Annotated in this window: 60 protein-coding genes and 1 pseudogene; 39 read left to right on the top strand and 22 right to left on the bottom strand. The window is 65.5% G+C overall.

All coding sequences use genetic code 11. The features are described from left to right. Nucleotides 1-123 precede the first annotated feature (123 nt). From ACTJKT_RS27745 to ACTJKT_RS27735, 3 genes are all read right to left on the bottom strand, one after another. Nucleotides 124-630, bottom strand: coding sequence for a hypothetical protein (locus tag ACTJKT_RS27745; protein ID WP_440789451.1), 507 nt, complete (start codon nt 628-630; stop codon nt 124-126). A gap of 194 nt (nt 631-824) precedes the next feature. Beyond that, nucleotides 825-2,258 carry an AdeC/AdeK/OprM family multidrug efflux complex outer membrane factor gene (adeC, locus tag ACTJKT_RS27740; RefSeq protein ID WP_440789449.1) on the bottom strand — a complete coding sequence of 478 codons (1,434 nt, stop codon included), beginning with the start codon at nt 2,256-2,258 and terminating at the stop codon, nt 825-827. Nucleotides 2,259-2,328: 70 nt separating this feature from the next. Next, entirely contained in the window at nt 2,329-3,135 is an 807-nt protein-coding gene (locus ACTJKT_RS27735; protein WP_440789447.1) for a helix-turn-helix transcriptional regulator, read from the bottom strand. A gap of 684 nt (nt 3,136-3,819) precedes the next feature. Here ACTJKT_RS27735 and ACTJKT_RS27730 point away from each other — a divergent pair. The 6 genes from ACTJKT_RS27730 (at nt 3,820) to ACTJKT_RS27705 (ending at nt 39,679) form a co-directional block, all read left to right on the top strand. Then, nucleotides 3,820-10,224, top strand: coding sequence for an amino acid adenylation domain-containing protein (locus tag ACTJKT_RS27730; RefSeq protein ID WP_440789445.1), 6,405 nt, complete (start codon nt 3,820-3,822; stop codon nt 10,222-10,224). 340 nt (nt 10,225-10,564) lie between these two features. Then, nucleotides 10,565-23,650: an amino acid adenylation domain-containing protein gene (locus ACTJKT_RS27725; protein WP_440789443.1), complete on the top strand. Its 13,086-nt coding sequence runs from the start codon at nt 10,565-10,567 to the stop codon at nt 23,648-23,650. After that, nucleotides 23,647-35,211, top strand: a complete 11,565-nt coding sequence (locus ACTJKT_RS27720) for an amino acid adenylation domain-containing protein (protein ID WP_440789441.1) — start codon at nt 23,647-23,649, stop codon at nt 35,209-35,211. The genes ACTJKT_RS27725 and ACTJKT_RS27720 overlap by 4 nt, the downstream gene beginning before the upstream one ends. A gap of 180 nt (nt 35,212-35,391) precedes the next feature. Continuing rightward, nucleotides 35,392-36,540 (top strand): macrolide transporter subunit MacA, encoded by a 1,149-nt coding sequence (gene macA, locus ACTJKT_RS27715; protein WP_440789439.1) that lies wholly within the window; start codon nt 35,392-35,394, stop codon nt 36,538-36,540. Between the two features lie 2 nt (nt 36,541-36,542). Further along, nucleotides 36,543-38,525 carry a MacB family efflux pump subunit gene (locus ACTJKT_RS27710; RefSeq protein ID WP_440789438.1) on the top strand — a complete coding sequence of 661 codons (1,983 nt, stop codon included), beginning with the start codon at nt 36,543-36,545 and terminating at the stop codon, nt 38,523-38,525. 161 nt (nt 38,526-38,686) lie between these two features. Next, nucleotides 38,687-39,679 carry an acyltransferase family protein gene (locus ACTJKT_RS27705; RefSeq protein ID WP_440789436.1) on the top strand — a complete coding sequence of 331 codons (993 nt, stop codon included), beginning with the start codon at nt 38,687-38,689 and terminating at the stop codon, nt 39,677-39,679. 97 nt (nt 39,680-39,776) lie between these two features. Here the strand turns inward: ACTJKT_RS27705 and ACTJKT_RS27700 are convergent, their stop codons facing one another. From ACTJKT_RS27700 to ACTJKT_RS27690, 3 genes are all read right to left on the bottom strand, one after another. Then, entirely contained in the window at nt 39,777-40,511 is a 735-nt protein-coding gene (locus tag ACTJKT_RS27700) for a helix-turn-helix transcriptional regulator (RefSeq protein ID WP_440789434.1), read from the bottom strand. A 385-nt stretch (nt 40,512-40,896) separates the two neighbouring features. Then, nucleotides 40,897-42,636, bottom strand: a complete 1,740-nt coding sequence (locus tag ACTJKT_RS27695; protein ID WP_440789432.1) for a dipeptidase — start codon at nt 42,634-42,636, stop codon at nt 40,897-40,899. 162 nt (nt 42,637-42,798) lie between these two features. Next, the gene (locus tag ACTJKT_RS27690; RefSeq protein WP_440789431.1) at nt 42,799-43,704 is read right to left on the bottom strand and encodes a LysR substrate-binding domain-containing protein; all 906 of its coding nucleotides are present in this window, start codon (nt 43,702-43,704) and stop codon (nt 42,799-42,801) included. Nucleotides 43,705-43,809: 105 nt separating this feature from the next. On the opposite strand from ACTJKT_RS27690, the gene ACTJKT_RS27685 reads away from it, so the two are divergent. The 3 genes from ACTJKT_RS27685 to ACTJKT_RS27675 all read left to right on the top strand — a co-directional run bounded on the left by ACTJKT_RS27685 (nt 43,810) and on the right by ACTJKT_RS27675 (nt 47,589). Beyond that, nucleotides 43,810-45,171, top strand: coding sequence for an MFS transporter (locus ACTJKT_RS27685; protein ID WP_440789429.1), 1,362 nt, complete (start codon nt 43,810-43,812; stop codon nt 45,169-45,171). A 30-nt stretch (nt 45,172-45,201) separates the two neighbouring features. After that, complete coding sequence (locus ACTJKT_RS27680) at nt 45,202-46,476, top strand: glucarate dehydratase family protein (protein WP_440789427.1); 1,275 nt, start codon at nt 45,202-45,204, stop codon at nt 46,474-46,476. Between the two features lie 207 nt (nt 46,477-46,683). Continuing rightward, complete coding sequence (locus tag ACTJKT_RS27675) at nt 46,684-47,589, top strand: glycine betaine ABC transporter substrate-binding protein (RefSeq protein ID WP_440789425.1); 906 nt, start codon at nt 46,684-46,686, stop codon at nt 47,587-47,589. 43 nt (nt 47,590-47,632) lie between these two features. On the opposite strand, the gene ACTJKT_RS27670 is transcribed toward ACTJKT_RS27675, so the two are convergent. From ACTJKT_RS27670 to ACTJKT_RS27650, 5 genes are all read right to left on the bottom strand, one after another. Continuing rightward, nucleotides 47,633-48,667 carry a GlxA family transcriptional regulator gene (locus ACTJKT_RS27670; RefSeq protein ID WP_440789424.1) on the bottom strand — a complete coding sequence of 345 codons (1,035 nt, stop codon included), beginning with the start codon at nt 48,665-48,667 and terminating at the stop codon, nt 47,633-47,635. A gap of 40 nt (nt 48,668-48,707) precedes the next feature. Further along, the gene (locus ACTJKT_RS27665) at nt 48,708-50,057 is read right to left on the bottom strand and encodes an MmgE/PrpD family protein (RefSeq protein ID WP_440789422.1); all 1,350 of its coding nucleotides are present in this window, start codon (nt 50,055-50,057) and stop codon (nt 48,708-48,710) included. 80 nt (nt 50,058-50,137) lie between these two features. Further along, nucleotides 50,138-51,145 (bottom strand): glycine betaine/L-proline ABC transporter substrate-binding protein ProX, encoded by a 1,008-nt coding sequence (gene proX / locus ACTJKT_RS27660; RefSeq protein ID WP_440789420.1) that lies wholly within the window; start codon nt 51,143-51,145, stop codon nt 50,138-50,140. Between the two features lie 91 nt (nt 51,146-51,236). After that, nucleotides 51,237-52,202 (bottom strand): glycine betaine/L-proline ABC transporter permease ProW, encoded by a 966-nt coding sequence (gene proW, locus ACTJKT_RS27655; RefSeq protein WP_440789418.1) that lies wholly within the window; start codon nt 52,200-52,202, stop codon nt 51,237-51,239. 48 nt (nt 52,203-52,250) lie between these two features. After that, nucleotides 52,251-53,288, bottom strand: coding sequence for a quaternary amine ABC transporter ATP-binding protein (locus ACTJKT_RS27650; protein ID WP_440789416.1), 1,038 nt, complete (start codon nt 53,286-53,288; stop codon nt 52,251-52,253). A 448-nt stretch (nt 53,289-53,736) separates the two neighbouring features. Between ACTJKT_RS27650 and ACTJKT_RS27645 the strand changes: the two genes are divergently transcribed. Continuing rightward, on the top strand, nt 53,737-54,690 hold the full coding sequence (locus tag ACTJKT_RS27645) for a LysR family transcriptional regulator (protein ID WP_189635882.1): 954 nt from the start codon (nt 53,737-53,739) through the stop codon (nt 54,688-54,690). 111 nt (nt 54,691-54,801) lie between these two features. On the opposite strand, the gene ACTJKT_RS27640 is transcribed toward ACTJKT_RS27645, so the two are convergent. Beyond that, entirely contained in the window at nt 54,802-56,037 is a 1,236-nt protein-coding gene (locus tag ACTJKT_RS27640; RefSeq protein WP_440789414.1) for an aromatic ring-hydroxylating oxygenase subunit alpha, read from the bottom strand. A gap of 583 nt (nt 56,038-56,620) precedes the next feature. On the opposite strand from ACTJKT_RS27640, the gene ACTJKT_RS27635 reads away from it, so the two are divergent. From ACTJKT_RS27635 to ACTJKT_RS27615, 5 genes are all read left to right on the top strand, one after another. Further along, nucleotides 56,621-57,532, top strand: a complete 912-nt coding sequence (locus tag ACTJKT_RS27635; RefSeq protein WP_440789412.1) for a dihydrodipicolinate synthase family protein — start codon at nt 56,621-56,623, stop codon at nt 57,530-57,532. Further along, complete coding sequence (locus ACTJKT_RS27630) at nt 57,525-59,042, top strand: aldehyde dehydrogenase (protein WP_440789410.1); 1,518 nt, start codon at nt 57,525-57,527, stop codon at nt 59,040-59,042. The genes ACTJKT_RS27635 and ACTJKT_RS27630 overlap by 8 nt, the downstream gene beginning before the upstream one ends. Then, nucleotides 59,039-60,385, top strand: coding sequence for an NAD(P)/FAD-dependent oxidoreductase (locus ACTJKT_RS27625; protein WP_440789408.1), 1,347 nt, complete (start codon nt 59,039-59,041; stop codon nt 60,383-60,385). Before ACTJKT_RS27630 ends, ACTJKT_RS27625 begins: the two co-directional genes overlap by 4 nt. Nucleotides 60,386-60,533: 148 nt before the next feature. Continuing rightward, nucleotides 60,534-61,550: a GlxA family transcriptional regulator gene (locus ACTJKT_RS27620; RefSeq protein ID WP_440789406.1), complete on the top strand. Its 1,017-nt coding sequence runs from the start codon at nt 60,534-60,536 to the stop codon at nt 61,548-61,550. A gap of 189 nt (nt 61,551-61,739) precedes the next feature. After that, nucleotides 61,740-62,669 carry a DMT family transporter gene (locus tag ACTJKT_RS27615; RefSeq protein ID WP_440789404.1) on the top strand — a complete coding sequence of 310 codons (930 nt, stop codon included), beginning with the start codon at nt 61,740-61,742 and terminating at the stop codon, nt 62,667-62,669. An 83-nt stretch (nt 62,670-62,752) separates the two neighbouring features. Here the strand turns inward: ACTJKT_RS27615 and ACTJKT_RS27610 are convergent, their stop codons facing one another. Further along, nucleotides 62,753-63,964: an MFS transporter gene (locus ACTJKT_RS27610; RefSeq protein ID WP_440789402.1), complete on the bottom strand. Its 1,212-nt coding sequence runs from the start codon at nt 63,962-63,964 to the stop codon at nt 62,753-62,755. Between the two features lie 260 nt (nt 63,965-64,224). Beyond that, nucleotides 64,225-65,274, bottom strand: coding sequence for an NAD(P)-dependent alcohol dehydrogenase (locus tag ACTJKT_RS27605; RefSeq protein WP_440789400.1), 1,050 nt, complete (start codon nt 65,272-65,274; stop codon nt 64,225-64,227). A 167-nt stretch (nt 65,275-65,441) separates the two neighbouring features. Between ACTJKT_RS27605 and ACTJKT_RS27600 the strand changes: the two genes are divergently transcribed. After that, entirely contained in the window at nt 65,442-66,365 is a 924-nt protein-coding gene (locus ACTJKT_RS27600) for an AraC family transcriptional regulator N-terminal domain-containing protein (protein ID WP_440789398.1), read from the top strand. 305 nt (nt 66,366-66,670) lie between these two features. Here the strand turns inward: ACTJKT_RS27600 and ACTJKT_RS27595 are convergent, their stop codons facing one another. Next, nucleotides 66,671-67,075, bottom strand: coding sequence for a DUF6896 domain-containing protein (locus ACTJKT_RS27595; RefSeq protein ID WP_440789396.1), 405 nt, complete (start codon nt 67,073-67,075; stop codon nt 66,671-66,673). 204 nt (nt 67,076-67,279) lie between these two features. Then, nucleotides 67,280-67,993 (bottom strand): tetratricopeptide repeat protein, encoded by a 714-nt coding sequence (locus ACTJKT_RS27590; RefSeq protein WP_440789395.1) that lies wholly within the window; start codon nt 67,991-67,993, stop codon nt 67,280-67,282. 362 nt (nt 67,994-68,355) lie between these two features. On the opposite strand from ACTJKT_RS27590, the gene ACTJKT_RS27585 reads away from it, so the two are divergent. Then, nucleotides 68,356-68,856 (top strand): GNAT family N-acetyltransferase, encoded by a 501-nt coding sequence (locus ACTJKT_RS27585; protein WP_440789393.1) that lies wholly within the window; start codon nt 68,356-68,358, stop codon nt 68,854-68,856. A 77-nt stretch (nt 68,857-68,933) separates the two neighbouring features. On the opposite strand, the gene ACTJKT_RS27580 is transcribed toward ACTJKT_RS27585, so the two are convergent. Then, nucleotides 68,934-69,605, bottom strand: a complete 672-nt coding sequence (locus tag ACTJKT_RS27580) for a class I SAM-dependent methyltransferase (protein ID WP_440789391.1) — start codon at nt 69,603-69,605, stop codon at nt 68,934-68,936. A 64-nt stretch (nt 69,606-69,669) separates the two neighbouring features. On the opposite strand from ACTJKT_RS27580, the pseudogene ACTJKT_RS27575 reads away from it, so the two are divergent. The 3 genes and pseudogenes from ACTJKT_RS27575 to ACTJKT_RS27565 all read left to right on the top strand — a co-directional run. Beyond that, nucleotides 69,670-69,849, top strand: a pseudogene (locus tag ACTJKT_RS27575) (purine-cytosine permease family protein); the annotation flags it as partial. Between the two features lie 172 nt (nt 69,850-70,021). Beyond that, nucleotides 70,022-72,328: an AAA family ATPase gene (locus ACTJKT_RS27570; protein WP_440789389.1), complete on the top strand. Its 2,307-nt coding sequence runs from the start codon at nt 70,022-70,024 to the stop codon at nt 72,326-72,328. A 3-nt stretch (nt 72,329-72,331) separates the two neighbouring features. Further along, nucleotides 72,332-73,366 (top strand): endonuclease, encoded by a 1,035-nt coding sequence (locus ACTJKT_RS27565; protein ID WP_440789387.1) that lies wholly within the window; start codon nt 72,332-72,334, stop codon nt 73,364-73,366. 25 nt (nt 73,367-73,391) lie between these two features. Here ACTJKT_RS27565 and ACTJKT_RS27560 read toward each other — a convergent pair whose 3' ends face one another. Then, nucleotides 73,392-74,375: a TerC family protein gene (locus ACTJKT_RS27560; protein WP_440789385.1), complete on the bottom strand. Its 984-nt coding sequence runs from the start codon at nt 74,373-74,375 to the stop codon at nt 73,392-73,394. A gap of 311 nt (nt 74,376-74,686) precedes the next feature. Between ACTJKT_RS27560 and ACTJKT_RS27555 the strand changes: the two genes are divergently transcribed. From ACTJKT_RS27555 to ACTJKT_RS27535, 5 genes are all read left to right on the top strand, one after another. Further along, entirely contained in the window at nt 74,687-77,083 is a 2,397-nt protein-coding gene (locus ACTJKT_RS27555; RefSeq protein WP_440789383.1) for a TonB-dependent receptor plug domain-containing protein, read from the top strand. 180 nt (nt 77,084-77,263) lie between these two features. Next, nucleotides 77,264-78,589, top strand: a complete 1,326-nt coding sequence (locus tag ACTJKT_RS27550; protein ID WP_440789381.1) for an LLM class flavin-dependent oxidoreductase — start codon at nt 77,264-77,266, stop codon at nt 78,587-78,589. 226 nt (nt 78,590-78,815) lie between these two features. Beyond that, the gene (locus tag ACTJKT_RS27545) at nt 78,816-79,337 is read left to right on the top strand and encodes a sigma-70 family RNA polymerase sigma factor (protein WP_440789379.1); all 522 of its coding nucleotides are present in this window, start codon (nt 78,816-78,818) and stop codon (nt 79,335-79,337) included. After that, nucleotides 79,334-80,293 carry a FecR domain-containing protein gene (locus tag ACTJKT_RS27540; protein WP_440789377.1) on the top strand — a complete coding sequence of 320 codons (960 nt, stop codon included), beginning with the start codon at nt 79,334-79,336 and terminating at the stop codon, nt 80,291-80,293. The genes ACTJKT_RS27545 and ACTJKT_RS27540 overlap by 4 nt, the downstream gene beginning before the upstream one ends. A 102-nt stretch (nt 80,294-80,395) precedes the next feature. Further along, entirely contained in the window at nt 80,396-82,876 is a 2,481-nt protein-coding gene (locus tag ACTJKT_RS27535) for a TonB-dependent siderophore receptor (RefSeq protein ID WP_440789375.1), read from the top strand. 58 nt (nt 82,877-82,934) lie between these two features. Here ACTJKT_RS27535 and ACTJKT_RS27530 read toward each other — a convergent pair whose 3' ends face one another. Next, complete coding sequence (locus ACTJKT_RS27530) at nt 82,935-84,587, bottom strand: hypothetical protein (protein WP_440789373.1); 1,653 nt, start codon at nt 84,585-84,587, stop codon at nt 82,935-82,937. 56 nt (nt 84,588-84,643) lie between these two features. Here ACTJKT_RS27530 and ACTJKT_RS27525 point away from each other — a divergent pair, with 56 nt between their 5' ends. The 11 genes from ACTJKT_RS27525 to ACTJKT_RS27475 all read left to right on the top strand — a co-directional run bounded on the left by ACTJKT_RS27525 (nt 84,644) and on the right by ACTJKT_RS27475 (nt 94,673). Beyond that, a complete protein-coding gene (locus ACTJKT_RS27525; protein WP_440789371.1) occupies nt 84,644-85,993 on the top strand; it encodes a hypothetical protein in 1,350 nt (449 codons plus the stop codon). 200 nt (nt 85,994-86,193) lie between these two features. Then, a complete protein-coding gene (gene moaC, locus ACTJKT_RS27520; RefSeq protein ID WP_440789369.1) occupies nt 86,194-86,679 on the top strand; it encodes a cyclic pyranopterin monophosphate synthase MoaC in 486 nt (161 codons plus the stop codon). Then, nucleotides 86,676-86,921 (top strand): MoaD/ThiS family protein, encoded by a 246-nt coding sequence (locus tag ACTJKT_RS27515; RefSeq protein WP_124308826.1) that lies wholly within the window; start codon nt 86,676-86,678, stop codon nt 86,919-86,921. The genes moaC and ACTJKT_RS27515 overlap by 4 nt, the downstream gene beginning before the upstream one ends. Before the next feature lie 40 nt (nt 86,922-86,961). Then, on the top strand, nt 86,962-87,405 hold the full coding sequence (locus tag ACTJKT_RS27510; protein ID WP_440789367.1) for a CopD family copper resistance protein: 444 nt from the start codon (nt 86,962-86,964) through the stop codon (nt 87,403-87,405). Between the two features lie 92 nt (nt 87,406-87,497). Further along, nucleotides 87,498-88,856, top strand: coding sequence for a coproporphyrinogen III oxidase (locus tag ACTJKT_RS27505; protein WP_440789365.1), 1,359 nt, complete (start codon nt 87,498-87,500; stop codon nt 88,854-88,856). 129 nt (nt 88,857-88,985) lie between these two features. Continuing rightward, nucleotides 88,986-89,777, top strand: coding sequence for a CbbQ/NirQ/NorQ/GpvN family protein (locus ACTJKT_RS27500; RefSeq protein ID WP_440789363.1), 792 nt, complete (start codon nt 88,986-88,988; stop codon nt 89,775-89,777). Further along, on the top strand, nt 89,761-90,360 hold the full coding sequence (locus tag ACTJKT_RS27495) for a cytochrome c oxidase subunit 3 (protein ID WP_440789361.1): 600 nt from the start codon (nt 89,761-89,763) through the stop codon (nt 90,358-90,360). Before ACTJKT_RS27500 ends, ACTJKT_RS27495 begins: the two co-directional genes overlap by 17 nt. A gap of 10 nt (nt 90,361-90,370) precedes the next feature. Beyond that, complete coding sequence (locus ACTJKT_RS27490; RefSeq protein WP_440789359.1) at nt 90,371-90,631, top strand: cytochrome C oxidase subunit IV family protein; 261 nt, start codon at nt 90,371-90,373, stop codon at nt 90,629-90,631. A gap of 103 nt (nt 90,632-90,734) precedes the next feature. Further along, on the top strand, nt 90,735-91,175 hold the full coding sequence (locus ACTJKT_RS27485; protein WP_016702476.1) for a c-type cytochrome: 441 nt from the start codon (nt 90,735-90,737) through the stop codon (nt 91,173-91,175). A 3-nt stretch (nt 91,176-91,178) separates the two neighbouring features. Then, entirely contained in the window at nt 91,179-92,606 is a 1,428-nt protein-coding gene (locus ACTJKT_RS27480; RefSeq protein WP_063431496.1) for a cbb3-type cytochrome c oxidase subunit I, read from the top strand. A 231-nt stretch (nt 92,607-92,837) separates the two neighbouring features. After that, entirely contained in the window at nt 92,838-94,673 is a 1,836-nt protein-coding gene (locus ACTJKT_RS27475) for a nitric oxide reductase activation protein NorD (RefSeq protein ID WP_440789357.1), read from the top strand. Between the two features lie 300 nt (nt 94,674-94,973). Here the strand turns inward: ACTJKT_RS27475 and ACTJKT_RS27470 are convergent, their stop codons facing one another. Both ACTJKT_RS27470 and ACTJKT_RS27465 read right to left on the bottom strand, forming a co-directional pair. Next, on the bottom strand, nt 94,974-95,168 hold the full coding sequence (locus ACTJKT_RS27470; RefSeq protein WP_440789355.1) for a protein DnrP: 195 nt from the start codon (nt 95,166-95,168) through the stop codon (nt 94,974-94,976). Further along, nucleotides 95,165-95,848, bottom strand: a complete 684-nt coding sequence (locus ACTJKT_RS27465) for a Crp/Fnr family transcriptional regulator (RefSeq protein WP_440789353.1) — start codon at nt 95,846-95,848, stop codon at nt 95,165-95,167. Before ACTJKT_RS27465 ends, ACTJKT_RS27470 begins: the two co-directional genes overlap by 4 nt. A 582-nt stretch (nt 95,849-96,430) precedes the next feature. Between ACTJKT_RS27465 and ACTJKT_RS27460 the strand changes: the two genes are divergently transcribed. Then, nucleotides 96,431-97,621 carry an NnrS family protein gene (locus ACTJKT_RS27460; protein WP_440789352.1) on the top strand — a complete coding sequence of 397 codons (1,191 nt, stop codon included), beginning with the start codon at nt 96,431-96,433 and terminating at the stop codon, nt 97,619-97,621. A gap of 27 nt (nt 97,622-97,648) precedes the next feature. Then, nucleotides 97,649-98,089: a hypothetical protein gene (locus tag ACTJKT_RS27455; RefSeq protein WP_440789350.1), complete on the top strand. Its 441-nt coding sequence runs from the start codon at nt 97,649-97,651 to the stop codon at nt 98,087-98,089. A 41-nt stretch (nt 98,090-98,130) separates the two neighbouring features. Here ACTJKT_RS27455 and ytfE read toward each other — a convergent pair whose 3' ends face one another. Further along, complete coding sequence (gene ytfE, locus ACTJKT_RS27450) at nt 98,131-98,847, bottom strand: iron-sulfur cluster repair protein YtfE (protein ID WP_063431486.1); 717 nt, start codon at nt 98,845-98,847, stop codon at nt 98,131-98,133. Between the two features lie 150 nt (nt 98,848-98,997). Between ytfE and norR the strand changes: the two genes are divergently transcribed. Further along, the gene (gene norR / locus ACTJKT_RS27445; RefSeq protein ID WP_440789348.1) at nt 98,998-100,524 is read left to right on the top strand and encodes a nitric oxide reductase transcriptional regulator NorR; all 1,527 of its coding nucleotides are present in this window, start codon (nt 98,998-99,000) and stop codon (nt 100,522-100,524) included. Nucleotides 100,525-100,571 lie beyond the last annotated feature (47 nt).

Raw genomic sequence — 100,571 nt, 5'->3', positions numbered from 1 at the left:
CTCGCTCCTACAGTAGCCCCACTATCGTCCTTAACTGACTGGCATTACTCGCTGGAGTGGCTTTTCTGCTGCCCGGAATCTGCGTCCTGCAGCGCATCAGCCGCGCTGCAAGGCCGCATCGGCTCAAGGTTTTGGCGGTGGGGTAAAGGTGCCTGGGCAATAGGCCGCCTCGCCATAGCCCTGGGTGCGCTTGACCACTTCAGCCAGGTCCGCCTGGCTGTTGAAGTCATAGGCGTAGATCCCGAACTCGGGGTCGAAGAAAAACAGATTGGTGGTGTTCTTGTAGATGCCCATCGCATGCCCGCCGGCGGTCACGCTCTGGCCCTGGGCGGAAACGAAGAGGAAGTTGCCGGCCTTCAGGGCTTTGAGCGAATCCACGGTGGTCGGCACCGGGTTGAAAGGGGTGAAGCTTGAAGTGGGCAGTAGCAGGGGCGGCAGCAGAAAAACGAAGGTCTCGCCGTCTTCCACCTGATCCTGCAGGTCGTCGCATTGCTCTGGCGTCAGTTTCATGGCCTGGGCCAGGCCGTTGTTGTCGATCGCCGCCAGCCACTTCATCACGGCCGCCTCGCAGACGCCCTTGCGGTGCCGGGGCGTTTTGTTGACCCATTTGACTAACAGTTTTCCGCTCATGACCGCTCCTTGGCGATGCCTCTGTCCAGTTGTCCGGTTCGTTGAATGCCTGGCTTGCCATACAGGCGGCGAAGCCCGGGTTGTTCCAGCCGTTGCAAACAGCCTGTTGAGGTATAGATCGGCTTTTTTGCCTTAACAAGAACCTCGCCATGGCGGCGCGATGACCGGTTCCTGGCCGGGGCTGCGCGCCGTTGTCAGGGCGCGCGCTGCGCCAACGCCGGGTTCGACTCTGCCTGCCAGGACCCGCCCAGCGCCGTGTACAGGTTGACCTCGGCGATCAGCTGCGCCAGCCGGTCGTTGATCAGCCCCTGTTGCGCGCTGAACAGCGAACGTTGCGCGTCGAGGAACGTAAGGTTGCTGTCCACGCCGGTGCGGTAGCGGTGTTCCGCCATCCGGTAATAGTCCTGGGTGGCCGCCACCAGGCTGCGCTGGGCGTCGAGCTGGTCGCTGTAGGTCTGGCGCGCGGCGAGGCCGTCGGCGACTTCCTGGAAGGCGGTCTGGATCGACTTTTCGTACTGCGCGACGCTGATGTCCTTCTGCAGCTTGGCGTAGTCGAGGCTGGCCCGCAGGTTGCCGGCATTGAAGATCGGCAGGTTGATCTGCGGCTGGAAGGCCCAGCTGCCGGAGCCGCCCTTGAACAGCCCGGCCAGTTCCAGGCTGGAGGTGCCGGCGTTGGCCGTCAGGCTGACGCTGGGGAAGAAGGCGGCGCGCGCCGCGCCGATATTGGCGTTGGCGGCCTTGAGCTGGTACTCGGCCTGGAGGATGTCGGGACGGCGTTGCAGCAGGTCCGAGGGCAGCCCGGCCGGGACCTGGGCGATCAGGTCGCTGGCCAGCGGCCGGGCCGGCAGCGAGTCGGCGACCTGGGTGCCCACCAGCAGGGTCAGGTTGTTCAGGTCCTGGGCCACCTGGCGCTGGTAGCGGGCCAGGTTGGCGCGGGCGCTTTCGACGCTGGTCCGGGCCTGGCTCACATCCAGGGCCGAGACTTTGCCGGCATCGGCGCTGCGAGTGGTCAGGCGCAGGCTTTCTTCGTCGGCGGCCAGGGTCTTGGCGGTCAGCGCCAGCAGTTCCTGGTCGGCGCGCCAGGTCAGGTAGGCGCTGGCGACGTTCGCCACCAGGCTGAGCTGGGCGCTGCGCCGGGCTTGCTCGGTGGCCAGGTAGCTCATCAGGGTCTGTTCGGTGAGGCTGCGCACCCGGCCGAAGAAGTCCAGTTCATAGGCGCTGACCCCCAGGGTCACCGAGTAGGACGACTTGATCAGCGACTTGCCGGTGCCGGTCACGTCCCCCGGCAGGCGCTGGCGCGAGCCGGCGCCGGTGGCGGACACCGCGGGAAACAGGTCGGCGCGCTGGATCCGGTACTGGGCCTGGAAGGCTTCCACATTCAAGGCCGCGACCCGCAGGTCGCGGTTGTTGACCAGGGCGCTGCGGATCAGCGTCTGCAGCTCAGGGTCATGGAACAGGCTGTGCCAGTCCGCTCCTTGTTCGGCAAATGCCGTGGCTTGAGTGGCATAAGCCGGGCCCTGCGGGTACTGGGACTCAACCGGTGCCGCGGGCTGCCGGTAGTCCGGGATCAGCGAGCAACCGCCCAGCAGCAAAACAAGGCTTATCAGGGACAGCGGGGACTTACTCATTGAACAGCCTCATCTACAAAAGCCGCGGCGGCGTCGCCCCGGGCGGGTTGAAAAGCGGGCAGGGCGCCGCTCAGGCGCCGACCATCCATTTCGCCAGGCCGTGCCGGCCGCTGACCCCGAGCTTGGCGGCGGCGCGCTTGAGGTAGGTTTCCACCGAGCTGTTCTTGACGCTGAGGCGCTCGGCCATTTCCGGCACCGTGCCGCCGGTCAGCAGGCCCAGGCAGACCTCTTTCTCCCGCGCCGACAGGGTGATGTCGCCCAGGCACAGGCGCTCGTTGAATTCCCGTTGCAGCGGCGATTGCTCGACCGCCGCCAGCGGGCTGCTGGGCGCCAGGCCGAGGTTTTTCTGGCAGGCCTGGCGGTTGATCTGGGCATGGCGCTCCACCAGCGGCAGCAGGGTTTCCGAGAGGCTCTTGAGAAACGACAGCTCGGCCAGGGAAAACAGCCGTTGCGCAGGGGGACGCAGGAAGGTGATGACACAGCGGCGATTGGCTTTGCGCGACACCAGATGGCACTGGTGGGAGAGGTAACGCGGGTGTTTGCTGGAGGTCTGGGCGTTCATCTGGATCAGTAGCGAGTCGTTCATCTCGATCATCTTTTCCAGCAGCGGATGATCGTCCTGGTACTGCGAGGGCTGGGTGGGCGGCAGTGCCTCCTCGAGCCCGGCACTGCCCAGCGGCTTGATCTCAAGAGGGCTTGCCTGGCGTTCGTCGAGGGTCCATTCGGCGAGTTCGACCCGCTGCACAGGCACCAGCTTGTCCACCAGGTGCAGCATCTTCGCCGCAAACAGCCCATGGCCGGTGCTGGAAATCAGCTCCCCCAATTCGTTGTAGAAATGCGCACTGTCTATGTTTCGAATACTGCTGGTCAGACTCATATCCCTATCATCCCTGATGTAGACAGATCGTCGAACGGTTGGCGTCGGCGGCCACCACCCGTCCTTGCAACGAATGTCCGTGGCCGAGATTTTTCATTTAATCCCGCGGGTTTACCCAGCGTCTGTAGCTGAAAGCGGGGACACAAGCTGCCATAAAGTCCGCGTTGTTAATTTGACGAATTTCGCCCGAAAGGGCGGTTTTGCCAGAGGCACGGGTGCTCGGGTTTTTAAGATAGTTCTTTGATATTCATAGGATTTATCTGAGAGGACGGTACTTTTTATCCTGGGCGCCGTCCGGAACCTGTAGTGGATGTCCTACACACTTTTAAGCCTTTGAATCGAGAATTATTAGCTAGTACGTGCGCGCAGACCGATCCCCGAGCTGGCAGTAAGTCAATTTTCGACTATCCATCCATCCTGGCCTGAACCGCCCGACCGCGGGCTGGGCTGTCCGGGTTTCAGGTGACAGACAGGTCGCCAGGGCGCTGGTTAAATCCGTGGATGCCTCCGATACCAGGCGCTGCCGGGCTCTGCTCAGGGCATGCCTCAGGGTATGGACACCTCACATGAGAAGGATCTTATGAAGCTTTTTTCCGTAGCCGCCCCAGGTGCGTTTGTCGCGATCGAGAACCCTTGCCGCCAGCCCGGACGTGCTATGGCTGCCTGTGCTCAGGAGGGCCGGCCATGACCCCGTCCAAGCTTGAGTCACAAGCCTTTGCCCTGACCGCCGCCCAGCGCGATATCTGGCTCGACCAGCTGAGCCGGGGCGATTCGCCGCTGTACAACATCGGCGGTTACGTCGAACTCGCCGGGCCTTTCAGCGCCGAGCTGATACAGCAGGCCATCGAGCTGCTGGTGCGCAAGCACGATGCCCTGCGCACCCTGCTGCTGCCTGACGCCGGTAGCGACGGCCTGCCTTTGCAGCGCTTCGCCCAGAGCATGCCGGTCGAGGTGCCGCTGGAGGACCTGAGCGCACATCCTGAGCCGCTGGCGGCCGCCCAGGCCTTGATCCGGCAACGCATGGAGCAGCCGTACCCCTTCGACGGCGGCCCGCTGTTCCGGTTTTTCCTGGTGCGCCTGGATGCCCGCCATCACCTGCTGGGCACCCAGGCCCACCACCTGATTCTCGATGGCTGGGGTTTTGGCCAGATGCTGCAATCCCTGGGCGGGATCTACAGCGCGCTGCAGGCCGGGCGCCGTCCCGAGTTGTCGGCGCCGTCCTATGTCGAGTTCATTCGCGACGATGCCCGCTACCACGACTCGCCGCGTTACCTACGCGACCGGGCGTATTGGCAGGACAAATACCGCAGGCTGCCCGAGCCGCTGCTGATGCCGCGGTATCGCGAGCGTTTCGCCAGGGAAGCCGCGGCCGCCGGCGACACCCCGAGCAACAATCTGCTGCAGCCGTTCCCCACGCATTTGCACGAACGCATGAAACAGTGGGCCAGAACCTGCCAGGCCTCGGCCTTCCACGTGCTGCTGGCGGCCCTGTACGTCTATTTCACCCGCACCGCGCAGCGCGATGAATGGGTGGTGGGGCTGCCGATTCTCAACCGTTCCAATGCCCGCTTCAAAAACACCCTGGGGCTGTTCACCCAGGTCAGCGCGGTGCGTTTCTGCTTCAGCCAGGACCTGCCGTTCGGCGAGCTGGTGCGGGCGGTGCGCGATGTGCTCAAGCAGGATTTCCGCCACCAGCGCTTCCCGCTGAGCGAGATGAACCGCTCCCTCGGCCTGCTGCGCGAGGACCGCGGGCAGCTGTTCGACCTGTCGCTGTCCTACGAGCAGGACGACCACGATTATCGCTACGGCGAAGCGCTGGGGCATTCGGTCAAGGTCTGCAACGGGCACGAGCCGCTGCCCCTGGCCATCCACCTGCGCAGCAACAGCTACAACGACAAGGCGTGGATGCATTACCTCTACAACGAGGCGTATTTCCAGGGCGGGGAAATCGAGGCCCTGGCCGAGCGCCTGGTGCATGTGCTGGAGCAGGGGCTGGCCGACACCCGCCTGCCGATCGCCGAGTTCTCGCTGCTCAGCGCCCGCGACACGGCCCAACTGCAAGAGTGGAACGCCAGCGGCCGGGCGCCGGCCTGCACCCAGCCGTTGCACGCCCATATCGAAGCCCAGGCAGAAGCGCGGCCACAGGCATTGGCGGCGGTCTGCCTGGGGCAGTCGCTGACCTATGCCGAGTTGAACCGCAAGGCCAACGCTCTGGCCCATCACCTGCGGTCGCTGGGCGTGCAGCCCGACAGCCGAGTGGCCATAGTCGCCCGCCGTGGCCTCGACACCCTGGTCGGCCTGCTGGCGATCCTCAAGGCCGGGGCCGCCTATGTGCCGATCGATCCGGCCCATCCCGCCGAACGCCTGAACTATCTGCTGGAGGACAGCGCGCCGCTGGCGGTGCTGACCCAGGCTGAATTGCTGGCGCGCCTGCCGGCCCTGAGCGTGCCGGTGATCGAACTGGGCTCGGACAGCTGGTGGGAGCAGCCGCAGACCAACCCGCAGGTCCCCGGGCTGACCCCGGCGCACCTGGCCTATGTGATCTACACCTCCGGCTCCACCGGTTTGCCCAAGGGGGTGATGGTCGAGCACCGCACCCTGGCCAACCTGGTGGACTGGCACTGTTCGGCCTTCGACCTGGGACCGGGCGGCCAGACCAGCAGCCTCGCCGGTTTCGGTTTCGATGCCATGGCCTGGGAGGTCTGGCCGGCCCTGTGCAGCGGCGCGACCCTGCACCTGCCGCCGGCCCACGACGGCAACGAAGACATCGAGGCGCTGCTCGACTGGTGGCGCGCGCAGCCGCTGGATGTGAGTTTTCTGCCGACCCCGGTGGCCGAGTACGCCTTCAACCAGCGCCGGGGCCATCCGACCCTGCGCACCTTGCTGATTGGCGGCGACCGCCTGCGCCAGTTCGCCGAGGATCCGGGGTTTGCCGTGATCAACAACTACGGCCCCACCGAAGCCACGGTGGTCGCCACCTCCGGGCGGGTCGCGGTCGGCCAGGGCCTGCATATCGGCCGACCCATCGATCACACCCGGGTCTACCTGCTGGACGAGCAGCGGCGCCCGGTGCCGGTGGGCGTGGCCGGGGAGCTGTATGTGGCCGGCGCCGGGGTGGCGCGGGGCTATCTGAACCGCCCGGAACTGACCGCCGAACGTTTCCTCAATGATCCCTTCAGTGATGAAAGCGGCGCACGCATGTACCGCACCGGCGACCTGGCGCGCTGGCTGGCGGACGGCAGCCTCGAATACCTGGGACGCAACGACGACCAGGTGAAGATCCGCGGCATGCGCATCGAACTGGGGGAGATCGAAAGCGCCCTGGCGGCCCTGAGCGGTGTGCAAGAGGCGGTGGTCCAGGCCCGCGACGGGCGCCTGCTGGCGTATTTCACCGAGCAGGAGCAATCGCTGGAAATCAACCAGCTGCATGCCCAGCTGCAAAGCCATCTGCCGGACTACATGCTGCCCGCGGCCTATGTACGGCTGGCGGCGCTGCCGCTGACCGCCAATGGCAAGCTCGACCGCCGGGCCTTGCCGGTGCCGGGGCAGGAGGCCTTTATCACGCGTGGCTACGAGGCGCCCCAGGGCGTGGTGGAAACCCGGCTGGCGGCGATCTGGGCTGAGCTGCTGCAGGTCGAGCGGGTCGGGCGCCAGGATCATTTCTTCGAGCTGGGTGGGCATTCGCTGTTGGCAGTGACCCTGGTGGAGCGCATGCGCCAGGCCGGGTTGCAGGCCGATGTGCGGGTGCTGTTCGACCAGCCGACCTTGGCCAGTCTTGCAGCGGCGGTCGGCGGCACCCGGGAAGTCGAGGTGCCGGCCAACCGCGTTGTCCCGGACTGCCTGCGGATCACCCCGGAGATGCTGGTGCTGGCGCAGCTGGACCCGGCGAGCATCGAGCGCATAGTCGCCACGGTGCCCGGCGGCGTGGCCAATGTGCAGGAGATCTACCCCCTGGCGCCGTTGCAGGAAGGGCTGCTCTATCACCATATGACCGAGGCGCGCGATCCCTACCAGCAGCATGCAATGTTCGCCTTCGATAGCCTGGGGCGCCTGGATGCCTTTGCCCAGGCCCTGCAACAGGTGATAGCGCGGCACGACATCCTGCGCACCAGCCTGGTCTGGGAAGGGCTGGAGCAACCCATGCAGGTGGTCTGGCGCCAGGCCCGGCTGCAACTCGAGGAAGTGCTGCCGGACCCGGAGGGCGGCGATATCGTCCAGCAGTTGCGCGAACGCCTGGACCCAGGCCTGCGTCCGCTGGACCTGGGCCGGGCGCCGATGATGGCCCTGGCCTACAGCGAAGACCCGCGGAACCGGCGCTGGATCGGCATGCTGCGCTTCCATCATCTGGTCAACGACGCCACCTCCACCGGTGTGCTGCTGGAAGAAATTCGCGCCCATCTGCAGGGGCGGGCCGAGCAGTTGCCGGAGGCGGTGCCCTATCGCCGTTATGTGGCGCAGACCCGTCTGGGCAGCCGCGACGAGGAACACCAGGCCTTCTTCCGCGAGTGGCTGGCGGACGTCGACGAGCCGAGCCTGGCCTTCGGCCGGCTGGAGCGCAAGACCGTGGGCGACGAGCATGAAAAAGCCGAATGCCAGTTGACTCCGACCCAGTCCCTGCGCCTGCGCAGCCAGACCCGGGCCCAGGGGGTGAGTGCGGCGAGTGTCTTCCACCTGGCTTGGGCCCTGGTCCTGGGGCGCCTGTGCGGGCGCGAGGATGTGGTGTTCGGCACCGTGCTGCTGGGGCGCCTGCAGGCCGGCGCCGGGGCGGATCGGGCCTTGGGCATGTTCATCAATACCTTGCCGCTGCGCCTCGACCTGGCCGGGCAGACTGCGGCGCAGGCCGTCCGCGAAACCCACAGGCGCTTGAGCGCCTTGCTCGCCCACGAACACGCGCCGCTGGCGCTGGCCCAGCGTTGCAGTGGCGTGGCCGCGCCGACGCCGCTGTTCAACAGCCTGCTCAACTATCGCCATGGGCAGGCTGCGGATGGCCAGGACTTACTGGGCGATTTGCCAGGCATCCAGCTGCTCGGCAGCGAAGACATCCTCAGCTACCCCCTGATGCTGTCGGTGGACGACCTGGACGAAGGGTTCAAACTGAGCGCCATGGCGCCCCGCAGCCTCGGGCCGCAGCGCCTGCTGGACACCCTGCAAACCGTGCTCGACGGCCTGGTGCAGGCCCTGGAGCAATCGCCACAGACCGCGCTGCGCCAGCTGCCGGTATTGCCGCCGGCCCAGCTGCACCAGTTGCTGGTGGAGCTCAATGCCACCGAGGTCGACTACCCGCGCGAACAGACTTTGCACGGGCTGTTCGAGGCGCAGGTGCGGCGCACGCCGCACGCCATAGCCTTGCAGTTCGAGAACCGGCAGTTGACCTATGCCCAGCTCAACCAGCGCGCCAATCGGCTGGCCCATCACCTGCGCGAACGCGGCGTGCAGCCCGATACCCGGGTCGGCATCTGTGTCGAGCGCAGCCTGGAACTGGTGATCGGCCTGCTGGGGATCCTCAAGGCCGGTGGCGCCTATGTGCCGCTGGACCCGGGGTATCCCCAGGAGCGTATCCACTACATGCTGCAGGACAGCGCGCCGCTGGCGGTGCTGGTGCACGGCGCGACCCGCGGGCTGCTGGCCGGGGTGGCGGCCGAGCTGATCGACTTCGACCGCTGCACCTGGCAACAGCAACCCGCGGACGACCCGCTGGTCCCTGGACTGAATGTCACGCACCTGGCCTATGTGATCTACACCTCCGGCTCCACTGGCCTGCCCAAGGGCGTGATGATCGAGCACCGCGGCCTCGGCAACCTGATGCACTGGGGCTCGCAGATCTGCCCGGATGCGCAGCAGGGGGCATTGTTGCAGCGCGCGCCGTTCAGCTTCGACGGTTCGGTGTGGGAGCTGTTCTGGCCGCTGACCAATGGCATGCGCCTGGTGCTGGCGCGGCCCGACGGGCACCGCGAGCCGGCGTACCTGGCGCAGACCATCCGCGAGCAGGGCATTACGGTGATCAAGTTCGTCCCGGCGCTGCTCCAGCAGTTCCTCGAACTCGACGAGGTCAGCCAGTGCAGCAGCCTGACCGACGTGTTCAGCGGGGGCGGCGAACTCACCGCGGCCATGGCCCGGCGCTTCCAGCAGCTGTTGCCACAGGCGCGGCTGCACAACGTCTATGGCCCCACCGAAGCCACGGTGGACAGCACCGCCTGGACCCTCGAACCCGGGGCGCCGGTGCCGGACATCCAGCTGCCGATCGGCCGGCCCATCGGCAACACCCGCCTGTATGTGCTGGACGAGCACGACCGGCCGGTGCCCATGGGTGTCAGCGGCCACCTGCATATCGGCGGGGTGGGGGTGGCCCGGGGTTACCTGGGGCTGCCGCAGCTGCAGGCCGAGCGGTTTATCGACAGCCCCTTCGTTGCCGGCGACCGCCTGTATCGCAGCGGCGACCTGGTGCGCTACCGCGCCGATGGCTGCCTGGAGTTTCTCGGGCGCAACGACTTCCAGGTCAAGCTGCGCGGCCTGCGGGTCGAGCTGGGGGAGATCGAGGCGCGCCTGGCCAGCCATTCGGCGCTGCGCGAAGTGGTGGTGCTGATGCGCGACGAGCGCCTGGTGGCCTATTTCACCCTGCGCGACGTCGCGACGGCGCCGGGCATCGAAGGCCTGCGCGGACATCTGCTGGCCCAGGTGCCGGAGTACATGGTGCCCTCGGCCTTCGTCCAGCTCGAGGCCCTGCCGCTGAGCCCCAACGGCAAGCTGGACCGCAAGGCCCTGCCGGCACCGGGGCAGGACGCGGTGCTCAGCCGCAGCTTCGAGGCGCCCCAGGGCGAGGTGGAAACCGCCCTGGCGCAGATCTGGGCCGAGGTGCTGAAGATCGAGCGGGTGGGGCGCCATGACCACTTCTTCGAACTCGGCGGGCATTCATTGCTGGCGGTCAGCCTGGTGGCGCGCATGCGCCAGGCCGGCCTCGATGCCGATGCCCGGGTGCTGTTCAGCCAGCCGACCCTGGCGGAGCTGGCGGCCAGGACGGTGGGTCATGTGCAGCGGCTGGCCATTCCGGCCACCACCATCCCGAGCCTCAACCGCAAGCGCCGTCTCTGACGGCGAAACATCTCCTCACACAGCTACCCCTACCAGAACGCGGCGGCCCGAGGGCCGCCGCTGTTGCTTGCGGCCCGCGCAGGGCTGCGGCCTCGGGCCTTGTCCCGGCTTCCCGTGTCAGACAGTCCCGGGCGGATGTTTTAGCTTTCCAGGCCTGCGGCACAGCTCCGTCGGGCTCGCTGCCCCTATCACTTTTGAACATGCCGGCAGAGCCGTTACAGCGCTGGATCCTGGCTTGGGTCGGGCGCTGGACGTAGCTGGCCGTCGTGCGGGTATCAGGTTGCAGCTGAAACCGGATTTTCTCATCAACCGTTTGCGAATTTGAAAGCAGGTCACTCACATGCAGTTCAGCGAATTGATGGCAGTTATTTCCACCCAGCCGATCCGTCTCCAACAGGAAGAAGGCGACCTGGTCGTGCTGGGTGACGATGAGGGGCTGGACGACGCGCTGTGGGACAGCCTGGTCAAGCACAAGTCCCGCCTGCTGGAACTGGTGGCCCGCCATGACGGCGACTGGCTGAGCCCGGCCTACCGCATCACCCCGGACATGCTGCCGCTGGTCACGCTCGACCAGCCCGCCATCGAGCGCATAGTCGCCAGCGTGCCGGGCGGCGCGGCCAACGTGCAGGACATCTACCCGCTGGCGCCCCTGCAGGAGGGCATGCTCTACCACCACCTGTCGGCGCAGCAGGGCGACCCCTACGTGCTGCACGCGCAGTTCGCCTTCGCCAGCCGCGAGCGCCTGAACGCCTTTGCCGAGGCCCTGCAATGGGTGATCGAACGCCATGACATCCTGCGCACCGCGATGTTCTGGGAGCGCCTGGACGAGCCGGTGCAGGTGGTCTGGCGCCAGGCCCGGCTGGACTGCGAAGAGCTGAGCTTCAACAGCGCCGACGGCGACGTGCTGGAGCAATTGCTGGCGCGCTTCGATGCCCGCCACTATCGCCTCGACCTGCGCCAGGCGCCGCTGCTGCGCCTGGTCTTTGCCGAAGACCCGCACCAGCAGCGGGTGGTGGGCATGCTGCTGTTCCATCACACGGTCATGGACCATACCGCGCTGGACCTGGTGCGCGAGGAAATCCAGGCGCACCTGCTCGGCCAATGCGAACAGGTGGCGCCGGCGGTGCCGTTTCGCGATTACCTGGCGCAGGCGCGGCTGGGGGCGGACGAGCAGGCGCACGAGGCGTTCTTCCGCCAGATGCTCGGCGATATCGACGAGCCGACCCTGCCGTTCGGCCTGCGGGATGTGCAGGGCGACGGCCGCGGCATCGAGGAGCTGCGGATCGGCCTGGACGACGGGTTGAGCCTGCGCCTGCGCGGCCAGTCCCGGCAGCTGGGGGTGAGCGCCGCGAGCCTGATGCACCTGGCGCTGGCCCTGGTCCTGGGCAAGGCCTCGGGGCGCAGCGCGGTGGTGTTCGGCACCGTGCTGCTGGGCCGCATGGACGCCGGCGAAGGGGCCGAGCGCGCCCTGGGTATGTTTATCAATACCTTGCCGCTGCGGGTGGATGTCGACGGGCAAAGCGTGCGCGCCGCGGTGCAGGCCACCCACCAGCGCCTGACCGCGCTGCTCGGGCATGAACAGGCCTCGCTGGCCCTGGCCCAGCGCTGCAGCGCGGTGAGCGCGGTGAGCGCGCCGACGCCGCTGTTCAGCGCCATGCTCAACTACCGGCACAGCGCCGCCGGCGACGCCGCGGCGGTGATCGATATCGCCGAGGGCATCCAGGTGCTGGGCGCCGAGGAGCGCACCAACTACCCGCTGACGGTCAACGTCGATGACCTCGGCCAAGGCTTCCGCCTGACCTTGATGGTCGCCGCCGAGATCGGCGCCGCGCGCCTGGGCGGTTACCTGCAAACGGCCCTGGAAAGCCTGGTCGCGGCCCTGGAGCACAGCCCGGACGCGCCGCTGCAAAACCTGAACATTCTGCCGGCGGCCGAACGCCAGCAACTGCTGTTCGGTATGAACCCGGTCCGGCAACCATTCCCCGACAACGAACTGATCCACCAGCAGGTGGAGGCCCAGGCCGCAGCTCAACCCGACGCCACGGCGCTGATCCATGAGGGACGGCAACTGAGCTACGGCGAGCTGAACCGCCGCGCCAACCAGCTGGCGCACCGCCTGCTGGCCCTGGGCGTGCGCCCGGACGACCGGGTGGCGATCTGTGTCGAGCGCGGCCTGGAGATGATCGTCGGCCTGCTGGGCATCCTCAAGGCGGGCGCCGGTTATGTACCCATCGACCCGGCCTATCCCCAGGAGCGGATCGCCTACACCCTGCGCGACAGCGAACCGCTGGCGCTGCTGGCCCAGGCCGGCCCCCGGCAGCTGTTGGGCGAACTGGCGGTGCCGCTGCTCGACCTCGACGACCCGGAACTGGATCGGCAGCCCTCGGACAACCCCCAGATACCAGGGCTGAGCAGCGCCAACCTGGCCTATGTGATCTACACCTCCGGCTCTACCGGCCTGCCCAAGGGCGTGATGATCGAGCACCGCAACGTGGCGCGGCTGTTCTCGGCGACCCAGGACGGGTTCGCCTTCAATCGCCAGGACGTGTGGGCGCTGTTCCATTCCTTCGCCTTCGACTTCTCGGTCTGGGAAATCTGGGGCGCGCTGATCCACGGCGGCCAGTTGCTGGTAGTGCCGCAGCTGGTCAGTCGTTCGCCGGACGATTGTTATGCACTGCTGTGCGAGGCCTCGGTGAGCATTCTCAACCAGACCCCGAGCGCCTTCCGCCAGTTGATCGCGGCCCAGGAGCGCAGCCCGCTGAAGCATTCCCTGCGCCAGGTGATCTTCGGTGGCGAAGCTTTGGAACCGGGCATTCTCAAGCCCTGGTATGGCCGGGTGGAAAACGCCGGCACGCAGCTGGTGAACATGTACGGCATCACCGAAACCACGGTGCACGTGACCTACCGCGCCCTGCAGGCGGCGGATGCCCAGCGCCTGGGGGCCAGCCCGATTGGCGGGGCGATTGCCGACCTGCAGCTGTATGTGCTGGATGAGCGGCGCGAGCCGGTGCCGGTGGGGGTGGTGGGCGAGCTGTATGTCGGCGGCGCCGGGGTGGCGCGGGGTTACCTGAACCGCGAGACGTTGACCGCCGAGCGTTTCATTGACGATCCGTTCCGCGCGGACAGCGGGCAGCGCCTGTACAAGACCGGCGACCTGGCGCGCTGGAACGCTCAGGGCGAGCTGGAGTACCTGGGGCGTAATGACGATCAGGTGAAGATCCGCGGGTTCCGCATCGAGCTGGGGGAAATCGAGGCGCGGCTGGCGGCCTGCGCCGGCGTGCGCGAGGCGGTGGTGATCGCCCGCGAGGACGAGCCTGGCGATAAGCGCCTGGTGGCCTATCTGGTCGGCACTGAAGGGGTCGAGCTGCAAGCGGCGGTGCTGCGTGACCAGCTGCTGCTGTCCCTGGCCGACTACATGCTGCCCAGCGCCTTTGTGCAACTCGACGCCTTGCCGCTGACCACCAACGGCAAGCTCGACCGCAAGGCGCTGCCGGCGCCGGACAGCACGGCTGTGGCCCGGCGTGGTTTCGAGGCGCCGCAGGGCGAGGTGGAACAGCGCATCGCGGCGATCTGGCAGGAGCTGCTCAAGGTCGAGCGGGTCGGCCGTCACGACAACTTCTTCGAACTGGGCGGGCATTCGCTGCTGGCGGTGAAGCTGATCGAGCGCATGCGCCAGCTGGAACTGGGCGCCGATGTGCGGGTGCTGTTCGGCCAGCCGACCCTGGCGGCCCTGGCTGCGGCGGTGGGCGGTGGCCGGGAGATCCAGGTGCCGACCAACCGCATCGGCGCCGACTGCAGCCGCATCACCCCGGACCTGCTGCCCCTGGCGGACCTCGACCAGGCCGCCATCGACCAGCTCGTCGCCGGCATCCCCGGCGGCGTTGGCAATGTGCAGGACATCTACGGCCTGGCGCCGTTGCAGGCGGGCATCCTCTATCACCATCTGGCGAGCGAGGAAGGCGACCCCTATGTGCTGCAGGTGCAATGCGCCTTCAGCGACCGACCCCAGGTCGAGGCCTTCGTCGGCGCGCTGGACAGCGTGATCGAGCGCCATGACATCCTGCGCAGCAGCGTGCACTGGCAAGGCCTCGCCGAACCGGTGCAAGTGGTCTGGCGCCAGGCGCCGCTGGTGGTCGAACAGCTGGAACCCGAGGCGGGTGGCGATGTATTGCAGCAATTGCAGCAGCGCTTCGACCCGCGGCATTACCGGCTGGACCTGAACCGCGCCGCGCTGATGCGTTTTGCCTACGCCCGGGACCCGCAGAACCAGCGCTGGCTGGGAATCCTGCTGCTGCACCATATCCTCCTGGACCACACCGCGCTGGCGACCCTGGTGGCGGAAATGAGCGCCAGCCTCGGTGGTCACACTCAGCCCCTGGGCGAGGCCGTGCAGTACCGCAACTACGTGGCCCAGGCCCGGCTCGGGGTCAGTGAGCAGGAACACGAAGCCTTCTTCCGCGAGATGCTTGGCGATATCGACGAGCCGACCCTGGCTTTCGGCCTGGGGGACGTCAACCGTGACGGCAGCGGCGTGGAAGAGGCGCGCCTGCCTCTGGACGCGGCCTTGGCCCGGCGCCTGCGCGAACAAGCGCGCCAGCTCGGGGTCAGCGCCGCCAGCCTGGTGCACCTGGCCTGGGCCCAGGTGCTGGGCCAGGTCTCGGGCCGCGACGATGTGGTGTTCGGCACCGTGCTGCTTGGGCGGATGCAGGGCGGCGAGGGCGCCGACCGCGCCCTGGGCATGTTTATCAATACCTTGCCGCTGCGGGTCAGTCTCGGCACTGTGGGCGTGCGTGACGCGGTGCGCGCCACCCACGGCCGGCTCTCGCAGTTGCTCGGGCATGAACACGCGTCCTTGTCCCTGGCCCAGCGTTGCAGCAGCGTGCCGGCGTCGCTGCCGCTGTTCAGCAGCCTGCTCAACTACCGCCACAGCGCCGCCGAACAAGTGGCCGCGGTGGACGGCGCGGCCTGGGACGGCATCCAGATCCTCAGTTCCGAGGAGCGCAGCAACTACCCGCTGGTGCTGAATGTCGACGACCGTGGCGAAGCCTTCGAGCTGGTGGTGCAGACCCTGGCCGAGGTCGGTGGCCAGCGGGTGGCCGGTTACATGCAGACTGCCTTGCAGGGCCTGGTGGAGGCCCTGGAGCAGGCGCCGGCCCGGCCGTTGCGCGAGCTGAGCATCCTGCCGGCGGAAGAACGCCAGCGCCTGCTGGTGACCTTCAACGCCACCCAGCGCGACTACCCACGGGAACAGACCCTGCACGCCTTGTTCGAGGCCCAGGCGCGGCAGCATCCGCAGGCCACGGCGGCGGTGCAGGGCGGGCAAAGCCTGAGCTACGACGCCTTGAACCGCCGTGCCAACCGGCTGGCGCACCACCTGATCGGCCTCGGAGTGAAGCCGGGGGACAGCGTGGCGATCCTCCTGGAGCGCTCCCTGGACCTGCTGGCCAGCCAGTTGGCGGTGAGCAAGTGCGCAGCGGTCTATGTGCCGCTGGACATCAACGCGCCGGCCGAGCGCCAGGCCTTCATGCTCGAAGACAGCGCCGCGCGGGTACTGCTCAGCGACAGTCGCCAGGCGTCTGCCCACAATGTCACGCGGGTCGATCTGGATCGCCTGACCCTCGACGGCTTGCCGGAGCACGACCTGGAGTTGGCGCAGTCCTCCGAGGCAGTGGCCTACATCATGTACACCTCCGGCTCCACGGGTACGCCCAAGGGCGTGCTGGTGCCGCACCGGGCGATCACCCGGCTGGTGATCAACAACGGTTATGCCGATTTCAACAGCGACGACCGGGTGGCCTTCGCCGCCAACCCGGCGTTCGACGCCAGCACCCTGGAGGTCTGGGCACCCTTGCTCAACGGCGGCTGCGTGGTGGTGGTCGAGCAGGACGTGCTGCTGTCCCGCGAGGATTTCGGCCAGCTGTTGCAGGCACAGCAGATCAGCGTGCTGTGGCTGACCGCCGGACTGTTCCACCAGTACGCCGATGGCCTGATGGCCGCGTTCAGCCAGTTGCGTTACCTGATCGTCGGCGGCGATGTGCTCGACCCTGCGGTGATCGCCCGGGTCCTGCAACAGGGGGCGCCACGGCACCTGCTCAACGGCTACGGCCCGACCGAGGCCACCACCTTCTCCACCACCTTCGAAATCACTGAGGTGGGCGAGGGCGGCATTCCCATCGGCCGGCCGATCGGCAACAGCCGGGCCTATGTGCTCGACGCCCAGCAGCGCCCGCTGCCGATCGGCGCGGTGGGCGAGCTGTATATCGGCGGCGCCGGGGTGGCCAAGGGTTACCTGAACCAGCCAGAGCTGACCGCCCAGGCATTTATTGCAGATCCTTTCAGCGAGCAACCCCAGGCCCTGCTGTACCGCACCGGCGACCTGGCGTCCTGGCGCGCCGACGGCAGCCTGCTGTACCAGGGCCGCAACGACCAGCAGGTGAAGCTGCGCGGCTTCCGCATCGAGCTGGGGGAAATCGAGGCGCGGCTGGCGGCTTGCCCGGGCGTCCAGGACGCGGTGGTGCTGGCCCGCGAGGACGAGCCCGGCGACAAGCGCCTGGTGGCCTATTTCACCGTCGTGGCCGATGAGTCGGCGCCGGAGCTCGACAGCCTGCGCGCCCAGCTGCAAGGCCAGCTCCCCGATTACATGGTGCCCTCGGCCTATGTCCGCCTCGACCGTCTGCCGCTGACCGCCAACGGCAAGCTGGACCGCAAGGCCCTGCCAGTACCGGACCGCGAGGCCTTGCTCAGCCGTGGTTTCGAGGCGCCGCAAGGGGCGGTGGAAATCGCCCTGGCGCAGATCTGGCGCGAGCTGCTCAAGGTCGAGCAGGTCGGCCGCCATGATCATTTCTTCGAGCTGGGCGGGCATTCGCTGCTGGCGGTGAGCCTGATCGAGCGCATGCGCCAGATCGGCCTGAGCGCCGATGTGCGGGCGCTGTTCAGCCAGCCGAGCCTGGCGGCCCTGGCCGCGGCGGTGGGCAGCGGCCGGGAAATCCAGGTGCCGGCCAACCGCATCCCCGCAGGCTGCCAGCGCATCACCCCGGAGCTGTTGCCCCTGGTGGAGTTGGAGCAGGCAGAGATCGAGCGGATAGTTGCCCAGGTGCCCGGTGGCGCGGCCAATGTGCAGGACATCTACCCGCTGGCGCCGCTGCAGGAAGGCATTCTCTATCACCACCTGAGTGCCGGGCAGGGCGACCCCTACCTGCTGCAATCGCGCATGGCCTTCGACAGCCTGGAACGTTTGCAGGCCTTTGCCGGCGCCTTGCAGCAGGTGATCGAGCGCCACGACATCCTGCGCACTGCTGTGCTCTGGGAGGGCCTGAAGCAACCGGTGCAGGTGGTGTGGCGCAAGGCCGAGCTGCCCTTGCAACAAGTGCCGCTGGATGCGGCCGGCGGCGAGGTACTGGAGCAGTTGCATGGCTGCTTCGATGCCCGCCATTACCGCCTCGACCTGACCCAGGCGCCGCTGCTGCGCATGGTCTATGCCCAGGATCCGGCCCTGCAGCGGGTGGTGGCGATCCTGCTGTTCCATCACCTGGCCCTGGACCACACCGCGATGGCCGTGGTCGGCGAGGAGATGCGCGCCTTCATGTTCGGCGAGAGCGAGCGCCTGGGTATGCCTGTGCCTTATCGCAACTACGTGGCCCAGGCGCGCCTGGGGGCGGCGGAGCAGGAGCACGAGGCGTTCTTCAGCGAGATGCTCGGCGATATCGACGAGCCGACCCTGCCGTTCGGTTTGCAGGATGTGCAGGGCGACGGCCGGGATATCGAAGAGGCCGAGCTGGCCCTGGACGCCGCCCTGAGCCTGCGCCTGCGGGCCCTGGCCCGGCGCCTGGGAGTGAGCGCGGCGAGCCTGATGCACCTGGCCTGGGCCCAGGTGCTGGGCCAGGTGTCGAGTCGTCGGGATGTGGTGTTCGGCACCGTGCTGATGGGCCGCATGCAGGGCGGCGAGGGCGCCGACCGCGCCCTGGGGATGTTTATCAATACCTTGCCGCTGCGGGTCGATCGCGGCCTGGGGGTGCAGGCCGCGGTCAAGGCCACCCACGCCCGGCTGACCGCGCTGCTGGGGCACGAACATGCGTCCCTGGCCCTGGCCCAGCGTTGCAGTGGCGTGGCCGCCGGCGCGCCGCTGTTCAGCGCCTTGCTCAACTATCGCCACAGCGCGCCTCAGGAGATGGCCCGATCCGGCCAGGGCATCTGGCAGGGCGTCGAACTGCTGGGCGGCGAAGAACGCAGCAACTACCCGCTGACCCTGAGCGTCGACGACCTGGGCGAGGGTTTCGGCCTGAACGTGCTGACGCTGGCGAGCATCGGTGCGCAGCGCATTGGCCAGTACATGCAGCAGGCGCTGGAGCAGTTGGCCCGGGCCCTGGAACAGGACCCCGAGCTGCCGCTGCAACGCCTGCCGATCCTGCCGCAGGCGGAGTGGCAACGCCTGCTGTCGAGCTTCAACGCCAGCACCGCGAACTACCCGCGGGGGCAGACTGTCCACGGTCTGTTCGAAGCCCGGGCCGCACGCACCCCGGACGCCTTCGCCCTGCTGCAGGGCGAGCAACGCCTGACCTATCGCCAGCTCAACCAGCACGCCAACCAGCTGGCCTGGCACCTGCTGGCCCAGGGCGTGCAGCCGGACGACCGGGTGGCGATCTGCGTGCGCCGCGGCCCGCAGATGCTGATCGGCCTGCTGGCGATTCTCAAGGCCGGGGCCGGTTATGTGCCGATCGACCCTGCCTACCCGGCGGAACGCATCGCCTACCTGTTGCAGGACAGCGCGCCGGTGGCGGTGCTGGCGCAACAGCAGACGCGCGCGCTGCTGGGGGACAGCCTGCCAGTGATCGACCTGGCGGCCACCGACTGGCAATACCGCCCGGTGACCAATCCAGGCCCGGCTCGGCTGACCCCGGCGCACCTGGCCTATGTGATCTACACCTCGGGCTCCACCGGCTTGCCCAAGGGCGTGATGGTCGAACACCAGACCCTGGAAAACCTGGTGCACTGGCACTGCGCGGCCTTCGACCTGAAGCCGGGCAGCCACACCTCCAGCGTCGCCGGCTTCGGTTTCGACGCCATGGCCTGGGAGGTCTGGCCGGCCCTGTGCGGCGGCGCGACCCTGCACCTGCCGCCGGCCGAGGTCGGTAACGAACATATCGACGAGCTGCTGCGCTGGTGGCGGGCGCAGCCGCTGGACGTCAGCTTCCTGCCGACCCCGGTGGCCGAGTACGCCTTCAGCCAGGACCTGGAACATCCGACCCTGCGCACGCTGCTGATCGGTGGCGACCGCTTGCGCCACTTCAGCCGCAACCAGCGCTTCCAGGTGATCAACAACTACGGCCCGACCGAGGCCACGGTGGTGGCCACCTCCGGAAGGATCGAGGCCGGGCGGTCGCTGCATATCGGCAAGCCCATGGCCAATGCGCGCATCTACCTGCTGGACGAGCAACTGCAACCGGTGCCGGTCGGCGTGGCGGGCGAGCTGTACGTGGGCGGCGCCGGCGTGGCCCGGGGGTACCTGAACCGGGCGCAACTGACCGCCGAGCGCTTTCTCGACGATCCGTTCAGCAGCGACTCTGCGGCGCGCATGTACCGCACCGGCGACCTGGCGCGCTGGCTGGCCGATGGCAACATCGAGTACCTGGGGCGCAACGACGATCAGGTCAAGGTGCGGGGCATGCGCATCGAGCTGGGGGAAATTGAAGCCGCCCTGGCCCGCCACGAGGCGCTGCGCGAATGCGTGGTGCTGGTGCGCGACGGGCGCCTGGTGGCCTGGTTCAGCGAGCACCGGCCGCTGGATATCGAGGAGCTGCGCACGCATCTGCAAGGGCGCTTGCCCGACTACATGCTGCCGGCGGCTTATGTGCGCCTGGACAGCCTGCCGCTGACCGCCAACGGCAAGCTGGACCGCAAGACGCTGCCGGAGCCGGATCAGGCGGCCTTGCTCAGCCGTGGGTACGAGGCGCCCCAGGGCGAGGTCGAGGCGACCCTGGCCGGGATCTGGGCCGAGGTGCTCAAGGTCGAGCGGGTCGGCCGCCACGATCACTTCTTCGAGCTGGGCGGCCATTCGCTGCTGGCGGTGAGCCTGATCGAACGCATGCGCCAGCTGGGCCTGAGCGCCGACGTGCGCATCCTGTTCAGCCAGCCGACCCTGGCGGCGCTGGCTGCGGCGGTCGGCAGCGGCCGCGAGGTCGAGGTGCCGGCCAATCTGATTCCCGCCGACTGCCAGCACATCACCCCGGAGCTGTTGCCGTTGGTGGAACTGCAGCAGGCCGAGATCGACCGTATCGTCGCCCAGGTCCCCGGCGGCGCGGCCAATGTGCAGGACATCTACCCCCTGGCGCCGTTGCAGGAGGGCATCCTGTATCACCACATCATGGCGGAGCAGGGCGACCCCTACCTGTTGCAGTCGCACATGGCCTTCGACAGCCTGGAGCGTTTGCAGGCCTTCGCCGCTGCCTTGCGGCAGGTGATCGAGCGCCACGACATCTTGCGCACTGCTGTGCTCTGGGAGGGGCTGAAACAGCCGGTGCAGGTGGTCTGGCGCGAGGCGCCGCTGGTGCTGCGCGAGGTGGCCTGCGACACGGCCGCCGGTGAGGTGCTGGCCCAGTTGCTGCAGCGTTTCGATGCCCGGCGTTACCGCCTGGCGCTGACCCAGGCGCCACTGATCCAGCTGCTGTACGCCGCCGACCCGGCGCGCCAGCGCGTGGTGGCGGTGTTGCTGTTCCACCACCTGGCCATGGACCACAGCGCCCTGGACGTGGTGCGCCACGAACTCCAGGCCCTGCTGTTGGGCCAGGCCCGGCAGTTGGGGCCGACGGTGCCGTTTCGCAACTATGTGGCCCAGGCGCGCCTGGGCACCGGCGAGCAGGCACATGAAGCCTTCTTCCGCGAGATGCTCGGCGATATCGACGAGCCAACCCTGGCCTTCGGCTTGCAGGATGTGCAGGGCGATGGGCACGGGATCGAGGAACGGCAGTTGCGCCTGCCGGCGTCCCTCGACCAGGGCCTGAGAAGCCAGGCGCGGCGCCTGGGGGTAAGTGCCGCCAGCCTGTTCCACCTGGCCTGGGCCCAGGTGCTGGCGGCGGCCTCGGGCAAGCGCAATGTGGTGTTCGGCACCGTGCTGGTGGGCCGGATGCAGGGCGGCGCTGGCGCCGACCGGGCGCTGGGGGTGTTTATCAATACCCTGCCGTTGCGGGTCGATATCGACGAGCAGGATGTGCGTGCCGGCGTGCGCGCCACCCATGCCCGGTTGACGGCGTTATTGGGGCACGAACACGCGTCCCTGGCCCTGGCGCAACGTTGCAGTGGCGTCGCGGCCGGCACGCCGCTGTTCAGCGCCATGCTCAACTACCGCCACAGCCTTACCCCGCACCAGGAGCAGCAACAGGCCTGGCAGGGGATCGAAACCCTGGCCAGCGACGAGCGCACCAACTATCCGCTGACCCTCAATGTCGACGACCTGGGCGATGGCTACCAGCTCACCGCGCTGGTTGCCGCCGGAGTGGGGGCGCAACGGGTTTGCGACTTTATGCAGACTGTGCTGCAAGGGCTGGTGGACGCCCTGGAACAGTCGCCGCAAACCGCCCTGAACCGCCTGCCGGTGATCACCGCCGAGGAACGTCGGCAACTGTTGGTGGAGTTCAATGCCACCGAGCTGCCTTACGACCTTGAGCAGAGCATTCATGGGCTGTTCGAGGCCCAGGTCCAGCGCACGCCCGAGGCGCTGGCGGTCAAGGCTGGCGAGCAATCGCTGACCTATCGCGAGCTCAACGAGCGGGCCAACCAGCTGGCGCATTACCTGCGCGGGCAGGGCGTGGGCCCGGATGCGCGGGTGGCGATCTGCGTCGAACGCGGGCTGGAAATGGTGGTGGGCTTGCTGGCGATCCTCAAGGCCGGCGGTGGCTATGTGCCGCTGGATCCGTCGTACCCGCTGGAGCGGATCGCCTACATGCTGGAGGACAGCGCGCCTGTGGTGGTGCTGGCGCAGGAGGCGACTCGGGGCTTGCTCGGTGAGGTGCCGGTGATCGATCTGGACCAACCTGTGTGGCTGGATCAGCCGCTCAGTAATCCCTTTATCGCCGAGCTGACTCCGCGGCATCTGGTCTACGTGATCTACACCTCGGGTTCCACCGGCAAGCCCAAGGGTGTGATGAATGAGCACCGAGCGGTGGTCAACCGCTTGTTGTGGATGCAGGACCAATACGGCCTGTCCGCCGACGACGCGGTGCTGCAAAAAACGCCGTTCAGTTTCGACGTGTCGGTCTGGGAATTCTTCTGGCCCTTGATGATGGGCGCGAAGCTGATGATGGCCCGTCCTGAAGGCCATAAAGACCCGGCCTACCTCTGCGAAGTGATCCAGGCCGAGCGCATCACCACCTTGCACTTCGTACCCTCGATGCTCGACGTATTCCTCGCCCATGGCGACACCAGTCGCAGCGCCGGGCTGGTGCGGGTGCTGTGCAGCGGTGAAGCCTTGCCGGGTAACCTGGTGCGGCGTTTCAAGGCGCAACTGCCTGGCAGCGAACTGCACAACCTCTACGGCCCGACCGAGGCCGCGGTGGACGTCACCGCCTGGAACTGCGCGGGTCCTGTGGAACAGGTCCCGGACAATACGCCCATCGGAAAACCCATCGCCAACACCCGCCTGTACCTGCTGGATGAGCAACTGCAACCGGTGCCGCTGGGCGTCGTCGGCGAGCTGTATATCGGTGGTGTGCAGGTGGCGCGCGGTTATCTGCACCGCCCGGAACTGACGGCCGAACGCTTCCTAAAAGACCCGTTCAGCAGCACCGCCCAGGCCCGCATGTACCGCACCGGCGATCTCGGTCGCTACCTGGCGGACGGCACCATCGAGTACCTGGGACGCAACGACGATCAGGTGAAGATCCGCGGCCTGCGCATCGAGCTGGGGGAAATCCAGGCGCGCCTGACCCAGTTCCCGAATATCAAGGAAGCCGTGGTGCTGGCCCGGGAAGACGTGCCAGGGGACAAGCGTCTGGTGGCCTATTACACCACTGAGCTTTCCAGCGAGCGGCTGGAGAGCGAGGCACTGCGCAGCCACCTGCTGGAGCAACTGCCGGAGTACATGGTGCCGGCGCTGTTCGTGCACCTGCCGGCCTTGCCCCTGAGCCCCAACGGCAAGCTGGATCGCAAGGCTTTGCCAGCCCCGGACCTGGAATCGCTGCGGGTGCGGGAATACGAAGCGCCGATAGGCGACACCGAAATCCTCCTGGCGCAGATCTGGGCCGAGTTGCTGAACCTGGAACGGGTAGGGCGCCACGACCATTTCTTCGAGCTGGGCGGGCATTCGCTGCTGGCCGTCAGCCTGATTGGTCGCTTGCGTCAGGAAGGCATGGAAGCCGATGTCAGGGCGCTGTTCGAACAGCCGACCCTGGCGGGCTACGCCGCAATTACCGAACGAATGGAGATCGTCCTGTGAGCATGATCGAAGTACTGGCGACACTGAAGGCCAAGGATATCCAACTGGCGCTCAAGGGTGATCAGCTTCTGGTGCAAGGCAACAGGCAGGCGCTGAGCGAGCCGGCGACCCTGGCCCTGCTGCGCGAGCACAAGCCGGCGCTGATCGAGCTGATCCGCGCCGGGCGCTACGACGCCAGCACGGCCGGGCGGGTCGAGGTGCCGGCCAATCTGATTCCAGAGGGCGCTCAACACATCACTCCGGCCATGCTGCCCCTGGCCGAGCTGAGCCAGGAGGCGATTGACCGGATCCTCGCCAGCGTGCCCGGCGGCGCGGCCAATGTGCAGGACATCTACCCCCTGGCGCCGCTGCAGCAAGGCATCCTCTATCACCACGCCAGCGCTACCCAGGGCGACCTCTATGTGCTGCAGGCGCAGTTCGCCTTTGTCGGCACCGAGCGCCTGGCGGCCTTTGTCCAGGCCTTGCAGGGGGTGATCGACCGGCACGACATCCTGCGCACCGCGGTGCACTGGGAAGGGCTGGAAGAACCGGTGCAGGTGGTCTGGCGCCAGGCCAGCCTGGCGCTGGAGGAAGTCGTGCTCGACCCGGCGGACGGCCCGGTAGCCGAGCAGTTGCGGGCGCGCTTCGACTCCCGGCATTACCGCCTGGACGTGACCCAGGCGCCGCTGCTGCACCTGGTCTACGCCCGGGACGACGCCGGGCAGCGCCTCGTCGCCAGCCTGCTGTTCCACCATATGGCCATGGACCATAGCGCCCTGGACGTGGTGCGCCACGAATTGCAGGCCTTCCTGCTGGACCAGGCGGACGGCCTGGGGCCGGCGGTGCCGTTTCGCAACTATGTGGCCCAGGCGCGCCTGGGCACCAGCGAGCAGGAGCATGAAGCCTTCTTCCGCGAGATGCTCGGCGACATCGACGAGCCGACCCTGCCGTTCGGCTTGCAGGATGTGCAGGGCGATGGCGGTGCTATCGCTGAGTCCGACCTTCCCATCGAGCCCGGCCTGAGCCAGCGCCTGCGCTTGCAAGCGCGGCAGGCGGGGGTGAGCGCCGCCAGCCTGTTCCATCTGGCCTGGGCCCAGGTGCTGGGCGCGCTGTCGGGCAAGCAGCAGGTGGTGTTCGGCACGGTGCTGATGGGCCGCATGCAGGGCGGCGGGGACAACGACCGGGCCCTGGGCATGTTCATCAATACCCTGCCGCTGCGGGTGGATGTGGGCCGCCAGCCGGTGCTGGCCGGGCTCAAGGCCACCCATGCCCGGCTGACCACCTTGCTGCGCCATGAACACGCGCCCCTGGCCCTGGCGCAACGGTGCAGCGGCGTGCTCGCGCCGACGCCGCTGTTCAGCGCCTTGCTCAATTATCGGCACAGCGCCGCGCCCAGCAGCGCGGAACCGAGCGCGGCCTGGCAGGGCATCAGCAACCTCAGCTCCCAGGAGCGCAGCAACTACCCGCTGACCATGAGCGTCGACGACCTCGGCGAAGGTTTCAGCCTGATCCTGCTGGCCAGCGCCGAGGTCGATGGCGCGCGTCTCTGCGGTTATATGCACACGGCCCTGGAGCACCTGGTCCAGGCCCTGGAGCAGACCCCGCAGCAGGCGCTGGACCAGCTGTCGATCCTGGCCCCGGCCGAACGCGAGCAACTGCTGCGCGGCTTCAATGCCAGCCGGGTGGACTTCCCCCCGGCGCGGACTATCCACCGGCGCATCGAAGCCCAGGCCGCGGCGACGCCCCAGGCCCTGGCGGCGGTCTGCCTGGGGCAGTCGCTGACCTACGCCGAACTGAACCAGCGGGCCAATGCCCTGGCCCACCACCTGAGTGCCCTGGGCGTCGGCCCGGACGAGCGGGTGGCCATAGTCGCCCGTCGCGGCCTCGATACCCTGGTCGGCCTGCTGGCGATCCTCAAGGCCGGTGGCGCCTACGTGCCGGTGGACCCGGCCCATCCCGCCGAGCGCCTGCGTTACCTGCTGGAGGACAGCGCGCCGCTGGCGGTGCTGACCCAGGGCGAACTGCTGGCGCGCCTGCCGGCCCTCAGCGTGCCGGTGGTCGACCTCGATGCCTTCGACTGGCTGGAGCAGCCCGAGACCAATCCCCAGGTGTCCGGGCTGACCCCGGCGCACCTGGCCTATGTGATCTATACCTCGGGCTCCACCGGCCTGCCCAAGGGGGTGATGGTCGAACACCGCAGCCTGGGCAACCTGGTGGATTGGCACTGCACAGCCTTCGACCTGTGCCAGGGCCGCCATACCTCGAGCCTGGCCGGCTTCGGTTTCGACGCCATGGCCTGGGAGGTCTGGCCGGCCCTGTGCGTCGGCGCGACCCTGCACCTGCCGCCGCCGCATGACGGCAACGAGGACATCGACGGGCTGCTGCGCTGGTGGCTGGCCCAGCCGCTGGATGTGAGCTTTTTGCCGACCCCGGTGGCCGAGTACGCCTTCAGCCAGAACCTGGAACACCCGACCCTGCGCAAGCTGCTGATCGGTGGTGACCGGCTGCGCCAGTTCGCCCGCACCCAGCGCTTCGAGGTGATCAACAACTACGGCCCGACCGAAGCCACGGTGGTCGCCACCTCCGGGCGGATCGAGGCCGGCCAGCCGCTGCATATCGGCAAGCCGGTGGCCAACGCCCAGGTCTACCTGCTGGACCCGCAGCTGCGCCCGGTGCCGCTGGGGGTGGCGGGGGAGCTGTATGTGGCGGGCGCCGGGGTGGCGCGAGGTTATCTGAACCGTCCGGAACTGACTGCCGAACGCTTCCTCAAGGACCCATTCAGTGGCGAGAACGCTCGCATGTACCGCACCGGCGACCTGGCGCGCTGGCTGGCCGACGGCACTCTCGAATACCTGGGGCGCAACGACGACCAGGTGAAGATCCGTGGCGTGCGCATCGAGCTGGGGGAAATCGAAACCCGCCTCAACCAGTTGCCGGGCATCCAGGACGCGGTGTTGCTGGCCCGCGAGGACGAGCCCGGGCAGACCCGGCTGGTGGCCTATTTCACCGAGCAGGAGCAGGTCGAACCGCTGGCAGTCGGCGAACTGCGGGCCTACCTGCTGGCGCAGTTGCCCGACTACATGGTGCCGGTGGCCTATGTGAAGCTCGCCAGCCTGCCGCTGACCGCCAACGGCAAGCTGGACCGCAAGGCGTTGCCCAAGCCGGACATGGCCGCGGTCTTCTCCCGCGCCTACGAGGCCCCGCAAGGCGAGCTGGAGCAGGCCCTGGCGCAGATCTGGGCCGAGGTGCTGAAGCTCGAGCGGGTCGGCCGCCAGGATCATTTCTTCGAGCTGGGCGGCCACTCGCTGCTGGCGATGCGCATGGTCTCGCAGGTCCGCCAGCGCCTGGGGGTGGACCTGGCCCTGGGCGAGCTGTTCGCCAACGCCGAACTGGCGGCCGTGGCCCGGGTCCTGGCCGAGGCCGGGCGCAGCACGCTGCCGCAGATCCTGCCGGTGCCGCGGGACGAACCGCTGCCGCTGTCGTTCGCCCAGCAGCGCCTGTGGTTCCTGGCGCAGATGGAGGGCGCCAACGCCACCTACAACATTGCCCTGGGCCTGCGCCTGCAAGGGCGGCTCGACGTGGCGGCGCTGCAACGGGCGCTGGCGCGCATCGTCCAACGCCATGAGAGCCTGCGCAGCCGCTTTGCCGCGTTCGACGACGAACCCCGGGTGCTGCTGGCTCCCAGCGAGCAGGCCTTCAGCCTGGACACCGAGGACCTGCGCCAGCATCCCCAGGCGCAGCAGGCCTTGCAGGCGCTGTCGCGGCGTGAAGCCAGCGAGCCTTTCGATCTGCAGCAGGGGCCCTTGTTGCGCGGACGGCTGCTGGTCATGGCCGACGACGAGCATGTGTTGCTGCTGACCCTGCATCACATCGTCACCGACGGCTGGTCCATGGGCGTACTGACCCGCGAGCTGATGGCGCTGTACCAGGCCTTCAGCCGCGGCGAACAAGACCCCTTGCCGCCGCTGGCGGTGCAGTACGGCGACTTTGCCGTCTGGCAGCGGCGCTGGCTGGGCGGCGAGCTGCTGCAACGCCAGGGCGCTTATTGGCAGCAGGCCCTGGGCGGCGCCCCGGCCTTGCTGATGCTGCCCACCGACCGGCCGCGCCCGCTGCAGCAGGACCATGCCGGCCAGCGGCTCGCAGTGCTGCTGGACCAGTCGCTGAGCGCCGGGCTCAAGGCCTTGAGCCAGCGCCACGGCACCACGCTGTACATGACCCTGATGGCGGCCTGGGCCCAGTTGCTCGGGCGCCTGGCCGGGCAGGCCGAGGTGGTGATAGGCACGCCGGTGGCCAACCGCCGCTGCGTCGAGGTCGAGGGGCTGATCGGCCTGTTCGTCAACACCCTGGCGGTGCGCATCGACACCTCGGGCGCGCCGAGCAGCGAGGCGCTGCTGGCCCGGGTCAAGGCCTGCACCCTGCAAGCCCAGGCCCACCAGGACCTGCCGTTCGAACAGGTGGTGGAGCTGCTGCGGCCGGTGCGCAGCCTGTCCCACAGCCCGCTGTTCCAGACCCTGCTGAGCTGGGAAAACCACGACGGCCCCGAACTGGTCCTGGGCGACTTGCGCCTGCAAGGGCTGGCACCGGTCAGCGAAGTGGCCAAGTTCGACCTGAGCCTGAGCCTGGGCGAGGTGCGGGGGCGTATCGGCGGCTCTCTGGAATACGCCACGGCGCTGTTCGATGAAACCACGATGCAGCGTTATCTCGGTTATTTCACCCGCCTGTTGCAGGCCATGGTCGCCAACGATCAGGCGGTGCTGGAGCAGGTGGTGCTGCTGGATGACGAGGAGCGTCAGCAGTTGCTGGAGGGCTTTAATGCCACCGAGGTGCCTTACGACCTTGAGCAGAGCATCCATGGGCTGTTCGAGGCCCAGGTCGAACGCACGCCGGAGGCGCTGGCGGTCAAGGCGGGCGAGCAATCGCTGACCTATCGCGCCCTGAATGAGCGAGCCAACCAGCTGGCGCATTACCTGCGCGAGCAGGGTGTGGGCCCGGATTCGCGGGTGGCGATCTGTGTCGAGCGTGGGCTGGAGATGGTGGTGGGGCTGTTGGCGATCCTCAAGGCGGGCGGCGGTTATGTGCCGCTGGATCCGGCTTACCCGTTGGAGCGGATTGCCTACATGTTGGAGGACAGCGCGCCGGTGGTGGTCTTGGCTCAAGGCGCGACCCGGGAGCTGCTGGGGGATGTGCCGGTAATCGATCTGGATCAGCCGGTTTGGCTGGACCAGCCGCTCGACAATCCATTTATTGCCGAGCTGATTCCGCAGCATCTGGTCTATGTGATCTACACCTCCGGTTCCACTGGCAAACCCAAGGGCGTGATGAATGAACACCGCGCCGTGGTTAACCGCCTGCTGTGGATGCAGGACCAATACGGCCTGAATTCATCTGACTCGGTATTGCAGAAAACCCCGTTCAGTTTCGACGTGTCGGTCTGGGAATTCTTCTGGCCTTTGATGACGGGCGCACGCTTGGTGATGGCCCGTCCCGAAGGCCACAAAGACCCGGCCTATCTGTGCGAAGTGATCCAGGCCGAATGCATCACCACCTTGCACTTCGTACCCTCGATGCTCGACGTATTCCTCGCCCATGGCGATGTCAGTCGCAGCGCCGGGCTGGTGCGAGTGCTGTGCAGCGGTGAAGCCTTGCCGGGCAGCCTGGTACGACGCTTCAAGGCGCAATTACCAGGCAGCGAACTGCACAACCTCTACGGCCCGACCGAGGCAGCGGTAGACGTAACCGCCTGGAACTGCGGCGGTCCGCTGGACTCGACCCCGGACAACACCCCGATTGGCAAACCCATCGCCAACACCCGCATGTACCTGCTGGATGAGCAGTTGCAGCCAGTACCGCTGGGCGTCGTCGGCGAGCTGTATATCGGTGGGGTACAGGTAGCGCGGGGTTATCTGCATCGCCCCGAACTGACCGCCGAACGTTTCCTCAAGGATCCGTTCAGCGACATAGCTCAGGCCCGTATGTACCGCACCGGCGATGTCGGTCGCTACCTGGCGGACGGCACTATCGAATACCTGGGACGCAATGACGACCAGGTGAAGATCCGCGGCCTGCGCATCGAGCTGGGAGAAATCCAGGCCCGTCTGACCCAGTTCCCGGATGTTAAAGAGGCGGTAGTCCTGGCCCGGGAAGACGTGCCGGGGGACAAGCGCCTGGTGGCCTATTACACAACCGGGCTTTCCAGCGAACGGCTGGAGAGCGAAGCCCTGCGCAGCCACCTGCTGGAACAATTGCCGGAGTACATGGTGCCGGCGCTGTTCGTGCATCTGGACAGCCTGCCCCTGAGCCCTAACGGCAAGCTGGATCGCAAGGCCTTGCCAGCCCCGGACCTGGAGTCGCTGCGGGTGCGCGAATACGAAGCGCCGCAAGGCGACACTGAAATCCTCCTGGCGCAGATCTGGGCCGAGTTGCTGAACCTGGAACGGGTAGGGCGCCACGACCATTTCTTCGAACTGGGCGGCCACTCGCTGCTGGCGGTGAGCCTGATCGCGCGGATGCGCCGGGCCGGGCTGGCGGCGGATGTGCGGGTGCTGTTCGGCCAGCCGACCCTGGCCGCGCTGGCGGCAGCGGTGGGGGCCGGGCGGGAGATAGCGGTGCCGGCCAATGCCATAGTCCCGGGCTGCGGGCGGATCACCCCGGCCATGCTGCCCCTGGCCGATCTGAGCCAGGAGGCGATCGAGCGCATCGTCGCCAGCGTGCCCGGCGGCCTGGCCAATGTGCAGGACATCTATGCCCTGGCGCCGTTGCAGGCCGGCATCCTCTACCACCATATCGCCGCCAGCCAGGGCGACCCCTATGTGCTGCAGGCGCAGTTCGCCTTTGCCAGCCCCGAGCGCCTGGCGGCCTTTGTCCTGGCCTTGCAGGCGGTGATCGAGCGCCAGGATATCCTGCGCAGTTCGGTGCATTGGCAAGGCCTGGAGGAACCGGTGCAGGTGGTCTGGCGCCAGGCTCCGCTGGTCTGCGAAGCGGTGGCGGTGGACGGTGCGGAGGGCGATGTACTGGAGCAACTGCGGGCGCGCTTCGACCCGCGCCGGCATCGCCTGGACCTCGGCCAGGCGCCGCTGCTGCGCCTGGTGCATGCCCATGACCCGGTCAACGGGCGGGTGGTGGCGCTGTTGCTGTTCCATCACCTGGTGATGGACCACATCGCCCTGGAAGTGCTGCAACAGGAGATGCAGGCCTGGCTGCTGGGCGAGGGCGAACACCTGGGGGCGGCGGTGCCGTACCGCAACTATGTGGCGCAGACCCGCCTGGGTATCGGCGAGCAGGAACACGAAGCCTTCTTCCGCGAACTGCTGGCGGACTTCGACGAGCCGACCCGGCCGTTCGCCCTGCCGGCCCGGGAGCAGGGCGGCGATACCGAAGAGGCGCGCCTGCCCCTCGATGCCGACCTGAGCCGGCGCCTGCGGGCCCAGGCCCGGCAGTTGGGCATCAGCGCCGCGAGCCTGATGCACCTGGCCTGGGGGCAACTGCTGAGCCGGGTGTCCAACCAGCCATCGGTGGTGTTCGGCACCGTGCTGCTCGGGCGCATGCAGGGCGGCGAGGGCGCGGAACGGGCGCTGGGGGTGTTCATCAATACCCTGCCGCTGCGGGTCGAACTGGGCGGGCAGGCGCTGCGCACGGCGGCGCTGGCCACCCATGAACGCCTGACGCAATTGCTCAGCCATGAACATGCGCCCTTGGCCCTGGTGCAGCGTTGCAGCGCGGTGGCGCCGGCCACGCCCTTGTTCAGCACCTTGCTCAACTACCGTCACAGCGCCCCGGCGGCGCTCGATGCGAGCCCGGCGACGACGGCCTGGCAGGGCATGCAACTGCTCAAGGCCGAAGAGCGCACCAACTACCTGCTGACCCTGAGTGTCGATGACCTGGGCGAGGACTTCAGCCTGACCGCCCTGACCCTGCCGGGCATCGGTGCCCAGCGTATCTGCGGTTATATGCAATGCGTCCTGGAAAACCTGGTGCAGGCCCTGGAGCAGGCGCCGCAGACGCCGGTGGAAGCCCTGGCGATCCTCTCCCCTGAGGAACGGCAGCAGGTGCTGGAAGGCTTCAATGCCACGGCGCGGGACTTCCCTGAGGAGCTGACGGTGGATCAGCTGTTCGAAGCCCAGGCCCTGGCCCACCCCGAGGCCACGGCCGCGGTGCATGGCCAGCAGTCGCTGAGTTACGGCGAGCTGAATGCGCGGGCCAACCGCCTGGCCCATTACCTGATGGGTCTGGGGGTGAAGCCGGGGGACAGCGTGGCGATCCTGCTGGAGCGTTCCCTGGACCTGCTGGTCAGCCAGCTGGCCATCAGCAAGTGCGCGGCCGTCTATGTGCCGCTGGACAGCCACGCGCCGGCCGAGCGCCAGGCCTTTATGCTGGAGGACAGCCAGGCCGTGTTGCTGCTGACCCGCAGCGGTGAGTGGCCGGCCGGCCCGGTGCGCCGGGTCGAGCTGGACCGGCTGAACCTCGCCGACCAGCCGCAGCACAACCCGCAACTGGCGCAGTCTGCCGAGGCAGTGGCGTACATCATGTACACCTCGGGCTCCACCGGCACCCCCAAGGGCGTGCTGGTGCCGCACCGTGGCATCACCCGGCTGGTGCTGAACAACGGCTATGCCGATTTCAACCCGCGGGACCGGGTGGCGTTCGCCTCCAACCCGGCGTTCGACGCCAGCACCATGGACGTCTGGGGCGCCTTGCTCAATGGCGGTCAGGTGCAGGTGATCGACCATTACACCCTGCTCGATCCCGAGCGTTTCGGCGCGGCGCTCAAGGCCGGTGGCAGCACTGTGCTGTTCGTCACCACGGCGCTGTTCAACCAGTATGTGCAGCTGATTCCCGATGCCCTCAAGGGCCTGCGGATTCTATTGTGCGGCGGCGAGCGGGCCGACCCGGCGGCGTTCCGGCGCTTGCTGGCCCAGGCCCCGGCGTTGCGCCTGGTGCATTGCTACGGCCCCACCGAAACCACCACCTACGCCACCACGTATGAGGTCAAGGCGCTGGCGGCGGACGCGGAAAGCGTGCCGGTGGGCCGGCCGATCTCCAACACTCGGGTGTATGTGCTCGACGCCCGGCAACAGCCGGTGCCGGTGGGCGTGGTGGGGGAGATCTACATTGGCGGTCATGGGGTGGCCAAGGGTTACCTGAACCGCGCGCAACTGAGCGCCGAGAAGTTTCTCGCCGATCCTTTCAGCCCGCAGCCGCAGCGCCTGATGTACCGCACCGGCGACCTCGGGCGCTGGAACGAGCAGGGCCTGCTGGAGTGCATCGGGCGCAACGACGACCAGGTGAAGATTCGCGGTTACCGCATCGAGCTGGGGGAAATCGAAGCGCGCCTGGCCACCTGCCCGGGCGTCAAGGAAGTGGTGGTGCTGGCTCGCGAGGATGCGCCGGGGGACAAGCGCCTGGTGGCCTACTGCACCGCCCAGGCCGCCGAGCCCGCGTTGGCCATCGAGCGGCTGCGGGGCTATCTGCAAGGCCAACTGCCGGACTACATGCTGCCCTCGGCCTATGTGCTGCTGGAGCGACTGCCGCTGACCGCCAACGGCAAGGTGGATCGCAAGGCGCTGCCGGCGCCGCAACTGGAGGCTTTGCTGCAGGCTGAATACCAGGCGCCCGCCAGCGCCCTGGAACAGACCCTGGCCCAGGCCTGGGCCGAGGTGCTGAAGCTGGAACGGGTCGGGCGCCACGACAGTTTCTTCGAACTGGGCGGGCACTCGTTGCTGGCGATCCGCCTGGTCACCCTGCTGCAACAGGCTGACTTGCACATCACCCTGGCCGAGCTGTTCGAGCATGCCAGTGTCGCCGCCATCGCCGCCTTGCTCAGCCAGCGTGGGGGCGTTCCGCAACCGCAGCAGCAGACACTGATCCCGGTGCGTACCGGCGGCAGCCAGCCGCCGTTGTTCCTGGTCCATGAGTTCAGTGGCCTGGATCTGTACTTCCCGGCGCTGGGCAAGCATATCGCCGGCGATTTCCCGATCTACGGCTTGCCGGGCGTTGCGCTTGGACAGCCGCAGCTGCACACCATGCAGTGCCTGGCCACTAGGCTGGTAGGGATCATCCGCGAGGTGCAGGCCGAAGGGCCGTATCGCCTGGCGGGCTGGTCGTTCGGCGGGGTGTTGGCCTACGAGATCGCCCAGCAACTGATCGGCCAGGACCAGGTGGTGGAATTCCTCGGCCTGATCGACAGCTACGTGCCGCGCCTGACCGACCAGGGCAAGGCGCGCTGGTCCGGCGACAATGCGCTGAAGCTGCACCTGCTGCTGCAATGCAGCCTGTACTGGAAGGCCCAGGGCGCGGCCGGTAGCGCGGCCCTGGCGAGCCTCGACCAGTTGCACCAGGAGCTGGACGGGCTGGACTTCGCCGCGTTGCTGCAAGGCTGCCGCGACCAGCAACTGCTGTACCCGGACATGGCCGCGGCGTCGGATGCCGACCTGCTGGGCTTCCTCGAGCGCGAGGTGGGCCACGGCCATGCCCTGGCGCATTACAGCCTGTTCGCCCTGGACCTGCCGGTACACCTGTTCTGCGCCGAGGAGCGGCCGACCGAGCTGTCGCGGCGCAGCCAGCTGCTGGGGTGGGACCAGGTGCTGGCGGCGGATCGCCTGCGGGCGGTCCCGGTGCCGGGGGACCACCAGAGCATGATGCAGGCGCCGCATATCCAGGCGCTCGGCCAGGCCATCAGCCAGGCCGTGCAGGCCTCGGCGACGGAGCGTGCGGCGGCATCGCCAGCGCCGCTTTATCAGCCGTTGCTGAGGATCCAGAGCGGCCGCGCCGGGCAGGTGCCGATCTTCTGCGTGCCGGGGGCCGGTGACAGCGTCACCGGCTTTATCGGCCTGACCGAAGCCCTGGGCCCGGACTGGCCGATCCTCGGCCTGCAACCCCGGGGCCTGGAAGGCAACGCGGTGCCCCACAGCCGGGTCGAGAGCGCGGCCGCCCATTACCTGAACGCGCTGGAGCTGCTGTATCCCGAGGGGCCGCTGCATTTGGTCGGGCATTCCTTCGGCGGCTGGGTGGTGTACGAAATGGCCACGCTGTTGCAGGCCAAGGGCCGTGAAGTGGCGTCCCTGACCCTGATCGACAGCGAGTCTCCCGGCGGCAACGGGGTAGTCGGCAAGGCCTACACCACCTCGGCGGCCTTGCAGCGCCTGATCGAGAGCCTGCAACTGGCCTCGGGCAAATCCTTAGGCATCGACATGCGGGCGTTGGCCATGCAGGACGACGCCAGCCAGCTGGAGCAGTTGCATGCCGGCATGGTCCGCGTCGGCCTGCTGTCGCCGCGCTCCACGCCCGAGGCGATCCTGGGCATGGTGCGCACCTTCGCCAGCGCCCTGCGCACCCTCTACCAGCCGCGCTGGCGCTACCAGGGCCGGGCGCGCCTGGTGCTGGCGGACGATCCGACCCTGGATGCCGCCGGCAACCAGCGGGAGCAGCGGGCGATGGCAGAGGGCTGGCGCCAGCAGGTGGACGAGCTGGAGGTCTGGCATGGCCCGGGCAACCATTTCAGCCTGCTCAAGGCACCCAATGTGGCGCGCCTGGCGGCCTGGTGGCACGAGGGCTTGGCGCTGGCGACCGGGGAGCGGGTGTCATGAGGGGCGCGGGCCCGCCCGGGCAACCGGGCAACGGGCTATGGATGGGTTCGGCCGCCGGTTCCACGGCCGGCTGAACCCGCTGGGTTTATCGGGAAGCACCGCTCATGACGGCAATAGGGTGCTTCGCACAGTGAGGCCCGGCAGCCGCCGGGTTCACCCTCAACGGATTTGTGGTCACCTATGGAAAAGTCGAAGTTTCGCAAAATCGCTATGGGGTTGGCGCTGGTCGTGGTGGCCGGTTTGGTTTTCTACGCGGTGCGGGCACCGGCGCAGGCGCCGCAATACCTGACCGCCAAGGTCGAGCGCGGCGATATCGAGAACGCGGTGCTGGCCTCGGGTCTGCTCGAAGGCATCAAGCAGGTGGATGTCGGCGCCCAGGTGTCCGGGCAGTTGAAGTCGCTCAAGGTCAAGCTCGGCGACAAGGTGAAGAAGGGCCAGTGGCTGGCGGAAATCGACCCGCTGGTGCTGCAGAACACCTTGCGCCAGGCCCAGGTCGACGAGGAAAACCTGCAGGCGCAACGGCGCGCCACCATCGCCCAGCTCAAGGAAACCAAGTCGATCTACGAGCGCTACCTGGGCTTGCAGGAAGACGCGGCGATTTCCAAGCAGGAATTCGAGACCGCCACGGCCAACTATGAGGTGCAGCGCGCCAACCTGCTGTCCCTGGATGCGCAGATCAAGAACGCGCATATCCAGATCGACACCGCCAAGGTCAACCTGGCCTATACCCGCATCGTCGCGCCCATCGACGGCGACGTGGTGGGCATCGTCACCCAGGAAGGCCAGACCGTGATCGCCAACCAGCTGGCGCCGGTACTGCTCAAGCTGGCCGACCTCGACACCATGACCGTCAAGGCCCAGGTCTCGGAGGCCGACGTGATCCATATCAGCCCTGGCCAGGAGGTGTACTTCACCATTCTCGGCGAGGACCGGCGCTACTACGGCAAGCTGCGCGGCACCGAGCCGGCGCCGCAGAACTTCCTCGACACCCCGCCCGCCGGCACGCCGAAACAGACCACCGCGGTGTTCTACAACGCGCTGTTCGATGTGCCCAACCCCGATCATCGCCTGCGGATCTCCATGACCGCCCAGGTGCGCATCGTGCTCGACACCGCCAAGGATGTGCTGACGGTGCCGGTGGCCGCGCTGGGCCCGCGCAACAACGACGGCAGCTTCCCGGTGCGGGTCCTCGACGCCAAGGGCCAGGCCCAGCAACGTAGCGTGCAGACCGGCATCAACAACAACGTCAAGGTGCAGATCAAGGACGGCCTGGCCGAAGGCGACCGGGTGGTGATCGGCGATCCGCTGCCGGCCGTGGCGGGGGCCTGACCATGACCCAGCCCCATTCTCAATCCCAGAGCCAGCCCCTGCTGGAGCTCAAAGGCATCAGCCGCAGTTTCATGGCCGGCGAGCGCGAGTTCATGGCCCTCAAGCACATCGACCTGAGCATCGAGGCCGGCGAGATGGTGGCGATCACCGGGGCTTCGGGCTCCGGCAAGTCGACCCTGATGAACATCCTCGGCTGCCTCGACTACGCCACCGGCGGCAGCTACCGGATCAACGGCCAGGAAACCCGCGACCTCGACGATCAGGCCCTGGCGGAGCTGCGCCGCGACTACTTCGGCTTCATCTTCCAGCGCTATCACCTGCTGCCGCACCTGAGCGCCATGCACAACGTCGAGATGCCGGCGATCTATGCCGGCACCGCCGAGGCCAAGCGCCACGGCCGGGCCCGGGAGCTGCTGGCGCGGCTGGGCCTGACCGGGCATCTGAGCCATCGGCCGAGCCAGCTGTCCGGCGGCCAGCAGCAGCGGGTGAGTATCGCCCGGGCCTTGATGAACGGCGGCGAAGTGATACTCGCCGACGAACCCACCGGCGCCCTGGACACCGCCAGCGGCAAGGAGGTGATGAACATCCTGCTGGAGCTGCATGCCCTCGGGCACACGGTGATCATCGTCACCCACGACCCCAAGGTCGCGGCCAATGCCGAGCGGATCATCGAGGTGCGCGACGGCGAGATCCTCAGCGACCAGGCCAATGTCCGCGAGGGCGCCCAGGCGCCCAGCGAGCCGCCCGTAGCCCTTAAGGGCAATGGCGCGCGGCACCTGGTGGCCAGCCTGGGGCTGTTCCGCGAGGCCTTCAACATGGCCTGGGTGGCGTTGATTTCCCATCGCATGCGCACCTTGCTGACCATGCTCGGGATCGTCATCGGCATCACCTCGGTGGTGTCGATCTCGGCCATCGGCGAGGGCGCCAAGCGCTATGTGCTCAAGGACATCCAGGCCATCGGCAGCAACACCATCGATATCTATTCCGGCACCAGCTTCGGCGACAGCCGGGCGACGGCCATCGAGACCCTGGTGCCGGCCGATGTCGCGGCCCTCAACCAGCTGTACTACGTCGACAGCGCCACCCCGGTGGTGGGGCGCAACATGTTGCTGCGCTACCGCAATATCGACCTCGACGCCCAGGTCAACGGCGTCAGCGACCAGTACTTCCAGGTGCGCGGGCTGAAGCTGGCGGCCGGTATCGCCTTCAGCGAAAGCGACGCCCGGCGCCAGGCCCAGGTGGTGGTCATCGACCACAACACCCGCCACCGCCTGTTCGGCCCCGGGGAGGATCCCCTGGGCCAGGTGATCCTGGTGGGCAACCTGCCGTGCACGGTGATTGGCGTAACCGCGGAGAACAAGAACATGTTCGCCGCGAGCAAGGCGCTGAATGTCTGGGTGCCCTATGAAACCGCGGCCGGGCGCCTGCTCGGCCAGCGCTACCTGGACAGCATCACGGTGCGGATCAAGGACGGCCAGCCGAGCAAGGTGGTGGAAGACAATGTCACCAAGCTGATGCTGCAGCGCCACGGCACCAAGGACTTCTTCACCAACAACCTGGACAGCATCATGCAGACGGTGCAGAAGACCAGCCGCTCCCTGGCGCTGCTGCTGTCGCTGATCGCGGTGATTTCCCTGGTGGTCGGCGGCATCGGCGTGATGAACATCATGCTGGTGTCGGTCACCGAGCGCACCCGCGAGATCGGCATCCGCATGGCGGTGGGCGCGCGCCAGTCGGACATCCGCCAGCAGTTCCTGGTGGAGGCGGTGATGGTCTGCCTGATCGGCGGGATGATCGGCATCACCCTGTCCTACGCCATCGGCTATCTGTTCTCGCTGTTCGTCAAGGAATGGGAAATGGTGTTTTCCCTGGGCTCGATCATCACCGCGTTCGCCTGCTCGACCCTGATCGGCATCGTCTTCGGCTTCGTGCCGGCGCGCAACGCCGCGCGGCTGGACCCGATCGAAGCCCTGGCGCGGGACTGACGTGCACAACCCGCCCAGGCCAAACCCGGGCGGGCCGGGCTGCCGGCAACCGAGCGGCAAAGGCTGTGGTTGCGCCCACGGAATATGGCAAAAGGCCTGTTTTCCCCAGGCAAAGCAGCGTAGCTTACGCGTCACAATTACAAGGACGTTTGGGGTCGCGAGTGGGTGCGTATCGTCTGTTGTTGGCTGTCCTGGTTGCCGTTTCGCATATGGGCAAGACATTCATGGGGCTCAATCCCGGCGTGGTGGCCGTGATTTCCTTCCTGATCATCAGCGGTTTCGTGATGACCTCGCTGATCGAGCGTAGCTACCGGGCACCGGCAAAAATCGGCCTGTTCTACCTGGACAGGGCCTTGCGGCTTTACCCGCAATTTCTGTTCTACTTCGCCGCCTCCTGCGCGGTGATCCATTTCCTGCTGCCCGGCACGCCGCAAGCCGCCGAGCTGACGCTCCGGAACATCGCCGCCAGCCTGCCCATCGTGCCCCTGGGTTTCTATATGTTCGGGGCGGCCGGCGTGGAGATCCTGCCGCCGGCCTGGTCGCTGGGGCTGGAGATGTGCTTCTACCTGGTGATCCCGTTCCTGATCCTCTACCGGGCGCGCGGCGTTGCCTTTGCCCTGTCGGTGGCGGTCTTCCTCGCCGCGTGCCTGGGTTTCATCAACACCGACCTGTACGGCTACCGGCTATTGCCCGGCGTGCTGTTCATGTTCCTGTGCGGCAGCTACCTGTACCAGGCGCGGGCGAAGGGGTTGCTGATCGCTGGCGGCAGCGCCGTGGCGGCGGCCCTGATATTCGTGGCGATCATGGCCGGCTGGATAGAGCGTCGGCCGTTCAATGCCGAGGTGACCGCCGGCCTGGCGCTGGGCGTGCCGGCCGTGTACCTGCTGACGAAGCTCGGATTCCACCGGATCGACGAGTTCCTCGGGAACATCAGCTACGGCGTGTTCCTCAATCACTTTGTGGTGATGTACCTGCTGCGGGCGTTCTGGCCGGTGGCCTACGATGCGCCCATGGTTGCCAGCGTGCTGGCGCTGTCGCTGTTATTCAGCGGCGTTTCCTACTACTGCGTCGAGCGGCCGGCCTTGAAGCTGCGCCATGGGCTCCGGGCCGGCGCGAGGCGTGGGGTGGTGCAGGGGCGGGAAGTGACGGCTTGATGCGGGCGTCGCCGTCGCGTCCTTCGCGGTTCCGCCTTAAGGGCTTGCCCCGCTCATGGACGACTGAGCGGGACGTCTCCTTCTCGGGCCCGGAGGATCAGAGGCTGGTGCTTGGCCCTGGGGTGGCCGTGGCCTCGTCCGGGGAGTACATCCAGCGCAGCAGCGAGTGGCGCCCGCTGATCCCCATCTTGATCGCCGCCCGCTTGAGGTAGCTCTCGACGGTGTGCACCTTGAGTTTCAACTGCCCGGCCAGCTCGGGGGCGGTGCGCCCGGCGAGCAGGCCGACGCAGACCTGCATTTCCCGGTTCGACAGCTTCAGCCCCGACTGCCGCAGGCGCGCGGCGAAGCGCAGGCGCAGGGTTTCCAGGCCCTGGTGTTCCAGGCTGTCGGCGGCCTCGGGGTGGTCCCCTGGGGCGTTGGGCGGCTGCAGCGCCGCCAGGTGTTCCTCCACCATGGGCAGCAGCAGCGGGGAAAAGTCCTGCAGCAGGCTGCGTTCCTGGTGCGAGAAGCTCTGCGACTGGCAGGAGCGGTAGACCGAGATCACGTAGCGGTAATCGTCCTTGTGGCTGGTCAGGTGCAATTGCGCGGCAGTCTCGGCAGGGCGTGCCGTCGAATGCGCTCCGGACGGGGCGGGCGTGGAGTCGCTGTAGACCTCGTCGCGCTCGTTCCTGGGCTGTGATTGACCCTCTGAATACACACGCATCTGGGTGATATGCGTGGCGTCCACCGCCAGTTGGGTGCGTATCAGATCATGCAGCATGCGCGGAAAACTGCGACTGCCGGTGCTGGCGATGACCTTGCCAATGTGTGGGAACAGTATTTGTGAGTTCATCGTTTCATCCATGAGTTTCGTGTTGCGCGACACTTGCCTTAGTAAGCGACGAGTGCGGCGAGACTATGTTTAGAGCCTTTCGCCGGATTCGCCGCCGCCTCGTATCCTAGTACAGGGTTCTGGTGGCGGTTTAATGAAATACGGCAAAAAGACGCAGGCAGAGCGTTTTCCTTACGCAATGCCGGCGTGGGTTGGCCAAGCTTGGCCGCTTGCAACTGAGTCTATCCTTTTGGATGGCGTCAATGTGCCACTATTCGCCTGTCGACATATCCAGAAACGACATGGCGCCTGGCCGGTCGTGCATCAAGGGGGATAGGACTCGAGCCCGACCTGGATCGGGATGAGCACCGCAGTGGACCCGCCAGGGCGGCGGGTCCGAATGGGCTCAGAGTTTCGGTAGCTGGCCGATGCGACCGAACATTTCAGTGACGATCTGCAGGTCCAGCTGGAACTGCTCGACGGTCTTGAACTCGTTGTCGTTGTGGCCGGTGTACTTGACCTCGGGACGGGCCAGGCCGAATTGCACGCCGTTGGGCAGTTCATGCACCGAGGTGGCGCCGGCGGAGGTGCCGAACTCGTGCTTCATGCCCAGGTTTTCGCTGGCCACCGCCAACAGCGCCTTGACCCATTCACCCTCGGGGTTGCGGTACATCGGTTCGGCGATCGAGTAATCGAAGTTCACCGCGACCTGGTTCTTCTTGCTCCAGGCGGCCAGCTTGTCGGCGATCTGCTGTTGCAGCACCTCCGGGGTCTTGCCCTTGGGCACGCGCAGGTTGACCGCCAGTTTGAAGGCTTTTTCGTCCTGGCCGACATAGGTCAGGGAGGTGGTCAGCGGGCCCATGAAGTCATCGGCGAAACCGACCCCCAGCTTGTTGCCCAGGTAGTCCAGGCCCCAGTTGTCGGCGGCGTAGCGGGCGGCATCGGTGATCTGGTTGTGCTTGAGCGCGACCTTGCCGTCGAGCCCGTTGATGAAGTCGAGCATGCGCGCCACCGGGTTGACCCCGGACTCGGGCTCGGAGGAGTGGGCGGACACGCCGGTGACCGTCAGCTTGACGTCCTTGCCTTCGACCTTGGCGGCCACGCTGAAGTCGCCGCCATGGGCCTTGGCGTATTCGCTGCCGGCTTTCTGCAGGCTGGCGGCCAGTTCCGCGGGCTGGTCGGTTACCAGGGTGGCGACCGAGGCGCCCGGGATCTGGTTGGTGGCCAGGCCGCCGGTCATCGACACGATTTGTGCGCCTTTGCCCTCGGCGGTGCGCCGCGGGAAGCTGGCCATCACGGTGCCGTAGCCTTTCTCGGCGATCACCACCGGGTAGCCGCCATCCAGCGCCAGGTTGTAGTTGGGCGTCGGGTTGTGTTCGAAGTAGTAGGGGATGGCGTCGCCGCTGGTTTCCTCGGTGGTGTCCACCAGCAGCTTGAAGTTGCGCGCCAGCGGCAGCTGCTCTTCCTTGATGATCTTCATCGCGTACAGGGCCACGACTATGCCGTTCTTGTCGTCCTCGGTGCCGCGGCCATACATGCGGTCGCCGACCAGGGTGACCTTGAACGGGTCGAGTTTGGTGCCGTCCTGCAGCACCCAGTTCTCCGGCGTCACCGGCACCACGTCGGCATGGGCGTGGATGCCCACCACTTCATTGCCGCTGCCTTCCAGGGAGATCTCGTAGACGCGGTTGTCGACGTTGCGGAAGTTCAGGTTGAAGGCCTTGGCCAGGGCGTGGATCTTGTCGGCGATCTTGATGAATTCGGGGTTCTCGTGCTGGGGCACGCCGTCGACGCGCACGGTGGGGATGGCCACCAGTTCGCGCAGGGTTTCGGTGGCGGCCTTGCCGTACTTCACCCGGGCATAGAGGCCCAGCAGGCGATGGATCTCGTTCTGCTGCTCGGCGGAAAGCGTCTTGTTGTCGAGGAAGGCGCTGATGGCCGGGCCGAGGTTGGCGCTCTTGGCCAGCTCGCTCTTGCCCAGGGTGCCGAGGAACTGGCGGAAGTCCTTGACCGAGGCATCGGCGAAGCTCTTGAGGATCGCCGCGTTCTGCTGTGGGGTGATGTTGGCGTGGGCGGTGCTGGTGAAGGCTGACAGGCTGGCCAGCATCAGGGTGGCCGCGGCCAGTTGCTTGAGGGAAAAATCCATTGCGGGAGGCGTTCCTTGCAGATTGTTAGGAAATGTCTGATCAACCTTCCCACGCTAACACCAGGGAGGATTGGTACGGGAGTCCCCGAAGTGGGATCTGTCGCACAGAAATGCAAAAGCGGCGCACAAACGAAAAAGCCCTGGGCAGCGTCCTCTGGGCTTTCAGTGTGTTCCCCATCCTTCCCTGACAGCCCGGCGAATGCCTTCCAGCAACATCGCGAATGCCGGATTGTCATTGTTCTCGCGCCAGATCAGGTGCAGCTCGCTTTGCACGCCTTCGCCCAGGTCGATATCGCGAAACACCACATTCTTGAACATCACGCTGCTGGCGCAGCGTGGCACCAGGGCCAGGCCCATCGCGGCGTTGACCAGGGCCAGGATGGTCAGGGACGAGCCAAGCCATTGCACATAGTCCGGGGCGACGCGGGCGGAGCGAAGCATCCCGGTCAGCAGTTCGTTGAAGGGCGGGTAGGCGGCGTGGGAATACATGAGGAAGGGTTGGCCATCGAGGTCCTGCACGGAGAGGGTTTCGGCGCTGGCCAGCCTATGGCTGCTCGGCACGGCCAGGACGAACGGCTCGCGCACCAGGCATTCGGTGGCGTAGCCCGATTCCAGCAACGGCGCGCGGACGATGCCCAGGTCGATCCGGCGCGCGCGCAGGGCCTCGTGCTGCTGATAGGTGTTCATCTCCGACAGGTCGATTTTCACCTGGGGCTGCTTGAGCCGGGTTTCGGCGATGACCTTGGGCAGGAACTCATACACCGCGCTGCCGACGAAACTGATGTTGACCGAGCCGATATCCCCTTCGGCGAAGCGTCGGGCGGTGGCGGCGGCCTGCTGGGCGCGCTCCAGCAGGTTCTGCGCTTCGACGAAGAAGGCGCGACCGGCGGCGGTCAGGGCGACGCTGCGGGTGGTGCGGGTGAACAACTCGACACCCAGGTGATGTTCCAACAGTTGGATCTGTCGGCTGAGGGGCGGTTGCGTCATATGCAACCGTTCGGCGGCCCGACGGAAGTTGAGTTCGGTCGCGACCGTGGTGAAGCAGCGCAGCTGGGTGAGTTCGAACACTGATCCAATCCAGGTATCAATCCAATGCCAGGTTAGATTAGACGGGATCAATTGCCGCGTCCATGATCGGCTCGTCCCTAAAAAAACAAGATCGGGAGTCGCCCCTTGAATACCTTCCAGAGTCCGCCCACGGTACTCGCCCGTGCCGCCGGCAAAGTGAAACGCCATGTGCTGCCGCTGTTCGTGATCATGTTCATCGTCAACTACATCGACCGGGTCAACATCGGTTTCGTGCGCAGCCATATGGAGGCCGACCTGGGCATTGGCGCCGCGGCCTATGGGCTGGGCGCCGGATTGTTTTTCGTCGGTTACGCCTTGTTCGAAGTGCCCTCCAACCTGCTGTTGCAACGATATGGAGCACGCGTCTGGCTGACCCGGATCATGTTCACCTGGGGCGCCGCCGCGATGGCGATGGCCTTCGTCCAGGGCGAAACCAGTTTCTATGTGCTGCGCTTTATCCTCGGCGCGGCGGAGGCCGGGTTTTTCCCCGGCATCATTTATTACTTCACCCAGTGGCTGCCGGCGTCCGAGCGCGGCAAGACCATGGCGGTCTTCCTCAGTGGCTCGGCCATTGCCTCGGTGATTTCCGGCCCGGTGTCCGGGGCCTTGCTGCACATCCAGGGCTTGAGCCTGCAGGGCTGGCAGTGGATGTTCCTGATCGAGGGGTTCGCCTCCATCCTGCTCTGCGGTTTTGTCTGGTTCTGGCTGCAATCCCATCCGCGCGAGGCGAAATGGTTGAGCGACGAGGAGCGGGGCGCATTGATCGCGGCCATCGCCGAGGAGCAGCAGGCGCGCGAGGCGGCGAAGGGCGGCAAGCCATCGATGTTCAGGCTGCTGGCCGACCGACAGATCGCCTTGTTCTGCTTCATCTACTTCTCCATCGCGCTGACCATCTATGGCGCCACGTTCTGGCTGCCGAGCATGATCAAGCAGATGGGCAACCTCGGCGACTTCCAGGTCGGCCTGTTCAATTCGGTGCCCTGGATCATTTCCATCGGGGCGATGTATGGCTTCGCCGCCATGGCCGGCAAATGGAAATTCCAGCAGGCCTGGGTCGCGCTGACGCTGGTGATCGCGGCCTTCGGCATGTTCATGTCGACCACCGGCGGCCCGGTCTTCGCCTTTGTCGCGATCTGTTTTGCCGCCATCGGCTTCAAGGCCGCCTCGGCGCTGTTCTGGCCGATCCCCCAGAGCTACCTGGATGCCCGCATCGCGGCATCGGTGATCGCGCTGATCAACTCTATCGGCAACCTGGGCGGCTTCGTCGCGCCGACCGCCTTCGGTTTCCTGGAGCAGTCCACCGGTTCGATCGAAGGCGGCATGTACGGCCTGGCGGCGACCTCGCTGGTGGCCGCCGTGATGATCTTCTTCGCCCGCACCAGCCCGAGCCCGGGTCGGCAGACCCCGGGCCAGCGTAACGGCAAGCCCGCCGCGGCCGTGGTGGCGAACCGCGCGGCAACGCATTAAGCCCTGGATCCTGATCAATCGGAGCAACCCTTGAAAATCCAACGAGTGACCGTGACCCCCATCGCCTTCCGCGATCCGCCACTGCTCAATGCCAGCGGTATTCATGAACCCTATGCGTTGCGCTCGATCATCGAGATCGAGAGCGACAACGGCTACATCGGCCTTGGCGAGAGCTACGGCGACGCCCCGGCGCTGGCGATCCAGCAGCAGTTGCAGGCGCAGTTGATCGGCCTCGATCCGTTCAACCTCAACCAGCTTCGCGCCATAGTGCAAGCCACAGTGGCGGCCAATGGAACCCGCAGCATTGCCGGTGCCGAACTGGCCCCGGGGTCGCATGCCAGCAAGGCGGTGAGCAATGCCTACTCGGCCTTCGAAGTCGCCTTTCTCGACCTCCAGGCGCACGCCCTGAACCTGCCATTGGTGGACCTGCTGGGCGGCGCAGTACGGGACGAAATCCCCTTCAGCGCCTACCTGTTTTTCAAATACGCGCAGCACATAGATTCGCCCTACAAACCGGACAGCTGGGGCGAAGCCCTGGACGCAGAGCAGATCGTCGGCCAGGCGCGGCGGATGATCGAAACCTACGGCTTCAAGAGCATCAAGCTCAAGGCCGGTGCGCTGGACCCGGAGCACGAGGTGGCGTGCATCAAGGCCCTGAAGAAAGCGTTTCCCGGGTACCCGCTGCGGATCGACCCGAACGCCAACTGGTCGTTGGAGACCGCCGTGCGCATGGCCGAATTGCTGGGGGACGACCTGCAGTATTACGAAGACCCGACCCCGGGCCTGGAGAACATGGCTGAACTGCACCGGCGCACGGGCCTGCAGCTGGCGACCAATATGGTGGTCACCGACTTCGATGAGTTCCGTCGCAGCGTGGCCTTGAACAGCGTGCAGATCGTGCTCGCCGACCATCACTATTGGGGCGGCCTGCGCGACACCCTGGCGCTGGCCAGGATGTGCCAGACCTTCGGCCTCGGCGTGTCCATGCATTCGAACTCACACCTGGGTATCAGCCTGATGGCCATGGCTCACGTCGCGGCCGCGGTGCCCAACCTGGACTATGCCTGCGACACCCATTACCCCTGGCAGGAGCCGGACGAAGAGGTGGTCAAGGGCGGCAAGCTGCCCATAGTCGATGGCTGCGTGAAGATCACCCGCGCCCCGGGCCTGGGGCTGGAGCTGGATCGGGATCAACTGGGCAAGTTGCATGATCAGTACCTCAGTTGCGGCATTCGCCAGCGCGACGACGTGCAACAGATGCGCCGCTACCAGCCGCAGTGGCAGACGGTCAAGCCACGCTTCTGATAGTCCTGGGGGCCGGTAAAGCAGAACGCCACTCGATCGAGTGGCGTTCTGCTTTATGGGGGGGCATCGCCCGTGCCCTATGCTGAAAGCTGGATTCGGGCTGCTTGCCAGCCGACGAGACAAGCGCTGCGAGACCGCACCGCCCACGACCGCAAGGCCGTTCACATAAGACCCACCTGCCTATCCCCCCTCATAGGAAGACGCTTGATGAACGCTCACTCGCCCAATAGAACCACCCGCCATGCCTGGCTGTTCAGTGTCGCGCTGGCCATCCTCCCGGCGCTGGCCCAGGCGGCCGAACCGGCCCCGGTGCGCATTGGCTGGGTCAACTGGTCCGACACCGAGATCACCGTCAAGCTGGCCGCCACCGCGCTGCGCGAGCATCTCAAGCAGCCGGTGAAGCTGGTCATGGCCGATATCGGCATCCAGTTCCAGGCCCTGGCCAACGGCAATATCGACCTGATCCCTATGGTCTGGCTGCCCAGCACCCACCAGGCGTTCTACGACAAGTATCGCGACAAGCTGGAAGACCTCGGCGTGCTCTACGAAGGGCGGATCGGCATGGCGGTGCCGACCTCGGTACCGATCGGCGAAGTGGCCAGCGTCGAGGATCTGAACAAGCCAGGGGTGAGGGAAAAACTCGACGGCAAGATCCTCACCTCCGAGGTCGGCAACGGCCAGTACAAGCTCACGCTCAAGGCCATCGAGGAGTACAGGCTCGATGGCTACAAGCTGGTGGCGTCGTCCGAGGCCGGCATGCTCAACGAGCTGGACCGCAACCTGAAGCGTGACAGATGGTCGTTGATCAACGCCTGGAGCCCGCACTGGATGTTCTCCAAGTGGTCGCTGCGTTACCTGGACGATCCGAAGCAGATCTTTGGCGGCGCCGAGCAGATCCACGCCATGGCGCGCAAGGGTTTCAGCCAGGAATACCCCGAGGTGGCGTACTTCTTCGCCCATTACGCGCTGCCCCAGGCGGACCTGGAGGCGCTGATGATGCAGGCGCGCCAGACCAGCGCCGACGAGGCGGTCGCTGCCTACTACGCGGCCAACAGGGCGCGGTTCCAGGGGATATTCGAACCCGGCCGGCAGAGCGCCGGCAGCCTGCCTTGAGGCGCCAGGGCTTAACGACAAGAAGCCGGGCAGCGTAGCCAGGCTAGCGCCGGCGCTCGTGGGTGGCTCTGTAGCGGCTGGGCGCGACGCCAAAGAAGTCGCGAAAGCGCCGATGGAAGTTGGCGAAGCTGCAGAAGCCGGTGGCAATCGCGATATCGGTGATCGGCCGGTTGCTCTGCAGGATCAGCTGGCGCGCGCGGGTCAGGCGCAGCTCGAGGTAATAACGGGTGGGCGTGGCCCCGACAAAACGGCAGAAACGCCGCTCCAGCTGGCGCCGGGAAATCTTCGCGCAGGCCGCCAGCTCGTCGATGGACAGCGGCTCCTCGATGTTCTCTTGCATCAGTTCCAGCGCCAGCTTCAAGGCCTGCGGCAGGGTCGGGTCCGAGTCCACCAGCACGGTCGAGATGCCGGACACCTCGCAGGACTGGTCGCAACCGAGGATCTCCTCCACCGCCTGGGTCAGGGCCGGGCCTTTTTGCGCCGCGATCAGCCCCAGCATCATGCGCAGCGAACTGCTGGCGCCGGCGCAGCTGATGCGGTTGCGGTCGATGACGTGGGTGCGGCGGGAGACCCGCACCTTGGGAAACACATCGGCCATCATCGCCCGCCCATCGGGATGGAAGGCGCACTCGAAACCGTCGAGCAACTGCGCCTCGGCGAGGAAGTACGCGCCGTTCCACAGGCCGCCCAGGGTGGTGCCAAGCGCTGCGGCACCGCGCAGCTTGCGGCGCAATGCCGGGTCGCTGGCCAGCCGCACGCGCAGGCCGCCGACCACGATCAGCACATCGATGGGCTCGGCCAACTGGCAAAGTTCCAGGTCCGCTGAAATGGCGATGCCCAGGTCGCTCAGCACCCGGTGGCCCTTGAGGCCGAGGGTCAGCACCTGGAACACCGCGCTGTCGCTGAGAAAGTTCGCGGTGACCAGGGCATCGATGGCGCCGGTGAAGGCCATCATCGAGAAATGCTCCGGCAGTATGAACGCGACCCGGGTCGGCGCCTGCGCTTGTAGCGGCCTGCCGGCCGGGTAGGCGTACCCCATGTTCTTGTCTTTCAGCACGCTCTCGAATACCGACGGCATAAGGCCTCTGTGACAGCTGAATGGGTGGCCGGGAAGGGTTCTAGGGCAAGGCTGCGGGTGCGGACAACAGCAGTTCGAGGAACGCCTGGCAGTCGCTGCTGGCGGGCAGGGCGTCGATGCTGGCCTTGAGGGCATTGGCCAGGGCGCTGCCGAGGCTGTCATCGGCCAGCAGGTGGAACTTGTCGATGAACTCTACCGCCGACATGGGGTTGTCGGGGTCGCCCTTGGCGGTGGATGTGGGGCTGGCCAGGCGGGAGCCGTCCTTCAGGTTCAGGGTCACCCGGGAGAGGATTTCCTCGGGGAACCGGGCGGACAGGTCGGGCGCTTCATGCAGGGTGATTCTGCTGCTGAGGGCGAGGATGTCCGGCGCGTGAATGGCCTCGCCGGTCACTTCCCCGGGGCCGAGCTGGCCGCGCACGATCAAGGCCGCGAGGGGAAACGCCAGGGCGTACTGGGCTTCGTCGGCGTTGTTCGGAAAATGCCCTTGCAGGCATACCGATTCGTGAAAGGTCTCGACCTCGATCGACTCGATGGAGCTGGCGTCGAGGGCCGGATGCGCATGCATCAGGTCGGTCATGGCGGTGAGCGCCGGTTGCGCCCAGCGGCACACCGGCCACGGCTTGAAGTACTGCTCGTCGATCTCCCAGCGGCGGCCGAGGTCGTCCCAGAAACGTGAGATTTCCAGGGGCTCGACCATCGTGGCCGGCGCGCCGGTGACGCCGGCCTGGGCCATCAGCAGTGCGTTCACCCCGGCGTAGGCTCCGGCGCCATGGGCGTCGCGCAGCATGCTCGGGAACTGGACCAGGCGCATCATCGGGCACCTTGGGCCGAAGTATTCGGCGATCCCCAGGGCGTGGCGGAAGGTGCTTTCGTCCAGCCGCAGCAGGCGCGCGCCGGCGCAGACCACGCCGATCCCGGAGAACGCCCCCGAGGCGTGATATTCGGGCGCCGTGGCCATCAGTGCCTGGCCTGCGCGCAGGGCTGTCTCGTAACCGATGCACAGGGCGCTGAGCAGCTCTTCGCCGCTGATGTTCTTGCCCCGGTCGCGGCAGGCGTCGATCAAGGCAATCAGCGCCGGCACCACAGTCGCCCCGGCATGCCCCTTGGAGGTGAAATGGCCTTCGTGGGCATCCAGGCTGTCGACGCTGAAGCCGCCGGCCCAGGCCGCGCCCAGTGGGTGCACGGCGCGGCCGTCGAACCACAGGCGGCTGGACAGGGCGGTGGCCGGATGGTGGGTGGCGGCGAAGGTCTTGAGCCTGAGGCTGGTCTGGTTGTCGCGGGCCCCGGCCGCCACGCTGACTATGTCCAGCAGGCAGGTTCTGATCAGTTCACGGGTAGAGGGCGGCGCGTCGCGGTAGTGGAAATTCTGGACGAACGAATACAGCGGCATCTGATGATTCCTGAAGTCGGGACATGAGGGGAAAGTTGCCCGGGCAAGGGGCAACTTTTATGCGGCTTCAGCGAAGGAGGTTATTTGCTGGCAGCGGCCCGGGCGTCCGCTAGCCAGCTGTCGTATTGGGAGCGGTGGGCGGCGATCCATTCGGCGGCATGGCGCTTGATGTCGGCGGCGCTGTTCTCGCCGTTGTGCATCTTCAGGTTCTGCGCGCTTTCATCGTCGGTGCTGATCTGCATCTCGGAGAGGAACTTCACCGCCACCGGGTTTTTCTCGGCGAACTCCTTGTTGAACACCGCCTTGATGGTGTCCACCGGGAAGCCGAGGTTCTTGCCGTTGAAGCTGGTGTCGACGTCGTTCTTGCCCCCGGGCAGGTCGGTGCGCGCCACGCTCAGCCAGACCACGTCCTTGCCTTCGACCAGCACGCTGGAGATCCACTGCGGCACCCAGGTGAAGTAGAGGATCGGCTTGCCTTGCTGGTAGCGGGCAATGGTGTCGGCCATCAGCGCGAAGTAGGAGCCGCGGTTGTCGGTCACGGTCTTCTCCAGGCCGTAGGCCTTCATATGGTGCTCGACCATCACTTCGCAACCCCAGCCCGGGTTGCAGCCGGTCATGTCGGCCTTGCCGTCGCCGTTGCTGTCGAACAGCCTGGCGATCTCCGGCTTCTTCAGGTCTTCGACGGAGGTGATGTGGTACGCATCGGCGGTTTTCTTGTCGATCATGTAGCCCTGCAAGACGCCGGGCATGATGTTGCCGGTCTTGACCATGGTGTCGTCGCCGCCGGCCTTGCTGTAGAAGGAGGCGTGCAACATGTCCCACATGTGCACCGTGAAGTCGGCGTCGCCATAGGACAGGGCCAGCATCATGGCCGGGTAGTCGGTTTCCTTGGGCGCCTGGACGTCGTAGCCCAGCTCCTTGAGCCCGGCCATGGCGATCTCGCCGCGAAAGCGCTCTTCGGCAATGGACGGGAAGATGGGGGTGACGGACACGCCCTGGCCGGGTTGCTGGGCGCTCGCCGCCGAGACGAACAGCGGCGACAGGGTCAGCGCCAGGAGCGCCGCAGAGCGAACAAGACGTGCTTTCATCCCGTGTTTTTTGACATTCATCATCGTCTACCTTGCAGGGGTTAAGGAGCCAGCATTCATAGCGGGGACAGGATCCGGGCTGCCGCGAGGGTCAGCCTTGCCTGGGGCTTGCGGGGATGTCCTTGAGGGCGGGTTTTCTTTTCAGGCGGAACAGCAGCCCGACCGGCCCCGACTGGTACCAGTGCTCGCCGCGCGCCGCCTGGTTGCTGCGCTCGCCCATGGCCTGGGTCAGGCGGTCGAGGAAGATCGCCAGCAGCACCAGGCCGACGCCGCCGACGGTGGCCAGGCCCATGTCCAGGCGCCCGATGCCGCGCAGCACCATCAGGCCCAGCCCGCCCACGGAGATCATCGAGGCGATCACCACCATCGACAGCGACAGCATCAAGGCTTGGTTCAGGCCCGCCATGATGGTCGGCGCGGCCAGCGGCAGCTGGACCCGCATCAGCATCTGTCGCGGGGTGCAGCCGAAGGCCCGGGCGGCCTCGACCTTGTCTTCGGGAACCTGGCGGATGCCGAGGTTGGTGAGCCTGACCAGGGGCGCCACCGAGAAGATGATGGTGACCAGCACCCCCGGCACGTTGCCGATGCCGAACAGCATCACCACCGGCACCAGGTAGACGAAGGCCGGCAGGGTCTGCATGGCGTCCAGCACCGGGCGCAGGAGCATTTCCAGGCGGTCGCTGCGGGCGCACAGCACCCCCAGCGGCACGCCGATGACGGCGCAGAAGAACAGGGAGGTCAGCACCAGGGCGAGGGTGGTCATCGCATCGTTCCACACGCCGATCAGCCCCAAGAGGGTGAGGGTGACGAAGCACAGGGTGCCGATTCTCTTGCCGCCCACCTGCCAGCCGAACAGCGTCGCCATGAGGATGAACAGCGTCGGCGGAATCGCCAGCAGGGCATATTGAATGCCGTTGAGCACCTGATCGATCGGCCACCTAATGGAACGGAAGATGTCGCGGAAGTTGTGCACCAGATAATTGAGGACGACCTCAACCCATTGCCCCAGGGGCAGGTTGAGGGTCTGGAATGGGTCGAGAAGACTGAATTCGTTCATGCGAATCACCTGAATATCCGAGCCTGGCAAGCCAGCGGAGTGAGACTGTTAGTGACGGCTCATGGTCTGCAGCAGCAGGCTCTTGGAGATCGTGCCCTTGAACACGCCCTGGCGATCCAGCACGGCCACCGGATTGACCGCGTTGGCGACGATATGGAACACCTCCTGCAGCGGTACGTCGTCCAGCAGGGTGGGGCTGGACTGGTCCACGGCGTAGGGGTGTTCCGTGCAGATCCGGGCGACGTCGCCGGCCTTGAGGATCTTCGAGGCATCGAAGCCCTTGAAGAACGCCTTGACGTAGTCGTTCACCGGGTTGCACAGCAGATCCTGGGGCGTGCCGATCTGCACCACCCGGCCACCCTCCATGATCGCGATGCGATGGCCGATGCGGATCGCCTCTTCGATGTCATGGGAGATGAAGATGATGGTGCGGTGCTGTTCCGCCTGCAGGCGAATCAGTTCGCCCTGCATTTCGCTGCGGATCAGCGGGTCGAGCGCGGAGAAGGCTTCATCCATCAGCAGGATGGCCGGGTCGTTGGCCAGGGCCCGGGCCAGGCCCACGCGCTGCTGCATGCCGCCGGAAAGCTGGTGCGGGTAGCTGAAGGCGTGCCCTTCGAGCCCGACCTGCTTGAGCGCCTCCAGTGCGCGCTTGCGGCGTTCGCCCTCGCTCACGCCCGAGATTTCCAGGCCGAAGGCGGCGTTGTCGATCACGCTCATGTGCGGCATCAGGGCGAACGACTGGAACACCATGCTCATGTCCTTGCGCCGCATGTTGAGCAGCGCGCTGTCGGACAGGCCGGTGATTTCCTTGCCGTTGAGATGGATGGTGCCGGACGTCGGTTCGATCAGCCGGTTGAACAAGCGCACCATGGTCGATTTTCCAGAACCGGAAAGGCCCATGATGACGAAAATCTCCCCGCGCTTTACCGAGAAACTGGCATTGAAGACGCCAACCACCTGGCCGGTCTTGCTGAAGATTTCGTTCTTGTCGGCACCGCGCGCCAGCATATCCATCGCGAGCTTCGGTTGCTGGCCGAAGACTTTATAGATGTTGTTTACCGAGAGTATCTCGTCGCCAAGACTCATAATCCCTCCAACTGCAATTGTGGCGTAAGAGCAAGAAAGTTAGTTGTCTTTCTCGATCAATAAAGATGGTGCTTACGGGGGCAGTCGAACGGGGAGACGGGAAGGGAGTTAGTCATGTATGACCATCCTCTTAATTAACTGATGTTTATTATTTTTGTTTTTCGGCGGTGCGTTGAGCCTTACCTTGAGCACCAAGTTATTACCTAACGGGAATTGCGTCTAACAACATTTCCTTCGGCCAATCAATAACCTGATGTTATCGATCCTGGATCAATGGCGGCCTTCGATCAAAAAGCTATAAATAGCCCGGCTGACTGGGGCTTTTCCCTGTTGTAGACCGGCCCTTTCGGCTAATCTCAGGCCTGGGTCGTGACTTGAAAACCCGCGCCAATCCCGCCCTTTATGGCCGTTCAAAGGGCTCCGAATCGGACATTCAATACTCCAGGTTATGGTTAAACACATAGATCCAGACATGACGTTGCTGAAAATGCCGTCGCTCAAAGCCGTCAAGTCCTTCGTCGCCGCCGCCAAGTACCAGAGTTTCACCCGCGCGGCGGAAGCCCTGTGTGTGACTCAGGCGGCCATCAGCCGGCAGATCCGCGAGCTCGAAGCCTATCTGGGGGTCGATCTGTTCAAGCGGGTGGGGCGCGCGGTGGAGCTGACCGAAGCCGGCTCGATCTTCTTCGATGCCGCGCAGATTTCCTTCGTCAACATCTCCCAGGCCGCGGAACGCATCCGCTCCCACAGTGCCGGCAAGCGCACCCTGACCCTGTGCTGTTCCCCGGCGTTTTCCGCGCTCTGGCTGGCCGCCAAGCTGCCGGGCTTTTTCACCCAGAACACCGACATCGACCTGAACCTGGTGACCACCCAGAACTTCCTGTCGATGGAGCCCGGGGTCACGCCGGACATCTTCATCACCAAGATGGCCAGGGTCCAGGATGGCTACCGCAGTTATCCGCTGTTTCATGATGTGATCTACCCGGTGTGCACGCCGCTCTACAAGGAGCAGCATCCGGAGTTGTCGACCCTGGAAGGGCTGCGCGACGGGGTCTTGCTCAACCTCAGCCCCTATGGCCGATCCCAGGTCGCGGAGCACGTGGACTGGGGTGTGTGGCTGGCGTATCACGATGTGGATATCGAAAAGCGCCCCCACGACAGCCCGCATGTGTTCAACGCCAACGACTACAACCTGGTGATCAGCATGGTCCTGACCCACCAGGGCGTGGCCCTGGGCTGGAATCACCTGGTGGCGAACCTGATCGAAAACGGCTCGCTGGTGCGGCCGATCGAGCAGGAAGTGGTGTTGCAGGAAAGCCAGCACTACCTGACTTTCCGTGAAGACCGGGTGAACGACGATGCCTGTTGCCGGCTGCGCGACTGGATTCTCGCCCAGTTCGCCTGAGCCGGCCGATCACGGACCCTGTAGGAGCGAGGCTTGCCCGCGATCAGCCGCGTAACCGCGGCGCTCTCCAGTTCATCGCGAGCAAGCTTCGCTCCTACAGGGGATTGGTGTTTAGCCGACGGACCTCAGGGCGATCTGCTCGTCGAGTTGATCGAGCATGGTCTTGCAGTACCAATCGTCGAACTGGCACACGCCGATTTCGCTGGTGGTGGAGAACGGGCCGGGTTGGTAGGCGGGCGAGTTGACCCCCACCTGGGCACTTTCCACCAGCGTGCGGTCCTGGTCGTTGGTGGCCAGCCAGACCCTGGTCAGGCGTTCGAGGTCGTAGTCGACGCCTTCCTGGGCGGCCTTGTTGACGATCCACTTGGTGGTGACCAGGGTCTCGTTGGGGCCGATGGGCAGCACCCGGAAGCTCAGGGCGTGATCGCCGAGGAAATGGTTCCAGGTCGAGGGGTAGTTGAAATACAGCAGCGCGCCGATGTCCGCCTCGCCGCTTTTATCCAGGCGCACCGACACCGCGGGCTGGCCGTCCAGGGTGTAGCTGACGGCCCCCGATGACAGCGGTATGCGGGTCATGCGGAAGCGGCCGTTGACGTCCATCACCAGCTTGCTCGGCATGCCCGCCGCTTCGCAGCGCTGCCAATGGGCCTTGAGCTGCGGATCGTCGTCGCCGCCCACGCCGCCCACCGAGGGGTTCTCCACGAAGGAGTTCATCAGCTCGGGGTGGGTGCCGTCGCAGTGGTAGCATTCGCGGTTGTTCTCGAACACCAGCTTCCAGTTGCCTTTCTCGATCAGGTTGGACTCGAAGGCGACCTTGCAATCGTCCAGATTGTGCGGCGCCACGAACGGCGTGACGGATTGGCGGAACGCCGAAAAGTCCGGCGCGACCTCGGCCACGCACACGTAGATGTAGCTTTCCACTATCTCGCAATGCACGGGTTTGAGCCCGTACAGGGACTTGTCGAAGTCGTCGCCCATGTTCCCGGCGAACAGCAGCTTGCCGTCCAGCTCGAACGTCCACTTGTGATAAGGGCACACCAGCTTGGCGACCTTGCCGCTGGCCTGGGGGCAGACCTTGGAACCGCGATGGCGGCAGGAATTATGGAAGGCGCGCAGCTGTTTGTCGGCGCCGCGCACCACCGCGATCGGGTAGTCGCCGACTTGCAGCGACAGGTACTGGCCGGGCTTTTCCAGCTCGAAGGTATGCCCGGCGAAGATCCAGCTTTTATGCCAGATCTGCTCCAGGTCCTGGCGATAGACCTCCGGGTGGCTGTAGAGGGCGCCCGGCAGCGCATGGCCAGGTTTACGCTGCGCGATAAGCTTTGAAACTGTTGATTTGCTGCTCACGGTCAACACACTCCAAAAAACAGGGGGCATGGGTTCAGTCGGGCCAGGGGAGGCCAGGCGCTTTTGCATTCGGTGGGCGCTCGGCTCTTGCCGATGTTGCTTTTAGATCCGTCGAGTTTCATTTCGCGGCTAATGTCGCTGGGTTAAAGGCTACGGCGCCGATTGCACTGCAACAATCAACTTTTCTACTTGGCAATGGATAAACAAATGTTATCGATTGCTTGTTTTGTGATGTGCGGCCGGTCTTAGATTTTGTTTTTAACTTATTGTTTGTTAAGGGTTTTATAGTTTTGTTTGGGTTTCTGGAAAACCTTTGGAAAAACCGTTTTTGCAAGTTGTCAGCAGGTTTAGGCGCACTTTCGCTGTATTGACCGTTCTCGCCGGGACATGCCAGTCTGGATTCACCAGTTGACCATCAATAACGACAATAAGTTGAGCGGCGCGATAAAGGCGCTGTAGTCGATCCTGTTTGAAGTTCGGGAGCCATCCCGAGAAAAAACATAAAGACTCTTATCGCGCCACAAGCACTTGAGGCCGGCCGCTTGTTGATGTTCCCCGGCAACTCTTATTTGGAGAAAACGTCTTGAAATTCGAAGGTATTTATACGCCGGCGGTGACGCCGCATACGCCCGATGGCGATATTGACTGGAACGTGTTCTCCGAAGTACTGGAGTCGCTTATCGAAGCGAAAGTGCACGGCATCATTATTGGCGGCTCAACTGGCGAATATTATGCGCAGACCGCCGAAGAGCGCACCGAACTTGCGGCTTATGCTAAGGACGTCATTGGCTCGCGGGTGCAGTTGATCGTCGGCACCGGGGCGATTCGCACCGAAGACGCGGTGCAGTTCGCCAAGGACGCCAAGGCCATCAAGGCCGACGCGATCCTGGTGACCACGCCGCCTTACGCGCTGCCTACCGACCAGGAAAACGCCATCCACGCCCTGACGATCGACCGGGCCGCGAACCTGCCGATCATGTTGTACAACTACCCCGGCCGCATGTGCGTGCAGATGAACGAGGACTACCTCGCTCGCGTAGGCAAGTCCAAGAACGTGGTCGCCATCAAGGAAAGCTCCGGCGACATGGGCCGGGTCCACCTGCTGGCCCGCGAGTTCCCGCATATCGCCCTGTCCTGCGGCTGGGACGACCAGGCCCTGGAGTTCTTCGCCTGGGGCGCCCGCAGCTGGGTCTGCGCCGGTTCCAACTTCCTGCCCAGGGAACACGTGGCGCTCTACGAGGCCTGCGTGGTCGAGAAGGACTTCGACAAAGGCCGGCAGATCATGTCGGCGATGATGCCGCTGATGAACGCCCTTGACGCTGGCAAGTTCGTGCAGTCGATCAAGTTCGGCTGCGAGCTCAACGGCCTCAAGGTGGGCAACGTGCGGGCGCCGCTGCGGCCGCTCAACTCGCAAGACAAACGAAGCCTGCAGACCGTTATCACCAACGTCAAACGCACCGTCGCACATATCACATCGGGAGCCAGCCATGCGTGATCTTCTTACCGCGGCCGAGTACGCCGCCCTCGCGAAAACCCTGGCGTTCCCGTCCAACGCCTTTATCAATGGCTCGTTCAAGCCGGCCATCTCCGGCAATACCTTCGCTACCCACAAACCGGCGACGGGCGCCTTCCTGACCGAGGTCGCCGCCTGCGCCGCCGAGGATGTGGACTTTGCCGTCGGCAAGGCCCGGGAGGCTTTCGAGGACGGACGCTGGCGCCTGCTTGCCCCGGGGGAGCGCAAGGCCGTGCTGCTGAAGTTCGCCAAGCTGCTGGAGCGCAACCGTCACGAGCTGGCGGTGCTGGAAAGCCTGGACAGCGGCAAGCCGGTGCGCGAGTGCCAGTTGGTCGACGTGCCGGACACCATCCATACCCTGCGCTGGCACGCGGAACTGATCGACAAGCTCTACGACCACACCGCGCCGGTGGGCAACGACGCCCTGACCCTGGTGGTGCGCGAGCCGATCGGCGTGGTCGGTTGCGTGCTGCCCTGGAACTTCCCGCTGCTGATGCTGGCCTGGAAAATCGGCCCGGCCCTGGCCGCCGGCTGCTCGGTGATCGTCAAGCCTGCCGAGCAGACCAGCCTCACCACCCTGAGGGTCGCCGAGCTGGCGTTCGAAGCCGGCGTACCGGCGGGCGTGCTGAATATTGTGACCGGCACCGGCAAGGAAGTCGGCGAGCCCCTCGGCCTGCACAACGATGTCGACATGGTCAGCTTCACCGGCTCCACCGTCACCGGCCGGCGCTTCCTGCACTATGCCGCCGATTCGAACCTCAAGCGCGTGGTGCTGGAGTGTGGCGGCAAGAACCCGGCAGTGGTGATGGACGATGCCGAGGACCTCGACCTGGTGGCCGAGCAAGTGGTCAACGGCGCGTTCTGGAACATGGGGGAAAACTGCTCGGCGACCTCGCGCCTGCTGGTTCACGCCTCGGTGAAGAACGAGCTGCTGGAGCGCATGGGCGCCTATATCCGCGAGTGGAAAATGGGCGACCCGCTGGACCCGCACAACCGGGTCGGGGCGCTGGTCAGCAGCGAGCATTTCCAGAAGGTGAAGTTCTACCTGGAGTACGCCAGCGCCGCCGATCTCGATGTGGTGTTCGGCGGCGATACCCAGGACGACGCCTTCATCCAGCCGACCGTGATCGACGGCGTGGACCGCGATAGCCGGCTGTTCCAGGAAGAGATCTTCGGCCCGGTGCTGTCGGTCACCACTTTCGAGTCGATCGCCGAGGCGATCGAGCTGGCCAACGACACGGCCTATGGCCTGGCGGCCTCGGTGTACACCGGCAGCCTGCGCAAGGCGATCAAGCTGTCCCGGGAAATCCGCGCCGGCATCGTCACGGTCAACTGTTTCGGCGAGGGCGATGCCTCGACGCCTTTCGGCGGCTACAAGGAGTCGGGTTTCGGCGGGCGCGACAAGTCGGTGTTCGCCCATGACCAGTACACCGAAATCAAGACCATCTGGATCGACGTGTCGGATCGCTCGGTGGATGAGAGCGTAAAATGAGCACCCATACCATCAAGCGTCTACCCGTAGACACCGGGGTTTCAGGTTGGGAGGCCATCTCCGTTCGCTCTGCGCCTGTCCGCGAGCTTGATGGGCGGGTGACGGCGGACTGGCTGATCATCGGGGCCGGTTTTGCCGGCCTTTCCGCCGCGCGCAGGCTGTCCCAGTTGCACCCCGGGGACAGCATCGTAGTGGTCGAGGCCCACGAAGTGGCCAAGGGGCCGGCGGGCAGGAATTCCGGCTTCATGATCGACGTGCCGCACAGTCTTTCGTCCGGCGAGTATTCCGTCGCCAGCGCCGCGGCCACGGCGCTGGAAATCACCCAGAACCGCTTCGCCATCGCCTTTGCCGGCGAGGCCGCGCGGGAGTACGGCATGTCCGCGGAGACCTTCGATCCCTCGGGGAAAATCAACGCGGCGGCCACCGAGCGCGGGCTGAAGCTCAACCGCAATTACGCCGCCTCGCTGGCGCGCATCGGCGAGAACTACCAGATGTTCGATGCCACGCAGATGCGTGAAATCACCGGTTCGGTCTATTACCAGGGCGGTATCTACACCCCCGGCGCGGTGCTGATCCAGCCCGCGCAATACATCCGCGACCTGGCCGCGGGGCTGGCGGGCAAGGTCAGGCTCTTCGAGCGCTCGCCGATCGTCGAGCTGGCGCGCCAGGGCAGCGGCTGGACTGCGCGCTCGCCCAAGGGCGTGGTCAGTGCGGCCAAGGTCATCCTCGCGGTCAACGGCCATGTCGAAGACTTCGGCCATTTCCAGGGGCGCCTGCTGCACGTCTTCACCTACGCCTCCATGACCGCGGCCTACCAGGATGCCGAGCTCAACCGGGGTATGCCGGGCAAGGCCCGATGGGCGCTGCTGCCGGCCGACCCGATGGGCGCCACGGTGCGCAAGATCTCTTCGGCGGGCAGCTCGCGCATCGTCATCCGCACCCGGTTCACCTATGACCCGAGCATCCAGGTGACGCCACAAAGGGTTGCCGCGGTGGCCGAGGAACAACGGCACTCGCTGAATGCGCGCTTTCCCGAGTTGCAATCCACGCCGCTGGAGTTCAGTTGGGCCGGGCGCCTGTGCCTGAGTCGCAACAGCGCGGCGGCCTTTGGTGAAATAGAAGAGAACCTGTATTCGGCCTGCTGCGAAAACGGCCTGGGCACCGTCAAGAGCACCCTGGCCGGGGTGATGGCGGCGGAGCTGGCCAGCGGCAGCCGTTCCGAGTTCCTCGACAGTTTCAGCCAGGCTCCGGGCCCCAGCAGGCTGCCGCCCAAGCTGTTGACCCGGCTGGGGGTGAGTTCGGTCATTCGCTGGCATGAATTCAGGGCCGGGCGCGAAGGCTGAGGCGGCTTCTAGCCAGCGGCTTTTTTCTATAGCCTACGGCTCCGGTTCGCCCGGGCGATGGCGGGTGGTGCGAGCAGGGTTTTCTGTGGATGCCAGGATTCAACGTACACTGATATCTGCGTTCGGTAGGGTAAAGAGGCGAGGGCGTATGGCGGTTGAACGGCGGGATTTCAGTGGCTGCATGAAGGGCAAGAACCTGCGTTATCTGGAAGAGCTGCGGCTGGCGCCCGCGGCCCATACCCGGACAGGTTTCCTGCTGCTCGAACACTTCTCGTTGCCGGCCTTCACCCAGGCCCTGGATACCATCATTACCGCCAACCTGCTGCGGCCCACCTTGTTCTCCACCAAGACCTTTGGCTTGCAGGACGGCGAAGTCATCAGCGACCTGGGGCTGGTGATCCGCCCCGATGCGCGCCTGAGCGCTCCAGCGCTCAAGGACCTCGACCTGCTGGTGATCTGCGGCGGCTACCGCACGGAGCTCAAGGTCAACCACGAGCTGATCAGCCTGCTGAAGACCGCCGCCGAGCTGGGCATCAGCCTGGCCGGGCTGTGGAACGGAGCCTGGTTCCTTGGCGTCTCGGGATTGCTGGAGGGTTACCGCTGCGCCATCCACCCGGAGCATCGCCCCGCGCTGGCGGAGATTTCCAAGGTTACCCATGTCACCAGCGAGGCCTTTGTGGTGGACCGCGACCGGCTCACGGCGTCGAGTCCCGCCGGGGCCTTCCATATGGCCCTGGAGTGGATCAAGGGGCTGCACGGCAAGGCGCTGGTCGAGGGCATCGAGGACATTCTGTCGTTCGAGGAGTCCCGCTACCGGCGCATCAAGCCGACCCTGCATGTCTCGCTGAGCGCGCCCTTGCGCGAGGTGGTCAAGCTGATGGACGCCAACCTGGAAGAGCCGCTGCAAATGGAGCAACTGGCGGTGTATGCCGGGCGTTCCCGGCGGCAGATCGAGCGCCTGTTCAAGGAGCAGTTGGGCACCACCCCGCAGCGCTATTACCTGGAGTTGCGCATCACCGAAGCGCGTCGACTGCTGCAGCACACCGAACTGTCCCAGGTCGAGGTGCTGGTGGCCTGCGGTTTCGTGTCGCCGAGCCATTTCAGCAAGTGCTACAGCTCGTATTTCGGCTACCGGCCTTCGAAAGAGAAGCGTCTGGTGAAATGACTGCGAGCGATTCACCCGGCGTCCGGTAGCACTGGGTTGCAGGCGTCGGTTTCAACCTGAAGGCGCGTTACGAATTTTTGATCAAGGCATGGAACCGGGCGCTCCATCGACCCTGGCTGCCCGTGGTTTGTGCCCGAAGAGCGCATATGAAATCCCCTAGGCCAGTGCTGGCACGTCCAGGAGGCGGGCATGACCGAGATGCAATCGAAGACTGATCAGGCAAAGACCGCCGCGCAGTTGACCAAGGCCAGCGAGACGCCTTACCCCGAGGTCGCGCGGCCGAAACTGGGGATTGTGCTGTGCCTGCTGTCCATGCTGATTTTTGCCAGCCAGGACGGCATCACCAAGGTGCTGGTCAAGGACCTGCCGGTGGCCCAGCTGGTGATGGTGCGTTACTGGCTGTTCCTGGTGTTCGCCTTGGCTTATGCGGCTTGCCAGGGCAGCGTCAGGGCGTCGTTTCGCAGCCGCCACCCCTGGCTGCAAATCACTCGGGCACTGATCGGCGTCGGTGAAATAGCCCTGTTCGCGATTGGCCTGCGTTTTCTCGGCCTGGCTGAAATGCACGCCCTGTATGCGGTGTTCCCGCTGATGACCCTGGCGCTGGCGGGGGCCTTGCTGGGCGAGTTCATCGGCCTGCGCCGCTGGATCGCCGCCGCCATAGGTTTCAGCGGCACCCTGATCATCCTCCGGCCCGGCGCCGGGGTGTTCGAGCTGGCGGCGCTGATTCCCCTGGCCTCCGCCTTGGGCTTCGCGATCTTCAACGTACTGACCCGGCGCATCAGCCAGGACGACGCCTTCGCCACCAACATGTTCTACATGGCGGGTTTTGGCGCCCTGGCGGTGACCTTTGTCGGGCTGCCCGGCTGGGTCACCCCGACGCCGATGCAAGGGCTGCTGATGGGTATCCTGGCCTCCACCGGGGTGATCGCCCAGTTATTGCTGATCCAGGCCCTGCGCTACGCCACCGCCGCCACCTTGCAACCCTTCAACTACACGCTACTGGTGTTCGCCAGCCTGATCGGCCTGATGGTGTTTGGCGAGCTACCGGACACCTGGACCCTGGTTGGCGCGGCGCTGGTGATCGTGGGTGGTTTGTATGCGATCAAGGCCAAGGGCTGAACCTGCCCTTGAGGCGAGGAGGCACTATTGCCAAAGGACGACACCGCGCCGCGCGGGCGGTGGCTCGCCGGTCTCATCCCGGTTCACGCCGCCACGTTGGATGCCCTGAAAGGCTGGCGCATGGCGGCGCGGGCCGCCAGCAGTGCCAGCCCGGCGGCCACCACCAGCAGCGCCGCGCTCAGTTCGAAGGTCGCCTGATAACCGCTCCGGTCGAAGGCCAGGCCGCCCACCGTGGCGCCCGCGGCGATCGCCAGCTGGATGATCGCCACCATCAAGCCGCCGCCGGCTTCCGCATCGTCCGGCAGCGTGCGGGTCAGCCAGGTCCACCAGGCGACTGGCGCCGCGGTTGCTACCAGGCCCCAGAGGCCCAGCAGGACGCTGGTAATCGATACCGAAGCGCCAAACGCCACCAGGGCCATGGCGATCGCCGCCATCATCAGCGGGATGATGATCAGCGTGCGATACAGGGCGTTTTTCAGGAAGGCTTCGATCAGGAAGGTGCCCGCCAGGCCGGCCAGGCCTATCACCAGCAGCATCAGCGACAGGGTGGAAACGCTGACCTGAGTGACTGTCTCCAGAAAGGGCCGCAGGTAGGTGAACAGCATGAACTGGCCCATGAAAAACAGACTGACCGCCAGCATGCCCAGGGCCACCGGCAGGCTTTTCATCAGGCTGAAGAGATTGCCGGTCCTGGCGGCAGGCTGCGCTTTCAGCGGTGGCAGGCTGACCAGCAGCCAGACGGCGGCGATGGCGGCCACCGGCACGACGCAGAAGAACGCCCCGCGCCAGCCGATGAGGGCGCCAAGGAAGCTGCCCAGGGGCGCAGCGATCACGGTCGCCAGGGCGTTGCCGCCGTTGACGATGGCCAGGGCGCGCGGTACCTGGTTCTCGGGCACCAGGCGCAGGGTGGTGGCCGCCGACAGCGACCAGAAGCCGCCGATCGCCACGCCGATCAGGGCGCGGCCGGCCATGAAGCTCAGGTAGTCCGGAGCGAATGCCACCAGGGTTCCGGATAGGATCATCAACAGAGTCAGGCACAACAGCAGCCGCTTGCGGTCGACCCGGGCCGCCACCGAGGCGATCAGCAGGCTGGTGAACAAGGCAAACAACCCGGAGACGGAAATGCCCTGGCCGGCTTGCCCTTCGCTGATCTGCAGATCGGCGGCGATAGGTGTCAGCAGGCTGACCGGCATGAACTCGGAGGCCACCAGGGCAAAGGCGGCGAGGGCCATGGCCAGCACGGCGCCCCAGGTGTGCCGGCCCTCGGGCGCTTCGGTATGGAAGGTAGCGGTCATGGAGACAGGTTTCCTGTATGGCTGGAAACGCCTGCGCAGACCGACGAGCTTTGCCGGCCGGGTCTTGCGGGCGCTTCGGTTGATAAGTGGGTGCACAGCAATGAGAGCCGCGCAGGCGCGGACAGCCTTGCCTGTCAGCCGCCCCGGCGCTGGAGAAGGTCCGGCGGAAAACGCGGCACCGGACTCGGTACCGCGAAGCAAGGGGGGCCCAATCTGGGCACCCACTGGACTACCTAAGGTTGCCCTGGAGGAGCGCGATCTCAGCCCGCCAGGGTGGCGTTGTCGATCACGAAACGGTACTTGACGTCACCCTTGAGCATGCGCTCGTAGGACTCGTTGATCTGGTCCGCGCGCACCAACTCGATGTCGGCGACGATGCCGTGCTCGGCGCAGAAGTCGAGCATCTCCTGGGTCTCGGCAATGCCGCCGATCATCGAGCCGGCGAGGGTCCGGCGCTTCATGATCAGGTTGAACACATTGGGCGAGGCATGCGGAGTCGCCGGGGCGCCCACCAGGGTCATGTTGCCGTCGCGCTTGAGCAGCACCAGGAAAGCATCGAGATCATGGGGCGCGGCCACGGTGTTGAGGATCAGGTCGAAGCTCTTGGCGTGGGCGGCCATTTCCTCGGCATTGCGCGACACCACCACTTCGTCGGCGCCCAGTTGCAGGGCGGCCTCGCGCTTGGAATCGGAAGTGGTGAAGGCCACTACATGCGCGCCCAGCGCGTGGGCCAGCTTGATGCCCATATGGCCCAGGCCACCGATGCCGACCACGCCGACCTTCTTGCCGGGGCCGACGTTCCAGTGGCGCAGCGGCGAATAGGTGGTGATGCCCGCGCACAGCAGCGGCGCGACGGCGGCCAGTTGCTCCTCGGGGTGGCGGATGCGCAGCACGTAGCGTTCGTGGACCACGATCTGTTGCGAGTAGCCGCCGAGGGTCCAGCCCGGGGCGTCCGGTGTCGGGAAGTTGTAGGTGCCGATCATGCCGTCGCAGTAGTTCTCCAGGCCGTCATCGCAGTCGGCGCAGTGCTTGCAGCTGTCGACGATGCAGCCGATGCCGACCAGGTCGCCCGGGCGGAAACCCTCCACATGGGCGCCGACCGCCGCGACACGGCCGACGATCTCGTGGCCGGGCACACAGGGAAACTGCGTGCCATGCCACTCGGCGCGCACCTGGTGCAGATCCGAGTGGCAGATGCCGCAGAAGGCGATGTCGATCTGCACGTCATGGGCGCCGGGGGCGCGGCGGGTGATCTGCAGGGGTTCGAGAGGTTGGTCGCCCGCATGGGCGCCATAGGCGTTGACTAACATTGCACACTCCATCCAGCGTTACGTTGGATGGCCATTTTCCCGGGCCGGTCCAAGCAGCCTGTAGTGCATTCCGCTGAAATTCTTGCCCGATTCTCTGGACTTTGCTTTTTACCGTAGGACGGCCGCAAGGGTCGGGTTAACGTTTGGCGAGGAGGGTACATACCGACATGACACACCCACACGACAGCCGCGCCCAGACACCCCAGGAAACCCTCGCGCGCATCATTGGCGCCTGGAGCAAACACTCGGGGGACTACTCGACACCTATCCCCGGTCTTGGCTTCTTTCGCCGCGAAATTCCTGCGCCGCCCAGCGTGTGCATGGTCGAGCCGAGCATCATCCTCGTCGCCCAAGGGGCAAAACAGCTGTGGGTCGGCGGCGAAGCCTACCCCTATGACACCTCGCGTTTCCTCGTCACCTCGCTGGACCTGCCGGCCAATTCCGAGGTGACGGCCGCCAGCCTGGAACAACCCTGCCTGGGGCTGGGCTTCAAGCTCGACCCGCGCATGCTGGCGGAACTGGCCGCCCAGGGCGGGCTGCTGCAACCTCGGGATCGAGGCACAGGCAAGGGCGTGGGAATCGGCACCGCGACACCAGCCATGCTCACCTCGTTCGTGCGCCTGCTGGAGTTGCTGGACGAACCCGAAGCCATCCCGGTGCTGGCCCCGCTGATCCAGCGCGAGATCCACTACCGCTTGCTGATGAGCGACCAGTCGGCGCGGCTGCGGCAAATCGCCTCCGTCGACGGCCAGGGCCATCGCATCGCCAGGGCCATCGACTGGCTGAAACTGAATTACACCGCGCAACTGCGCGTCGATGAACTCGCGTCCCGCGTGCAGATGAGCACACCCACCTTCCACCACCACTTCCGCCAACTCACCGCCATGAGCCCGCTGCAATATCAGAAGTGGCTACGGCTGACCGAAGCCAAACGCCTGATGATGAACGAACACCTGGACGTATCGAGTGCCGCCTTCAAGGTCGGCTATGAAAGCCCGTCGCAGTTCAGTCGTGAGTACAGCCGCCTGTTTGGCTTGGCGCCCAAGCGGGATATTGCGCAGTTGCGGGGTTGTGGGGGAGGGGGTGAGTAGGAGGTGCTGGGGTTTAGGGGCGCTTGATTTGGAAAAGATGCACGATTGCGGCTAGGGCTTTTTTGTTGTCGGCCTCATAGGGGTGAGATAAGGGGGATCGGTAAGGTGATGCGGGTGGAAATGGGGGGATCGTGCAAGGCACCCTCAATTGAGCGTCCGGAGAGAGTACTACCCCCGTCATTTGCGAAGGGTAACAATCGGCCAAAACTGGTCATTGGTAGGTGACCTAAATTGGAAGATCCAGGCAAGCGCTCTGTACTGATTACTTAATGCACGGATAGAACGGACTATTTCGACAGGAATTGTCAGATGTCATCCGCTACGTAGTAGAGAATGTACCCGGAATACACTAGAGAACCGGCCGCCACTTCTGCTTTGAAGCACTCTGTGATTGCATCCTCATCAGCAAAACCGTAATCCGACAACTTGTCGCCGGCAAAACTAGCAAGTCGCCATGCGTCGAAGCCACCGATCTCACCATGGGCACCAAAGTCAAAGTCTACTGTACCTGTGGGGAGGCTAACCGCGCAGCCATAGCCGTGCTTGAAGTAACGAACTCCACCGTCCAGCTCTCCACGCTGAGGAATGTCGGTTACCACCCAATCCGTATTGGTCGGGGGCCGCGGGATACCAGACCGCTGCATCATGTCCACAGCGGCAGCAACGCTTGCTTGGTAGTCGCTGATCAAAATGGCGAGTTGGTTATTCATACAATCTCACGTGATAAATAAGCAGCACTGAGGCCAGAGACTGCAGAGGGTAGCATTCGAAGCAACTGATAGGCTGCTTCTGGCCGATTCCAGTCTGTCGCAAGGCCGCTATCGACCGCTTGCATACTGAGCCAAAAGCGGACACCCAGAAACTCAACCCTGCACCAGGTAGGCTCCAAACGGAACCCGATCGCGCAGCTTCTTTCAGCTGCCGGGTTTGGGCTGATGGCCTGGCGGGCGGTCGGGAAACCAGATTCGACATTTACCCGGCGGCGGCCGATGGCCACGGGGAATTTCAATCTCGTCGTATGTGGAGGCTGGCTCGGCGGACGTCATTCGCAATTGCCCTTCGGGGCTTGGCCTGTCACCCGTCGGCCAGTTTGCTGCGTTTTCCGCTGTTTCGCGGGTGAAGGTCTCAGGGCGGCGTTCAGTGTCCGGAGTGGATTGCTCGGTGGCGACAGTTTCTGCTTCACGGCGCCTTTTAACCTCTTCTTCCAGGCCCTCCCGTACGGCAACCAGAGGCTTGTCGGCGTTGGGCGGGTTATTCGATGCCAGGGCCTTCTGCGCCGCCTGGATCAATTGGAGGTTGCGATTGCGTAACGCGCCGTTGCGACCCACCCGCATGTTGGAGCGTGTCGCCAGCGCTTCAGCCTGCTGATACTGCCCCTGCTGAAGACGCAACACACCGAGGTAGTGCAGCGTCGCAGGATTGTTCGGCTGGATATGCAGGGCACGCTCCAGCGTGGCGGCGGCTTGGTCCAACTGGCCATCCGCATACTGCTGCGAGGCGGATTCAATCAGGGTTGTTGATGCGTTGTTGCTTTGCTGAGAGGCTTTGCGCTCGGCGGCAACCGAACAATGCGACGCGGCTGCGCAGAGCGCCAGGATCAGACCCGGCAGAAAACTCTTGGTTGGCATCAGGGGGCAGACTCGGTTGATCGTCGACGGCACCGGGGTAAAACAGGCCTTCAGCGCTGCTCGGCTGGGGTTTGTTCACTGTCCCGTCATGACCGATGAAGGGGCTCCTATCGACCTGGTCAGTGACCCGAAGTTCCTGCAGGAACGGCCACAGCGACGATAGCCGACGAGTAGCCAAATCAGTGCCTTCGATGATGCTTGTTGCTGACTGGAAGCTACAGATGACGCGGCCTGGAGCAGGGCAGGAGTCCTGCGTGGCAACGCAGGGAGTGGCTCAAGTAGGATGCAAATGGCGGGTCAGGCCGAATGCGAACAGGTGGGCAAGTCCGTGCAGTTACCCATGAGAAAAAGGAGAGGTGTGCATGCAGTCGTTCAAAGTGCGCGAGCTACGCAGTACGGATACGCAAGCGCTGCTGGCCTTCGAAACCCGGAACCGTGAGTGGTTCGAATCTCATATCGAGGCGCGCGACTCTGCTTTTTATTCGCTGCAGGGCGTCGCCGAGCATATCGAGAGCTACCTGGCTGATTTCGCGGCTGGCACCTGGCACCCCTTTGTGATCGAGGATTCCAGTGGAGAAATCATCGGCCGCGCCAACCTGAAAAACATCGATACCGTGCAGGGTTCTGCCGAAGTCGGCTATCGGATTGCCCAAAGCGCTTGCGGCCAGGGGCTCGCGACACAGGCGCTGCGGCATCTGATCCAGCAAGCGCGGACGCGCTGGCAACTGACGCAGCTGGTGGCTTATGTCTACAAGGAAAATCTCGGCTCGACCAAGGTGGTGGAGCGGTGTGGGTTCTTGCGGGAGCAACCCGCAGAAGACGGCAAGGTGGGAGCTGAGTGCCGATTCGTTCTCCCGATCTAGATAAGAGCCGTTTACTGCACTCGCGACTCTGACTGCTGGCCTGCAACCACTACGTCGCGCCAGCCAGTTGCAGGCCCTTACCCGCGCCGCTCGGCCACCAGTAGCAACGACTGCGGTACCGGGCTTTGCGGGTGTTGCGGTTCTTGCAGGCTGGCCAGTTGGAAGCCGGCCATGTCCAGGGCATTCAGCCAGCTGGACAGGGTGCGGAAGTACCAGGGCATGGGTTGCCACTGGCCCTTGAACCCAGCGAAGGTCTCTTCGCGCCAAGCGTCCTGATAGTCGCCGGCCGCTGCGCTCCAGGGATGCAGGGTCTGGATCGCCAGCGCGCCGCCGGGGGCGAGCAGGGCGTTCATCGCGGCCAGCAGCGGGATGATGTCCTGGTGCAGCAGGGCGAAGTTGGCGCAGACCAGGTCGTAGCCGCTGCCGATATCCACCTGAGCTTCCACCAGCGCTGCATAGCTGGCCACATGCACCCTTGCCGAGCCCGCGGCGCGCGCGGCCTCGACCAGGGTCGCGTCGCCATCCACACCGACTGCTTCGATGCCCCGTTGCGCCAGGGCGCGCAACAGCCAGCCTTCGCCGCAGCCGAGGTCGAGCACGCGCTCGGGCTGACGGCCCAGCACGGCCAGCAGGATGGCCTGGTCGGTGACCTCGACGCGGCTTTCGATGGCGCCGCCGCGGATGGCGTCGATCCAGGCCTGGGCATTGTGCTGCCAGCTGTGCAGCAGGGTGGATTCGGGAGTAGGCATGTGGGTGTGGTCCAGAGTAGGTGGTCGGGTCTGGAAGGTGGCTAGCGCTGACGTTAGCAGGCCGGGCGCCCGCGTCCAATACGCCTCATCAGGTACTTCGCTGTATGTCGGGCCCTACGCCAATCTGGTGGCAGGCGCGGACCTGTGCTGGCTGGTGGTGACCTGCCCACTGCATTACTGCCTGGCCACCCGTAGCCGGGAGGAGTGGCTGAAGGCGGCGCGCTGGGGATTTGTCGACGGATAGAGCGGTTGGGTAAAGCAGGGCGCCTGGGGTGAAGATCCAGGCATCTTGCTCATGGATACAACGTTTTGCGGGAGATGAAAAACGCCTCTACTTTTTGCCCCGTGCCGATTAGAGTTGCCGATTTTCGACAGATGGCGCGATAGCCCCCGCCCGTCTCTCAAGGAGGAGAGTCATGCAGTGCTTCGCTCGTAGTTCCGTACCACCGCCAAGTCTGTTGCAGAGCTGGGAGGCCAATGCTGACCGGCAGGTACTGGTCGATTATTTTCTGGCTGACAAGACCAAGAGGGCACAGAGCCGGGTGCCGGAATCGCTTGTCGATCTGAATGAAGACTCCGTCCGCCTGGGTCTGAGCCGGCTGTTTCACGGCAAATGTGCGTTCTGCGAGCGGGCGGCGGTGCCCACCGCCATTTATCGATTTCGTCCGAGGACGCAGGCAAGCCCATTGCAGCGAACGCCGGATGCCCACCTGTATTACGTCTGGCTGAGCAGCGCCTGGGAAAATCTCTACGCCATCTGCAAGGGCTGCGAGCCCGAGCGCGTGGACTACTTTCCTGTTCGGGGCAGCCGCTCGCCTTTGCCTTCGCACTTGCAGATTGAAGCCTATGCCCAGGAAAACATGGGGCTATGGCGCGACTACCCGCTCAAGGAGCGTCAGGTCCTGCTCGATCCCTGCGAGCAAGTCGACCTGGCCCGCCATCTATCGGTCGATCTCTCGGGCCAACTCTATGGGCTGAGCGAACGTGGGGCTAAAACTATCGAGCATTTCAAGCTCAATCGTCTCCAGGTACTCAAGCTGCGCAAGATCAAGCTGAAGGAATACTTTGACGAGCTGATCGACAACTGGTTTTTCCGGTCGGAGGGCGAAAGCCCGAAGTTCATGCTCTTCGACTTCGCCGCGCTGGATTTTGGCGGCTGCTGGTACCTGCTGTGCCGGCGTATCGTCCTGGCGCTTGCAAAGTCCAGGGTGTCGCCGGCGGTACTGGCTCCTGAGCGTATCGAGGAGACATTGCGCGCACTCGCCAATAGTGCTGATGTCTTCGACTGGTTTGGAGACCTTGAGTCCCAGTTGGCAGAGTCCGTGGTACGGCGATTCGCCCCGGCCTCGCAAAAAGTGCAATCCCTGCCCCGTGAATACCCGCCACTGGCATCGATTCGCTTCAACAATTTCAAGGGCATCGAGCAACTCGAACTGCAGATGCCCGCTGTACAGTCGACGCGGATTTCAGGTACGAAGCCAGCTCAACCGGCCCTGCTGATCCTTGGCGAAAATGCCGCCGGTAAAAGCTCCATCCTGGAAGCCACGGCCCTGGTGCTCAGCGGCGACAAGGCCTGCAGCAAACTGCCGATCGACATTTCCTCGTTACCCCTGGACCCCGAACTGCTGGGGGTAGAGCGCGCGCCGCGATGCCGCTCAGCGTCCGTGGTCGCGATGTTTCAGGATGGTAGTCAGCGCGATCTGACCATTGAGGAGGGGATGTTCTGGCACGACGGCACCCATGTTGTGCCTCCGGTTTTCGCTTACGGTGCGTTCCGGCAATACCAGAAACAGGTGCGGCGCTACAGCCCGAGCAAATCGATCATCAATCTTTTCGACTCGACAGCCTTGCTGTCCAACCCGGAAAAGTGGCTGCTGGGCCTCAAGCCGGACGAGTTCAACACTGTGGTGAAAGCCCTGCGGGGCATCCTGTCCATCGAAGGCGCGTTCGACGTCATGGAGCGCGACGAGCAGAACCAGCGATGCCTGATCGTCACTGCAGCAGGGGATGACCAGCTGTTGTGCCGGACACCGCTGAGCCTGGCTTCCTCCGGCTATCGTTCGGTACTGGCGATGGCCTGCGACATCATCCAGGGCTTGATGGATCGGCGTATCAACCCGTATTTCGAAAGCCTGGAAACGGCCCAGGCGGTAGTGCTGATCGACGAAGTGGAAGCGCATCTGCACCCGCGCTGGAAAATCCAGATCATGCGGGCGCTGCGCCAGGCACTGCCCCAGGTCACCTTTATCGCCACCACTCATGATCCGCTGTGCCTGCGCGGCATGCAGGACGGTGAGGTGATCGTCATGCAGCGGGTACCCAGCGAAAAACGCTCCGATATCAAGTGGCCGGTGATGGTCGAGCAACTGGTCCGCTTGCCGGAGGTCAGCCAACTGACGGTCGAGCAGTTGCTCACCTCGGACTTTTTCAGCCTGACCTCCACCGACCAGCCAGATACCGAGCGTGAATTGGCTCACCTGGCCGATCTGCTGAGTGCCCGGGGAAGAGGGGAATTGCTGGCGCCGCCACAGCAGGAAAGGCTGCGTAGCCTCGAGCGCAATATCAGCGCTGCCTTGCCGGTCGGTTCCACCGAGGTACAACGGCTGGTACAGGAGGCTGTTGTCGAGTACCTGGATAACCGGCGGCGGGTATCGACGCACAAGCTCGGGCAGCTGCGGGTCGAGGCCAAGCAGCGCATCCTCGGCATTCTGGAGGGGCTCTGAAGCATGCGCGCCGTCAGTCGTGAGAGCGTGGCCGTTCCCGACGCCATGTCGGGAGACGAGTCGCCGGCGAACAAGGAACTGCAGAAATTCCAGGACTACTTCGATGCGCCAACGGGGGCGTTGCCAGCCTTTGCCGTCTACAGGTCAGACAGCGTCAAGAAGCAGTTGCATGAGTTGTTCCATGGCAAATGTGCCTACTGCGAGAGCTTCTATTACGGCAGTGCGCCGGTGGATATCGAACACTACCGACCCAAGGGTCGGGTATACGAGGAGCCGGACCATCCCGGCTACTGGTGGATCGCCATGGACTGGGAAAACCTGCTGCCCAGCTGTATCCATTGCAACCGACGCAGCGGGCAGGTGACGCCCAGGCTTTCCGCCAGCCTGGTCAGCCTGGTCAATGAAGGCAAGGCGTTCAGTCGTTCCAGTGTGATGCAGACGGGCAAGCAGGACAGCTTTCCGATCCTCGGCCAGCGGGCGGCGGTGGGTGCCCGGGACTTTAGCGCTGAACAGGCGTTGCTGCTGGATCCGTGTCGGGATCAACCGCAGGAGCACCTGCGGTTTCATGTCGATAGCGGCAATCTGATCGGCCTGGTGCTACCCAGTTCCCATGACAGCGGTGGACTGGCCTTGGCGGGCGGTGTGGCGGGGATCAGGCCAGAACTGCAAGCGGTCATCGAACAGGCCCAGGCCGATGGGCTGAGCCTCAGGGGCGCGGTGTCGATCCATGTCTATGGCTTGAACCGGCTCGGGCTGGTGCAGGAGCGCACGCGGGTGCTGCGTCAGTTGGAGTTCCTGGAAATGCTGACGGTGGAAATGGGCCTGATGGCCCAGGAGCTGGACCCTGACCCGGATATCCCGATGGCCGACGGGCCTGATCAGGACAGCAGGTTGCGTGACAGGCGTATTGCCAAGCGCTTGCGCTTTCTTCAGGAGCAGATTCTGGGGCAGATGAAAGCAATGAGCAGCCCCGAAGCGCCGTATTCGGCCATGGTCCGCGAGTGGATCGAGGGCTTCAAGGCGCGTCTGTTGGCCTGATCAGGGGGGCGTCGCGCAGGCACGGCTACGGGATTCGCATCCGATCCTCATCAGGCGCTTTGTTGCGACTCATAAGCAGGCTCAACAGCACCGAAGCCAGAATGATCCCGCCGACCACGGCCAGCGACCATTCCACCGGCATGTGCAGCCAGGGCATCAGGGTCATCTTGGTGCCGATGAACACCAGCACGATCGCCAGGCCGTACTTGAGCAGGTGGAAGCGGTCGGCCATGTCGGCCAGCAGGAAGTACAGGGCGCGCAGGCCCATGATGGCGAAGATGTTCGAGGTGAACACAATGAAGGGGTCGGTGGTGATGGCGAAGATCGCCGGGATACTGTCGACCGCGAACATCAGGTCGCTGCCTTCGATCAGCACCAGCACCAGGAACATCGGGGTGGCCCAGCGCCGGCCGTCCTGCTTGACGAAAAAACGCTCGCCATGAAAGCCGCTGGTGATCCGCAGATGTCCCTGGATCCAGCGCAATATGGGGTTGTTGGCGAGGTCGGGCTGCTGGTGGGCGAACAGCAGCATCTTGATCCCGGTGATGATCAGGAACACACCGAACGCATACAGCAGCCACGCGAACTGCGACACCAGCCACACGCCGGCGAAAATCATCGCCCCGCGCATCACGATCGCCCCGAGCACCCCGTACAGCAACACCCGGCGCTGCAACTCCGGCGGCACGGCAAAGTAGCCGAAAATCATCACGAAGATGAACATGTTGTCGATCGACAGCGACTGCTCGATCAGATAGCCGGTGAGGAATTCCAGGGTCTTGTGTCGTGCGATCTCAGGCCCGAACTCGGCCTCCAGGTACCACCAGAGCAATCCCGCGAAGACCATCGCCAGTGTGGACCAGGCAATCACCCAGCACGACGCCTCGCGCACCGATACGCGGTGTGCCTTGCGCCCGCCGAGGACAAACAGGTCCACGGCCAGCATGGCAAGAACGAAGGCGATGAAGGCGAACCACATCCAGGGTTCGCCGATGTGCAGGGACTGCATGCCGTTCTCCCGGTCTGGGCTTTGTTCTGGAGCCAAGGCTTCATGCTAGCGGGGAGATTGCCGTGAAGAAAAATCGATTATTCCTGAGCAGTGATTCGGTATTTACGAAGTGTCGCGGACGGGTTCGGCTTATGCTCTGACTTATTCGATAACGGTATTTAAAGATTTATCTGATAGCGCTTTAGATTATATGGCCGGTCAACTGGATCCATTCTTAAAACAGAATCGATGATCGCCACCGTCCGCCGCACGGATCGCTCGTCTGCATGCCAGGCGTTGTTCGCCCTGGTTTTAGCGTCAAGGAGAGCGGTATGGGGAGCTACACACGACACCTTCTGTCCACGGCGATCGTCTCGGCCAATGTGCTGGGCGCCGTGCTCTGGAGTGGCGGCGCAGGGGCCGCGCAGGCCACGGAAGACAACGACACAGCGGCCCGGCTGGATACAGTGATCGTCACCGGCACCCGGGCCCAGGAACGCACCGCCAGCGCTTCGCTGTCACCCATCGATGTGATTTCCGGCGAGAGCCTGCGCAGTTCCGGTTCCAGCGAACTGGCCACGGTGCTGGCCAAGCTGATCCCGTCGATCAATTTCCCGCGCCCGAGCCTGGTGGACGGCGCCGAGCTGACCCGCCCGGCGCAGTTGCGCGGGTTGTCGCCGGACCAGGTGCTGGTGCTGGTGAACGGCAAGCGCCGGCATACCTCGGCCTTCGTCAACCTCGGCGGCGCGGTGGGGCGCGGCTCGGCGCCGGCGGACCTGAACGCGATCCCGCTGTCGGCCATCGACCATATCGAGGTGCTGCGCGATGGCGCCTCGGCGCGTTATGGCTCGGACGCCATTGCCGGGGTGATCAACATCATCCTGAAGAGCGCCGACCACGGCGGTTCGATATCGACCCAATACGGCCAGTACAAGAAGGGTGACGGCATTCAGCGCCAGGTCGCTGGCAACAGCGGTTTTGCCCTGGGGGACAACGGCTTTGTCAGCCTGTCCGGCGAGGGCGCGAACAACGACTACACCGACCGCGCCGGCAAGGACTTCCGACCCGCCAGCCTCGGCTCCACCACCTACGGCCAGCATGTGTTCCGCCAGGGCGAACCGGAAACCGAGGAGGGCAAGTTCCAGTTCAACTCCGCCTACAGTTTCAACGAGGCCGCCGAGCTGTACGGCTTCGGCGGCTACAGCAAGCGCCGGGGCGAAACCGCGGCCTTCTATCGCGCCAGCAATGCCTCGAACAACAACCGGGTGCTGCACCCCAACGGTTACCTGCCGCTGATCAACGGCACCCTGGAAGACACCAGCCTGGTGGTCGGCCTGCGTGGCGAGCTGCTGGATAACTGGCACTACGACCTGTCGGCCAACTACGGCAAGAACACCTATGAACTGCGGACCAAGACCATCAACACCTCGCTGGGCCTGAACACTCCGCACTCGTTCGACAACGGCACCCTGACCAACGACCAGCGGCAACTGAGCCTGGACCTGTCCCGGGAATTCAGCCTGGGCTGGCTGCCGTACCCGGTGTCGGTGGCCTTCGGCACCGAGTACTTGCACCAGGGCTATCAGATCGAGGCCGGGCAGCCCGAGTCCTACTACCAGACCGGCAGTTCCGGGCTGGGCGGTTTCCGCGATTCGGACGCCGGCAGCTCGTCGCGCCACAACTTCGCCCAGTACCTGGACCTGGAGACCCACTTCACCGACAAGCTGGCGGTGTCGGCGGCGGTGCGGCATGAGGACTACAGCGACTTCGGTTCCAATGTCAGCGGCTCGCTCTCGGCGCGCTACGACTTCACCCCGCGGGTCGCGTTGCGCGGCAGTGTGTCCACGGGCTTTCGCGCGCCGTCCCTGGCCCAGCAGAACTTCACCTTCACTTCGTCGCAGCTGATCGGCAACACGATTCAGGAATCCGGCACCTTCGCCGCCGACAGCCAAGTCGCCAGGCTGCTGGGGGCGGAGGATCTGAAGGCGGAGAAATCGCGCAACTACAGCCTGGGCCTGGTGCTCGACCCCCTGGACAACCTGACGGTGACCGCGGACCTGTACCACATCGATATCCGCGACCGGGTGTCGCTGTCGTCGAACCTGGTGCTCAACAACACCGCGATCGATTACCTCAAGGCCAACGGCGTCGGCAACATCAACTACACCAGCGCGCGCTACTTCACCAACGCCACCGACACCAGCACCGACGGCGTGGACCTGGTGGCCAACTATCGCTACCAGCTGGACAACGGCATCCGCTGGAACAGCACAGTCGGCTACAACTACAACCACACCAAGGTCACCGATGTGAAAGCCAACCCGGCGATCCTCGATCAACTGGGGGTCAACCTGGTGCGGGTCGACCGGCGCGAGCGCATCGGCCTGTTGGGTGACACCACGCCGCAGCACAAGCTGAGCCTGGCCAACGACTTCAACTACGGCAACTGGGCGCTGCACAGCAACCTGGTGCGTTATGGCGAGTACACCAGCTACCAGGCGGACAAGGTCAACGACCAGACCTTCAGCGCCGCCTGGCTGCTGGACCTGGCGGTGGACTACAAGCTGCAGAACTGGCTGTTCACCCTGGGCGGCGACAACGTCACCGACAAGTACCCGGAGAAGGTCAACGCCTACGCCTCCAGCGGCGGCAACCTGGCGTACAGCACCTTCTCGCCCTACGGCTACAGCGGCGCGTTCTACTACGCCAAGGTGGCCTATAACTGGTAGGGCGTAGCGGGTAGGGCGCAAGGCTCCGTCAAAAGGGCCCGGCTGCTGTCGGGCCCCGTGGGAAATTGGCGCGCCGCGTCATAAGGGCATAAGCCAGCACCTTTGATTATTGGACAGGCCAAGTTTGCCCGGTCGATGCTGCGGGTCCTCTGACCCAGGAGCTGTCACAAGGAGCTTTCCATGCCTGCCCAACGCCAACTCAAGCTGGGCGCCTTCATGCGCCCGGTCAGCATCCACACCGGCGCCTGGCGCTACCCGGGCGCCTATCGCGACGCCAACTTCAACTTCGCCCACCTCAAGCGTTTCGCCCAGACCCTGGAAAAGGCGCGCTTCGATGCGTTTTTCATGGCCGATCACCTGGCCTTGCTCAACATGCCCATCGATGCTTTGAAGCGCAGCCATACCGCCACCTCGTTCGAACCCTTCACCCTGTTGTCCGCCCTCAGCCAGGCCACCGAACATATCGGCCTGGTGGCGACGGCCTCGACCACCTACGACGAGCCGTTCCATATCGCCCGGCGTTTCGCTTCCCTCGATCATTTGAGCAACGGCCGCGCCGGCTGGAACATCGTCACCACCGCCAACCCCGATGCCGCGCTGAACTTCGGCCTGGAGCAGGCCTTCGCCCATGACCAGCGTTATGCCCGGGCACGGGAGTTCTACGAGGTGGTCACCGGGCTCTGGGACAGTTGGGCGGACGATGCCTTCGTGCGTGATGCCGACAGCGGGGTGTATTTCGACCCGGACAAGCTGCACCGCCTCGACCACGCCGGTCGCCACCTGAACGTTCGCGGACCGCTGCATATTGCCCGCCCGGTGCAAGGCTGGCCGGTGATAGTGCAGGCTGGCGCGTCGGAGCCCGGGCGCCAGTTGGCCGCGGAAACCGCGGAGGTGATTTTTGTCGCCCCGGGCACGCTGGAGGAGGGCCGGGCGTTTTATGCCGACATCAAGCGGCGCATGGTCGAGGTCGGCCGCGACCCCGAGCACCTGAAGATCCTTCCCGGAGCCTTTGTGGTGGTCGGCGATACCCAGGAGGAAGCACGGCGGATCCGCGCGCACCTCGACAGCCTGGTGCACTACGAGAGCGCGATTGCCTCGCTGTCGATTGCCCTGGGCACGGATGCGACGAAGTTCGATCCGGACGGCTTCCTGCCGCCGATTCCCCAAACCAACGCCAGCCAGAGCGCCCGCGAGCGCGTATTGGCCCTGGCCGATCGCGAACAGCTGACGGTCCGCCAACTGGCCCAGCGCCTCGGTGGATACGCCGGCCTGTCGTTCGTCGGCACCGCCCGGAGCATTGCCGACGACATGCAGCAATGGCTGGAAACGCGTGGCAGCGACGGATTCAACATCATGTTTTCCTGGCTGCCGGGCGGCCTCGACGACTTCGTCGCCAAGGTGGTTCCCGAGTTGCAGGGGCGGGGGATTTTCCGCCGCGAATACGAGGGGGCTACCTTGCGTGAAAACCTCGGGTTGCCGCGTCCGGCGAACCGGTTTTTTGCCTAGAGATTGCACGTCGATGTCGGGCGTTGGCCCGGCAAGGGTTTCAACTTGCGCTGACAGATAGCCCACAGTCGAGGAAGGGGCTTCGGCCAGTAATCGCATTGACTCGTTCCTGGGGGAGGGCGCCTGTTCCATCATGACTGGCGCCAGGTTCTCAGGTATGTGTTGCAAGCCGCGATGACACGGATGACAATGCGAGTCATTATCAGTCGCGAATTATTCCATCGTCATGCCCGCCAACGATCTGTCCTTACGCAGTGCTGTCAACGATCTGTATTGTGACCATCAGGGTTGGCTCCAGGGCTGGCTGCGCAAGCGCCTGGGCAACGCCTTCGATGCCGCGGACCTGACCCAGGACACCTTCGTCCGGGTGATCAAGGCCCGCTCCGCGCTGGACATCCGCGAGCCGCGCTCGTACCTGTCGATGATTGCCAAGGGGCTGCTGATCGACCTGTTTCGCCGGCGCTCGCTGGAGCAGGCCTACCTCGACGTGCTGGCCGCGATGCCCGAAGCCCTGCAGCCATCGCCGGAGGAACAGGCGATCCTGTTCCAGGCGCTGATGGAAATCGACCGCCTGCTGCAAGGGCTGGGGCCGCGGGTCAAGCAGACCTTCATCCTGTCGCAGTTCAATGGCCTGACTTACCCGCAAATCGCCGAGCAGCTGGGCGTCAGCGTGCGCACAGTGAACAACCACATGGCCAAGGCCATGGAGCATTGCTGCCTGATGCAGATCCAGTTGCAACTCCAATGAGCCTGCCTGCCGAAGAAATGAAGGCCATTGGCGTCGCGGCGCGCTGGTATGCCCGCCTGCATTCCGGCACGGCGACCGACGCCGATCGGGTCGCCTGGGACAGCTGGCTGGCGGCCGATCCGCTGAATCGCCAGGCCTGGCAACGCATGGCCGCGGTGGCCGAGCAGATGGCCAGCGTGCCGGGCGCCCTGGCGGCGCCGACCTTGAGCAAGGCCGGCAACAGTTCCCGGCGCCAGGTGCTGCGCAGCGCCTTGCTGCTGACCTCCGCCGGCACCCTGGGCTGGTTGGGCTGGCGCAGCCAGGCCGCGCAGAACCTGATGTGCGACTACCGCACCCGGGTGGGCGAGCGCCGCGAATTCCGCCTGGCGGACGGCAGCAGCCTGCTGCTCAACACCGACACCTCGGTCAACCTGCGCTTCGATGGGCGCCAGCGGGTGCTGGAGTTGCTGTGGGGCGAGATCCTGGTGAGCACCGCGCCTGACCCATTGCAGCGGCCGTTCAAGGTGGTCACCCGCCATGCCCAGGTGCTGGCGTTGGGCACGCGTTTTATCGTGCGTAGCCAGCCCGGGGGCGGCGAGGTGGCGGTGCTGGAAAAAGCGGTGGAGGTCAGCGTGCCGGGCAGTGGTTCGGCGATGCGGGTCGAGGCGGGCCAGCGGGTGGCGTTCAACGACCGCAGCCTGGGCATGCAACGCGGCAACGATGTCTCGGTGGGCGCCTGGCAGCAGGGCAGCATCATTGCCATCGACCGTCCCTTGGCTGTGCTGCTCAACGATCTGTCGCGTTATCGTCCCGGCGTGCTGCGTTGGGACCCGGCCATCGGCGAGCTGAGGGTGTCCGGGGTCTTTCCCATCGATGACACCGACCTTGCGCTGGCGGCACTGGAGAGCGGGTTTGCCTTGCGCGTGACCCGCTACAGCCGTTTCTGGGTCCAGGTCGCCCGGGCCGATTCGCGCTGACGTCAGGTCTTGGATAAAAAACTCTCCGGCGCCTGCACTTTTCGGCCGCACCGTTCGGCTCATCCCTCAGTGAGTTGTTATTGACCGTTTGGGGGAGGGAGCATGTCTCGGGTGAACGCGCCAGGTCGTCTGGCGAACGCAGTGAAAGTCGCTTTGTTGGCAACCAGCATGGCCAGCGCCTGCTCGGCGAATGCCGACCAGGCCGCAGGGGCCGCGGTACAGCAGAGCCAGGTCCGCGCCTATGACATCGGCGCCGGCAGCCTGGTGGATGTGCTGACCCGTTTTTCCAGCGCCGCCGGGGCGGCGATTTCCTTCGATGCGCGCCAGACCCAGGGCCGGCAATCGCCCGGGCTCAAGGGCCAGTTCGGGGTCGACGAAGGCTTCGCGCGGATTCTGCGCAGCAGCGGCCTGCGGGCCGAGCCCCAGGCCAACGGCAGCTATGTGCTGCGCGCGGTGCCGGTGCTCGGCTCGGCGCTGGAGCTGGGCGCCACCAACATCAACGGCCAACTGCTGGGCGCGACCACCGAGGGCAGCGGCTCCTACACCACCGGGGCGGTGACCATTGGCAAGGGTGAGCACTCGCTGCGGGAAACCCCGCAATCGGTGACGGTGATGACCCGCAAGATGCTCGACGACCAGAACCTGCACAGCATCGACCAGGTCATGGAAAAGACCCCGGGCATCACCGTCTACGACTCGACCATGGGCGGCAAGTATTTCTACTCCCGCGGCTTTCGCATGTCGGGCCAGTATCAGTACGACGGTGTGCCGCTGGACATGGGCAACCTCTATGTCCAGGCCGACAGCTTCAGCGGCGACATGGCCTATTACGACCGAGTGGAAATCCTCCGTGGCGCGGCGGGGATGATGAAAGGCGCGGGCGGCACCGCCGGTGGGGTGAACTTCGTGCGCAAGCGTGGCCAGAGCACCCCGCAGACCGAAGTCACGCTGTCCGGCGGCAGCTGGGACAACTACCGCGGGCAGGTCGACACCGGCGGCCCGCTCAACGAGTCGGGCACCCTGCGTGGCCGCGCGGTGGTGGCCGAGCAGAGCCGGCATTACTTCATCGACGACGCCAGTCGCAAGGACCAGGTGTATTACGGTGCGCTCGACTTCGACCTGAGCCCCGACACCAGCCTCGGCCTGGGCATCGCCTATGAGGATGTCGATGCCAACCCCTGCTGGGGCGGCCTGCCGCGCTACAAGGACGGCAGCGACCTGAAGCTCGGCCGCTCGACCTGCCTCGACCCGTCCTGGAACACCTGGCGCAGCAAGCGCACCACGGTGTTCAGCGACCTCAGGCACCAGCTCAACGACGACTGGGCGCTGAAGGTCGCCGGCGTCTATACCAAGAACACCCAGGACATCAAATACGCCTTCGCCTCCGGCTCGGTGACACCCGGCATCGACACCACCGGCATGCTCGGCAGCATGTACGACTACGACCAGGTCGATTACGGCCTCGATGCCTACCTGGATGGCAAGTTCAGCGCGTTCGGCCTGCAGCATGAGCTGGTGGTGGGGGTCAACGGCAGCCGCGCGGACAAGGACGATTTCTTCTCGGTGGCCCTCCTGCCGCAGCGGCAGAACGTATTCAACCCGGACCGGCATATCCCGGAACCGGACGACAGCTACTTCATCGAGAACTCGACCCGCGGTGGCCCGGTGAAGACCGTCACCGAACAGCGCGGCCTGTACTCGACCCTGCGGCTCAAGCTGGCGGAGCCCCTGACCTTTGTCGTCGGCGGCCGGGTGAGCTGGTACCGCTCGAAAAGCGATTCGGTGTTCATCCGTTCTGGCACCTCGGAGCACGCCAGGAGCACCGAGACCGGCCAGGTCACGCCCTTTGCCGGCCTGTTGCTGGACCTCAACGACAACCTGACCGCCTATGCCAGCTACGCGGAGATCTTCACGCCCCAGGGCAACTACCGTTCGGAAAGCGGTTCGGCGCTCAAGCCGTTGGTGGGGGAAAGTTATGAACTGGGGATCAAGGGCGAATGGTTCGAAGGACGCCTGAACAGCTCCTTCAACCTGTTCCAGACCGTGCAGAAGGATCAGGCGCAGACCGACTACAACTCCAGCTGCGCGTCATCGGACGGCTACTGCTACCTGAACTCCGGCAAGGTCCGCGCCCAGGGCTTCGAAGCCGAGATCAGCGGCGAGCTCATCGAGCGCCTGCAACTGCTGGCCGGCTACACCTATACCCAGACCAAGACCCTCGACGACATCGACAGCGGCCTCAATGGCGCCGCGTTCAACAGCTATGTGCCGCGCCATGTGCTGCGCCTGTGGGGCGACTACGCCCTCGACGGCGCATTCGAGCGCTTCAGCATCGGCGCCGGGGTCAACGCACAGAGCGACAACTTCCGGGTCTCGCCGGCCACCAGCGACAAAATCACCCAGGCCGGCTACGCGGTGTGGAACGGCCGCATCGGCTACCGCATCGACGACACCTGGTCCCTGGCGCTCAACGGCAACAACCTGTTCGACAAGCGCTACTACGCCACCATCGGCACCGAAGTCTTCGGCAACTACTACGGCGATCCGCGCAACTTCACCATGACCCTCAAGGCGCGGTTCTGAGTCGGTCAGCCAATAAAAAACGCCACTCCCGGGAGTGGCGTTTTTGTTTGTGGCTGGTTTATCCGATTTCTACCCATCTCCGGGCGTCGTCGGCGTCCAGCAGATCAGCGACCGGTTTCACGACAATCCGGCCATCCACGGTGCCCAGCGCCAGCTGCCCGTCGTGGGCGTCCATGGCGTGGATGATGGTCGGCAAGCCATCTATCCGCGCCTTGGCGCTTAGTCGCAGCTGGCCGGTCCGGGCCTCGATCAGCATCAGTGTCCCGTCCAGGAAAGCCGCCGCCACCAGGCCGGTTTCGGGCAGGTGGACGATCGCGCTGGGCGATGCTGGCGTGGGATGGCGCCATAGTTCCTGGCCGCGCTCCAGGTGCCGGCGATAGATGAAACCCTGGTACGGCTCGCAGACCGAAGGGTTGTAGTGCTGGCCGGCGATCACCACGCCCGCGCCCAGGGCATCCGCCACATAAGCGCCCCGGCATTCCATGGCGTGGCTGGCCCGGGTGCCGTCCTGCTTGAGCAGCGGCCAGAGTCTTTGCAGGGTGCCGTCGGGCTGGACGATGCACAGGTACTTGTGTTCGTGGGAGCTGGCCGGCGTGCCCTGCAGCGCAAACAGATGGGGCGCGCCGCTGATGCCGATGTAGTGGTTGAAGCAGTCGTAGTGACCGACATCGACGGGCCGGGCGCTGTCGCGGGTGGTGTCCAGCAGCAGATCAACGGCTTTCGAACCGGGGGCTCTCAGGCGGTTGCGCCGGCCCAGGAGGGGGCCGTCGCTGGATGCGCAGAAGGTGTATTCGTCGTCGTATTCCCGCATCAGGACCAGGCTATTGTCCTTCAGGGCATACAAGCGGGAATCGCGGCGATAGGCCTCGGGGCCATCCTGCACCTGCACCCCGTGCACATGCACGCCGGCCCCGCGCAGGATTTCGGCGCCGTAGCCTGGACCCGTGTGGTGGGCGAGCCGGGTGCCGTCCGCGCTGTAGATATCCAGCAGGCAGTTGTCGTGAGTGACGCCTATCCGATCCGGGCCGAGCCAGGCGATATCGCGGATCGCGCTTCGGCATTCAAGCTCGGGCACGCCCAGCCAATGGGCCAGGCGCACGGCCGGTGAGCTCTGGTCATCTGCAGGAAGGCCCGAGGCAGCGACGGTTGTGGTCGGGTCCAGTTCCAGCACCGCGGGCGTTTGCCCAGCCCAGGCTGCCTCGCCGTCGTCGGCCTGCACCAGAAACAGGGTGTCGAGGATCACCGACCAGTCGCTGTCGTCCAGCCCGTCCCATTCTTCGTTCCATGGCCGCACCCAGGCTTCGATCCGCTCGCCGTTGGCGTCGTAGCGGCAGCGCACGACTTCGGGAATATCGGCAAAAGGGCGCCGGCTCTGGCCGGTCTGCCAGTCCCACACGGCCAGCTCGCCTTCGAACAGGTAGCCGCCGTCATAGCGGCCGGCGCCGATAACGATGCGGGGCAGGGTGGGGTGGAAGCCCAGGTCGTTGATCGGCAGGCACAGTTCGTCGAAGATGGCGAACGGCACCGGCTCGCCACGCCGGTACAGACCGAGCCGATAACGCAACCCGGTGCCGCCATAGGCCGCCCGCGCGGGCGGATTGACCAGCAGCGCAAACTCCGAGACCACGGCGGCGATATCCCCCGCCGGGTGGAAGAACGCGCCGGTGATCCTGCCGGTTCCGCGCAAGGTGGGGTCCATGAGGCTGGTCATTGCTGCTCCCTGAGTGGTGCTGTATCGATGCGTGGTTTCATTTCCATGGAGGGAGAATGCTCATTCAAACAATCCTGTTTTTCGCCAATCCGGCTGGCAGAACGACCCTGCGGCGTGCCATCGCGACCGCTGCATTGCTGGTGGCCTCGTCTGTTGCGCCTCTGCAGGCGGCGTCGCTGTCATTGGAGGTCGAACTGGCCGACAGCTCCATCGCCTACCTCGATGAGTCGACCCAGGCGCGATTGTGGCCGCAAGTATGGACGGGGGCCGAGCTCGTTGCCTATTACTTCCCCTCTATCGGTAGCAAGGGCAAGACGCATAAGACGCGGCCCAGCTTGCAGCCGTTCACCTGCATGGTCGGTACCGTCTGTATCCCGGTGCCTCGTTTCGAGATGGAAAGCTCGCCGATCCGGCGCCAAGTGACGGTACGCGCACAGGTGTTGCAGGGCAGCGCGGGGCAGCCGCTGAAGCTGCGCTTCGAGTTGCCCGAGACACCTGCCGAGTATTACAGCTTCAGCCATGCTGAATTGCGCGCACCGGCGGACGCGCTGTGGCGCGAGCCCTTGTTTACCAACTGGGCCCGCGATTTGTCGTGGGAGACACGGCGGGGGTTCTCCAAGCGACGCAAGCAACCCCTGAGCATTGCGCTGGTCTTCCCGAAGCAGGATATGCCCGGTTATCAGATGGTGGATCTGGCCGTCAGAACGCCAGGGGGAGACAGCCACCCTGGCGATCCTATGGCGGTGACGACCCTGCGTGCCAACCTGAAGGCGCCGGATGGCAGCGTGCGACAGTTGGCATGGCCGGGGCACTTGAGCCTGGACCTGCAGGAGCGACTGGAGGCATCACCGGACTGGGTCAGGACCGGACGCGTACCGGCGGCTGTCAAGCTCAACCAGTTTCCCAGGCGACTCTCTTCGTATAGCGCCAAAGAACGCATCAGCATCGTCGTGATGCCGGACAGCACACCGCGCTGGTACGGCTTGAAGCACTACAACGCGCCCAAGGGCGTGTGGTTGAAGCTGACCCAAAGCGGTCCCCTCGCGCAGGTGGAACTGGAGGCCGAAGCGGGCGCCGAGCGGGCGATCGAGGGGCAGGTGCCGGTCAAGCGCGAAACCTGGCTGTTCTTCGCAGGCAAGCTGATGCGCTACCGCGGGCAATTGCATTACAACAATGAGCCCCCGCTGCCCGGCACCGAGTGGCGGATGGACTGGAGCAATGGCGAGCGACTGGAGGCGAGCGCCGCGAATGTATTGTCCCGCTCACTGAGCAAACAGGTGCCGGATTGCCGCTGGGACGGTTGCCAGAAAAACCTGGCCGAAGCTCGGGCCCAGCTGGCGGCGAGCGATACGCAGCTGCAATCGGAAGGCGAACGCTACCTGCAGCTTGCGCGTGAACCCGACTGAAATGGCGGATCATGGAGAGGGTCGCTCTGCAGGTTACGCAGCGCATGGGGCGGTTACGACCCTCCTGGGGACTTGTGGGTTTCTTGATTGACGTCAACCGCGCCAGCGGGCCGGCGCAGTAGTCTCGTTGCCATCCAACGGTGTGCGAGGCCGGGGCGATCCCGTCGCGCTTTTCGCCGCCATGACTAAGGCTCCTGTTCATGAACGACGCGGTACTGACCCACCTCGATTCCCTCGGCCGTGCGCGCATGGTCGATGTCACCGATAAACACGTGACCTTTCGCGAGGCGGTGGCCGAGGCCTGGGTGCATATGCGCGCCGAGACCACGCGGTTGATCGTCGGTGGCGGGCATCCCAAGGGCGATGTATTCGCGGTGGCGCGCATCGCCGGTATCCAGGCGGCCAAGCGCACCAGTGAGTTGATCCCGCTCTGTCATCCGTTGCTGTTGAGCAGTGTGGTGGTGGAGTTGAGCCTGGAGGACGAACAGCGCGTGCGCATCGTTTCGCGCTGCAAGCTGGCCGGGCAGACCGGGGTCGAGATGGAGGCGCTGACCGCCGCCAGCGTCGCCGCCCTGACGCTGTACGACATGTGCAAGGCGGTGGACCGCAGCATGCAGATCGAATCGGTGCGACTGCTGCGCAAGTCCGGGGGCAAGAGTGGCGATTACCAGGCGCCGTCGGCATGAAGCTGCAGGTGCAGTATTTCTCCCGCTACCGGGAAACCCTGGGCTGCGCGAGCGAGGTGGTCGAGGGCGATTTCGCCTGCCTCGAGCACTTGCGCCGGCACCTGGCGAGCCGTTGCGGCATCTGGCGGGTGCTGGACGAGCCGAGCCTGATGTGTGCCCGCAACCAGGATATGTGCGGGCTCGACGAGGCGCTGGACGACGGCGACGAGGTGGCGTTCTTTCCCACGGTGACCGGCGGCTGAGGCGCTGGCCCAGGCCGCGCAACCCCGATTCGGAGGGCCCATGATCTATCCGCTGTTGCTAACTCTGCACTTATTCGCCGCGTTGGTGTTTATCGGCACGGTGTTCTTCGAAGTGCTGTTCCTGGAAAACATCCGCAAGCAACTGCCCGCCAAGCTTATGGTGCTGCTCGAACAGGGCATCGCCGGCCGTGCCCGCCAGTTGATGCCCTGGGTGCTGCTGGTGCTGTTCGGCGCCGGTCTGGGCATGGTCTGGGTGCGTTACCTGCCGGTGCTGGCGGCGCCCTTGGCGTCGTCGTTCGGCACCTTGCTGATGCTGAAGATCCTGCTGGCCGCCAGCGTGCTCGGGCATTTCCTGGTGGCCATGCTGCTGTTCAAGAGCGGGCGCATGAATGCCCGCTATTCGCGCTTCATCCATCACAGCCTGTTCGGCCATATGCTGCTGATCGTGCTGCTGGCCAAGGCCATGTTCTACCTGAACTGGTAGGCCGGCGCCGAACCCACGCTTGATGCAAGTCAAGGAGCCCCTGGCGCGAACGCCGGACACTGGCCCTCCACCGCCAGTCCTGGAGCCCAGTCATGCCTGATCTACTGCCGCACCGCAGCGAGCCGATCGTTCGACGCGATCAAGGCGTGCTCGATCCCAACTGCCATGCCGACACCCGCCGCTTTCACGGTGGCATCGGTTCCCTGGACCTGCTGCGGGCGTTGCGCAACAGCCGGCAGAAACGTCGACCGCTGTCCCTGAACGTGCAGTTTCCGCCGCGCCTAGCGGGCACGGCGGTGGATGCTGGCGAAAGCTACCTGCGGCGGCTGGAGCGGGAGATCGACCTGGTGGGCTGCCACCTGGGGCCGGAGCAGCGCATCGAGCAGTTCCACCTGGGCGGCGGCACCCCGGATGCGGCGCAGTTGCAACGCTTGATGCAGCACCTGCGCCAGCGTTTCCACTTCCTCGAACACGATTGCGGCGACTACAGCATCGACGTCGACCTGCACCACACTGACTGGGCGACCATGGGCCTGCTGCGCGACCAGGGTTTTAACCAGGTCAGCATCGGCGTGCCGGATATAGGTATCGACAGCCAGCTGTCGGTGGCCTGCTACCAGAACCCGGCGCCCATCCATTCGCTGATCGATGCGGCGCGGACCTTCGGTTATCGCTCGGTGAATGTCGACCTGGGTTATGGCCATGCCTGGCAGACCCCGGAGAGTTTCGCCTTGAAGCTCGGCACCCTGATCGAGCTGGAGCCCGATCGCCTGCAGGTGTTCGACTACGCCCAGCCGCCGTTGCGCTACCGGAGCCAGAGCCAGGACCGCGCCGCAGCAGCCTGCGGCCAGGAGGCCAAGGAGGCGATGCGGCGCATCTGCTTCGAGCGCCTGCTGGCGGCGGGGTACCAGTACATCGGCCTGGGCCAGTTCGTGCGGCCCGACGACGACCTGATGATGGCCCAGGAGCGCGGCCGGCTGCGCCGCAACTGCCAGGGCTTTACCTGCCACGGTTATTGCGACCATGTGGGTTTCGGCCTGGGCGCCATCAGCCAGTTCGACGAGCTGTATACGCAGAACAGCGAGGTGCTCGGCGACTATCTGCAACAGCTGGACCTGGGCCAGCTGGCAACCTGTCGCGGCTGGCGCTGCGAGGCCGGCGACCAGGTCCGGCAGCTGGTCATGGAGCGCCTGGCGTGCGACCTGGAGCTGGATATCCTGGCCATCGAAAGCCGCTACGGGCTGATCTTTCGCCAGTACTTCGCGTCCGCCTGGCTGCGCCTGCAACAGCTGAGCTGGAACGGCCTGGTGGAACTCTCGGAGCGCTTTATCAGCATCCTGCCCGCCGGCCGGCTGGAGGTGGACAGCATCTGCCAGTTGTTCCAGGAGGACCTCAACAGCCCGGGGCAGGCTGCCGGTTGCGAGTGCGTCGAACCTGATTCCGGGCTTTGATTGCAGCTCCTGATTACAGCCAGGCGCGGCGCGCTTGACGGCGATCAAGTTTGCCCGCCGGTTCGCTTGCCGCTCCCTTGCATGGCGCCTTAGCGTGGTCCCCGAACCCCGCTGTGAATCAGGTAGCCCATGGATCTCGGAACGGCTTGCGAACCCTTCTATCAACCCTTGAACAACGAACAGGCGCTGTTCGAACAGGCCTGGCACCACGGCATGCCGGTGCTGATCAAAGGCCCCACGGGCTGCGGCAAGACCCGGTTTGTCCAGCACATGGCGCACCGCCTGGACCTGCCGCTGCACACCGTGGCCTGCCACGACGACCTCAGCGCCGCCGACCTGATCGGCCGCCACCTGATCGGCGCCCAGGGCACCTGGTGGCAGGACGGGCCGCTGACCCGGGCGGTGCGCGAGGGCGGCATCTGCTACCTCGACGAGGTGGTGGAGGCGCGGCAGGACACTGTGGTGGTCCTGCATCCCCTGGCCGACGGCCGTCGCGAGCTGTTCCTGGAGCGCACCGGCGAAGTGCTGCGGGCGCCGCCGTCCTTCATGCTGGTGGTGTCCTATAACCCCGGCTACCAGAACCTGCTCAAGGGTATGAAGCCCAGCACCCGCCAGCGTTTCGTGGCGATGCGCTTCGACTATCCGCCGCCGGCCGAGGAGGAGCGCATCGTGCAGCGCGAGGCACAGGTGGATGCCGCCCTGGCGCGGCAGATCGTCGGTCTGGGCCAGGCGCTGCGCCGCCTGGAACAGCATGACCTGGAGGAGGTGGCGTCCACCCGACTGCTGATCTTCACCGCACGCATGATCGGCTCCGGCATGCCGCCGCGCGAAGCCTGCCTGGCGTGCCTGGCCGAGCCCCTGAGCGACGACCCGGTGACGGTGGCGGCGCTGATGGACGTGGTCGATGTGCACTTCGGCTGAAGCAGCCGTTGCAACCACCGAGACCCCTCGGCGCCATCTGCCGGGGGACCTGGCGATGTGGTTTTTCATCCTCGCCGAGCTGTCGGTGTTCGCCATCCTGATCCTCGCGTTCGCCGTGACCCAGCAGCTCAAGCCGCAGCTGTTCGCTGCCAGCCGCCAGCTGCTCGACAGCTCCACCGGCCTGGCCATGACCCTGAGCCTGCTCAGCGCCGGGCTGCTGGCGGCGCTGGCCCAGGAACGGGTGCGCCGGGCGCGACCACGCCAGGGCGCGGCACTGCTGCTGGCGGCCTTGCTGGTGGCCAGTGTCTACCTGCTGCTCAAGCTCGGCGAGTACCGGCACCTGCTGGGCCTGGGATTAGGGCTTGAGCACGACACCTTCTTCACCCTGTACTGGATCCTCACCGGTTTCCATTTCCTCCATGTGCTGCTGGGCATGCTGATTTTCGCCTGGCTGGCGCAGCGCTGCCTGCGTGGCCGGTATGGCGCCGACAACCCTTCGGGTTTCGAGTCTGGGGTGCTCTATTGGCATATGGTCGATCTGGTCTGGGTGCTGCTGTTTCCGCTGGTCTACGTCCTGGATTGACGAGGTGCGCATGTCCGTTGGCAGGTTCTTGCTGAGCTGTTGGGTCGCCCTGGCCGGCCTCAGCGTCGGCACGGTATGGCTGGGCAGCTGGCTGGGGCAGGGCGCGCCGCGCGGGGTGGCGCTGCTGATCCTGCTGCTGGCGGTGGCCAAGGCCTGGCTGATCGCCGATGGCTTCATGGAGCTGCGCCACGGGCCGCGTCTGTGGCGCTGGCTGCTGCTCGGCTGGCCGCTGGCCCTGGCCTTGCTGCTGGGCCTGATCCTCAGCCTCTAGAGGCAATACCCGAGTGAAACCATCGGCGTTTCTTGATTGCCATCAAGCGGGTTTGTCCCCCGCGCTTCCTAGAATGGCCGGGCCAAGCCAAGAGGAAGCGAGCATGTCGGAGACCTTCACCAAAGGCATGGCCAGGAACATCTATTTCGGGGGAAGCGTGTTCTTCTTCCTGATCTTCCTGGCCTTGACCTATCACACGGAGCAGACCTTTCCCGTGCGCAGCAACGACGCGCTGTTGAGCGCGGCGGTGGTGCGCGGCAAGACGGTCTGGGAGCAGAACAACTGCATCGGCTGCCACACGCTGCTGGGCGAGGGCGCGTACTTCGCGCCGGAGCTGGGCAACGTGTTCCAGCGCCGCGGCGGCGAGGAGGGCTTCAAGCCCTTCCTGCAGGCCTGGATGAAGATGCAACCCCTGGGCGTGCCCGGACGCCGGGCCATGCCGCAATTCAACCTGAGCCAGCAGGAGGTCGACGACATCGCCGAATTCCTCAAGTGGAGCTCGAAGATCAATACCAATGGCTGGCCGCCAAACAAGGAGGGCTGAACGATGCGTCTTGCCAATCCACACCTGAAATTTGCCTCGCAAGCCGTGGCCAAACCCTACTTCGTGTTTGCCCTGATGCTGTTTCTCGGCCAGGTGCTGTTCGGTTTGATCATGGGCCTGCAATACGTGATCGGGGACTTCCTGTTCCCGATCATTCCCTTCAACGTGGCGCGCATGGTCCACACCAACCTGCTGATCGTCTGGCTGCTGTTCGGCTTCATGGGGGCGGCCTACTACCTGATCCCGGAAGAGGCCGACCGTGAACTGCACAGCCCGAAACTGGCGCTGCTGCTGTTCTGGGTGTTCGCCGCCGCCGGCGTGCTGACCATCCTCGGCTACCTGCTGGTGCCCTACGCGGGCCTGGCCCGGCTGACCCACAACGAGCTGCTGCCGACCATGGGTCGCGAGTTCCTCGAACAGCCGACCATCACCAAGATGGGCATAGTGGTGGTGTGCCTGGGCTTTCTCTACAACATCGGCATGACCCTGCTCAAGGGCCGCAAGACCACCGTCAGCATGGTGATGATGACCGGGCTGATCGGCCTCGCGGTGTTCTTCCTGTTCTCCTTCTACAACCCGGCCAACCTGGCCCGCGACAAGTTCTACTGGTGGTGGGTGGTGCACCTGTGGGTGGAAGGCGTGTGGGAGCTGATCATGGGCGCGATGCTGGCCTTCGTGCTGATCAAGATCACCGGCGTGGACCGCGAAGTGGTGGAGAAGTGGCTCTACGTGATCATCGCCATGGCGCTGATCAGCGGGATCATCGGCACCGGTCACCACTTCTTCTGGATCGGTGCGCCGGAGGTCTGGCTGTGGGTCGGCTCGATCTTCTCGGCCCTGGAGCCGCTGCCGTTCCTGGCCATGGTGATCTTCGCCTTCAGCATGGTGAAGAACCGCCGCCGGCAACACCCGAATCGCGCCGCCACGCTGTGGGCCAAGGGCACCACGGTGACCGCGTTCTTCGGCGCCGGGGTCTGGGGTTTCCTGCATACCCTGGCGCCGGTCAACTACTACACCCACGGCACGCAACTGACCGCGGCCCACGGCCACCTCGCGTTCTACGGCGCCTACGCGATGATCGTCATGACCCTGATCAGCTACGCCATGCCGCGCCTGCGCGGGCTCGGCGAGGCGGCGGACGAGCGCTCGCAGACCCTGGAAGTCTGGGGCTTCTGGCTGATGACCCTGTCGATGGTGATGATCACCCTGTTGCTCACCGCCGCCGGCGTGGTCCAGGTGCTGCTGCAACGCTGGGCCGAGGACGGTACGGCGATGCCGTTCATGGCCACGGTGGAGCATCTCAGTGGGCTGTTCTGGGCGCGCCTGGTCAGCGGGCTGGGGTTCTTCGCTGGGCTGCTGTGCTACCTGCTGAGCTTCCGCCAACGCGGCCGCGCCGCCTTGCGCGCGCCGGCTCCGGTGGTGTCCTCATAAATGGCCGCCTGTAGCCGCCTGTAGCCGCTGCCGAGCGCAGCGAGGCTGCGATCGGCAGCGCAGCGGCCGCAAACCGGGCCATGCGGTCTTTCTGGCAAACCGGGTGCACAGGTTTTGCGAGGACTGCGTCCTCGATCGCAGCCTCGCAGGCTCGGCAGCGGCTACAGGACAACGCACGACGGCGGTGTGTAGCCGCGGACCGTTTTTTTGCACTGGAAATAAGGAGGCTCCATGGCCTTCACCCTGGAACTGGAAGAGTGGGTCGGCAGTGTCTGGCATCGTTTTATCACCCGGCGCGCCAGCGTGGATTTTCCCGAGGCGCGGGTCGAACTGGCGCCGCGTCAACGTGCCCTGGCCCTGCTGTTGCGGGCCATGGGCGGCGAGGGGCGCGGCGTCGAGGCGGCCAGCGAGCGCGACCTGCTGTTGCGCCGCAGCCTGTTGCAGCAGATCGCCGGCACCTGCCGGCAACTGCCCCTGGCCTGGTGCGACGCCGACAACCTGCGCCTGCCGGCCAGCCTCGCGGTGTTCCCCGAGGCGGCGTTGAACGAGGAGCTGTATCGCTGGCTGGCCCTGCTGGCGGCGCAGTCCGGGCCGATGCGCCATTGGGGCCGGGACAATCAGCGCTGGACCCGGCGCCTGTTGCAGCGCTACCCGGCGTTGCGTGGCCGCTACCGGCGGCTGGTGGAGGCGCACCTGCAACTGCGCCCGGATCCGGCCTCGTTGAGCCGCCCCGAGGCCGCGCTGGAGCGGGCCTTGTGCCAGGCCCTGCGCGAGCCCGGCAGTGTCGCCGAGTTTCCTCGCAGCGAACGGGCGGCCTGGCCGGTGCAGTTGTGGCTGTACCCGCCGTTGCACCTGGCCAGCCCGCTGGCCGCCGATCTTGAGGATTCGCCGGAAGACCTGGCCACCACTGCCGGCGAGCAGCCGGGCGGGCGCAAGCGCGCCAGCCGGGTCGAGGACCAGAGTCGCGACGGCGGCCTGCTGATTGTGCGCCTGGAGAACCTGTTCAGCTGGACCGAACACGTGGACCTGGACCGCTGGGCCGACGACAGCGAAGACCCGGACGCCGCCCGGGTCGCCGCCGACCTGGACGAACTGACCCTGTCGCGCACCCGCCTGCGCAAGGGCGGCGGCCTCAAGCTGCACCTCGACCTGCCGCCAGCGGACGTCGACGACATCCCCCTGGGCGAGGGCATCCACTTGCCGGAATGGGACTACCGCAAGGGGCGCCTGCAGGAAGATTTCGTCAACCTGCAGATGCTGGTGCCACGCGACTGCCAGGCACAGCCGCTGCCGTCGCGCCTGAAGCCCTCGGCGCAGCTGTTGCGGCGGCAGTTCCAGCAGTTGCGCAACGACCGCCAGTGGTTGCGCCAGCAACCCCAGGGCTCGGAACTGGACATGCAGGCCTGGCTGGATTTTCACGTCGAGCGCGCCCATGGCGCCTGTGCCGAGCGCGGCCTGTTCATGGAGCAGCGCCAGACCCGGCGCGACCTGGCGTGCCTGCTGCTGGCCGATGTCTCGATGTCCACCGATGCCCACCTCAACGATGAGCACCGGGTGATCGAGGTGATCCGCGACAGCCTGCTGCTGTTCGGCGAAACCCTGGCTGGCCTGGGCGATGACTTTGCCCTGTACGGGTTTTCCTCGTTGCGTCGCCAGCAGGTGCGCATGCAGGAACTCAAGGCCTTCCACCAGCGTTACGACGACCACACCCGCGGGCGGATCCAGGGGCTCAAGCCGGGCTTCTACACGCGCATGGGGGCGGCGATTCGTCAGGCCACGCGCCTGCTCGCTGGCTGCAAGCGTCAGCGCAAGCTGTTGCTGTTGTTGACCGACGGCAAGCCCAACGACCTGGACCTCTACGAAGGCCGTTATGGCGTCGAGGACACCCGCGAGGCGGTACTGGAAGCGCGGCGCCAGGGGCTGACGCCGTTCTGCATCACCATCGACCGCGAAGCGGCGGCTTACCTGCCGTACATGTTCGGCGCCAATGGCTACACCCTGATCCGCCAGCCCGAGCAGTTGCCGCTGCGTTTGCCGCAGTTGTATCGGCAGTTGACCCAGCCCTGAGGCGCACGCCATGGGACACCTTCGCCGGCGAGGGGGGAAGGGTTCAATGTTCCGGGCAAACCTGGTGTGCAGGTTTTGCGAGGGCCGTGTCGCAATGCCGCCCACCAGACGATGCGTTGTTTCAGGTAGATCCAGTGCACAGGCCTTGCGAGGACTGCGTCCTCGATCGCAGCCTCGCTAACGCTCGACAGCGGCTACAGGCCTGGAGTCGTGCGCGNCCGCTGCCGAGCCTGCGAGGCTGCGATCGGGCGCGTAGCGGCCGCAAAACGGGCAACGCGTTGTTCCAGGCAAAAGCGTCCGCTAGGAGCGCGGCAGCCAGAAAAACATCGCTACGCAAAAAATCGTCAGGCCGATGCAGAACCACCCGAAGCGCCGCCGCCGGCGTTGTTCGGCGTGCGCCGCGGTGGCCGGCAGGGGCATGCCGCAATGGCGGCAGGAGCTTTGCCGAGGCGGGTTGGACTGTTGGCAATACAGGCAGACCGATCCGGCGCTCATTCGAATTGCTCCAGGCGCGGACGGTCGAGAATGACGATCTGGCGGCCGTCCTGGCTGATGATCTTTTCATCGATCAGGCGGCGGATGATCCGCGAGAAGGTCTCCGGCTGGATCGCCAGGTGGCCGGCGATCAGCTGCTTGGCCATCGGCAGTTCGAACCGGCGCTCCACCGGTTGCAGCTGCATCAGTTGCGTCAGCAGATACCGCACCACCCTGTGGGTGGCGTTCTTCAGCGACAGGGTTTCGATCTCGTTGACCCGCTGGTGCAGGCGCACGCAGAGCTTGCCGAGCAGGGCAAAGGTCAGGCGGCTATTGCTTTGCAGCAGGCGCAGGTAGGTGTCGTTGGACAGCCGATAGAGCTGGGTCGGGCCTATGGCTTCGGCCGAGGCCACATAGTCCGGCGTGTCCATCAGCATCATGGCCTCGGCGAAGGTCTGCCGTGGGCCTATGACTTCGAACACTTTTTCCTGCCCATCCGGCGTCAGGCGGTAGACCTTCACCGCGCCGGCAATCACGAAATAGAAGGCCTCGGCCGGCTCGCCCTGGCGGAACAGCAGGTCGCCCTTGTCGATGCTGAGCAACTGGCTGGCCGCCATCAGCTCGTCCAGCTGTTCCTCGTTCAGGGGCTCGAACAGGTGATGGCTGCGCAGGATCTGGTGATGCACGCGATGAAGCACCATGAATATTCATCCTTATGGTTTGGGGAGGAGGGCGGCTGTCAGACCAGGGCTGTCAGACCAGGCCGAGGGCGACACGGCTGGCGAGGGCGAGGATCGCGCCGAGGACGACAAACCATGTCAGTGGCTGGATGGTTTTTTTCAGGATGGTTCCGGCGGTGTTCATGGTGGCTCCGGTAATACGGGAGGGATTTGGGTGCCCTGTGTTCAGCAAGAGCCGGGCCAGGCGCCAGGGCCCCTGTATTCGGGGGATTTCCAGCGGCGTGGTCAAAAAGACCTGGCGATTTAGGGTGTAAATGACTAGCGAATAGTCAATTTGACCCTCTCGCTGGAAGGCGAACCCCAACGCCGCCCTGGCCGAACCCCCGGCCCGCTGGCTTGTGGTCGCTCCAGGCTGCGATCGGGCCCCGGGGCACGGCCCTTGCACTGCCAGAAAGGACGGTGGGCACAACAGCCCGCCGCATCCCGGGCAAGCTTGATTTGCGACAACGGCAAGGGCGCGCCAATGGCCGATGATGGCCGGGGATTTCATTCGCCGCGTGTCGACCGTCGCCGGGTCGGCCGCTGGGTAAAGGAGTGGGCTTGATGCAAGTACTTGACCGTCGTGCAGCGATGGCGATCGTGCCGCTGTTACGCCTGGCCTTCCGGCCGTTTTTTCTCGCCGGTTGTGTCCTGGCGCTGCTGGTGGTGCCGCTGTGGCTGACGGCGCTACAGGGTGCCCTGGGCGACTGGCAACCGGTGGGGGGCTGGCTGGGCTGGCACCGCCACGAACTGTTGTTCGGTTTCGGCCTGGCGATCATCGCCGGCTTCCTGCTGACCGCGGCGCAGACCTGGACCGGCCAGCCGGGCCTGAGCGGCAAGCCGCTGGCGGCCCTGGCCTTGCTCTGGCTGGCCGCGCGCCTGGCCTGGCTGGGCAGCGCGCCCTGGCCGCTGCTGGCCGTGCTGGAGCTGGGGTTTCCCCTGGCGCTGGCCGGGTTGATGGGCCGCATGCTGTGGAAGGTGCGCCAGCAGCGCAACTACCCGATTGTCCTGGTACTGCTGTTGCTCGCCGCGGCCGATGGCCTGTCGGTGGCCGGCCTGCTGCAAGGCCACGAAGGCTGGCAGCGCCAGGGCGTGCTGAGCGGCCTGTGGCTGGTGGCGGCGATGATGAGCCTGATCGGCGGGCGGGTGATCCCGTTTTTCACCCAGCGCGGCCTCGGTCGGGTCGCGGCCGTGGCGCCTTGGCCATGGCTCGATTATCTGCTGCTGGTGGGTTCGGCCCTGGTGGCGCTGCTGTATGCCGCCGGGCCGGCGCTCATCGCCAATACCTGGGTCGGCGCGCTGTTCCTGCTGCTGGCGGCCGCGCATCTGCTGCGGTTGTGGCGCTGGCAGGATCGCGGGCTGTGGCGCGTGCCGCTGTTGTGGTCGCTGCACCTGGCCTACGGCTGGCTGGCACTGGCGTGCCTGGGCATGGCGCTGTGGCATTTCGGCGCGCCGCTCAACCCCAGCCTGGCAGTGCATGGCCTGACCATCGGCGCCATGGCCGGGCTGATCCTGGCGATGATCGCCCGGGTCAGCCTGGGCCACACCGGGCGTGCGCTGGAGCCGCCAGCAGGCATGACCCTGGCGTTCATCCTGCTCAATCTGGCCTGCCTCAGCCGGGTGCTGCTGGTGCTCTGGCTGCCGGTGGCGGCGTTGTGGCTGGCGGGCCTGTGCTGGGCCCTGGCCTTTGCCCTGTACGTCTGGCGCTACGGGCCGATGCTGCTGCGGGCGCGGGTCGACGGGCATCCGGGCTGAGCCCTGAATAGAGCAAGGAGAAGGGCAATGCTTTATCCCTGGTTAGTGGTCATCCATCTGCTGGCGGCCATAGGTTTTATCGGCACGCTGTTCTTCGAGGTGTGCATCTGGCACACGGCGCGCCGGCAATTGGCGAGCGACGCCCAGGCGACGGCCGACCAGGCCATCGCAGTGCGTTCGCGCAAGGTCCTGCATGGCGTGGTGCTGCTGTTGTACGGCGCCGGTATCGGTCTGGCCTGGCAGCATCGAGGGGCGTTGAGCCAGCCCTTGAGCAGCAGTTTCGCCAGCCTGTTGAGCCTGAAGATCATGCTGGCCCTGAGCATCATCGGCCATTACCTGTTGCTGGCGTACTGGCTCAAGACCGCGCGGTTGAGCGCCGGTCGCGCCTGCTGGATCCGCCGCAGCGTGCTGGGGCACATGCTGCTGATCGTGGTCCTGGCCAAGGCGATGTTCTATTGGCATGGCTGAATGAAGGTGCCAGCCCCAGGGCTGGCACGGGAGGGCGGGGATCAAGCGTTCAGGGCGTTGACGAACAGCACGTTGTTTTCCAGGTGGATGTGCTGCATCAGGTCGTCGCGAAATTCGCTCAACCCGCGGTACAGCGCGCGCCAGGTGTTGCAGGCGTCGGCGGGCGGGGTGATGTGGTCGGTCAGCACCAGCAGCTTCTCCAGGGCCTCGCCATGTTGCTCGTGCTCCAGGCGCAGCACATGGATCGGCGGCGCCGCCCGGCGGCCCAGGCCTTGTTGCAGCATCGGGAACAGCACCTGTTCTTCCTTGAGCATGTGGCCTTCGAGTTCCTGCTGCATGTCCCGCAGGTGATCGGCCAGGCCGTTGGGGCAGGTGTTGCGGGCGCCATGCACCTGCTCCACGCGGCAGGCCAGGCGGATCAGTTCCGGCAGCTGTTCGCGGTGGCGGGCGTGGTAGCGGGTGAGGATATGGGCGATCAGTTGCTCGCTCGGTTCGTCGCGCCAGTCGTGCTGCCGGGCGGCGCTGTCTTGCAGCAGGTGCAGGGCCTCGGCGATCTGCACCGGGTCGAGGCCTTTGCCGAGGGCGGCGTCGCGCAGGGTTTTCTGCCCGCCGCAGCAGAAGTCCAGGTTGAACTCATGAAACACCCGGCTGGCGCCGGGGATGTCGCAGGCCAGTTGGCCGAGGCTTTGCTCCAGGAGGTTGTGCTTCGAAGCGTCTGGTTGGGACAGACCGGGTCGTTCCAGCAGTGTCGGGTTCATCAGGGTTTTCCTTATTGGAGTGGTTCCCCTGGGCCGTTGCATCCGCCATGCCAGCTGTAACTTTTTGAAAATAATGGATTAATTTTTTGTCGTGGTGCGGATGACCCCGAAGCCTCGGGGTTGAAACCACCAGAAAGGGTGATGACTACCATGTTGCGTGAAAGTCTGGCGGCCGACCTGATTGTCGAGTTGCCCAATGCCGTGCGTTTGCAGCGTCTGGTGCAGACCCTGCGGGAATACTTCAAGGCCGGGGCCGTGGGCCTGCTGCGCCTGGACGACGACAGCCTGAGGCCGCTGGCCACTGTCGGCCTGGTGCATGAAGCCCTGGGCCGGCGCTTCGTGATTGCCCAGCACCCGCGCCTGGCAGCGATCATGGCGTCCCGCGAGCCCACCTGGTTCGAGCCCGACAGCCGTCTGCCGGACCCCTATGACGGGCTGCTCGACCACCCGGACAACGGGCCGCTGGCGGTGCACGACTGCATGGGCGTGAGCCTGTATGTGGAAGGGCGGGTCTGGGGCGCCATCACCCTCGACGCGCTGCGCCCCGGGACTTTCGACCGCCAGGCGCGGGACGAGCTCAAGCGCTGCAGCCTGCAGATCGAGGCGGCGCTGCGGGTCACCCGCCTGGAGCAGGAAAACCGCAGCCTGCGCCTGTCCCGCAGCGAGCCGCAGGATGCGCGCGGGCCGGTGGAGGAGGGCGAGATCCTCGGCCAGAGCGAAGTCCTGCACCAGTTGCTCAACGAGTTGGACGTGCTCGCCGACTCCGAATTGCCGGTGTTGCTGCTGGGCGAGACCGGGGTCGGCAAGGAGCTGTTCGCCCGCCGCCTGCATCGCCTGTCCCGGCGCGCCCATAAGCCGCTGGTGCAGGTCAACTGCGCGGCGCTGCCGGAGTCCCTGGCCGAGAGCGAGCTGTTCGGTCACGTCAAGGGCGCCTTCTCCGGCGCCACCAGCGACCGCGCCGGGCGCTTCGATGCGGCCAACGGCGGCACGCTGTTTCTCGACGAGGTCGGCGAGCTGCCGTTGAGCGTGCAGGCCAAGTTGCTGCGCACCCTGCAGAACGGCGAGATCCAGCGCCTGGGGGCGGACAAGCCGCTGCATGTGGATGTGCGCATCATCGCCGCGACCAACCGCCATCTGCCGGACAGCATCCGCGAGGGGCTGTTTCGCGCCGATCTGTACCACCGGCTTTCGGTGTACCCGGTGCCGATCCCGCCGCTGCGCGAACGCGGCCCGGATGTGTTGATGCTGGCCGGGCATTTCCTCGAGCTCAACCGCAGCCGTCTCGGCCTGCGTGGCCTGCGCCTGTCGCCGGCGGCCGAACGGGCGCTGCTGGCTTACCCCTGGCCGGGCAATGTGCGGGAGCTGGAACACGTGATCAGCCGCGCCGCCCTCAAGCAGCTCAGCCGTGGCGGCAGCCGCAGCCAGATTCTGACCCTGGAGCCGGACGTGCTCGATCTCGACAGTTCGGTGAAGGGCGCGGAGCCGCTTGAGCAGTTGCCGCAGGCGGACGACGACGGACCCTTCCAGCCCCTGAGCGAAGCCGTCGACGATTGCCAGCGGCAGAAGATCCACCAGGCCCTGAGCCGCTGCCGCAACAACTGGGCCCGCGCCGCCCGGCTGCTGGAAGTCGACCCGAGCAACCTGCACAAACTGGCCCGGCGCCTGCGGCTCAAATAGCAGGCCCGAGGCTCGACGGCTGGTCATGAACTGCCTCTGTAGGAGCG

Origin of the sequence: Pseudomonas sp. 22526 (genome assembly GCF_052044735.1) — a bacterium.
Classification (GTDB): Bacteria; Pseudomonadota; Gammaproteobacteria; order Pseudomonadales; family Pseudomonadaceae; genus Aquipseudomonas; species Aquipseudomonas piscium.
Note: the sequence above shows the minus strand (reverse complement) of the source record. Positions and strands in the feature narration are given on the sequence as shown.

Excerpts from the sequence above, each read along its gene's own strand:
- ACTJKT_RS27745 (WP_440789451.1), bottom strand. The coding sequence starts at position 630 with ATGAGCGGAAAACTGTTAGTCAAATGGGTCAACAAAACGCCCCGGCAC.
- adeC (WP_440789449.1), bottom strand. The coding sequence starts at position 2,258 with ATGAGTAAGTCCCCGCTGTCCCTGATAAGCCTTGTTTTGCTGCTGGGC.
- ACTJKT_RS27735 (WP_440789447.1), bottom strand. The coding sequence starts at position 3,135 with ATGAGTCTGACCAGCAGTATTCGAAACATAGACAGTGCGCATTTCTAC.
- ACTJKT_RS27730 (WP_440789445.1), top strand. The coding sequence starts at position 3,820 with ATGACCCCGTCCAAGCTTGAGTCACAAGCCTTTGCCCTGACCGCCGCC.
- ACTJKT_RS27725 (WP_440789443.1), top strand. The coding sequence starts at position 10,565 with ATGCAGTTCAGCGAATTGATGGCAGTTATTTCCACCCAGCCGATCCGT.
- macA (WP_440789439.1), top strand. The coding sequence starts at position 35,392 with ATGGAAAAGTCGAAGTTTCGCAAAATCGCTATGGGGTTGGCGCTGGTC.
- ACTJKT_RS27710 (WP_440789438.1), top strand. The coding sequence starts at position 36,543 with ATGACCCAGCCCCATTCTCAATCCCAGAGCCAGCCCCTGCTGGAGCTC.
- ACTJKT_RS27700 (WP_440789434.1), bottom strand. The coding sequence starts at position 40,511 with ATGAACTCACAAATACTGTTCCCACACATTGGCAAGGTCATCGCCAGC.
- ACTJKT_RS27695 (WP_440789432.1), bottom strand. The coding sequence starts at position 42,636 with ATGGATTTTTCCCTCAAGCAACTGGCCGCGGCCACCCTGATGCTGGCC.
- ACTJKT_RS27675 (WP_440789425.1), top strand. The coding sequence starts at position 46,684 with ATGAACGCTCACTCGCCCAATAGAACCACCCGCCATGCCTGGCTGTTC.
- ACTJKT_RS27670 (WP_440789424.1), bottom strand. The coding sequence starts at position 48,667 with ATGCCGTCGGTATTCGAGAGCGTGCTGAAAGACAAGAACATGGGGTAC.
- ACTJKT_RS27665 (WP_440789422.1), bottom strand. The coding sequence starts at position 50,057 with ATGCCGCTGTATTCGTTCGTCCAGAATTTCCACTACCGCGACGCGCCG.
- proX (WP_440789420.1), bottom strand. The coding sequence starts at position 51,145 with ATGAAAGCACGTCTTGTTCGCTCTGCGGCGCTCCTGGCGCTGACCCTG.
- proW (WP_440789418.1), bottom strand. The coding sequence starts at position 52,202 with ATGAACGAATTCAGTCTTCTCGACCCATTCCAGACCCTCAACCTGCCC.
- ACTJKT_RS27650 (WP_440789416.1), bottom strand. The coding sequence starts at position 53,288 with ATGAGTCTTGGCGACGAGATACTCTCGGTAAACAACATCTATAAAGTC.
- ACTJKT_RS27645 (WP_189635882.1), top strand. The coding sequence starts at position 53,737 with ATGGTTAAACACATAGATCCAGACATGACGTTGCTGAAAATGCCGTCG.
- ACTJKT_RS27630 (WP_440789410.1), top strand. The coding sequence starts at position 57,525 with ATGCGTGATCTTCTTACCGCGGCCGAGTACGCCGCCCTCGCGAAAACC.
- ACTJKT_RS27625 (WP_440789408.1), top strand. The coding sequence starts at position 59,039 with ATGAGCACCCATACCATCAAGCGTCTACCCGTAGACACCGGGGTTTCA.
- ACTJKT_RS27620 (WP_440789406.1), top strand. The coding sequence starts at position 60,534 with ATGGCGGTTGAACGGCGGGATTTCAGTGGCTGCATGAAGGGCAAGAAC.
- ACTJKT_RS27615 (WP_440789404.1), top strand. The coding sequence starts at position 61,740 with ATGACCGAGATGCAATCGAAGACTGATCAGGCAAAGACCGCCGCGCAG.
- ACTJKT_RS27610 (WP_440789402.1), bottom strand. The coding sequence starts at position 63,964 with ATGACCGCTACCTTCCATACCGAAGCGCCCGAGGGCCGGCACACCTGG.
- ACTJKT_RS27605 (WP_440789400.1), bottom strand. The coding sequence starts at position 65,274 with ATGTTAGTCAACGCCTATGGCGCCCATGCGGGCGACCAACCTCTCGAA.
- ACTJKT_RS27600 (WP_440789398.1), top strand. The coding sequence starts at position 65,442 with ATGACACACCCACACGACAGCCGCGCCCAGACACCCCAGGAAACCCTC.
- ACTJKT_RS27595 (WP_440789396.1), bottom strand. The coding sequence starts at position 67,075 with ATGAATAACCAACTCGCCATTTTGATCAGCGACTACCAAGCAAGCGTT.
- ACTJKT_RS27590 (WP_440789395.1), bottom strand. The coding sequence starts at position 67,993 with ATGCCAACCAAGAGTTTTCTGCCGGGTCTGATCCTGGCGCTCTGCGCA.
- ACTJKT_RS27585 (WP_440789393.1), top strand. The coding sequence starts at position 68,356 with ATGCAGTCGTTCAAAGTGCGCGAGCTACGCAGTACGGATACGCAAGCG.
- ACTJKT_RS27580 (WP_440789391.1), bottom strand. The coding sequence starts at position 69,605 with ATGCCTACTCCCGAATCCACCCTGCTGCACAGCTGGCAGCACAATGCC.
- ACTJKT_RS27570 (WP_440789389.1), top strand. The coding sequence starts at position 70,022 with ATGCAGTGCTTCGCTCGTAGTTCCGTACCACCGCCAAGTCTGTTGCAG.
- ACTJKT_RS27565 (WP_440789387.1), top strand. The coding sequence starts at position 72,332 with ATGCGCGCCGTCAGTCGTGAGAGCGTGGCCGTTCCCGACGCCATGTCG.
- ACTJKT_RS27560 (WP_440789385.1), bottom strand. The coding sequence starts at position 74,375 with ATGCAGTCCCTGCACATCGGCGAACCCTGGATGTGGTTCGCCTTCATC.
- ACTJKT_RS27555 (WP_440789383.1), top strand. The coding sequence starts at position 74,687 with ATGGGGAGCTACACACGACACCTTCTGTCCACGGCGATCGTCTCGGCC.
- ACTJKT_RS27550 (WP_440789381.1), top strand. The coding sequence starts at position 77,264 with ATGCCTGCCCAACGCCAACTCAAGCTGGGCGCCTTCATGCGCCCGGTC.
- ACTJKT_RS27545 (WP_440789379.1), top strand. The coding sequence starts at position 78,816 with ATGCCCGCCAACGATCTGTCCTTACGCAGTGCTGTCAACGATCTGTAT.
- ACTJKT_RS27540 (WP_440789377.1), top strand. The coding sequence starts at position 79,334 with ATGAGCCTGCCTGCCGAAGAAATGAAGGCCATTGGCGTCGCGGCGCGC.
- ACTJKT_RS27535 (WP_440789375.1), top strand. The coding sequence starts at position 80,396 with ATGTCTCGGGTGAACGCGCCAGGTCGTCTGGCGAACGCAGTGAAAGTC.
- ACTJKT_RS27530 (WP_440789373.1), bottom strand. The coding sequence starts at position 84,587 with ATGACCAGCCTCATGGACCCCACCTTGCGCGGAACCGGCAGGATCACC.
- ACTJKT_RS27525 (WP_440789371.1), top strand. The coding sequence starts at position 84,644 with ATGCTCATTCAAACAATCCTGTTTTTCGCCAATCCGGCTGGCAGAACG.
- moaC (WP_440789369.1), top strand. The coding sequence starts at position 86,194 with ATGAACGACGCGGTACTGACCCACCTCGATTCCCTCGGCCGTGCGCGC.
- ACTJKT_RS27515 (WP_124308826.1), top strand. The coding sequence starts at position 86,676 with ATGAAGCTGCAGGTGCAGTATTTCTCCCGCTACCGGGAAACCCTGGGC.
- ACTJKT_RS27510 (WP_440789367.1), top strand. The coding sequence starts at position 86,962 with ATGATCTATCCGCTGTTGCTAACTCTGCACTTATTCGCCGCGTTGGTG.
- ACTJKT_RS27505 (WP_440789365.1), top strand. The coding sequence starts at position 87,498 with ATGCCTGATCTACTGCCGCACCGCAGCGAGCCGATCGTTCGACGCGAT.
- ACTJKT_RS27500 (WP_440789363.1), top strand. The coding sequence starts at position 88,986 with ATGGATCTCGGAACGGCTTGCGAACCCTTCTATCAACCCTTGAACAAC.
- ACTJKT_RS27495 (WP_440789361.1), top strand. The coding sequence starts at position 89,761 with ATGTGCACTTCGGCTGAAGCAGCCGTTGCAACCACCGAGACCCCTCGG.
- ACTJKT_RS27490 (WP_440789359.1), top strand. The coding sequence starts at position 90,371 with ATGTCCGTTGGCAGGTTCTTGCTGAGCTGTTGGGTCGCCCTGGCCGGC.
- ACTJKT_RS27485 (WP_016702476.1), top strand. The coding sequence starts at position 90,735 with ATGTCGGAGACCTTCACCAAAGGCATGGCCAGGAACATCTATTTCGGG.
- ACTJKT_RS27480 (WP_063431496.1), top strand. The coding sequence starts at position 91,179 with ATGCGTCTTGCCAATCCACACCTGAAATTTGCCTCGCAAGCCGTGGCC.
- ACTJKT_RS27475 (WP_440789357.1), top strand. The coding sequence starts at position 92,838 with ATGGCCTTCACCCTGGAACTGGAAGAGTGGGTCGGCAGTGTCTGGCAT.
- ACTJKT_RS27470 (WP_440789355.1), bottom strand. The coding sequence starts at position 95,168 with ATGAGCGCCGGATCGGTCTGCCTGTATTGCCAACAGTCCAACCCGCCT.
- ACTJKT_RS27465 (WP_440789353.1), bottom strand. The coding sequence starts at position 95,848 with ATGGTGCTTCATCGCGTGCATCACCAGATCCTGCGCAGCCATCACCTG.
- ACTJKT_RS27460 (WP_440789352.1), top strand. The coding sequence starts at position 96,431 with ATGCAAGTACTTGACCGTCGTGCAGCGATGGCGATCGTGCCGCTGTTA.
- ACTJKT_RS27455 (WP_440789350.1), top strand. The coding sequence starts at position 97,649 with ATGCTTTATCCCTGGTTAGTGGTCATCCATCTGCTGGCGGCCATAGGT.
- ytfE (WP_063431486.1), bottom strand. The coding sequence starts at position 98,847 with ATGAACCCGACACTGCTGGAACGACCCGGTCTGTCCCAACCAGACGCT.
- norR (WP_440789348.1), top strand. The coding sequence starts at position 98,998 with ATGTTGCGTGAAAGTCTGGCGGCCGACCTGATTGTCGAGTTGCCCAAT.